The sequence below is a fragment of the Herbaspirillum lusitanum genome (genome assembly GCF_046025995.1).
GTDB lineage: Bacteria > Pseudomonadota > Gammaproteobacteria > Burkholderiales > Burkholderiaceae_D > Herbaspirillum > Herbaspirillum lusitanum_A.
The window spans coordinates 228471-343196 of record NZ_JAQQFM010000003.1 but is presented as its reverse complement, the minus strand read 5'-3'; the positions used below and the strand labels follow the sequence as shown (position 1 = coordinate 343196).

106 protein-coding genes and 1 riboswitch (1 of these 107 cut by a window edge) are annotated in these 114726 nt (G+C 62.3%); of the genes, 57 read left to right on the top strand and 49 right to left on the bottom strand.

What is annotated here, in order from left to right:
- The 5 genes from PQR62_RS07405 to PQR62_RS07385 all read right to left on the bottom strand — a co-directional run.
- A protein-coding gene (locus PQR62_RS07405) for a dipeptide ABC transporter ATP-binding protein (protein WP_408156357.1) crosses the window boundary here: on the bottom strand, positions 1–1112 show its 5' portion. The gene continues 559 nt to the left of window position 1, outside the view; only the first 1112 of its 1671 coding nucleotides appear in the window; its start codon is at positions 1110–1112; its stop codon lies beyond the left edge, outside the window.
- 3 nt (positions 1113–1115) lie between these two features.
- Entirely contained in the window at positions 1116–2072 is a 957-nt protein-coding gene (locus tag PQR62_RS07400) for an ABC transporter permease (protein WP_408156355.1), read from the bottom strand.
- A gap of 12 nt (positions 2073–2084) precedes the next feature.
- The gene (locus PQR62_RS07395) at positions 2085–3026 is read right to left on the bottom strand and encodes an ABC transporter permease (protein ID WP_408156353.1); all 942 of its coding nucleotides are present in this window, start codon (positions 3024–3026) and stop codon (positions 2085–2087) included.
- Between the two features lie 153 nt (positions 3027–3179).
- A complete protein-coding gene (locus PQR62_RS07390) occupies positions 3180–4754 on the bottom strand; it encodes an ABC transporter substrate-binding protein (RefSeq protein WP_408156351.1) in 1575 nt (524 codons plus the stop codon).
- A 261-nt stretch (positions 4755–5015) separates the two neighbouring features.
- Positions 5016–6212 carry a M20 aminoacylase family protein gene (locus PQR62_RS07385; protein WP_408156349.1) on the bottom strand — a complete coding sequence of 399 codons (1197 nt, stop codon included), beginning with the start codon at positions 6210–6212 and terminating at the stop codon, positions 5016–5018.
- 118 nt (positions 6213–6330) lie between these two features.
- Here PQR62_RS07385 and PQR62_RS07380 point away from each other — a divergent pair, with 118 nt between their 5' ends.
- Positions 6331–7224, top strand: coding sequence for a LysR family transcriptional regulator (locus PQR62_RS07380; protein ID WP_408156347.1), 894 nt, complete (start codon positions 6331–6333; stop codon positions 7222–7224).
- A 192-nt stretch (positions 7225–7416) separates the two neighbouring features.
- On the opposite strand, the gene PQR62_RS07375 is transcribed toward PQR62_RS07380, so the two are convergent.
- Positions 7417–7632 carry a hypothetical protein gene (locus tag PQR62_RS07375; RefSeq protein WP_408156345.1) on the bottom strand — a complete coding sequence of 72 codons (216 nt, stop codon included), beginning with the start codon at positions 7630–7632 and terminating at the stop codon, positions 7417–7419.
- A gap of 155 nt (positions 7633–7787) precedes the next feature.
- Here PQR62_RS07375 and PQR62_RS07370 point away from each other — a divergent pair, with 155 nt between their 5' ends.
- Positions 7788–8729 (top strand): LysR family transcriptional regulator, encoded by a 942-nt coding sequence (locus tag PQR62_RS07370; protein ID WP_408156343.1) that lies wholly within the window; start codon positions 7788–7790, stop codon positions 8727–8729.
- 16 nt (positions 8730–8745) lie between these two features.
- Here PQR62_RS07370 and PQR62_RS07365 read toward each other — a convergent pair whose 3' ends face one another.
- Positions 8746–9195 carry a MarR family winged helix-turn-helix transcriptional regulator gene (locus PQR62_RS07365; RefSeq protein WP_408156341.1) on the bottom strand — a complete coding sequence of 150 codons (450 nt, stop codon included), beginning with the start codon at positions 9193–9195 and terminating at the stop codon, positions 8746–8748.
- 307 nt (positions 9196–9502) lie between these two features.
- Positions 9503–10321, bottom strand: a complete 819-nt coding sequence (locus tag PQR62_RS07360) for a response regulator (RefSeq protein ID WP_408156339.1) — start codon at positions 10319–10321, stop codon at positions 9503–9505.
- Positions 10322–10650: 329 nt separating this feature from the next.
- Between PQR62_RS07360 and PQR62_RS07355 the strand changes: the two genes are divergently transcribed.
- On the top strand, positions 10651–11670 hold the full coding sequence (locus tag PQR62_RS07355; RefSeq protein WP_408156336.1) for a GGDEF domain-containing protein: 1020 nt from the start codon (positions 10651–10653) through the stop codon (positions 11668–11670).
- A gap of 390 nt (positions 11671–12060) precedes the next feature.
- Here PQR62_RS07355 and PQR62_RS07350 read toward each other — a convergent pair whose 3' ends face one another.
- The 3 genes from PQR62_RS07350 to PQR62_RS07340 form a co-directional block, all read right to left on the bottom strand.
- A complete protein-coding gene (locus tag PQR62_RS07350) occupies positions 12061–12840 on the bottom strand; it encodes a response regulator (RefSeq protein ID WP_408156334.1) in 780 nt (259 codons plus the stop codon).
- 150 nt (positions 12841–12990) lie between these two features.
- Positions 12991–13578, bottom strand: coding sequence for a flavin reductase family protein (locus PQR62_RS07345; RefSeq protein WP_408156332.1), 588 nt, complete (start codon positions 13576–13578; stop codon positions 12991–12993).
- 120 nt (positions 13579–13698) lie between these two features.
- On the bottom strand, positions 13699–14616 hold the full coding sequence (locus tag PQR62_RS07340) for a LysR family transcriptional regulator (protein ID WP_408156330.1): 918 nt from the start codon (positions 14614–14616) through the stop codon (positions 13699–13701).
- Between the two features lie 332 nt (positions 14617–14948).
- On the opposite strand from PQR62_RS07340, the gene PQR62_RS07335 reads away from it, so the two are divergent.
- From PQR62_RS07335 to PQR62_RS07285, 11 genes are all read left to right on the top strand, one after another.
- Complete coding sequence (locus PQR62_RS07335) at positions 14949–15812, top strand: alpha/beta hydrolase (protein ID WP_408156328.1); 864 nt, start codon at positions 14949–14951, stop codon at positions 15810–15812.
- A gap of 46 nt (positions 15813–15858) precedes the next feature.
- Positions 15859–16803: an ABC transporter permease gene (locus PQR62_RS07330; RefSeq protein ID WP_408156326.1), complete on the top strand. Its 945-nt coding sequence runs from the start codon at positions 15859–15861 to the stop codon at positions 16801–16803.
- Positions 16800–17621: an ABC transporter permease gene (locus tag PQR62_RS07325; protein ID WP_408156324.1), complete on the top strand. Its 822-nt coding sequence runs from the start codon at positions 16800–16802 to the stop codon at positions 17619–17621. The genes PQR62_RS07330 and PQR62_RS07325 overlap by 4 nt, the downstream gene beginning before the upstream one ends.
- Entirely contained in the window at positions 17618–19309 is a 1692-nt protein-coding gene (locus PQR62_RS07320) for a dipeptide ABC transporter ATP-binding protein (RefSeq protein WP_408156322.1), read from the top strand. Before PQR62_RS07325 ends, PQR62_RS07320 begins: the two co-directional genes overlap by 4 nt.
- A 55-nt stretch (positions 19310–19364) precedes the next feature.
- Positions 19365–20945: an ABC transporter substrate-binding protein gene (locus PQR62_RS07315; RefSeq protein ID WP_408156320.1), complete on the top strand. Its 1581-nt coding sequence runs from the start codon at positions 19365–19367 to the stop codon at positions 20943–20945.
- 148 nt (positions 20946–21093) lie between these two features.
- On the top strand, positions 21094–22230 hold the full coding sequence (locus tag PQR62_RS07310; protein WP_408156318.1) for a C45 family autoproteolytic acyltransferase/hydrolase: 1137 nt from the start codon (positions 21094–21096) through the stop codon (positions 22228–22230).
- A 623-nt stretch (positions 22231–22853) separates the two neighbouring features.
- Positions 22854–23522, top strand: coding sequence for an aldehyde dehydrogenase iron-sulfur subunit PaoA (gene paoA, locus PQR62_RS07305; protein WP_408156316.1), 669 nt, complete (start codon positions 22854–22856; stop codon positions 23520–23522).
- Positions 23519–24472: an FAD binding domain-containing protein gene (locus tag PQR62_RS07300; RefSeq protein WP_408156314.1), complete on the top strand. Its 954-nt coding sequence runs from the start codon at positions 23519–23521 to the stop codon at positions 24470–24472. Before paoA ends, PQR62_RS07300 begins: the two co-directional genes overlap by 4 nt.
- Before the next feature lie 4 nt (positions 24473–24476).
- Positions 24477–26675, top strand: a complete 2199-nt coding sequence (paoC, locus tag PQR62_RS07295; RefSeq protein WP_408156312.1) for an aldehyde oxidoreductase molybdenum-binding subunit PaoC — start codon at positions 24477–24479, stop codon at positions 26673–26675.
- Positions 26672–27256 carry a nucleotidyltransferase family protein gene (locus PQR62_RS07290; protein ID WP_408156310.1) on the top strand — a complete coding sequence of 195 codons (585 nt, stop codon included), beginning with the start codon at positions 26672–26674 and terminating at the stop codon, positions 27254–27256. Before paoC ends, PQR62_RS07290 begins: the two co-directional genes overlap by 4 nt.
- Positions 27257–28279 (top strand): XdhC family protein, encoded by a 1023-nt coding sequence (locus PQR62_RS07285; protein WP_408156308.1) that lies wholly within the window; start codon positions 27257–27259, stop codon positions 28277–28279.
- 30 nt (positions 28280–28309) lie between these two features.
- On the opposite strand, the gene PQR62_RS07280 is transcribed toward PQR62_RS07285, so the two are convergent.
- A complete protein-coding gene (locus PQR62_RS07280; protein WP_408156306.1) occupies positions 28310–29269 on the bottom strand; it encodes a 3-hydroxyacyl-CoA dehydrogenase NAD-binding domain-containing protein in 960 nt (319 codons plus the stop codon).
- A gap of 190 nt (positions 29270–29459) precedes the next feature.
- Between PQR62_RS07280 and PQR62_RS07275 the strand changes: the two genes are divergently transcribed.
- The 3 genes from PQR62_RS07275 to PQR62_RS07265 all read left to right on the top strand — a co-directional run bounded on the left by PQR62_RS07275 (position 29460) and on the right by PQR62_RS07265 (position 30617).
- Positions 29460–29618: a DUF5993 family protein gene (locus PQR62_RS07275; RefSeq protein ID WP_408156303.1), complete on the top strand. Its 159-nt coding sequence runs from the start codon at positions 29460–29462 to the stop codon at positions 29616–29618.
- Positions 29619–29630: 12 nt separating this feature from the next.
- Positions 29631–30209, top strand: a complete 579-nt coding sequence (locus tag PQR62_RS07270; RefSeq protein ID WP_408156301.1) for a disulfide bond formation protein B — start codon at positions 29631–29633, stop codon at positions 30207–30209.
- Positions 30210–30407: 198 nt separating this feature from the next.
- Positions 30408–30617: a hypothetical protein gene (locus PQR62_RS07265; RefSeq protein ID WP_408156299.1), complete on the top strand. Its 210-nt coding sequence runs from the start codon at positions 30408–30410 to the stop codon at positions 30615–30617.
- A gap of 159 nt (positions 30618–30776) precedes the next feature.
- On the opposite strand, the gene PQR62_RS07260 is transcribed toward PQR62_RS07265, so the two are convergent.
- From PQR62_RS07260 to PQR62_RS07235, 6 genes are all read right to left on the bottom strand, one after another.
- A complete protein-coding gene (locus tag PQR62_RS07260) occupies positions 30777–31763 on the bottom strand; it encodes a cupin domain-containing protein (RefSeq protein WP_408156297.1) in 987 nt (328 codons plus the stop codon).
- Between the two features lies 1 nt (position 31764).
- Positions 31765–33021, bottom strand: coding sequence for a Zn-dependent hydrolase (locus tag PQR62_RS07255; RefSeq protein ID WP_408156295.1), 1257 nt, complete (start codon positions 33019–33021; stop codon positions 31765–31767).
- A 21-nt stretch (positions 33022–33042) separates the two neighbouring features.
- The gene (locus PQR62_RS07250) at positions 33043–33921 is read right to left on the bottom strand and encodes an alpha/beta fold hydrolase (RefSeq protein ID WP_408156293.1); all 879 of its coding nucleotides are present in this window, start codon (positions 33919–33921) and stop codon (positions 33043–33045) included.
- Positions 33922–33950: 29 nt separating this feature from the next.
- On the bottom strand, positions 33951–35102 hold the full coding sequence (locus tag PQR62_RS07245; protein ID WP_408156292.1) for a pyridoxal phosphate-dependent aminotransferase: 1152 nt from the start codon (positions 35100–35102) through the stop codon (positions 33951–33953).
- A gap of 225 nt (positions 35103–35327) precedes the next feature.
- Entirely contained in the window at positions 35328–36113 is a 786-nt protein-coding gene (locus tag PQR62_RS07240) for an SDR family oxidoreductase (protein WP_408156290.1), read from the bottom strand.
- 173 nt (positions 36114–36286) lie between these two features.
- Positions 36287–37027 (bottom strand): GntR family transcriptional regulator, encoded by a 741-nt coding sequence (locus PQR62_RS07235; RefSeq protein WP_408156287.1) that lies wholly within the window; start codon positions 37025–37027, stop codon positions 36287–36289.
- A gap of 364 nt (positions 37028–37391) precedes the next feature.
- Between PQR62_RS07235 and PQR62_RS07230 the strand changes: the two genes are divergently transcribed.
- From PQR62_RS07230 to PQR62_RS07205, 6 genes are all read left to right on the top strand, one after another.
- Complete coding sequence (locus PQR62_RS07230) at positions 37392–38201, top strand: ABC transporter ATP-binding protein (RefSeq protein WP_408156285.1); 810 nt, start codon at positions 37392–37394, stop codon at positions 38199–38201.
- A 21-nt stretch (positions 38202–38222) separates the two neighbouring features.
- Positions 38223–39005 (top strand): class II aldolase/adducin family protein, encoded by a 783-nt coding sequence (locus PQR62_RS07225; RefSeq protein WP_408156283.1) that lies wholly within the window; start codon positions 38223–38225, stop codon positions 39003–39005.
- Between the two features lie 7 nt (positions 39006–39012).
- Positions 39013–39924 carry a TauD/TfdA dioxygenase family protein gene (locus PQR62_RS07220; RefSeq protein ID WP_408156281.1) on the top strand — a complete coding sequence of 304 codons (912 nt, stop codon included), beginning with the start codon at positions 39013–39015 and terminating at the stop codon, positions 39922–39924.
- Positions 39925–39993: 69 nt separating this feature from the next.
- Positions 39994–41013 carry an ABC transporter substrate-binding protein gene (locus PQR62_RS07215; RefSeq protein WP_408156279.1) on the top strand — a complete coding sequence of 340 codons (1020 nt, stop codon included), beginning with the start codon at positions 39994–39996 and terminating at the stop codon, positions 41011–41013.
- Positions 41010–41798: an ABC transporter permease gene (locus PQR62_RS07210; RefSeq protein ID WP_408156277.1), complete on the top strand. Its 789-nt coding sequence runs from the start codon at positions 41010–41012 to the stop codon at positions 41796–41798. The genes PQR62_RS07215 and PQR62_RS07210 overlap by 4 nt, the downstream gene beginning before the upstream one ends.
- A gap of 8 nt (positions 41799–41806) precedes the next feature.
- Positions 41807–42637, top strand: coding sequence for an ABC transporter permease (locus tag PQR62_RS07205; RefSeq protein ID WP_408156276.1), 831 nt, complete (start codon positions 41807–41809; stop codon positions 42635–42637).
- 25 nt (positions 42638–42662) lie between these two features.
- On the opposite strand, the gene PQR62_RS07200 is transcribed toward PQR62_RS07205, so the two are convergent.
- The 7 genes from PQR62_RS07200 to PQR62_RS07170 all read right to left on the bottom strand — a co-directional run bounded on the left by PQR62_RS07200 (position 42663) and on the right by PQR62_RS07170 (position 54098).
- The gene (locus tag PQR62_RS07200) at positions 42663–43457 is read right to left on the bottom strand and encodes an ABC transporter permease (RefSeq protein ID WP_408156274.1); all 795 of its coding nucleotides are present in this window, start codon (positions 43455–43457) and stop codon (positions 42663–42665) included.
- Between the two features lie 10 nt (positions 43458–43467).
- Positions 43468–44106 (bottom strand): ABC transporter ATP-binding protein, encoded by a 639-nt coding sequence (locus tag PQR62_RS07195; RefSeq protein WP_408156272.1) that lies wholly within the window; start codon positions 44104–44106, stop codon positions 43468–43470.
- Between the two features lie 104 nt (positions 44107–44210).
- Positions 44211–45629, bottom strand: coding sequence for a hypothetical protein (locus PQR62_RS07190; RefSeq protein ID WP_408156270.1), 1419 nt, complete (start codon positions 45627–45629; stop codon positions 44211–44213).
- Entirely contained in the window at positions 45622–48414 is a 2793-nt protein-coding gene (locus PQR62_RS07185) for a pyridoxal-dependent decarboxylase (RefSeq protein WP_408156268.1), read from the bottom strand. The genes PQR62_RS07190 and PQR62_RS07185 overlap by 8 nt, the downstream gene beginning before the upstream one ends.
- A 193-nt stretch (positions 48415–48607) precedes the next feature.
- Positions 48608–51646, bottom strand: coding sequence for an efflux RND transporter permease subunit (locus PQR62_RS07180; protein ID WP_408156266.1), 3039 nt, complete (start codon positions 51644–51646; stop codon positions 48608–48610).
- Positions 51643–52728 carry an efflux RND transporter periplasmic adaptor subunit gene (locus tag PQR62_RS07175; protein ID WP_408156264.1) on the bottom strand — a complete coding sequence of 362 codons (1086 nt, stop codon included), beginning with the start codon at positions 52726–52728 and terminating at the stop codon, positions 51643–51645. Before PQR62_RS07175 ends, PQR62_RS07180 begins: the two co-directional genes overlap by 4 nt.
- Positions 52725–54098, bottom strand: coding sequence for a TolC family protein (locus tag PQR62_RS07170; protein ID WP_408156262.1), 1374 nt, complete (start codon positions 54096–54098; stop codon positions 52725–52727). Before PQR62_RS07170 ends, PQR62_RS07175 begins: the two co-directional genes overlap by 4 nt.
- A gap of 332 nt (positions 54099–54430) precedes the next feature.
- Between PQR62_RS07170 and PQR62_RS07165 the strand changes: the two genes are divergently transcribed.
- Positions 54431–55093, top strand: coding sequence for a response regulator (locus tag PQR62_RS07165; RefSeq protein ID WP_408156260.1), 663 nt, complete (start codon positions 54431–54433; stop codon positions 55091–55093).
- Positions 55069–56415 carry an ATP-binding protein gene (locus PQR62_RS07160; protein ID WP_408156258.1) on the top strand — a complete coding sequence of 449 codons (1347 nt, stop codon included), beginning with the start codon at positions 55069–55071 and terminating at the stop codon, positions 56413–56415. The genes PQR62_RS07165 and PQR62_RS07160 overlap by 25 nt, the downstream gene beginning before the upstream one ends.
- A 36-nt stretch (positions 56416–56451) precedes the next feature.
- On the opposite strand, the gene PQR62_RS07155 is transcribed toward PQR62_RS07160, so the two are convergent.
- The 4 genes from PQR62_RS07155 to PQR62_RS07140 all read right to left on the bottom strand — a co-directional run bounded on the left by PQR62_RS07155 (position 56452) and on the right by PQR62_RS07140 (position 60324).
- Complete coding sequence (locus PQR62_RS07155; RefSeq protein WP_408156256.1) at positions 56452–56823, bottom strand: hypothetical protein; 372 nt, start codon at positions 56821–56823, stop codon at positions 56452–56454.
- A 94-nt stretch (positions 56824–56917) separates the two neighbouring features.
- Positions 56918–57967, bottom strand: a complete 1050-nt coding sequence (locus PQR62_RS07150) for a carbon-nitrogen hydrolase family protein (protein WP_408156254.1) — start codon at positions 57965–57967, stop codon at positions 56918–56920.
- An 82-nt stretch (positions 57968–58049) separates the two neighbouring features.
- A complete protein-coding gene (locus tag PQR62_RS07145) occupies positions 58050–59936 on the bottom strand; it encodes a solute symporter family protein (RefSeq protein ID WP_408156252.1) in 1887 nt (628 codons plus the stop codon).
- 91 nt (positions 59937–60027) lie between these two features.
- Positions 60028–60324, bottom strand: a complete 297-nt coding sequence (locus tag PQR62_RS07140) for a DUF485 domain-containing protein (protein ID WP_408156250.1) — start codon at positions 60322–60324, stop codon at positions 60028–60030.
- A gap of 295 nt (positions 60325–60619) precedes the next feature.
- On the opposite strand from PQR62_RS07140, the gene PQR62_RS07135 reads away from it, so the two are divergent.
- The 4 genes from PQR62_RS07135 to PQR62_RS07120 all read left to right on the top strand — a co-directional run bounded on the left by PQR62_RS07135 (position 60620) and on the right by PQR62_RS07120 (position 63381).
- Complete coding sequence (locus tag PQR62_RS07135) at positions 60620–61546, top strand: LysR family transcriptional regulator (protein ID WP_408156248.1); 927 nt, start codon at positions 60620–60622, stop codon at positions 61544–61546.
- A 187-nt stretch (positions 61547–61733) separates the two neighbouring features.
- Positions 61734–62582, top strand: coding sequence for a substrate-binding domain-containing protein (locus tag PQR62_RS07130; RefSeq protein ID WP_408156246.1), 849 nt, complete (start codon positions 61734–61736; stop codon positions 62580–62582).
- Positions 62583–62680: 98 nt separating this feature from the next.
- Positions 62681–62941 carry a hypothetical protein gene (locus PQR62_RS07125; protein WP_408156243.1) on the top strand — a complete coding sequence of 87 codons (261 nt, stop codon included), beginning with the start codon at positions 62681–62683 and terminating at the stop codon, positions 62939–62941.
- A complete protein-coding gene (locus PQR62_RS07120; RefSeq protein ID WP_408156241.1) occupies positions 62938–63381 on the top strand; it encodes an NUDIX hydrolase in 444 nt (147 codons plus the stop codon). Before PQR62_RS07125 ends, PQR62_RS07120 begins: the two co-directional genes overlap by 4 nt.
- Positions 63382–63474: 93 nt before the next feature.
- Here PQR62_RS07120 and msrB read toward each other — a convergent pair whose 3' ends face one another.
- Together msrB and PQR62_RS07110 are read right to left on the bottom strand one after the other, a co-directional pair.
- Entirely contained in the window at positions 63475–63870 is a 396-nt protein-coding gene (gene msrB / locus PQR62_RS07115) for a peptide-methionine (R)-S-oxide reductase MsrB (RefSeq protein ID WP_408156870.1), read from the bottom strand.
- A gap of 663 nt (positions 63871–64533) precedes the next feature.
- Positions 64534–65343 (bottom strand): hypothetical protein, encoded by an 810-nt coding sequence (locus tag PQR62_RS07110; RefSeq protein ID WP_408156239.1) that lies wholly within the window; start codon positions 65341–65343, stop codon positions 64534–64536.
- A gap of 208 nt (positions 65344–65551) precedes the next feature.
- Here PQR62_RS07110 and PQR62_RS07105 point away from each other — a divergent pair, with 208 nt between their 5' ends.
- Positions 65552–65749 (top strand): hypothetical protein, encoded by a 198-nt coding sequence (locus tag PQR62_RS07105; RefSeq protein ID WP_408156237.1) that lies wholly within the window; start codon positions 65552–65554, stop codon positions 65747–65749.
- A gap of 3 nt (positions 65750–65752) precedes the next feature.
- Here PQR62_RS07105 and rhaI read toward each other — a convergent pair whose 3' ends face one another.
- Positions 65753–67048: an L-rhamnose catabolism isomerase gene (gene rhaI, locus PQR62_RS07100; protein WP_408156235.1), complete on the bottom strand. Its 1296-nt coding sequence runs from the start codon at positions 67046–67048 to the stop codon at positions 65753–65755.
- 233 nt (positions 67049–67281) lie between these two features.
- Positions 67282–69417, bottom strand: coding sequence for a bifunctional rhamnulose-1-phosphate aldolase/short-chain dehydrogenase (locus PQR62_RS07095; protein ID WP_408156233.1), 2136 nt, complete (start codon positions 69415–69417; stop codon positions 67282–67284).
- Between the two features lie 299 nt (positions 69418–69716).
- Here PQR62_RS07095 and PQR62_RS07090 point away from each other — a divergent pair, with 299 nt between their 5' ends.
- The 7 genes from PQR62_RS07090 to PQR62_RS07060 all read left to right on the top strand — a co-directional run bounded on the left by PQR62_RS07090 (position 69717) and on the right by PQR62_RS07060 (position 77429).
- A complete protein-coding gene (locus PQR62_RS07090; protein ID WP_408156231.1) occupies positions 69717–70517 on the top strand; it encodes a DeoR/GlpR family DNA-binding transcription regulator in 801 nt (266 codons plus the stop codon).
- 183 nt (positions 70518–70700) lie between these two features.
- A complete protein-coding gene (gene rhaS / locus PQR62_RS07085) occupies positions 70701–71738 on the top strand; it encodes a rhamnose ABC transporter substrate-binding protein (RefSeq protein WP_408156229.1) in 1038 nt (345 codons plus the stop codon).
- 146 nt (positions 71739–71884) lie between these two features.
- The gene (locus PQR62_RS07080; protein WP_408156226.1) at positions 71885–73549 is read left to right on the top strand and encodes a sugar ABC transporter ATP-binding protein; all 1665 of its coding nucleotides are present in this window, start codon (positions 71885–71887) and stop codon (positions 73547–73549) included.
- Positions 73540–74586, top strand: coding sequence for an ABC transporter permease (locus PQR62_RS07075; protein WP_408156224.1), 1047 nt, complete (start codon positions 73540–73542; stop codon positions 74584–74586). The genes PQR62_RS07080 and PQR62_RS07075 overlap by 10 nt, the downstream gene beginning before the upstream one ends.
- Positions 74583–75629 (top strand): ABC transporter permease, encoded by a 1047-nt coding sequence (locus PQR62_RS07070; RefSeq protein WP_408156222.1) that lies wholly within the window; start codon positions 74583–74585, stop codon positions 75627–75629. Before PQR62_RS07075 ends, PQR62_RS07070 begins: the two co-directional genes overlap by 4 nt.
- Positions 75630–75631: 2 nt before the next feature.
- A complete protein-coding gene (locus tag PQR62_RS07065; RefSeq protein WP_408156221.1) occupies positions 75632–75946 on the top strand; it encodes an L-rhamnose mutarotase in 315 nt (104 codons plus the stop codon).
- Between the two features lie 34 nt (positions 75947–75980).
- On the top strand, positions 75981–77429 hold the full coding sequence (locus tag PQR62_RS07060; protein WP_408156219.1) for an FGGY-family carbohydrate kinase: 1449 nt from the start codon (positions 75981–75983) through the stop codon (positions 77427–77429).
- Positions 77430–77501: 72 nt separating this feature from the next.
- Here PQR62_RS07060 and PQR62_RS07055 read toward each other — a convergent pair whose 3' ends face one another.
- Entirely contained in the window at positions 77502–77951 is a 450-nt protein-coding gene (locus PQR62_RS07055) for a hypothetical protein (protein WP_408156217.1), read from the bottom strand.
- Between the two features lie 239 nt (positions 77952–78190).
- On the opposite strand from PQR62_RS07055, the gene PQR62_RS07050 reads away from it, so the two are divergent.
- Entirely contained in the window at positions 78191–78622 is a 432-nt protein-coding gene (locus PQR62_RS07050) for a hypothetical protein (protein WP_408156215.1), read from the top strand.
- A 65-nt stretch (positions 78623–78687) separates the two neighbouring features.
- Here PQR62_RS07050 and PQR62_RS07045 read toward each other — a convergent pair whose 3' ends face one another.
- The 6 genes from PQR62_RS07045 to PQR62_RS07020 form a co-directional block, all read right to left on the bottom strand.
- Positions 78688–79485, bottom strand: a complete 798-nt coding sequence (locus PQR62_RS07045) for an alpha/beta fold hydrolase (RefSeq protein WP_408156213.1) — start codon at positions 79483–79485, stop codon at positions 78688–78690.
- Between the two features lie 137 nt (positions 79486–79622).
- Positions 79623–80399, bottom strand: a complete 777-nt coding sequence (locus PQR62_RS07040) for an anti-sigma factor family protein (RefSeq protein WP_408156211.1) — start codon at positions 80397–80399, stop codon at positions 79623–79625.
- Positions 80396–80917, bottom strand: a complete 522-nt coding sequence (locus PQR62_RS07035; protein ID WP_408156209.1) for an RNA polymerase sigma factor — start codon at positions 80915–80917, stop codon at positions 80396–80398. Before PQR62_RS07035 ends, PQR62_RS07040 begins: the two co-directional genes overlap by 4 nt.
- Before the next feature lie 314 nt (positions 80918–81231).
- On the bottom strand, positions 81232–83724 hold the full coding sequence (locus PQR62_RS07030; RefSeq protein ID WP_408156207.1) for a TonB-dependent siderophore receptor: 2493 nt from the start codon (positions 83722–83724) through the stop codon (positions 81232–81234).
- 132 nt (positions 83725–83856) lie between these two features.
- A complete protein-coding gene (locus PQR62_RS07025; RefSeq protein ID WP_408156205.1) occupies positions 83857–84855 on the bottom strand; it encodes a FecR domain-containing protein in 999 nt (332 codons plus the stop codon).
- Positions 84856–84857: 2 nt separating this feature from the next.
- Entirely contained in the window at positions 84858–85364 is a 507-nt protein-coding gene (locus tag PQR62_RS07020; RefSeq protein ID WP_408156868.1) for a sigma-70 family RNA polymerase sigma factor, read from the bottom strand.
- Between the two features lie 229 nt (positions 85365–85593).
- A riboswitch (cobalamin riboswitch) is annotated at positions 85594–85837 on the top strand.
- A 281-nt stretch (positions 85838–86118) separates the two neighbouring features.
- On the opposite strand from PQR62_RS07020, the gene PQR62_RS07015 reads away from it, so the two are divergent.
- From PQR62_RS07015 to PQR62_RS06970, 10 genes are all read left to right on the top strand, one after another.
- Positions 86119–88293: a TonB-dependent receptor gene (locus PQR62_RS07015; RefSeq protein ID WP_408156203.1), complete on the top strand. Its 2175-nt coding sequence runs from the start codon at positions 86119–86121 to the stop codon at positions 88291–88293.
- Between the two features lie 46 nt (positions 88294–88339).
- Positions 88340–89431 carry an ABC transporter substrate-binding protein gene (locus PQR62_RS07010; RefSeq protein WP_408156201.1) on the top strand — a complete coding sequence of 364 codons (1092 nt, stop codon included), beginning with the start codon at positions 88340–88342 and terminating at the stop codon, positions 89429–89431.
- Positions 89428–90519 carry a FecCD family ABC transporter permease gene (locus tag PQR62_RS07005; RefSeq protein WP_408156199.1) on the top strand — a complete coding sequence of 364 codons (1092 nt, stop codon included), beginning with the start codon at positions 89428–89430 and terminating at the stop codon, positions 90517–90519. Before PQR62_RS07010 ends, PQR62_RS07005 begins: the two co-directional genes overlap by 4 nt.
- Positions 90519–91283 (top strand): ABC transporter ATP-binding protein, encoded by a 765-nt coding sequence (locus tag PQR62_RS07000; RefSeq protein ID WP_408156197.1) that lies wholly within the window; start codon positions 90519–90521, stop codon positions 91281–91283. The genes PQR62_RS07005 and PQR62_RS07000 overlap by 1 nt, the downstream gene beginning before the upstream one ends.
- Complete coding sequence (locus tag PQR62_RS06995; RefSeq protein ID WP_408156195.1) at positions 91280–92392, top strand: LLM class flavin-dependent oxidoreductase; 1113 nt, start codon at positions 91280–91282, stop codon at positions 92390–92392. Before PQR62_RS07000 ends, PQR62_RS06995 begins: the two co-directional genes overlap by 4 nt.
- A 355-nt stretch (positions 92393–92747) precedes the next feature.
- Entirely contained in the window at positions 92748–94862 is a 2115-nt protein-coding gene (locus PQR62_RS06990) for a TonB-dependent siderophore receptor (protein WP_408156193.1), read from the top strand.
- Positions 94863–94906: 44 nt separating this feature from the next.
- Positions 94907–96511, top strand: a complete 1605-nt coding sequence (locus PQR62_RS06985; protein ID WP_408156191.1) for an ABC transporter substrate-binding protein — start codon at positions 94907–94909, stop codon at positions 96509–96511.
- Positions 96508–97485, top strand: coding sequence for an ABC transporter permease (locus tag PQR62_RS06980; RefSeq protein ID WP_408156189.1), 978 nt, complete (start codon positions 96508–96510; stop codon positions 97483–97485). Before PQR62_RS06985 ends, PQR62_RS06980 begins: the two co-directional genes overlap by 4 nt.
- Before the next feature lie 14 nt (positions 97486–97499).
- Positions 97500–98351, top strand: coding sequence for an ABC transporter permease (locus PQR62_RS06975; RefSeq protein WP_408156186.1), 852 nt, complete (start codon positions 97500–97502; stop codon positions 98349–98351).
- Positions 98348–99841, top strand: coding sequence for an ABC transporter ATP-binding protein (locus tag PQR62_RS06970; RefSeq protein ID WP_408156184.1), 1494 nt, complete (start codon positions 98348–98350; stop codon positions 99839–99841). Before PQR62_RS06975 ends, PQR62_RS06970 begins: the two co-directional genes overlap by 4 nt.
- Positions 99842–99859: 18 nt before the next feature.
- On the opposite strand, the gene PQR62_RS06965 is transcribed toward PQR62_RS06970, so the two are convergent.
- From PQR62_RS06965 to PQR62_RS06955, 3 genes are all read right to left on the bottom strand, one after another.
- Entirely contained in the window at positions 99860–100186 is a 327-nt protein-coding gene (locus PQR62_RS06965; RefSeq protein ID WP_408156182.1) for a hypothetical protein, read from the bottom strand.
- Between the two features lie 70 nt (positions 100187–100256).
- Positions 100257–100961 carry an SDR family oxidoreductase gene (locus PQR62_RS06960; RefSeq protein ID WP_408156180.1) on the bottom strand — a complete coding sequence of 235 codons (705 nt, stop codon included), beginning with the start codon at positions 100959–100961 and terminating at the stop codon, positions 100257–100259.
- Positions 100962–101124: 163 nt separating this feature from the next.
- Positions 101125–102114 (bottom strand): LysR family transcriptional regulator, encoded by a 990-nt coding sequence (locus tag PQR62_RS06955; RefSeq protein ID WP_408156178.1) that lies wholly within the window; start codon positions 102112–102114, stop codon positions 101125–101127.
- A 258-nt stretch (positions 102115–102372) separates the two neighbouring features.
- Between PQR62_RS06955 and PQR62_RS06950 the strand changes: the two genes are divergently transcribed.
- Positions 102373–103293, top strand: coding sequence for a dihydrodipicolinate synthase family protein (locus PQR62_RS06950; RefSeq protein ID WP_408156176.1), 921 nt, complete (start codon positions 102373–102375; stop codon positions 103291–103293).
- Positions 103294–103403: 110 nt separating this feature from the next.
- Here the strand turns inward: PQR62_RS06950 and PQR62_RS06945 are convergent, their stop codons facing one another.
- Both PQR62_RS06945 and PQR62_RS06940 read right to left on the bottom strand, forming a co-directional pair.
- The gene (locus PQR62_RS06945; RefSeq protein ID WP_408156174.1) at positions 103404–104321 is read right to left on the bottom strand and encodes a DMT family transporter; all 918 of its coding nucleotides are present in this window, start codon (positions 104319–104321) and stop codon (positions 103404–103406) included.
- Positions 104322–104460: 139 nt separating this feature from the next.
- On the bottom strand, positions 104461–105174 hold the full coding sequence (locus tag PQR62_RS06940) for a GNAT family N-acetyltransferase (RefSeq protein WP_408156172.1): 714 nt from the start codon (positions 105172–105174) through the stop codon (positions 104461–104463).
- Between the two features lie 141 nt (positions 105175–105315).
- On the opposite strand from PQR62_RS06940, the gene pdxR reads away from it, so the two are divergent.
- From pdxR to PQR62_RS06925, 3 genes are all read left to right on the top strand, one after another.
- Positions 105316–106782: a MocR-like pyridoxine biosynthesis transcription factor PdxR gene (pdxR, locus tag PQR62_RS06935; RefSeq protein WP_408156170.1), complete on the top strand. Its 1467-nt coding sequence runs from the start codon at positions 105316–105318 to the stop codon at positions 106780–106782.
- Positions 106783–107024: 242 nt separating this feature from the next.
- Complete coding sequence (locus PQR62_RS06930) at positions 107025–108503, top strand: ATPase domain-containing protein (RefSeq protein WP_408156168.1); 1479 nt, start codon at positions 107025–107027, stop codon at positions 108501–108503.
- 1 nt (position 108504) lies between these two features.
- A complete protein-coding gene (locus PQR62_RS06925; protein ID WP_408156166.1) occupies positions 108505–108897 on the top strand; it encodes a response regulator in 393 nt (130 codons plus the stop codon).
- Between the two features lie 125 nt (positions 108898–109022).
- On the opposite strand, the gene PQR62_RS06920 is transcribed toward PQR62_RS06925, so the two are convergent.
- Entirely contained in the window at positions 109023–109298 is a 276-nt protein-coding gene (locus PQR62_RS06920) for a hypothetical protein (protein WP_408156165.1), read from the bottom strand.
- Between the two features lie 158 nt (positions 109299–109456).
- Positions 109457–110116 carry a thiopurine S-methyltransferase gene (locus PQR62_RS06915; protein WP_408156163.1) on the bottom strand — a complete coding sequence of 220 codons (660 nt, stop codon included), beginning with the start codon at positions 110114–110116 and terminating at the stop codon, positions 109457–109459.
- Positions 110117–110275: 159 nt separating this feature from the next.
- Here PQR62_RS06915 and PQR62_RS06910 point away from each other — a divergent pair, with 159 nt between their 5' ends.
- A complete protein-coding gene (locus tag PQR62_RS06910; RefSeq protein ID WP_408156161.1) occupies positions 110276–110503 on the top strand; it encodes a hypothetical protein in 228 nt (75 codons plus the stop codon).
- A 79-nt stretch (positions 110504–110582) separates the two neighbouring features.
- Here PQR62_RS06910 and PQR62_RS06905 read toward each other — a convergent pair whose 3' ends face one another.
- Positions 110583–110828, bottom strand: a complete 246-nt coding sequence (locus tag PQR62_RS06905; RefSeq protein WP_408156159.1) for a hypothetical protein — start codon at positions 110826–110828, stop codon at positions 110583–110585.
- Between the two features lie 189 nt (positions 110829–111017).
- Between PQR62_RS06905 and PQR62_RS06900 the strand changes: the two genes are divergently transcribed.
- The 4 genes from PQR62_RS06900 (at position 111018) to PQR62_RS06885 (ending at position 114251) form a co-directional block, all read left to right on the top strand.
- The gene (locus PQR62_RS06900) at positions 111018–111392 is read left to right on the top strand and encodes a c-type cytochrome (RefSeq protein WP_408156866.1); all 375 of its coding nucleotides are present in this window, start codon (positions 111018–111020) and stop codon (positions 111390–111392) included.
- 165 nt (positions 111393–111557) lie between these two features.
- Entirely contained in the window at positions 111558–112007 is a 450-nt protein-coding gene (locus tag PQR62_RS06895; protein ID WP_408156157.1) for a DUF1810 domain-containing protein, read from the top strand.
- 237 nt (positions 112008–112244) lie between these two features.
- Positions 112245–113177, top strand: a complete 933-nt coding sequence (locus PQR62_RS06890) for an HDOD domain-containing protein (RefSeq protein WP_408156156.1) — start codon at positions 112245–112247, stop codon at positions 113175–113177.
- Between the two features lie 324 nt (positions 113178–113501).
- On the top strand, positions 113502–114251 hold the full coding sequence (locus tag PQR62_RS06885; RefSeq protein WP_408156154.1) for a glutamine amidotransferase: 750 nt from the start codon (positions 113502–113504) through the stop codon (positions 114249–114251).
- A 65-nt stretch (positions 114252–114316) separates the two neighbouring features.
- Here PQR62_RS06885 and PQR62_RS06880 read toward each other — a convergent pair whose 3' ends face one another.
- Positions 114317–114520 (bottom strand): hypothetical protein, encoded by a 204-nt coding sequence (locus PQR62_RS06880; protein ID WP_408156152.1) that lies wholly within the window; start codon positions 114518–114520, stop codon positions 114317–114319.
- Positions 114521–114726 lie beyond the last annotated feature (206 nt).

Below are 114726 nucleotides of genomic sequence, written 5' to 3'. Positions count from 1 at the left end.
GCGCGGCCGCTGGCCTTGGCGACCGAGCGCCCGTCGGAAAATATATCGCCCGAACTGGGCTCGATCAGACGCGCGATGCAGCGTGCCGCAGTCGACTTGCCGGAACCCGATTCACCGACGATACCTATGGTTTCGCCGGGGCGCAGAGACAGCGAGATATCGCGTGCCGCATGCACCTCGCGCCGCTTCTTCGGCCAGCTGCCGCTGCTGTAGGTCTTGCAGATGTTATGCGCCTCCAGCAGGGGATAGGCCTGAGCCACCGGCCCGCGCGCCGAACGCTTGAGTTCCGGCACCGCCGCCAGCAGCATGCGCGTGTAGGCTTCGCGCGGATGGCGCAGCACCTGCACCTTGTCGCCGGCCTCGATCATGCTGCCCAGTTGCAGCACCACCACCTTGTCGGCGATCTCCGCCACCACGCCGAAATCGTGAGTGATGAACAGCACCGCCGTACCGTTTTCGGTTTGCAGCTCGCGGATCAGCTTCAGTATCTCGGCCTGCGTCGTCACGTCCAGCGCGGTAGTCGGTTCGTCGCAGATCAGCAGCGCCGGTTTCAGAATCAGCGCGATGGCGATGACGATGCGCTGACGCTGCCCGCCTGACAACTGATGCGGATAGGACGCGTAGATTCTGTCCGGCTCGGGCAGGGCGACGCGCTCGAAGATGCGCAGAATCATGCTGCGGCGGGCCGCGCGATCATGCGCGGTGTGTCGCACCAGCAGCTCGTCGATCTGGTCGCCGCAGCTCATGACAGGATTGAGCGCGGTCATCGGCTCCTGAAACACCATCGCCATGGACGTGCCGCGCAGTTGATTGACGCGCGCGGCCGACGCGTCCAGCAGCGACTCGCCCAGCAAATGCATGCTGCCCTGGCGCACCTTCAACTCCTTTGGCATCAGGCCCATCACCGCATTCGCCACCACCGATTTGCCGGAACCGGATTCGCCCAGCAGGCACACCACTTCACCGGGCGCGACATCGAAGGAGATATGGCTGACCGCGTCGCCGCGGTCGGCGCCGGCCGGCAAGGCGATGCAGAGGTCGCGCACTTGCAGCACGGCTTGCGTCCGGTCCGGGCCGGCCGCCGCCCGCTTTTCAGATTGCATGTCGGACATCGCTCAGCTCCCGCGCTTGTTGAATTTAGGATCGAGCGTGTCGCGCAAACCATCGCCCAGAATATTCACCGCCAGCACCGTCAAGGCCAGGAAGATGCCGGGAAACAGAACGTTGTGCGGGTACTCGTTGAACTGCGCCCGCCCCTCGGCCATGATGTTGCCCCAGGTCGCCATGTCGGCCGGCAGGCCCACGCCCAGAAATGAGAGGATCGCTTCGACCAGAATCGCCGCCGCACATACATAGGTGCCCTGAATGATCAGCGGCGCAATCGCATTCGGCAGAATGTGGCGCAGCAGGATTTTCCAGGTCGGCGTGTCCAGCGAGATCGCTGCTTCGACATAGGGCTCCTCGCGCACCGCCAGCACCACCGAGCGCACCAGCCGTGCCACGCGCGGAATTTCCGGGATCGCAATCGCGACCACCACGGTCAGCAGCGTACCGCCGAACAGCGCCACCAGACTGATGGCGAACAGGATGCCCGGGATCGCCATGACGCCGTCCATGATGCGCATCAGCACGCTGTCGATGCGCCGGAAGTAACCGCCGAACAGCCCGATCAGCATGCCGAAGAACAAGGCCAGCAGCGCCACTGAAATGCCGACCGTGAGCGAGACCCGCGCGCCGTACACGGTGCGGCTCCAGATATCGCGTCCCAGACTGTCGCTGCCCATCAGGAAGAAATGCTGAAAGGTCTCGCCGCTCAGGCTGTTGAATTCGGCGTGCGTCAGCGGCAGCAGATTGGCGCTGCCGGGATCGAGCGCCAGCGGATCAATAGTGCCGAGCCAGGGTGCGCACAGCGCCATCAGAATGAACAGCAGCAGAATCGCGCCGCCCAGGCGCACCGCGCCGTTTTGCAGCACGCGCTGCCAGAGCTTGAGCGGCTTGCGCCGGACGACCGCTGCCGGGGCCGGAGCAGACAGCGCTTCCGACTCGGGCATCAGAGTTTGAATTGGCTTCATGGCGGGTTTCACTCAGTAACGGATGCGCGGATCGAACACGAGATAACTCAGATCGATCAGCAGATTGACGCCGACATAGACGACGGAAAAGAACAGCGTGATGCCCTGGATCAAGGGAAAGTCGCGCGACAGCACGGCATCCACCGTCAGTTGGCCGAGCCCGGGAATGGCGAACACGCTTTCGGTCACCACCACGCCGCCGATCAGCAGCGCGATGCCGAGCCCGATGACGGTGACAATCGGAATCGCGGCATTGGCGAGGGCGTGCCGCATCAGCACGCGCAGCTCTGAAATGCCTTTGGCGCGCGCGGTGCGGATGTAGTCTTCGGTCAATGCCTCGGCCACCGCCGCGCGCGTGACGCGGGCAATCAGTGCGATGTAGATGATGGAAATCGCAATCGCCGGCAGCACCAGATGCGCCAGCCAGGGGCCGACGCCGTCGGCGATGCGGGTATAGCCTTGCACCGGCAGCCAGCGCGTGTGCAGCGCAAAGCGCCAGATCAGCAGATAGCCGATCACGAACGAGGGGATGGAAAAGCCGAGCACCGAGAATCCCATGAGCATGCGATCGAGCAGGCCGCCGTGACGCCACGCAGCCAGCACGCCCAGCGGAATGGCAATCAGGCTGGTGGTGATCAGAGCAATCAGCGTGAGCGAAACGGTGGGCTCCACGCGTTGCATGATCAGCTCGACCACGCTCTTTTTCATGAAAAAGGATTCGCCCAGATCGCCGCGCAGCATGCGCCCCGACCACTGCACGAACTGCACCGGCAGACTGGCGTTGAGACCCAGCTGCTCGCGCACGCGAGCGATGTCTTCGCTGGTGCCGCCGCTGCCGACGATGGAGGCGGCAGGATCGCCGGGGGCGAGGCGCAGCATGAGAAATACGATGAAGGCGACCACCACCAGAACCGGAACGGTCGCCACCACCCGGCGCATGACAAAGAAAAACATCGAACTACTCCCTGCAATTGGCTGGTGCAGACATGCGTGCATCGCATCCTGCATGGGCTCGTCTGTGCTTGCCGACTTGCCTTCTGAAAAGACCGGATATCAGATTCATGCCGGATGGCAGTCCGAAAAATCGGACTGCCATACCTGGCGCAATCAGTTCTTCTTCAGATTCCAGAACACATTGACCGGCGCCGTCACGACGCCGCTGACCACGCCCTTGCGGTAAGCCGTCAGCGGCTTGTATTCGCCGATAGGACCGACGATGCCGCCGGCAAAGTTTTCCAGCTGAATCTGCTCGGCCAGCTGCTTGCGCTCGGGCTCGCCCATGGTGGCGAGGAACTGCGCCTTCAACTGCTCCAGCTTGTCGTCCGTGGCCCAGCCGAACCAGCCTTTTTCGCCGCTGCCGGTGAGCGAGGCGAAGAACAGCGGATTCATGGTGTCGGCAATGCCCCAGGCGGTGATGAAGGCGTTCCAGCCGCCTTGCGCCACCGGCGATTTCATGGCGCGGCGCGATACCAGGGTCGGCCAGTCCATCGATTGCAGATCGACCTTGAAGCCGGCCTGTTGCAGCAAGGCGGCCAGCACCGGTGGATATTTGTTGAGCTGGGCGAAATCGGTCGGCCACATCAGCACCACCGGCGTGCCGTCGTAGCCGGCTTCCTTCAGCAGTTTCTTGGCCTCGGCGAACTGCGGCTTGCCGGTGAAGTAGCCGGTCTTGTCGGACGCATAGGCGCTGCCGCAGGGATAGATCGAGGTACAGGTGTTGTAGAGATCCTTGCTGACCAGTTGCGCCTTCATCAGCGCTTCCTGATTGATCGCCATGAAAGCCGCCTGCGCGATCTTCGGATTGTTGAACGGCGGAATCAGGTGATTCAGGTGCAGCGCCACCGAACCTTTCGGCAACTGGCTTTCCAGACTGATTTTCGGATTGGCCTTGAGCGTGGCGTACTGCTCGGCCGGGGCCCATTCGATCATGTCGACTTCGCCGTTGATCAGGGCATTGGTCTGAGTCTGCGCATCTTTCAGGATGATCCATTCGACGCGGTCGACATACACGCGCTTGGCGCCGGCGGTGCCGGAAGGCTCTTCGCTGCGCGGCACATATTTTGGGTTCTTGATGTAGACCACTTTTTCGCCGGGGCGATATTCATCCTTCTTGAAGATGTAAGGCCCGGAACCGGTGGTGTCGTCGATCTGCTTGTCGGCCGGCGTCTCGGCCACATGCCTGGGCATGATGAAGGGCGGATTGGTGGAAGGCTTGGCCAGCGCTTCCAGCACCATGCCGAAGGGTTGCTGGAAGGTCATGCGGAAGGTGGAGGCATCGACCGCTTCGAACTTGTCCAGCGCCAGCATCATTTTCTGGCCGAGATTGTCGCGTTGCGCCCAGCGCTTGACGGAGGTGATCACATCGTCCGACGTCACCGCTTTGCCGTCGCTGAAGGCCAGGCCTTTGCGCAGGGTGAAAGTCCAGGACTTGCCGTCCGCCGCCACCGAATATTTATCGATCATCTGCGGCTGAATCTTGCCGTTGGCGTCCACTCCGAACAGGGTGTCGTAAATCATGTAGCCGTGGTTGCGGGTGACGAAAGCAGTGGTCCAGATCGGATCCAGAATCTTGAGATCGGCCTGAGGCACGATGCGTAAAGTCTTGGCCGGATCTTGTGCGAACGAAGCGTGCGTGGCCAGCATCATGGCTGCGACCAGCGCCATTTTTTTGATCGAGAACATCCATTACTCCTGATATTGACAAGGGTTGTCCGCAGCCATCCAGGCGGCTCGCGAGGAGCCGTCCGCCGGCATTGCAGAATTCGGAACGCGTTGAAAATGATCAAATCGGGAGGGGCCCCTGAGACTGCCGTCACCAGGCCACGACATTACCGCCGTCGCATGCCGGGTCACGCTACCGCACGTCTTCGCTCGTCAGCGAAGCGTCTTTGCCGCTATTTTTCTGGTGTATGCGCGAATGCGCCGATTCACGTTGCAGCTTGCTCAGTCCGTCTGCGCGGCCTTTTGCAAAGAGCGTTCGGCCAGTCTTGCCAGCAAGGCGCCGCCGATGGGAATGGCGTCGTCGTTGAAGTCGAAATTCGGATTGTGCAAACCGTAGTCGTTCTTGCCGACGCCGGTGCCGAGGTGAATATAGGCGCCCGGTTTCTTTTGCAGCATGAAGGAGAAATCTTCTCCGCCCAGACTGGGCTTGGGGATCGCCACCACGTTTTCGACGCCCAGGATTTCTTTCGCGACTTCGTTGGCGAACTGCGCCTCCGCCGAGGAATTGATCACCATCGGGAACAGCCGCTCGTACTCGACCGTGGCGGTGGCGCCGAAGGTGGCGACTACGCCTTGCACCACTTCGTTGACGCGCTTCTCCAGCAGATTCTGCACTTCCGGATTCAGCGAGCGGCAGGTGCCGACGATCTCGACTTCATCCGGGATCACCGCAAAGCCATCCATGGTGCCGCCCTTGATGCCGCACAGACTGACCACGCCGGACTCCAGCGGATCGAGATTGCGGCTGACGATGCTTTGCATGGCGACGATCAGGTGGCCGGCGATCAGCACCGGATCGATGGCGCGATGCGGCGCCACGCCGCCATGCCCGCCGACGCCGCGAATGCGGATGCGGATGCGGTCGGTCGCGCCCATGGCCGGGCCGTCGACGATGGAGACGGTGCCGATCGGCAGACTGGGCCAGTTGTGCAGTGCATAAATTTCGTCGGCGTTGAATTGCTCGAACAGGCCGTCTTCCACCATTTCGCGGGCGCCGGCATAGCCTTCTTCGCCCGGCTGGAAGATCAGATAGACAGTGCCCTCGAAGTCGCGATGAGCCTGCAGATAGCGGGCCGCGGCGAGCAGCATGGTGACGTGACCGTCGTGGCCGCAAGCGTGCATGCGGCCCGGCGTGGAAGATTGATATGCGAGTCCGGTACATTCCTGCAAGGGCAGCGCATCCATGTCGGCGCGCAGTCCCACCGATTTGCGGCCGGCGCCGCGCAAACCCTTGATCACGCCGACCAGGCCGGTCTTGCCTATATTGGCGTGGAATGGGATGCCGAGGCGTTGCAGTTCGTCGGCGATGACCTGGGCGGTGCGATGCTCCTGAAAGCCGAGCTCGGGATGCGCGTGCAAGCCGTGACGTATTTTCTTGAGATCGACTATTTCCTCTGCGATCGCGCTGGCAATTGACATTAAACCTGCTCCTTCGTGGACAGAATGGCATGGAAAAACTGCTGCGCTGATCTTAATCATTGACTCGGTTTGGCACAAATATGAGAATATGATCTTTGCCATAACAAGTTGATATCCCGTGGAAATCCGCCAACTGAAATACTTTCTGGCAGCTGTTGAACACGGGTCCATCAGTCAGGCGGCCCGCTCACTGTTCGTCGCCCAACCGGCTCTCACCAAACAAATCCGCAACCTCGAAGAAGAACTGGGCGTCACGCTGCTTGAGCGTTTGCCGCGCGGCATCGCGCTCACCGCCGCCGGCCGCCAGTTCTTCCGCAATGCCTCCAAAATTCAGGACGATCTGATCTCGGCCAAACAGCAGGCGATCCAGGCCAGCACCGGTCAGCTCGGCACGATGACGCTGGGGCTGACGGTGTTGCACAGTCTGCTGCCCATCATTGCGGAAATCCTGCGGCGCTTCCGCCAGGACGCGCCCCGGGTCTCGGTCACGCTGCATCAGTTGATATCGGGCCCGCAGGTGGACAGGATTCGCGCCGGCGAACTGGACGCCGGCTTTCTTTTTTATCGCCCGCTGGATGACCCCACCCTGAGCGGCACCCTGATCTCGACCGAGAAACTGATGCTGGCGGTGCCGCGCGATTCGCAATGGGCCGCTCATCCGCCCAAGCGACTGGCGGAGCTCAACGGCGTCGACATGATCTGGTTTCCGCGCGGCGCCACGCCCATGTATTACGACCATCTGATGCATCACTTCCACAAGGCCGGCTATACCCCGCACGTGGCGATGGAAGGCAGCGACAATGCCGCCATCCTGACGCTGGTGACGGCCGGCATGGGATGCGCCATCCTGCCGGCGCTGGCGCGCTATCAGGCGGAGGACAGCGTGGTGTTTCTGCCGCTGGAAGATCTGAATCTGGAGATGCCGCTGGAGCTGGTATGGCACACCGAGAATCCGTCTCCGGTGCTGCAGCGGTTTGTGGAAATTGCCAGGGCGACTTTCCCCTCGCGCTAGCAGCGCGGGGCTGGCGATGTGAGTCCGGCAGTCAGAATATCAGCAGGTAGGCGCGTCAGGATGGCATGCGGCCCGGATCGGACTCAGCGGCAATCGACACGCTTTCAAAGCCTGCCTGTGCAGCGCAGGCAAAATACCTCCGGCCTTGCGCTCCCCCTTGCGCCCTCCCCCTGCTTTCCGCTTGCCGTCCCTTTACACATGCAAACCATGCTGATGCACATCGAGGGCTTCGGCCAGCCAGTCGCGCCGCGTCCCGATAGCGCCGGCCAATCTGGTTTTGACCGGCGCGCGTGCCGCATCCCTGATCAGGCAACGCAGCGCCAGGCTGTATCTGACCGTGGTAATCCGCACCGATGCACTGCCGGGCGCGCATGAGAAATATTTGTTGGCTGCATTAATCTTAATCATTTCTTTAGTCCCGCTGACAAGGATCAAAATGGCGAACGGCCATGGCGCTGAAACGAGCTTCCGCCAGCAAGACCGGCCGGCACATGTCGCTAGTTGAGTGACTCAGTGTCACGGCTCCTGGCCCCCGGGTCAAACGCATATGCATCATATGGATAATGAAAAATATTAATACCGAGACGCTGGACCTGAACCTGATCCGGGTATTCCTCGCCATCTGGGATACCCGCAGCCTGACTGCCGCAGGAGAGCGGCTGTTCCTCACCCAATCCGCCGTCAGCCATGCACTCAAACGACTGCGCTATGAATTCAGCGACCCGCTGTTCGTGCGCGACGGCAACACCATGGTGCCGACCCCTGCCGCCACGCAACTGCATGCGCCGCTGAGAAAAGCGATCGGCATCATCAACAGTGCGGTGCTGGAATACGCAAGCTTCGATCCGCAATCCTCGGCGCGCATGTTCCGCATCGCCATGTCGGACGTCTCCGAGTTCTACTACCTGCCGCCGCTGCTGGCTGAACTGGAGCAGCTGGCGCCGTCGATCAGGCTGGAGATATTGCGGCTGGATGTACACACCGTCGGCGCTTCGCTGGCGACCGGCGATGTCGATCTCGCACTGGGCTATCTGCCGTCGCTGCATGGCGAATGCCACAGCAGGCCGCTGATGACCGACAGCTTCGTCGCGCTGGTGCGCGCCGGCCACGCGCATGCGATTGCCGGATCAAAACTGACGCCGGAGCAGTTCCGCGAGTTGCGTTTCATCTACGCCGCGACCGAGGCGCCGGGCCATCAGCGAGTGGAAAAATGGCTCGACGAAAATGCCATCCAGCGCAACATTGCCTTGCGGCTGGCGCACTTTACGCTGGCGCCTGAAATCGTCCGTCAGACCGACTTCGCAGTGCTGTATCCGCGCAGCATTTCGGAACGCATCAATCGCCAGCATGAATTTTCATTGCTGGAACTGCCCTTCGAAACGCCCGCCATTGAAGTGATGGTGCACAGCCATCTGCACTTCAGCAATGACATGGGGATCACATGGCTGAGCGATACGCTGGTGCGCAAGATGGCACAGGAAAACGGCGGCAAGAAAGCGACATAGGCCAGGTCGAGTCTGCTCACAGATCTTCGTCAGGCTCGCCATTCCCCAGATTCACATTCACGCGCAGCAGGAATGCGAGCAACTGCGCCTCCTCTTCTGCGCTGAAGCCGCTCAGGGCGGTGCGACAGACGCGATCCATGACCGCCTTGCCTTTCGGCATGCGCTTCGCCGCCTCCGGCGTCAATGACAAAAGATGACTGCGCTTGTCGCTGGGCGAAGGAACCCGCGAGACAAGGCCGTCACGCTCCATGCGGTTCAGCAATTGCGCCATGCTGGGCTGCTCTACCTGCGCGATGCGCGCCAGCTCACTCTGCGGCAATTCACCGCTGCGCTTGAGTGCGACCAGCACCGGCAGTTGCCCGATGGCGAATCCCAATTCACGCAAAGGCGCATCCACCACGCGTGCGAACGTACGATTGATCTGACCGATCAACTTCAAAGGATTTTTCGCTATCTCATTTTTCATGGCATTGACCTTAAATTGGAGTCAATTTATATATAGGCTCCTATTATAAATGACGGAGCCGCAGGCGAAACTAAATCTGAATGTGGCAATCATCGGCGCCGGTTCCGGCGGACTGACGCTTGCCAGAATACTCTTTCTGCACGGCATTTCAGCTACCGTGTCGAGCGCGGCCGCGGCCCGCTTTTCTCACGATGCACAAGCGCTGACGCCGGGGATGCGTCGCAGTCATGCCGTCGCCGCTTGCATGCCTTGCGAATCAGCGAGTTCAGCGAGTTCAGCGGCCGCTTTTCGGAATCGGCGCAGCAGTTCAGCGTGCCCGGACAGACGCAGAGGGAGGAAATGAAGAGATCGCCGCCTTGGACGAGACCTTGAGCTTGGTATAGATGCGGCGGATGAAGGTCAGCACCGTGTGGCGCGACACCTGCATCAGCCCGGCGATTTCTTCAGCGCTGAAGCCCTTGGTGATCAGCTCCAGCACCTGCATCTCGCACGCCGAGAGACTCACCTGCGGCTCGGCGTCTGCGCCGGCCAGCGCGGGCGGATGGAGCGCCTCGTCGGCGCCAAACTCCACCGTAGCCACTGCAGCCGATGTGTCTGATGCGGATGATGTGCTTGCGGGCGGTGCTACGCTCCCAGCCTGCACCGGCATCGCATCCTGCCGAAACTGCATCAGGATGCGACGCGCGATCAGCGGGCTGATGGGGCTGCCGCCGCCGTTGAGGCTGCGGATTTCATTGAGCATGGATTGCGGTTCGCTGTCTTTCAGCAGATAGCCGGCGGCGCCGGCTTCGATCGAGCGCATGACATGGGCTTCGTCGCCGAAGGTGGTGCATACCATGATGTCGCAGGCCGACCATTCACGGCTGGCGCTGCGGATGACATCGATACCGGAACCGTCAGGCAGGCCGAGATCGACCAGCAGTACATCCGGCGGCGGCTGATCCAGCAGACTCATGCCTTCAGCGCGGGTGCCGGCGATGCCGGTCAGCAGCATGTCGCCGGCCGCCTGCAAGGATTCAATCAGGGTGTCGCGAAAATCGAGGTCGTCCTCCACCAGCGCAATATGGATCAGAGGGGCGGCGCCTGCCGTGGCGGGATCAAATCGGTGTGCGGGTGCGCGTTGCATGATGTCGTCTCATCCCCTGAAATCTTGTTCTTAAGCGATCAGCCTATCGATGCCGGGAAGCAAGGCTGAATCATGTGCGCCCCATAGTTGTCTTTTTTATATTTTCAGGGGATCGGCGCTCATTATAGGCAGCTGTCAATGAATGCCTTGTCACTAGTTCTGGGGATATGCAGGTGCAGCCGCCGGCTGTACATTGCGCACTTGCTTCGCGCGTCACGACCTGGTTTTCATCCCGCCCGGTCATTCAGCTTCTTCTTTCGATATCCCCCGCCGCCCGGCCAATCAAGCCAACAGGAATACAGATGAGCATCTCGCCGTCAGGTACCGGAATGCAATTGGGCAATGGGGCCAGGACTGCGCATCCGGCTCATCCCTCGCATGAGCCGGATGAACGCCTGGGACGTCTGCTGCGCGACTTCACCGCGCTGGCCGGCCAGATCTGCGAAACGCCTATCGTCATGGTGTCGCAGTTGCACGGTCATTTCGATACACGCCCGCCGCTTGCTTCCGACCAGCCTTACGCCGCCGGCATCTTCGAGCGTTGCCAGTGGTGGCGCTTCCCTGGCCAGAGCGAGGTGGTGCGCAGCAATAACGATTTCAGTCTGTGCGAAGCCGCAACCGTAACCAGTGCAGCCCTGACTGAAATCGGCGACCTCGGCAGCCACGCCGGTTTTGCCGGCGCTCCCATGGTCACCGGCATGCCGGGCGTCCGCTTCTACGCCGCCGCCATCTTCGGCCAGCCGCAGGGCAATTTCATGGGTACCCTGTGCGTGCTGGATCGCCGCGCGCGTTCACTGCTGCCGGGCCAGCGCATGGGCCTGCTGACGCTGGCGCGACAACTGGAAGAACGGCTGGCGCTGCATCATGAAGTAGCCCAGCTGCAATGTCAGGTGCTCACCGATGCGCTGACGGGCATCGGCAACCGGCGCGCCTTCGATCAGCGTCTGGGCGATGAATCGGCGCGCCATCAGCGCAGCAGACAGCCTCTCTCGCTGCTGATGATCGACGTCAACTTCTTCAAGCAATACAACGACGCCCACGGCCATCCGGCAGGCGACGTCGCGCTGATCAACATCGCGCAACTGCTGTGCATACCGCTGCGCGGCAGCGATTTTGTGGCGCGTTACGGCGGTGACGAATTCGCCATCATCCTGCCCGAGACGCCCGAAGGCGGCGCCCATCTGGCGGCCGAGCGCATCCATGAAACCTTGCGAAACGCCAGCTGGCCGCATGGCGAAATCACGCTCAGCATCGGCATCGCCACCCTGATGCCGGAAGAAATCTCGGACGCGCAACTGCTGTTGCAACGCGCCGATCAGGCCATGTACACCTTCAAGCGACATTGCTGAAACGCGGAAAGAATGAAGAATTGCATACGCCGTTCAGCCGAAAAACTGAAGCGCATTTTGATTTGGGCTGTGCCGGTATGGCGCTGCGGGAGTGTTGCTGACTGCGATCATCGGAACAGCGCCTGACGGCACATTGAATTTTCCGGGAGGCAAAATAAAACGTCGTGCCAACAAGTTGACACGACGCACACAGAGCAGAGCCTTTTTATCGGCCGTTATGATTTTCTGGGATATCAGACGCGGCCGGACCGGCTGACAGCACCAACTTATGCATGGGATGATAACCAGTCAAGCGCCTGCCGTCTGTACCTAGAAATAGGTACACCGCGCACGAAAATTCCACCCGGCAACAAAATCGATCTCCGGCTGCATTCGCGCGCCGGCGGTCGCTCACTCCCCGATCAGGCCGCGACTGCGCGCCTCGAAAATCGCCTCGGTCTTGGAATGCACTTCCAGCTTCGCATAGATGCGGCGGATGAAGGTCAGCACGGTATGCCGCGAGATGTGCATCAGGCCCGCGATCTCATCTGCGGTGAAGCCGCGCGTGATGAATTCCAGCACTTCCTTTTCGCGTGCCGACAATTCGACCGTGGCCTCGACCGCTACCGCCACCTTGCCGGCCACCACCATGCCCGGCGTTGCGCCCGAGGCGCCGGCGGCGCTTTCCACTGCGGCTGGCGAGACCTTGCTGCCGCCGCGAAAACGCATCAGCACCTGACGCGCGATCAGCGGACTGATGGGACTGCCGCCGCCATGCAGGCTGCGGATTTCGCTGATGATCTTTTCCGGCGCGCTGTCCTTGAGCAGATAGCCCGATGCGCCGGCCTCTATCGACTGCATTACATGCAGCTCATCGCCGAAGGCGGTGCACACCATGATGTTGCAGTCGGGATGAAGCTCATGTGCAACACGAATGAGGTCGACGCCGGAGCCGTCAGGCAGGCCGATGTCGACCAGCAGCACATCGGGCGCGACACGTTGCAGCTCCTGCAAACCCAGCGCCAGCGTGCTCGACATGCTCAGCAACTGCATGTCCGCCGCTTGGCGGATCGCTTCCTGAAAAGCATGCTGGAACAGGACGTCGTCTTCCACCAGCGCAACACGGATGAGCGGATCGGAGTGGGCGCCGGATTTACATTCAGATTCGGAATCGGGCGGGGATGCGGGCATGTAGGAATCCACGATATTCCGCCAGAGCAAGCATGTAGCGGCCTGGCAGTTATTGTTCTTGATCCCGCGCATATTGCCACAAAAACACGCCCTCTCCGCGACTTCTCAAGCACGGCTGCGGCGAGAATGGTGGCTCAGCGGCTCATCGGCTCAGCTCTCCGAGCCGGTCGCCACGATCAGCGGATCGCCTATTGCATAGAAGTGGCCGCCGGCAACGTAATGCAGACTGCGCCATTCCGGACCGGCATCCTCGAAATGCCAATGGCCTTCGCGGAATACGCGGGTATCGGCCCAGGCGCCGACCACCTCGCCGATGAACAGATCGTAGGCGCTCTGATTGTGCGGTTCGGGAATCAGCTTGCAGGCCAGCCAGCCCGAGCATCCGGCCACGAAAGGCAAATCGTGCCCCTCGATGCGGAACAGTTCGGCGCCGCTTTTCTGCAGCTTGTCCGGATCTTCCAGCAGACTGGTGGTACCGAGCGCATGCGTCAACTGCACTTGCCGGGCGGTGGGGATCTGGATCACAAACCTTGCGCTCTGTTCGATCAGCGCGCGCGTCCTGGTCATCTTGTCCAGCACCACGGTCAGCCTGGATGGCGAGAAATCCAGCGCGCAGGCCCAGGCGGCCGCCATGACGTTATCCACGCCGCCATGACTGGCGGAGACCAGCACGGTCGGGCCGTGATTGAGCAGACGGTAGGCTTTTTCGAGTTCGACCGGGGCGATATGACTATCCATGGATTTCCTGAATTGAATGAAGTGGCGGCGTACGCCTGACTGCGTATTTTCAGGCTTTACCGCGAAAAAATCCTGCGGCCCCGATTTCACTGCCCGACCGAGAAAAAACGCCGCCGGAAATCAGGAAGAAAATCCGGATGCGGTGCGACCGCCCGAGCGCATGCGCTGCAACTGCTCCAGCAACTCATCGCGCACCACGCCGGTGATATGACTGCGCCGGCCGCTTTCCAGAATGCCGAGGCGGCGCGCCACCGGCCGGCCCGGCAAATGCAGCACGCACAGATTCGGATCGTTTTCCCAGTCGAAATTCTTGAGCAGCGGCACCATGGTGAAGCCCACGTTCTTGCGCACCAGCTCGACGATAGAAAGGATGGAGTTCAGCTCCAGAAAATCCTGCGGCACCAGATGCATGCCGCGCATGATCTTGTCGATATGCGCGCCGGTCGGCGTGCGACGGTCGAAACGAATGAAGGGGTAGGCTGAAAACAGGCTGCTGATGGTGACGTCGGCGCTGGCGATGCTGGAGTTGGCGATCACGGTCAGGGTCTCGACATAGCATTGGGTCCATAGCAGGCCGGGCTTGTCCGGCCACTGGCGCTCGACCACCAGCGCGGCGTCGAGCTCGCCGCTGATGACGTCTTCCATCAGCTTGGACTGATCCTGCACCCGCAGTTCGACCTCCAGGCTGGGATGCAAGAACTTGAGCTCGGCCAGCGTCGTCGACAACAAACCCATGCCGGTAATCAGGGAGCCCAGCTTGAGGTTGCCGGCAATCGGCTGCTGATCCTGAATGTCGCGACGCATGGCGTCGTATTGCGCGAGCAGATCCACCGCGCGCGGCAGCAGCAGGTGGCCGGCCGGCGTCAGCATCATGCTGCGCCCGGTCTTGTCGAACAGCGTGGTTTTAAGTTCTGCCTCCAGCGCGCGCATCTGCTGGCCGACCGCCGCCTGCGTCAGCGCCACCTGCTCGGCCGCAGCGGCAAAAGAGCCGCCGTGTGCGGCTGCGATGAAAGTACGCAGGAAACGAATGGTGCTCATGGCGGCGCAGTGGTGTGAATAAGGTGCAGGGAGGCAGGAGACAGCAAACAGATTGATAAAGAAATTGTTTATATATGCTAAACGATTTCTACATTTTTATTTTCCCTTTTTTATCCCATAATCGTTTCGACGCAAGACTTGCAGCCTTCCCCGTTGTCTGATCCACTTGCCGGCGCCAGCCCGCCACCAGGCCATGAACACTTCGACGCTTAGCTCAGTAATGCACTGTACGCCGCCCGCGCCGCATGCAGGCGCGGGCTATGCATCCTCATGCAGTACTCCGGCCGTTTCTGCGCCGCCTTCTTCCCGTTTGCCATCATCAAGGATTTGCCATGTCTGAGACCTCCGCGCCTGCGGCCGACTTCGATCAGCGCGCGCGCGCCATTTACGATCTGGGCAACAGCACCATCTACGCTTCGCGCAGCGATCCGCGCTTTTCCTATTGCACCTATGTGCCGCCGCACGTCGGCAGCGCCGATGCGCGGCCGATGCAACTGGTGGTGGTGATGCACGGCACCGGCCGCGCCTTCACCGAATACCGCGACGCCTTTGCCGAGTTCGCCAAATGGAACGACTGCATCGTGCTGTGCCCGCTGTTTCCGGCTGGCCCCAAGGGCGACGGCAACCGCGACGGCTTCAAGCAATTGCGCGAAGGCGACATCCACTACGACGCGGTGCTGCTCGACATGGTGGATGAAGTGGCGACCAAGTTCGGCTGCGACTTTTCCCGATTTGCGCTGTTCGGTTATTCGGGCGGCGGCCAGTTCGTGAACCGCTTCGGCTATCTGCATCCCGAACGTCTGTGGGCGCTGTCGATCGGCGCGCCGGGTTCGGTCACGCTGCTCGATCCGGATCAGGACTGGTGGGTCGGCGTGCGCGGTTTCGAAACGCGTTTCGGCAAGCCGCTCGATCTGGAGGCATTGAAGGCGCTGCCGGTGCACATGATCGTCGGCAAGGCCGATATCGAGACTTGGGAAATCACCCACAAGGAAGGCGGCAAGTTCTTCATGCCCGGCGCCAACGATGCCGGCAAGACGCGGCCGGAGCGTCTGGAAAGCCTGCGCAAATCCTTCGAAGCGGCCGGCGTCAAGGTCAGGCTCGACGTGGTCGACAACGTGCCGCACAACGGCATGGCCTGCGTCGACAAGGTGCAGGACTTCTTCGCCGCCACGCTCAAGACCCTGCGCGGCAACTGAAGCGGCGCGCTAGACTAGACCTCTTTCATCGCGGAGAACTCAAGGCATGTTTCGTTTCACGCTGAATCGCCTGGCCATGGCCTTGCCGACCCTGTTCATCGTCGCCGTCGCGGTGTTCGTGCTGATCCGCCTGATTCCGGGCGATCCGGCGCAACTGCTGCTGGGCGATCTGGCCGACCCGGTGCGCCTGCTGGATCTGCGCACCCGCCTCGGCCTGGATCAGAGCTGGCCGGTGCAGTTCGGCATCTGGGGCGGCCATGCGCTGCGCGGCGATCTCGGGGTGTCGATCACCACCGGCGAGCCGGTTCTGCATCTGGTGCTGAGCCGCTTTTTCGTGAGTGCCCAGATCGTGGTGGTGGCGGTATTTCTGGCCGTGCTGGTGGCGGTGCCGGCCGGCATGATCGCGGCCTGGAAACAGAACCGGCTGCCCGATCTGGCGCTGGTCGGCGCGGCCACACTGCTGGTCTCGCTGCCGACATTCTGGCTGGGCCTGCTGTTGCTGCTGTTCTTCGGCCTCAAGCTGGAATGGCTGCCGGTGGTCGGCTATGTCTCGGTGATGAGCGACTGGAAGACCGGGCTGCTGTATCTGGTGATGCCCATCATGACCCTGTTCCTGCATGAGATCGGCGTGCTGATCCGCATGGCGCGCGCCAGCACGCTGGAAGTGCTGCGCCTCGATTACATCACGCATGCGCGCGCCAAGGGTCTGTCCGAACGCGCGGTGATGATGCGCCATGCCTTCCGCAATTCCTTCGGTCCCACCTGGACCCTGATCGGCCTGGTGCTCGGCAATCTGCTGGGCGGCGTGGCCGTGGTGGAAACCGTGTTCACCGTACCCGGCCTCGGCCGCCTGCTGGTGGACGCGATCTTCGCGCGCGACTATCCGGTGATTCAGGGCTGCCTCTTGTTCGTCGCCGTGATCTACGTGCTGACCAATCTGGTGATCGACCTTTGCTATCCCCTCTTCGACCCTCGGGTGCTGGCCGAATGAAAAAATTTATGACTCCGCAAGCCCTGATCGGCATGCTGTTCGTGGTGCTGATTCTGGGCGCCGCCTTGCTGGCGCTGGTGTGGACCCCGCACGATCCGCTCAAAATCAGTTTCTCCGCGCGCTTCAAAGCGCCCGGCGCCGAATGGCTGCTGGGCACCGACGAATTCGGCCGCGATGAATTGTCGCGGCTGATGGCCGGCGCTTCCAACAGTGTATGGATCAGTTGCCTCACGGTGCTGTTTTCGGTGATCGTCGGCACCGCCATCGGGGTCGTCACCGGCTTCGTGCGCGGCTGGCTGGACCGCATCGTGATGGCCTTCATCAATGCATTGCTGGCCTTCCCCGGCCTGTTGCTGGCGCTGGCCCTTCTGGCGGTGTTCGGCGCCAATCAGTACGGCATCATCCTGGCGCTCGGTCTGGCGTATACGCCATCGGTCACGCGCATCGTGCGCGGCACCGTGCTGTCGCTGCGCGAGAAGGAATTCATCGAATCCTCGCGCGTGCTCGGCAACTCCGAGCTGTACACCATGGTGCGCCACATCCTGCCCAACTGCATTGCGCCGCTGACGGTGCTGGCGACCTCGATGTTCGGCTGGGTGATTCTGGCCGAGAGCGCCTTGTCCTTCCTCGGTCTGGGCGTACCGCCGCCGGCGCCGACCTGGGGCAATATGCTGGCCTCGGCCCGGCCTTACATGGCGCAGGCCACCTATCTGTCGATCTTCCCCGGCCTGTGCATCGCGCTCACGCTGCTGGGCATCAATTTCCTCGGCGACGCCGTACGCGACCTGCTCGATCCGCGCATGAAAGGTCTGGAATGACGACTGCGATTTCACCTCTCAAAGCCACTGACAAGCTGGTCGAAGTCTCCGGTCTGACGCTGGCCATCGGCAGCAGGGGCCGCCAGATCGTGCGCGATGTTTGCTTCGCGGTGGCGCCCGGCGAATTCGTCGGTCTGGTCGGCGAATCGGGCAGCGGCAAGACCCAGGCGGCGCGCGCCATCATGGGTCTGACGCCCTTGCCGCTGATCCGCACCGCCGGCAGCATCGTGTTCGAAGGCCAAGACATTGCACAGGCCGGCGAAGCGCAGCTGCGCTCACTGCGCGGCGCACGCATCGGCATGGTGTTTCAGGAGCCGATGACCTCGCTCAATCCATCCTCGACCATCGGCGCCCAGCTGGACGAAGGGCTGGCGCTGCATCGCCCCGCACTCAGCAAGACCATGCGCCGCGAACTGGCGCTCGACATGCTGGCGCGCGTCGGCATTGCCGATCCGAAGGCGGCGCTGGCGGCCTGGCCGCACGAGTTCTCCGGCGGCATGCGCCAACGCATGATGCTGGCCTCGGTGATGCTGCTGGAGCCCGCGCTGCTGATTGCCGACGAGCCGACCACCGCGCTCGATGCGGTGGTGCAGCGCGACGTGCTGGAGCTGATGGTCGCGCTGACCCGTGAACGCAATACCGCCGTGCTGCTGATCAGCCACGACCTGCCGATGGTGGCGCGCTATACCGAACGCGTGATCGTGATGAAGCAGGGCGAAGTGGTCGAGTCCGGCAATACCGCTGCGATGCTGGCGGCGCCGGCACAAGAGTACACACGCAAGCTGCTGGCGGCGATTCCGCGACGCCAGCCGGCGCGCACCTTGCCGGCAGCCGCCCCGGTGATCGAAGTGCGCAAGCTGGTGGTGGAATACGGCGGCCATCAGCGCCTGTTTTCAAAGACTGCATCCAAGCGCGTTTTGCATGGCATCGACCTGGCGATTCAACCCAGGGAAATCGTCGCGGTGGTCGGCGGTTCCGGCTCCGGCAAGACCACGCTGGGGCGCACCATCGCCGGTCTGATCAAACCGGCCGAAGGCGACATTCTGTTCAAGGGCCATGCGATCCATCGCAGCGATCCGGGCTGGCGCGATTACCGCCTGAATTGCCAGATGGTGTTTCAGGATCCCTACTCCTCTCTCAATCCGCGCATGACGATTGCGCAGCTGGTCGGCGAAGGCTTGCGTCAGATTGACGGCATGTCGAACGCCGACAAACGCGCGCGGGTCAGCAAGATGCTGCAAGAGGTGGGGCTCGACGACAAATACGGCGACCGTCATCCGCATGAATTGTCGGGCGGCCAGCGTCAGCGCGTGGCGATTGCACGCGCGCTGGTGCGCCATCCGTCCTTCGTGATTGCCGATGAGCCGGTGTCGGCGCTGGACGTGACCGTGCGCGCGCAGGTGCTGGAGCTGTTTGCCGAGCTGCAGGATCGCCACGGTTTTTCCTGCCTGTTCATCAGCCATGATCTGGGCGTGGTCGAGCAGGTCGCCGACCGCGTACTGGTGATGCAGAACGGTCGCATCATCGAGCAAGGCAGCCGCGATGCGGTCTTCGATCAGCCGCAGCAAGCCTACACCCGCAAACTGCTGTCGGCGATTCCGGCGCTGATCCCGACCGCCAGCGGCGGCATGCAGCTGAAGTGGCGCTTCGATGAGCCGGTCGCGGCGGAAGATGCGCTCACCACCTGATCACTTCGCCATTCAATCTCAGTCAACCATCGTAGTCACTTCGAGGAATTCAGCCATGCCATCTTCACCGTTCATTGCACGCCTCAAAGCCCCGGCGGCGCTTGCATTGCTGGCGCTGGGCGCCTGTAGCATCGCGCAGGCGCAAACTCCGGCCCAGATCGTGGTCGCGCAACCGGCCGATATCCGTTCGACCAATCCCGGCGTCAATCGCGACAACACCACCGACGGCGTGGTGCTCAACATGGTCGAAGGCCTGGTCGGCTATCACGAGAACGGCTCGGTCGGCCCGCTGCTGGCGAAGTCCATCACCATCAGTCCGGACGGCCTGACCTATACCTTCAAACTGCGCACCGGCATCAAGTTTCACAACGGCGACGCCATGAGCTCGGCCGACGTGCTGTGGAGCTGGAACCGCTACATGAATCCCAAGACCGACTGGCGCTGCCTGAGCGATTTCGACGGCCGCTCCGGCACCAAGGTGCTGTCGGCGACCGCGCCCGATGCCCAGACCTTCGTGCTGAAGATCGACAAGCCGTCGGCGATTTTCCTCAACAACATGGCGCGCACCGATTGCGCCATGGCCGCCGTGATCAGCAAGAAGTCGGTCAAGGAAGACGGCAGCTGGGACAAGCCCATCGGCACCGGCCCCTACAAGCTGGAAGAATGGAAGCGCGGCGAATACATCACCATGAGCGCCTTCGCCGATTACCAGTCGCCGCCGGGCACCAAGCCCGACGCCTATCTGGGTCTGAAAAAACCGCAGATCCCGATGGTGAAGTTCCTGGTGGTGCCGGACATGTCGACCGCCAAGGCCGGCCTGCAATCGGGCGCCATCGATGCCGGCCAGATCACCTCTTCCGACGCCAAGGAGCTCAAGGCCAATCGCAATCTGAGCGTGATCATTCCGAGCGAAGGCGGCAAGAACACACTGCTGATGCAGACCAATGATCCGGTGCTCAAGGACGAGCGCATCCGTCAGGCGATTGCGCTGTCGCTGGACATGAATCAGATCGTCGAAGCTTCATCGGAAGGTCTGGCCCATGTCAATAATTCGGCGGTCTATGACAAGTCGCTGTTCTACAGCGCAGAACAAAAGAAGGGTTATACCTACAACCCGACCAAGGCCAAGCAACTGCTGCAACAGGCCGGCTATCGCGGCCAGCCTATCGTGATCCAGGCCAACAAGCGTGCGCACGTGCCTAGCTATTCGGTGGCGGTGCTGAGCCAGGCGATGATGCAGGCGGTCGGCATCAATGCCCAGATCGAAGTGCTGGAATGGGCCACGCAACTGGATCGCTACAACAGCGGCAATTATCAGATCAGTTCATTCAGCTATTCCTCGCGTCTCGATCCGGCCCTGAGCTATGAGCAGTTCTCCGGCAGCAAGGCCAAGCAGTCGCGCAAGGTGTGGGACGACCCGGCGGCACAGAAACTGATCGACCAGAGCTTCGTCGAATCCGACAACAAGAAACGCCAGGCGCTGTTCGATCAGTTGCACGCCATGATGATCGCCAAGACGCCGCTGATCGTGCTGTACAACATCACGGACGCCTGGGCCATCCGCAACCGCGTGAAGGGCTACACAGTCTGGGAGAGCATGCCGCTGATGTGGTCGGCGAGCATTGCCGCCAAATAAAACGCACCAGTAATACCCGGGCGGCATGGCAGGCCGCCGCCCGGGTCTCATTTATTTTTATCGAACGCAGACCTTCGCGCGAGAGACCGAAAGACGCTCTCGCCGGGCCGCTGCATTGTCTGCCCCTTTTTGAGGATTGCCAGAGATCATGAGCACCATCACACAATTTCCTTTCGTTTCCGTTTCCGGCACGCCGCATGAACGCGGCGTGCAATACGGCCAGCAGGCCGCCGAGCGCGTGCGCGGCAGCATCGGCCTGTATGGCCAGACGCTGGTGCGGCTGGGCTACAGCGAACAGGCGCGCAATCAGCTGATCGATTTTTTCGCGAAACAGATAGGCGACTACGCGCCGCATTACATCGATGAAATGCGCGGCATCGCCAAGGGCGCCAACGTCGACTTCGCCGACATCGTGATGATCAATGCCCGCACCGAAGTGCTGGCCAAGGCGCGTGCCGAAAAGGTTGCGGCAGTCGACAAGGAAGCCGGCGACGGCTGCACCGGCGCGCTGATCCTGCCCGAGCGTTCGGCCAGCGGCAATCTGATCCACGGCCAGAACTGGGACTGGCGCGCCGAATGCGCCGACACGTCCATCGTGCTGCGCGTGCGCAATGACAACGGCCCGGATTTCATGACCTTCGTCGAAGCCGGCGGACTGGCGCGCAGCGGTTTCAACAGCGCCGGCGTGTCGATCACCGCCAACTATCTGGAATCGGATCGCGACTTCACCCAACTGGGCGTGCCGCTGTCGCTGATCCGGCGCAAGGTGCTGGAACAGGACATCTTTTCGCTGGCGATGAAGGCGGTCGCCACCACGCCCAAGTCTTGCTCCAACAACATCATGCTGGGCATGGCGGAAGGCTTCGGCATCGACTTCGAATGCACGACCAATGAGGCCTTCCCGCTCTACCCGGGCGATGATGGCCTGATCGTGCATGCCAATCACTGGGTGTCGCAGGTGGCGCGCACCAAGCTGCTCGATCTCGGCATCGCCAATTCGCCGGACAGCCATTACCGCGACTGGCGCGTGCGCAAGCTGCTCAATGAGGCCGGCCCCAAGCTCGGCCGCCAGCAATTGAAGGATGCCTTCTTCGACAACTTCGGCCTGCCGTATTCGGTGTGCCGGCCGCCGCGTCCGGGCAGCCACGATAATCTGTCGGCCACGGTGGCGATGGTGATCATGGAACCGGCCGCGCGCGAAATGGAAGTGGCGCCCTTGCCTGCGCTGAACCGCGTGTTCACCCGCTACAGCCTCGACCATGCGCCGCAAGTGCTGCTCGCCTGAGATTCCGATAGCACTGCACCTGAAGGCTGGTTCATCGCAAGCCTTCAGGTGCGCATGCCGGATACGGCGCACTCGCATGACAACAGACGCAAGCATCTGCGTGCATCCATCTCTTGCCGAAACCTCGCGTCGGCAACGACAACTGAAACTCCGCCCCATCAAAGCTGACTAAGCCATGACCGCAATGAGCGGCCTGCGGCTAATCCGTCCGCACTCCATGCAGCCGGGTTGCCAAGCTCACTCATGAGATCACATTGAGTTGCATGAAAAACAAGATTGCCGGAAAGCCGGTGCCGCGCTGATGAATTCCCGGTTTAAGCGCAGAATGTGGCAGATGATCGCCAATCCATTCGTCTGCGCCGCAGGCAGGCCGGAGCCCTTGGCGGATTTCGCGGAACCGGGATTCATGAACCTCACTTATAAGTTCATGCGCGCCGGACGCTGAATCATCATGCCCTGCAGCATTTACTATAGCGACTGTCCCCGGCTCAAACAGAGCCTGAATCAGAACCAGAACCAGCACTGACACCGACCTGCGAAAGTCGGCCCATTCCAGAATGATCTCCGCGCGAAGAGATCAATCGCCGCCAGCCAATCGTAATTCAGCTAAAAGGAAGCGAACCATGGATGACTTCGATCTTGTCAAAATTTCCCGGCGCGACATGATGATCGCGAGCGCCCTGTCGGCGACCGCAGTTGCCTCAATGAGCAGTCCCGCCGCCGCTGCCGGCAAGGCGGATAGCCCGGTCACCGGCAATACTGCACCGGCGCGGGCGCCGGTGAGCGCCAGGCTCACGCTGCAGGTCAATGAGCTGCAGCACCAGCTCGATCTTGATACACGCACAACTTTGCTCGACGCCCTGCGCGAGCATCTGCATCTGACCGGCACCAAGAAAGGTTGCGATCATGGCCAGTGCGGCGCCTGTACAGTCATCGTCGACGGTCGTCGCATCAATTCCTGCCTGAGTCTGGCGGTGATGCATGAGGGCTCGAAGATCACCACCATCGAAGGTCTCGGCAACAAGGACCATTTGCATCCCATGCAGGCCGCCTTCATCAAGCACGACGGCTATCAATGCGGCTACTGCACGCCCGGCCAGATCTGTTCCGCGGTCTCGGTGCTCAACGAAATCAGGCAGGGCATCCCCAGCCACGTCAGCGGCGATCTGAATGCGCAGCCCTTGCTGAGCGCGGCCGAAATCCGCGAGCGCATGAGCGGCAATATCTGCCGCTGCGGCGCGTACTCCAACATTCTGGATGCCATCACCGAAGTCGGCGGAGGTGCCGCATGAGAGCCTTCAGCTATCAGCGCGTGCACACTGCCGCCGAGGCAGCCGCTGCGGCGGTGAGCACGCCGGGCGCCAAGTTCATCGCCGGCGGCACCAATCTGCTTGATCTGATGAAGCTGGAGATCGAAACGCCGATGCATCTGATCGACGTCAACGGTCTGATGCTGGACAAGATCGAAGCAACGCCGGAAGGCGGCCTGCGCATCGGCGCGCTGGTGCGCAATACCGATCTGGCGGCGGACATGCGCGTGCGGCGCGACTATGGCGTACTGGCGCGCGCGCTGCTCGCCGGCGCCTCGACCCAGTTGCGCAACAAGGCCACCACCGCAGGCAATCTGCTGCAGCGCACGCGCTGCCCCTATTTCTACGACACCAACCAGCCGTGCAACAAGCGCGTGCCCGGCAGCGGCTGCTCGGCCATCGGCGGATTCAGCCGGCACAATGCGGTGATCGGCGTCAGCGATGCCTGCATCGCCACGCATCCCAGCGACATGGCAGTCGCCATGCGTCTGCTCGATGCCGAAGTCGAAACCACCAAAGCCGACGGCTCGGTGCGCAGCATTCCGATTGCAGATTTTCACCGCTTGCCGGGCAACACGCCGCATATCGAGAACGCGCTTGAAGCGGGCGAGCTGATCACCGGCGTCAAGCTGCCCAAACCCCTGGGCGGCACGCATATCTATCGCAAGGTGCGCGATCGTTCCTCGTATGCCTTTGCGCTGATCTCGGTGGCGGCCGTGGTGCAGTCCAACGGCAGCGGCCGCGTGGCGCTGGGCGGCGTGGCGCACAAACCGTGGCGGGTGGAAGCGGCGGAACGTGGCATGGCGGGCGGCGCCCAGGCCGTCACCGACAAGCTGCTGGCCGGCGCCAGAAGCACGCACGACAATGCGTTCAAGATTCCGCTGGTGCAACGCACGCTGGCTGCGGTGCTGGCACAAGCGAAGAAAGGCTGATCTCATGAAATTCGATACTCCCGCCACCAGCAATCCCATCGATCAGCTCAAGATCATCGGTCACGCGGTCGACCGCATTGATGGCGCGCTCAAGACCACCGGCGCCGCCACCTATGCCTACGAGCAGCATGAGGCGGCGCCCGATGCGGCCTACGGTTATGCAGTCGGCTCCGCGATTGCCAGGGGCCGCATCGCCTCGATGGATGTGAGCGCGGCGCAGCGCTCACCAGGCGTGATTGCCATCGTCACCGCCGAGAATGCCGGCAAGCTCGGCAAGGCCAGCTGGAATACGGCCAGGCTGTTCGGCGGCCCCGAGATCCAGCACTATCATCAGGCGATTGCGGTGGTGGTGGCCGAGACCTTCGAGCAGGCGCGCGCCGCCGCGCAACTGGTGCAGGTGAAATACATCACTGAACAGGGCAACTACGATCTGGCCGGCTCGCGCGATCAGGCGGCCATGCCCAAGAGCGGCAAGGCCGACACCAAGGTCGGCGATTTCGCCGGTGCGTTCGCACAGGCCGCAGTCAGGTTCGACGCCACCTACAGCACGCCGGATCACGCCCACGCCATGATGGAGCCGCATGCCTCCATCGCTTCATGGGAAGGCGATCAGCTCACGGTCTGGACTTCCAACCAGATGGTCGACTGGGGCCGCACTGCGCTGGCGACCACGCTCGGCATCCCCAAGGCCAGGGTGCGCCTGGTCTCGCCTTACATCGGCGGCGGCTTCGGCGGCAAACTGTTTCTGCGTTCGGAAGCGGTGCTGGCGGCGCTGGCCGCGCGCGCCGCGAAACGGCCGGTGAAGGTGGCGCTGACGCGCCCGTTCATGTTCAACAACACCCCGCATCGTCCGGCCACCATTCAGCGCATCCGCATCGGCGCCACGCGCGACGGCCAGATCACTGCCATCGGCCATGAAACCTGGTCCGGCGATCTGGCCGGCGGCAAACCCGAAAACGCGGTGCAGCAGACCCGTCTGCTGTATGCCGGCGCCAATCGCATGACGGCGACGCGACTCGCGGTGCTGGATCTGCCGGAAGGCAATGCGATGCGCGCGCCGGGCGAAGCGCCGGGTCTGATGGCGCTGGAAATCGCCATGGATGAGATGGCGGAGAAGCTGAAGATCGATCCCATCATGTTCCGCATCATCAACGACACCAAGGTCGATCCCGAGAATCCTGACCGGCCCTTCTCGCAGCGCCGCCTGATCGAATGCCTGCGCACCGGCGCCGAACGTTTCGGCTGGAAGCAACGCAATGCCCGGCCCGGCCAGAAGCGCGAAGGCCAGTGGCTGATCGGCATCGGGGTGGCGGCGGCCTTTCGCAATAACATGAACATGAAATCGGGCGCGCGCATGCGGCTGAACCGCAGCGGCATCGTCACGGTGGAAACCGACATGACCGACATCGGCACCGGCAGCTACACCATCATCGCCCAGACCGCGGCGGAGATGATGGGCGTGACGCTGGACAAGGTGGTGGTGAAACTGGGCGACTCGGACTTCCCGGTATCGGCCGGCTCCGGCGGCCAGTGGGGCGCCAACAGCTCGACCGCCGGGGTATATGCGGCCTGCGTCAAGCTGCGCGAAGCAGTGGCGCAGAAACTGGGCATGGATCCGGCCAAGGCCGAGTTCACGGACGGCATGGTGCGCACAGGCGGCAACTCGGCGCCGCTCGGCAGTGCCGCAGAAGGCGGCGAAATCGTGGCCGAAGATACGATGGAGTACGGCGACCTGAGCAAGCGCTTTCAGCAATCAACCTTCGGCGCGCATTTCGTCGAAGTGGCGGTCGATGCCGCCACCGGTGAAACACGCATCCGCCGCATGCTGGCGGTCTGTGCAGCCGGTCGCATTCTCAATCCAAAATCGGCGCGCAGTCAGGTGATCGGCGCCATGACCATGGGCGTCGGCGCAGCCCTGATGGAAGAGCTGGTGGTGGACAAGCGTACCGGCTTCTTCGTCAATCACGATCTCGCCAGCTACGAAGTGCCGGTGCATGCCGACATCCCGCATCAGGAAGTGATCTTCATCGAAGAGACCGATCCCATGACTTCGCCGATGAAGGCCAAGGGCGTCGGCGAACTCGGCCTGTGCGGCGTCGGCGCGGCGATTTCGAACGCGGTCTACAACGCCACCGGCGTGCGGGTGCGCGACTACCCCGTCACGCTGGACAAGCTGATCGCCAAGATGCCGGCCTCCGCTTGAATACCGCTCACGACCAGCCGGTAGTGATCATCCTTGCCGCCGGCAAGGGAGAGCGCTTCCGCGCTTCCGGCGGACGGCAGCACAAGCTGGATGCGCCCATCGCCGGCTTGCCGGTGCTGCAGCATGTGATTCGCGCGGTCGAGCAATCGGGACTACAGATGTATATCGTGCGCAGCGCATCCGGCCCCGGCATGGGCGATTCGATTGGGGCCGGCGTGGCGGCCGTGCCCAATGCAGCGGGCTGGCTGATCCTGCCCGGCGACCTGCCGCTGGTGCAGCCGGACAGCTTGCAGCGCGTGGCGCGGGCACTCGCCACGCATGCAGTGGTGCTGCCGCAGTATCAACAACAACGCGGCCATCCGGTCGGTTTCCGGCGCGACTGCTTCGATGCGCTGGCCGGCTTGTCCGGCGCAACCGGTGCGTCCGCTATCGTGCAGGCGCGCCGTCGTGCCGGCGAAGTATTGGATCTGGTGCTGGACGACGCCGGCATCGTCAGCGACATCGACAGCGTGGAGGATCTGGCGCGCGCTGAAGCCATGTTCACGCGCATGCAGGCAAGCAGCGCGATCGGGGAGAAATGAATGGAAAGCATCGATACCAAAGTCCTGCGCGATCTGCGCGACTGGCGCGCCGCCGGCGCCCGCGCCATGCTGGCGACGGTGGTCAGAACCTGGGGTTCATCGCCGCGGCCGATAGGCGCGATGATGGCGCTGCGGGAAGACGGACGCCATGTCGGCTCGGTCTCTGGCGGCTGCATCGAAGACGATCTGATCCTGCGCTATGCCGGCAATCAGGGCGATCTGCATCCGGCCGGCAAGACTGAGCGCAAGCCGCAACTGGTGCGCTACGGCGTCAGCGCCGACGAGGCGCATCGCTTCGGTCTGCCCTGCGGCGGCACGCTGGAACTGCTGCTGGAATTCGATCCCGCGCATGCGACGCTGGATACGCTGGTGCGCAAACTGGAAGCCGGCACGCTGGTGCAGCGCACGGTGCATTGCGAGGACGGCCGGGTCGAACTGGACAGCGCGCATGCGCCGCAGACCTTGTATTTCGACGGCCACCGCCTGACCTGCACGCTCGGCCCCGAATATCGCATGCTGCTGATCGGCGCCGGCGCGCTGGCGGAATATCTGTCGACCATGGCGCTGTTCAACGGCTTTGCAGTGACGGTCTGCGATCCGCGCCAGGAATACATCGGCGCCTGGTCGGTACCCGGCGTGCGCACCGTGAGCGAAATGCCGGACGATACCGTGATCGCATTTCAGCCCGATCAGCGCAGCGCCATCGTGGCGCTCAGCCACGATCCCAAACTGGATGATCTGGCCTTGCTGGAAGCCTTGCACAGCCCGGCCTTTTACGTCGGCGCCATCGGCTCGCGCCGCAACAACGCCAGCCGGCGCGAGCGCATGATGCAACACTTCGGCGAGACTGCGGCCTCGCTGGCGCAGCTGCGCGGCCCGGTCGGCATCCACATCGGCAGCAAGACACCGGCTGAAATTGCGGTCAGCGTGATGGCCGAAATTCTGGCCGTCAAGAACGGCGTGCAGTTGCCGCGTGAAGTCTCGGTGACCTATGCCAAGCAGCATGAGGGCGAGCCGGCCTAGGCTATTTCTGCGCCGGTTCCGGCCGCAGGTTCAGGGCAAAACCTTGGCCTGCGTCTTCGAGGCTATCAGCTTGAGCAGCAACTGATCGCGCTCGCCGCCCAGCGCCGCCAGCGTCTTGCCGCTCATCTGGCTGGCGACGCCGGCGCTGATGGTGGCTTTCAGTTCTTCCGTGATTGCCGGCGCCCCCAGATCGGCCCACCAGCTTTCAATCGGCGGCCCCAGGTGATCCAGCATATGCCTGATGCCGCCCTCCCCGCCCGACAGATGCAGATTGAGATACGGCCCCATCAGCGCCCAGCGCAGGCCGGGGCCGTAAGCGATGGCGGTGTCGATATCTTCGGTAGTCGCCACGCCCTGCTCGACCAGATGAAAGGCTTCACGCCACAAGGCTGCCTGCAGGCGATTGGCGATATGTCCCTTGACCTCCTTGCGCGGATGAATCGGCTTCTTGCCGATGGCTGTGTAAAACGCCATCGCCTGCTGCACCGCTTCGCTCGAAGTCTGTTCGCCGCCGATCACTTCGACCAGCGGAATCATGTGCGGCGGGTTGAAGGGATGGCCCAGCACCACGCGTTGCGGATGGACGCAGGCAGCCTGCACTTTGCTCATCAGCAGGCCGGATGAACTGGAGGCCAGAATCACGTGCGCCGGCAATGCTGCATCCATGCGCCGGAACAGATCGATCTTCAGATCTTCCCGTTCAGGGCCGTTCTCCTGCACGAAGTCGGCGCCCTGCAAGGCATCTTCCAGATCGGCGTGAAAACTGAGGCGATCCAGCGAGGCGCCCGGCGCCAGTCCCAGCAGTTCCAGGCTGGGCCAGTGGCGGCCGATGGCCTCGCGCAATTTCTCTTCCGCGCCCGGCATGGGATCGGTGGCGCTCACGTCCAGTCCCTGCGCCAGAAAGTAAGCCACCCAGCTGGCGCCGATGACGCCGGTGCCAACCACCGCGATGCGTTTGATGTCGCGTACAGCCTGCTTCAATTCGGTCATGTGGTTCTCCTCGTTCAGATTTCTTGTTCTGTTGTCAGCCATGCAAATCCGAATCGGCGCCCTGGATTTTCTGATGCCTGGCGCCCGATTCCATTGCTGCCTTGCACCGCAGTTTACCTCCTATTCTGCAGCCCGCTTTGCTATCATCCCGGCACAAGTAAAACGCCGGCATTCGACAAAGGCTTTCAACATGTTCATGTATCTTCCCTTCCTGCTGGGCCTGCTGGCCGCCATCGGCATCGTCGCCGGTCTGAAAAAAATCGGTTATGCGCTATGGCTGGCGACTATCGCCGTCACGCTGTACTGGTTCAGCTTCCATGCGACCAGTCCGCTCAATCTGTCTTTTTGAGTAACGACGATCATGAATTCTTCGACGCTGTCTTCCTCGCGCGATCGCGCTTCCAGTCTCGGCAATGTGCTCAATATCCTCGGCCTGTTCGGCATCTGCGCCTCGCTGTCGATTGCGTTTTATTACCAGCTGGCGCTCAGGGAATTGCCTTGCCCGCTCTGTCTGCTGCAGCGCGCCGGCATGATGCTGATCGGCATCGGCCTGCTGATGAATGTGCGCTTCGGTGTGCGCAGCGCGCATTACGGCGTGGCGCTGGCCGGTGCGCTGGCCACCGGCGTGATCGCCACGCGTCAGGTGTTCCTGCACATCACGCCGGGCGATACCGGCTACGGCTCGACCTTGTTCGGCCTGCATTTCTATACATGGGCGGTACTGAGTGCACTGGCCGCCATAGCCGGCATTGCGCTGCTGTTGATGCTCAAGAGCTGGGAAACGCCGGCGCGCGAAGCCGGCTGGAAATCACGCTGGGGCAAACTGGCCGGCATCCTGTTCGTGCTGCTGGTGGCAGGCAATCTGCTATCGACCGTACTGGAATGCGGCGGCGGCGCTTGTGAAGACGATCCGACCTTTTATCAGTTGCTGGGCAAATAGGCCGGCCAAGGAGCTGAACGCTCGGGGAACGCCAGGTACTTCTCCTGACAATTCATTTTCCCTCTTCTTAGACCACGCCCGTATGCGCCTTGCGCCTACAGCTAACCCCACTCCTTGAGCAGAGTATGCGGTATCGCCTCCGGGAAGTATGGTCGAATCCGCCGGCGAATCACCTCGACCCCATCTCAGGAGATTCACATGTCGGAAGACAATCGCAGCAGCAAACACAGCACCATCACACTGGAAAACGCCAAGGCAAAGAATGAGCCGAAGGCGGCCAAATCCGGTCCTGGCCGCGAGAGCGGGCAGGATCAGAAGTCCCAGGCCGGTCAGAAAAACGCCGGTCAGCAAGCCATGGGCGGCAAGAGCGCAGCCAATGATCGTAAATCAGGCAGCCGCAAAAGCTGAAGCGCGTGCAGGGAAGGTCTCAGCAAAAAATGAAAATCAGGCCGCCTTGCGCGGCCTTTTTTTCGTCAGCATGCGGCATTGAAGACTGAAGACAGCTCAAGCGCTATCGGACTCAGGCTCATGTCCCATAGCGAACATATCTGATGCAAGCTGCAGCGTTCAGACCGGCACCTCTGGCGCGAAGCGAAAGCCCATGGTGCGCGCATGATAGTAGAGCCCGCCATCCTGCACGATCAGAAACAGCGCGCGCGACTTGCCCTCATTGTGATGTGAATGCAGCGCAGTCGGCGGCGTGATCATGGTGGCCCAGGGCGACCAGTCGCATTGCGCGCCGGCCACCATGGAATGACATCCCTCGCCCTGCACGATCAAGGTGATCGCCGCCGAATTATGGCTGTGCGCGCGCTGCACTTCGCCCGGCGGCAAGGTGTTGAACGAAAGCGTCAGGGTCGGCAGGATGTTGTGGCTGGCCTCCATCTTTTCGCTGGAAAAGATCAGCGCCAGGCCCGAGGTTTTCTCATCCTGTGTGGCGGCGAACACGCGCTCCAGCTGCAAGGCAATTTCGGTTGCGGGATAGTGCACCGGCGCCGTGAATCCGGCCCCCGGCTGCAGGCCGTCGTGCGCCAGTTGCGGATCGTTGGCCACCATCCACAGCGTGGCGCCGGCAGCGCCGCCCAGCAGATTGATATCTGCGCCGCCCGGCAGCAGGAAGATATCGCCCTGCATCCAGCTGAAGTTCTCCGTTTGCTCCATGCCGGCACATTGCGCCGTGCCGCTGCCGGCGATCACATACCAGATCGACCCCGTGACGACGAGCTTGGCCGACAGACTGCCGCCTGCCGCGATATGCGCGTAGCGCGCCAGCATCAGCGGCGTGGTCGCCGGAAAAGCGCAGCCGAGTTCCGCCGAGCGATCGCACAGCACATAGCCGCTGACTTCATCTGCGCTCTGCCGCCGTGCCAGCGCCAGCTCGGCCTCGTCGCGAAAGATGTGCGCCGGCACCGGCGGCAGCGTGACGTTGAAGGCATTGCCGGAATTGAAATAACGGGCGCGCGCCTGCGCGGCATCAGCCGGCGCCGACGGCAGTTGCACCGGCATGTCGGCCATGTTGAGCGGCGGCTGCAAGGCTGCGGCGGATTGGCTCATCTTATTCTCCGGCCAGTTGAATCAGGGTATCGAGCAGCACATTGGCGCCGGCGCTGACCTGCTCCGGTTCGCTCCATTCGTGCTCGGCGTGGCTGACGCCGGCGCGACAGGGAATGAAAATCATGGCGCTGGGACACAGCGGCGCCATGTAGCGGGCGTCGTGACCGGCGGCCGACAGCAGGCGCATGGAAGGCAGGCCGCGGGTGGCGGCGGACTGCTCGATCATGTCTTGTATCGCCGCATCGAAACCGTTGGACGGCGCGTTTACCAGCAGTTTGACCTCCACTTCGCAGGGCCGCACTTCGGTGTTGCAGATGGCTTCGACCCGGTTGCCGAGCGCGTTCAAAATCGCGTTGTCGGGATGGCGCAGGTCGATGCTGAAGCTGACCGAGCCGGCAATCACCGATGGCGCATTCGGCAGCACCTGCACGCGACCGATGGTGAACTTGACGATGTCGTCGTAGCCGCCGATCTGCGCATCCAGCGCGCAACAGATGCGGGCAAACGCGGTCACGGCATCGCGCCGCTCGCGCATGGCCAGCGTGCCGGCATGGCCGCGCGTACCTTGAATCGTGACTTCAAAGGTTTTCTTGCCCTGAATCGCGGTGACCACGCCTATGGTTTTTTCCTGCGCTTCCAGCACCGGGCCCTGCTCGATGTGCGCTTCGACATAGCCGGCCAGCGGAAAGCCCAGCGGCCGTTGCGGCAGCTCGGAAAAGGTGTGCAGCAACTGATCCAGCGCATCGCCGGCCAATACGCCATCGACGTCGCGCGCAGCGCGGATGTCGGCCATGGAGCGATGATGCGCGAAGCCTTCCGAACCCATCATGCCGGGCGCAAAGCGCGAACCTTCTTCATTCATCCAGGCCACCATGATCAGATCGCGCTGCGGACGCCATCCGCTTTCCGACAGGCTGACCAGCACCTCCAGCGCCGCCAGTACGCCGTAGACGCCGTCGAAGCGGCCGCCGGTCGGCTGCGAATCGAGATGGCTGCCGCTCAGCACCGGCAAGGCTGTGGCGTCACGCCCGGCCAGACGCAGGAACAGATTGCCGGCAGGATCGGTGAACGCATCCAGACCGGCCTCCGCCGCCCAGGCCAGCATCACATGCCAGGCCTCGATTTCTTCTGCGCTGAGCGCTTGCCGGTTGACGCCGCCGTTGGGCGTGGCGCCGATCTGCGCCAGCGTCATCAGACGCTGCCAGAGCCGGGTTGCATTGATCTGGACGGGCGCAGCTACAGCGGCTGATGCGGACATGGAGATGGTCATGGCGCGGCCTCAGTCGGTACGCATGACTTGATCGGGATTGGCGCGCGGATCGCGTTTATGCCAGGCGCCGGCTTCCACCTGAGCGATGAACTCGGCGACTTCCTGATTGAATTTTGCGGGCTCTTCCAGATTCAGCGTGTGGCCGGTTTTGGGGAAGACCACCAGACCGCAGGCCGGGATGGTTTTCTTGAGATAGATGCCGGGTTGCAGACAGTGATCGTCTTCATCGCCGACCATCACCAGCGAGGGCACCTGCATGGCCTTGAGACCGTCTTCCAGATCGTAGAAGGAAGGACGACGGGCCTGCACGCCGCGCATGGTCATCGAGGCGCCCTTGGCCGAATGCGTGGCGAGGCGCGCAGCAAAGTCGGCCCAACCGCGCGGGTCCTTGTTCTGGAACTGCACGCGGCTGGCGCCCAGCGCGTAAATCTTGGCGAAGGCTTCCGAACCCATGCTTTCGAACTTGTCGGCCACGGTGCGCGAGACGCCGCGGAAGTATTCTTCCAGATCCTTTTCGCAACCGTAGCCGGCGCCGGCAATCGTCAGCGACAGCGCGCGCTCGGGCGCCATCAGGCCGAAATGCACGGTGGCGAAACCGCCCATGGAAAGGCCGACGATGTGCGCCTTCGCGATGCCAAGGCCATCCAGCACCGCGACCGCGTCTTCCACCGCCTTGACCTGCGAATAGTCGTCCAGATTTTCCGGCACGTCCGAAGGCGGATAACCGCGCGCCGCATACGTGATGCAGCGATGGCGGCGGCTGAAGTAGCTGAGCTGCGGCTCCCAGGCCAGATGATTGCCGCCGAATTCGTGGATGAACAAGATCGGCGTACCGCTGCCGCACTCTTCCACATGCAATTGAATATTGTCTTTGGTGGTGATGAACATGCGCTGCTCCTGCTTCAGAATGTCGAGGATCAAAATTGCGGACGGGTTTCCTTGATGGCGCGCGCCTCTTCCACCATTTCAGGCAGGATGGCGCAGAAGTCGGTCACCCATTCGGCCGGCACCGAGGTGCTGATCTTGATGAAGCGGTCGCCGAAGCGCTGGGTGTGATACGCGCCCTGGCGGATCATGAAACCACGTCGCAAATAGCAATCGACCAGCGCCTCCGGCTTGATGTCGGCGCCTATGGTTTCCAGCACCAGGAAATTGCCCTGCGAGGGATAGACCGGCAATGACAGGCCGGGAATCCTGGCGACGGCGGCGGCGATGGCGGCCTTGTTGGCGCGGTCGATGGCGCGCACTTCTTCCATCCATTCTTTCTTGATGGCCAGCCCGGCCTGCGCCGCGCGTTGCGCCACCACGCTGGCGCCCAGCACGCTGCTGGTGAAACCGGCGATTTCTTCCAGCAAGGCCGGCGCCGCCACCAATGCGCCGATGCGCAGACCGGCCAGACCCAGCCATTTGGAAAAGCTCAGCGACACCACCGCGTTATGCGGCGCGGCATGGATCGCCGGGTAATGGTTGTCGGCGAAATCGCGATAGGTGCAGTCGTGCACCAGCAGCGCCCCGCACTCGTCGGCGATGGCGGCGAATTCTTCGATCTCGGCGCGGGTGTAGCAGATGCCGAGTGGATTGTTCGGATCGACCAGATAGATGATGGCGGTGCGTTCATCGACCACGGCGCGCAGCGCATCGGCCGTCAGGCGGTAATTGCAGGCGGGATCGTAGATCGGGATTTCGATCACTTCCGCGCCTTGCTGACGCGCAAACAGGCAAGGCCATTTCCAGGTCGGATCGGTGGTCACGAAGGTGGTGCCGGGACGGCAACGCGCGCGGCACACCATGGCCAGCGCATTGACGCCGCCATCGGTGATCAAAGCCTTGGCGTCGGGCGTGCCGAGGTCGGCCACGATGGCGTCGCGCAGCGCCTCGAAACCCAGCGGCGGCGCGTAGGCGTTGAACTCGCCGGCGTTGATGGAAGCCACCATCGCCGCCTGCACCGCAGGATGGGTAGGAATGTGGTTGGTGTTCTGCCCCAGCCAGCGCAGGCCGGTGGTGGAAAACAGCTCATCGAAATACTTGTTGCGGATGTCGGCGTTCGACGGTGCGGCGGTGTTGGACATGCGGTTCTCTTTTCGTATTGGAAGCTTGGGCGGTGCGTTCATTTTAAAAGCGGCCAGCTCAGGAGCGATGAAGGTCTTGCCTCAAAACGTGTTCACGATCTGCAGCGAGAGGCCATCAGCCGGTGGCAGTCGGAGCGGAGCAACCGGCGCGTACATTGGCACGCGAGGATTCCGGGCACTGCCGACGCCGGATCATGGCCTCGCAGCAAGATCGTGTTCACTTTCTCAGATCACGGAACCGCGCGAAGCAATGCCGCCGTCGATGGTGACGATGGTGCCGGTGATATAGCCGGCCTTGGGCGAGGACATGAAGGACACCAGATCGGCGACTTCTTCCGAAGTGGCCGGACGCTTGCCCGGATATTTGTCGAACAGTTCTTCCCAGCGCGCTTCGTCGCCCAGCATGTCGATGGCCTTGCGCTTCATGATCTTGAGCATGCGGTCGGTCGCGACCGGGCCCGGGTTGATGCCGACCACGCGCACGCCGTCGTTGAGGCTGGCGCCGCCGAGCGCCTTGGTGAAGGACATCAGCGCGGCGTTGCCGGTGCTGCCGGCGATGTAGCTGGCATCCCAGTTTTCGCCGGAGTTGCCGATCACGTTGATGATGACGCCGTCGCGGCCCTTCATCTTGCTGTAGAAGGCACGCGCCAGCGTGATGTAACCGAACACCTTGAGATCGAAGCCCTTGCGCCAGGCTTCGTCATTGACGATCTCCAGCGAACCGGCCGGGATGTCGCCGGCGTTGTTGACCAGAATATCGACATAGCCGACCTGCTCCACCAGCGCTTCCATGGCGGCGGTCGACGACAGATCCAGCGCATGCACCACCACTTCGATGCCGGGGTAACGCTGCTCGAGATCGGCCTTGGCGCTAATCATGGCGTCGCCGTTGCGCGCGGCCAGATGCAGCTTGCGGCAACCTTCGTCGGCGTAGCTGTAGGCGCAGGCCAGACCGATGCCCTTGGAGGCGCCGGTGATCAAAACGGATTTGGTGTTCAGATTCAGCTGCAAGATGACTCTCCTGTGTGTGATGTTCGGCTGTTGATATACAAAATCTAGCAATTTGCATACCAACTCGGCCAACACCCTTCAAAAAGACACGTCAGAACAGCCGCAGGGAGGGAATTTCAGATGATTCAGGTCGAAACCGGAGCCCGCACATCAGGCCCCGGGCCCCGCATGACTCAGTTCACGACATTGAAATGGGCGATGAAGTCGCTCAGGTTGTCGCCCAGCAGGCTGATGTGGCCGCGCATCGCCGCGTGCGCACGGTCGCCGTCGTGGGCGAAGATGGCCTGCATCACTTCTTCATGCTCGCGCAGCGTATCGGCGATGCGGCCCGGCATATAGGTCACCTGACGGCGGTAGGCGCCGACACGGTTGCGCAGCGAGCGGGTCTGCTCCGCCAGGAACTCATTGCGCGACACACTATAGATCGCCTCGTGGAATTCCTTGTTGATGTCGTAGAACTCATTGATGGTGCCCTCGCTCGCGGCCAGGGTCAGGCGTGCATGGATTTCCTCCAGCTGCAGGCGCTGCTCGGGCAGGATGCGGCGCGACGCCAGCCGCGCGCACAGGCCTTCCAGCTCGGCCATGACCTGAAACATTTCCAGCAGAGCCTGAACCTTGATGGTCCGCACCGTCACCCCCTGATGGCCGCGCAGATCGACCAGGCCGCTGGCCGACAACAGGCGCAGGGCTTCGCGCACCGGCGTGCGCGAGACGCCGAAACGCTCGGCGATTTCCTTTTCATCCAGGCGCATGCCGGGCAGCAAGGTGCCGTTGGCGATGTCGCGTTCGAAACGTCGCTGCAGGCTGTCGGCCAGCGTTTCGTTGGGCTGGACTTCCAGCTCCTCACGCGCTACCGGGGTGCGCAAAGCATCCTTTTGGGGACGGGCGATCTCTTTTTGTGCACTTTCAGCCATTTTTATAATACCAATTGACGTTAATAATATACACGAGGCTCAAAAGACCTCTTCTCCACGCTGCCTGAGCAGCGTTGCAAACTTGACGGTGCTCCGCCACAGGCCGCCATTCTACATCCAGCGACTCCCCCGATAAGCCAGCAATTAGCGCGCCAGCTCTGGCCTGCTGATTGTTTCGTGAATTTGCACGGATGACGATTCCCTGTTTGCCGCATGTATGTTTGGCACGCATGTTGCTTTGTTGAGCATAACAACATGGAAGGATCGGTATACATTAATGGGCACTGTGCATTCCAAAGCAACGCCACCGATGATTCAAGGCGGCATCCATAGTCACTTCGGCGCATCTGGCCAGCCCAGAGTCGTGAGCGACGTGAACTCCTCTGCGTCCCCCGCACCGGCAGAATCACTGCTGCGTCTGGACGGCATCTCCAAAACCTTCGGCAGCACCACCGCACTCAAGGGTCTGAACGTCGATATCAGGAAGGGCGAATTCGTCACCGTGGTCGGTCCCAGCGGTTGCGGCAAGAGCACCCTGTTCAATATCGTCGCCGGTCTCGAAGAGCCGGACGCCGGCGGCACCCTGAGCTTCGACGGCCGCCAGCAAAAGGCTTCAGCCTTGCTCGGCCAGGTGGCCTTCATGCCGCAAAAGGATCTGCTGCTGCCCTGGCGCAGCGTGATCGACAACGCCATCCTCGCCATCGAGATGGACGGCATGAGCAAGAAAGAAGCGCGCGCACTGGCATTGAAGATGCTGCCCGAATTCGGCCTGGCCGGTTTCGAGAACCAATTGCCGCATCAGCTCTCGGGCGGCATGCGCCAGCGCGTGGCGCTGATGCGCACCTTCCTCTTCAAGCGCGACCTGATGCTGCTCGACGAGCCCTTCGGCGCGCTCGATGCTCTGACCCGGACCATGATGCAGCGCTGGCTGCTGGATGTCTGGCAACGCCACAACCGCACGATTCTGTTCATCACTCACGACGTCGACGAAGCGATCTTTCTGGGCGATCGCGTGCTGGTGGTCACCGCGCGCCCCGGCCGCATCAAGCTGGAACAGAAGATCGATCTGCCGCGTCCGCGCCGGCCCGAACTGGTGACTGAACCGGCCTTCATCAATCTCAAGCGCAATCTGCTGGAAGCGATTGAGGAAGAAAGCATGAAGTCCTTCGTCTGACATAAGAAGAGGAAAGCTGCGATGACGCTCATGACCACTCCGTCGCGTAAGGCCGGCATCGATCCTGCCGAATGGGAAGCCCGCGTGGCGCTGGCGGCCTGCTATCGCCTGGTTGCAAAACTCGGCATGGACGACCTGATCTACAACCATATCTCGGCGCGGGTGCCGGGCCATGAGGACCAGTTCCTGATCAATCCCTACGGTTTGCTGTTCGAGGAAATCAATGCCTCCAGCCTGGTCAAGATCGATCTCAACGGCGACAAGATCGATGACTCGCCGCATGAAGTGAACGTCGCCGCGTTCGTGATTCACGGCGCGATTCACAGCGCGCGCCACGATGCGGCCTGCGTGCTGCACACGCATTCGGATGCCAGCGTGGCGGTCTCGGCGCAGTCGGAAGGTCTGCTGCCGCTGTCGCAATTCGCGATGCGTTTCTATCAGCGCCAGGCCTTTCACGATTACGAAGGCGTGGCCATCGATCTGGATGAGCAGCGCCGTCTGGTTGCCGACCTCGGCGAATCGCGCCTGATGCTGATGCGCAATCACGGCGTGCTGAGCGTGGGTCGTACGCCGGGCGAAGCCTTCATGCTGCTGTACTACTTCGAACGCGCCGCGCGCATCCAGTTGTCGCTGCAGGCGGCGGTGGCCGGCGGCGGCGACATCGTGGTGCCGCCGCACGACATCTGCGAAAAGGCCGCCTGCCAGTTCTGGGAACAGCAGGGCGACATTCTGATACCAGGCGAACGCGAATGGCCGGCACTGCTGCGCCAGCTCGATCGCCACGATTCATCTTTCAGGGAATAGGACTGCCATGAATGCCATCAACAAGAATGCGACCGAATTTTCCAGCGCCACGCCGGATCTGAAAACCATGCCAGCCGTACTTGATCTGCAGCCCCTGATGCCGAGCTTCGGCGCCGAGGTGCGCAATCTGGATCTGAGCCAGGAACCGGATGAAGCCACCGTCACCGCCCTGATCGCTGCGCTGAATCAGCATTCGCTGCTGATCCTCAAGCGCCAGAACATCACGCAGGAACAACACGTGGCGCTGAGCCGCCGTTTCGGCGATCTGATGATCCACGTGCTCAAGCAATTCCTCACCACCAGCTATCCGGAAATCTACGTGCTCTCCAACGTGGCCGAAAACGGCAAGCCCATCGGCAATCACAAGGAAGGCTGGAACTGGCATTCGGATCTGTCGTACATGGCCGAGCCCAGCATGGGTTCGCTGCTGCACGCGATTGAAACGCCGCCGGAAGGCGCAGATACCCTGTTCGCCAGCATGCACAGCGCCTATGAAGCGCTTGATCCGGCCATGCAGCAGCGCATTCGCAATATGAAGGCGGTGCACTCCTATACCGGCTACTACGGCAAGGCCTTCGCCGACCGCGCGCCGCTGAGTGATGAACAGAAAGCGCGCACGCCGGACGTGGTGCAACCGGTGGTGCGCACGCATCCGGTCACCGGCCGTCTGTCGCTGTATGTCGGTCAGGACATCGTCAAGGAAATCGTCGGTCTGCCGGAAGCCGAAAGCACCGCGCTGCTGGCCGAGCTGAATGCGCATGCCATCAGCGGCGCCTTCACCTATCGCCACCAATGGAGCGACGGCGATCTGGTGATCTGGGACAACCGCTGCACCATGCATTGCGCCACGCCTTACGACGACAACAAGTATCGCCGCGTGATGCATCGCACGACGGTGCATGGCGACCGCCCGTTCTGAGCTTCAGCACACCAGCAGCAACCCGGCTTTTAAATTTCATTCAGCAGTCCCACTCTTGAGGAATATCCCATGTTGAAACGCCGCTTTCTCCTTGCCCTGAGCGCACTGACCACGGCCGTGGCCTGTGCCGGATTTTCCGCACCGGCGCAATCGGCCGAGCTGACCAAGGCCTCGCTGCGTCTGAAATGGCTGCCGCAAACCCAGTTCGCCGGCTTCTATGTGGCGCAGGCCAAGGGCTATTACAAGGATGAAGGCATCGACCTCACCATCAATCCGGGCGGCCCGAATCTGCTGACTGAAAATCTGGTGGCGGCCGGCACCGATACCTTCGGCTTGTCGGGCGGCACCGACAGCGTATTCGCCGCGCGCGACAAGAACCTGCCCATCATCAGCATCGGCGTGGCGCATCAGCTCACGCCTTTCGTGTTCGTGGCGCGCAAGGATGGCCCGATCAAGACCCTGGAAGATTTCAAGGGCAAGAACATCACCGCCTGGTTCACCGGCGCCAACTACGTGCTGCTGGGCATGCTCGCCAACAAGGGCATCACGCCTGATCAGATCAAGCTGCAGCCGCAGCAGGTCAGCGTCACGCCCTTCGTCGACGGCAGCGTGGATGTAATCACCGCCACCTGGTACAACGAACTCAACACCATCAAGAACCGCATGGGCGCCGACAAGCTGCGCCTGTTCGTGGCCGAGGATTACGGCATCAGCTTTCCGCGCGACACCCTGATCGTGTCGGAAAAGACCGCCAAGGAAAAACCGAAGCTGGTGGAAGCTTTCCTGCGTGCCACGCTGCGCGGCTGGAAAGATGCGATCAAGGATCCCAAGGGCGCCGTCGATACCGTCATGAAGATCGCACCGACGCTGGAACGCGCACATCAGGAAGCCATGCTGACCGAAGTGATCCGCCTGATGAAGGCCGGCGATGCCGAGAAGAACGGCCTGTTTGCCATCGATCCGAAGGCGGTGGTCAAGGCGCATGATTTCCTGCTGAAGTACAAGGTGATCAGCAAGCCGGTGGATCTGAACACCGCCTTCAACGCCAGCTTCCTCAACACCATTCCGCTCGCGGACCGCCTGCCATGATTGCACTCCCTTCCACCAACGCTGCCTGGCCGGCCGCCGCCGGCACGCTGCTGCGCGGCCTGCTGATCATCGCCGGCTTCGCGCTGGTGTGGGAGGGATGCGTGGTGTTCTTCAATATCCCGCTGTATTACCTGCCCCGCATCAGCGCCATTCTCAGCGCCATCTTCGCTACGCCGCAGGCTTACGTCGACGGCTTCCTGCGCACCTTGTCGGAGACCCTGATCGGCTTTGCCGCCGGCGCCGTGGTCGGCGTGCTCAACGGCGTGCTGTTCTCGCGCTCGCGGCTGCTGCGCAGTATGGTGTTTCCATTGTTTGTGGTGTCGCAGACGATTCCGGTCATCGCCTTCGGCGCGCTGGTGGTGCTGTGGTTCGGCAACACCTTGCTGGCCAAGGCAGTGATTGCGTTTTACCTGACCTTCTTCCCGGTCACGGTCAATACGCTGGTCGGCCTGCAGGCGGTCGATCCGCGTCAGATTGCGCTGCTGCGCAGCTTCGGCGCCTCGCGCATGCAACTGCTGCTGCGCCTGCAATTGCCGATTGCGCTGCCGCAGATTTTCGTGGCGCTGCGTCTGGGTTCGACGCTGAGCCTGGTCGGCGCCATCGTCGGCGAATGGTTCGGCGACACCACCGGTCTGGGCGTGTTGCTGCTGCAGGCGATGTACAACGAAAACGTGGTGGCGCTATGGGCCGCGATGCTGGCCTCGGCGCTGCTGGGCACGGCCTTCTACGGATTGCTGGCCTGGATCGAACACCGCTTCGTCTTCTGGAAAAGTGAGCTGGCATGAGCGAGAGCATGAGCATCAGTAAAACCCCGGCCGCTGCCGATGCACCGGCGGCGCGCAAGAAAAATCCGGCGCCGGCGCCGCAGATCGACGGCCCGCAATCGCCGCAGGCCGCCGTCGGCTGGGCCATTCTCGGCGCGGTGCTGCTGATCGCGTTGTGGGAAGGTTCGGTGCGGCTGCTGTCCTTGCCGGCCTATATATTGCCCAAGGTCAGCGACATTCTGATCGCCGTTTTCACCCAGCGCGCGCAACTGTTCGAAGCCGCGCAGATGACGGTGATGGAAGCGATCAGCGGCTTTGCGCTGGGCAGTCTGGCCGGCGTTTCGCTGGCGGTGATCATGACCATGATTCCGGCCGTGCGGCGCGTGATGCTGCCGGCTGCGATTGCCATCAACTCGGTGCCGGTGGTGGCCTATGCGCCGCTGGTGCTGCTGTGGTTCGGCATCGGCCCGCAATCGAAGATCGTGATGGTGACGCTGGCGGTCGGCTTCACGATCTTTCTGAGTGCGCTGGCCGGGCTCGGCCAGATCGATCAGCGCGCCGTGGCCTTGATGCGCAGCTTCGGCGGCAATCGCTTCTCCATCCTGTGGCGTCTGCGCATTCCGGCGGCGCTGCCGCTGATCGCAGCCGGCATGCGGGTATCGACGGTGCGCAGCATGATCGTCGCCATCGTCACCGAAATGCTGGGCGCCACCGGCGGCCTCGGCTGGACCATCTTTCAGGCGGTGCTGCAGATCGACTTCGTGCAGGTGTGGTCAGCCATCTTCGTGGCCTCGGCCGCCAGCATGATCTTCTTCGGCGCGGTGGGCTACGCCGAGCGCAAGATCATTTACTGGAAGTAAGGGCGGCAGAGATGTCCGGTGCGCCTCAGGCGCGCAGACGTTCGATGCGCAGACGGTGGCGCTCGTCAGTCACCAGCCAGGCCGCCAGACAGGCGCAGCCGATGGCGGCCAGACCGCTGGCGCCGGCCAGAATGAACATCAGCAGGATCTGATATTTGGCGGCGCTGACCGCGTCCATGCCCGCCAGAATCTGGCCGGTCATGATGCCGGGCAAGGTGATGATGCCGGCCGCCGACATCTGGTTGATATTGGGCATCAGGCCGCTGCGCACCGCCGCCATGATGTAGCGGCGCAAGGCGACGAAGCGCGCTTCGCCCAGCGCCAGCCGCGAGTCGATCACGCTGCGGAAGTTATAGACGCTGTTGAAGAACACATCCAGCGTCAGGCTGGCTGAATTGAGGATGCTGCCCAGCACGATGCCCATCAGCGGGATTGCATAACGCGGGTCGTACCAGGGCTCGGGCCGGATCGCAGTCAGCAGCGCCAGCAGCACCGTCAGCAGCGAAGTGGCGCTGACCATGGCGCCGCTGATGCCGTAGGACTGCCAGCCGCGCAGGCGGCGCGCCGGCCGCACCGCCACCTCGCGGGCGGCGGCGGCGATCATCACCAGCACCACCAGCGAAGTCGCCAGTGCGGATTTCCATTCGAGGATATAGCGCAGGGCCAGACCGACCAGCAGCAACTGCACCACCATGCGCAGCGCCGCCACCAACAGCGAACGATGCACGCGCAAACCCAGCGCCATCGACAGGCCGCCGTTGACCAGCACCAGCAGCGAAGCCAGCAACAGGTCTTCAGTTGAAAGTTGAATGGCGTTCATGCGGGTGCCTTCATGGCTGACTCCGCTTGTGTATTTCGATGTCCCTGCCGGCCATGCGCAAGCCTTGCTCTTCCGAATGGGTCACGATGAGTATCACCAGACCGGCCTGCATGCGCTCCGCCAGCACCGCTTCCACGCGTCGCACATTGTCGGCGTCGAGCGCGCTGGTCGGCTCATCCAGCAGCAAGACCCTGGGGGTAACGGCCAGCGAGCGGATCAGCGCCATGCGCTGGCGTTCACCGGTCGACAATTGCGTGATGTCGGCCTCCAGCCGATCCGGCGTCAGCGCCAGACGCGGCAGCAGATCGTGCACGAAGGGCAGTTGCTGCACGCTGAAATGCGCGGCCGCCGTGTTCTCCCACCAGTTCGACTCGGCCCCCTGATACACCACCTGGCGACGCCACAGCGGCGCCGGCATGCGCCCGCGCGCCTGCCCGTACAGCAGCACCTCGCCCTGGCCGGGATCGAGATCGGCGATGAGGCGCAGCAGACGCGTCTTGCCGGCGCCGGACACGCCGCGGATCGCCACGCATTCGCCGGCCTGCAGCGTGAACGAGGTCGGCTCAACCACCGCCGATGACAGCGACTGCACCTCAAGTGCGGCGACGGAAGCATGCGCGGCAGAGTCAGGAATGGAGGTCGGGGTCATGTCCGCAAGAGGAAGCGATGAGTGGTTTGATCGGGCTGGCGAACCGGCTGCATTAAGGAGCTGCATTGAGGAGCTTCGATAAGGAGCTTCGATAAGAAACTGCGTTAAGAACTCTGCTGATCCACGATGGCCTTCAGCGTTTGCAGGCAAGTCATCACTTGCTGGTCCAGCCAGGTCACGGCCTCTTCCGGCGGCAGTCGACTGAGTTCTATCACCATCGTCGCGCTCAGGCTGATGCGCAGACATTGCGTGCGCTGAAAATCCTGACTGCCGCAGGCCACCGGCTGGCCCAGCAGATAGCTGCTGCCATTGGCATGCCGGCTTTGCTGCAGGGTGCGATAGGCCTGCTCCATCTCGAGCGACGTCAGATGGCGCGAGGGCGCCACGCGCCGCACGCGGAAGGCGAATAGCGTGGCCGCATTCACATCGCCGGCGTCGGCATCCTGCGTGTTGGCGTTGGCGGCGACGCCTGCGCTGCGCGCCAGCAGATCGAAGCCGGGACACGCCTGAATCGCGGCATGCACCGCCTGGCCGAAGCGCGCGATCAGCAACTGGCGCAGCGCAGCGGGAATCGCAAAGTATTGCTGCATGGTGTGCAGCCCGGCTTCCCAGCGCGCCAGCAGACCGGGATTGGGCGACGGCTGGCTACAGGCGTCGGCGCGGGTGATTTCTTCCAGCCCGGCGCGCCATGCCGGCGGCACCATCAGCGCACCGCAAAAGGAAGGCGCGGCAAAGAATTTGGAGGCGGTCAATGCCACCATGTAGTTGTTCACCAGATAGCCGCGCAGGCTGCCGCGTGAAATGCGCAACTGGCAGGCGTCGATCAGTACTGCAACACGTTCCGGCGCGGCCTTGACCAGCATGTGCAGTAAATCGGCACTGGGCGCACGGCAACCGGTCTTGGATTCGTCGGCGCGGATCAGCAGCACCGGGATGTCCTGCGCCAGCGCGACCAGCGCCGCCGTGTGAAAATCGCGATCGATTTCGCCGATGCTGCGCAAGGAACCGTCGGCATTGCGCAGGCGCACTTCGACGATGTCGGCGACCGTCGCGCCGTCCACGCCGTTCGGTTTGCGCAAGGTATCGCAGACGGCCCGGCCGGTTTCGATGAACTCCGGCATGACGATGCGAAACGGCTGGCGAAACCGCAGCGCCGCCAGACGCACGGCGCTGAAGTGGGCGTCGGTGCCGGACTCGGCCACGATCCAGCCGGTGCCGGCGTGCTCTGCTTGCTGCAGCCCGCACAATTCAAAAAATCCGGAGCGTATGCGGCTGAACTCTTGCTGATACAGCGCGTGCATCGCGGCTTCGCCGGGCGCGTTGCACAAGCGTGCGCGCAGACTTTCGACGGCGGCAAAAGCGTCTGCAGAAATATGCGAGGCGGTGGACGATGAGAACTCGACGCTGGCCGTTGCCGGCCCCGGACTGATGCCATATTTGTTGCAGCGCTGGCCCGCCAGCGGACGGATGCGTTCATCCCCGCCGGCAACCAGCAGCTCCGAACTGGATGGCAGTTCAGGCATGCGGCAGCTCGTCTGCCGGGCGTGCAATGCCGGCGGCGTCGAACAACATGTTCTGGAAGGCCTTGAACACCTTCTGCATGGCCGCCGCCTTGTAGGGGAACAGATCGTCCGGGTCCATCGCGTGCACAATCATGCCGGTGTCTACTTCAAAGATCAGCAGTTTTCCGTCGCGCGTTTCGGCGCAATCCATGCCGAAATAATCCAGAGGGAAGGTGTCGTACAGACCGGCGAATGCTTCCGCATGACGCACCGCAAAGTCCTGGTCGAAGCTGAGCATGACGCGTTCTTCTTCCTTGCGCTTGGCTTCGCTTTCGGTCATGCCGGCGTTCAGATAGTGAATCATCCAGTGGCTGGAAATCGCCATGTGGCAGAGGAAGGGTTCCCCCTTGATCAGCACGATGCGGTATTTGCGGAACTGACCGTCGGCGCTGCTGTAATCGATGAAGCGCGAAATGAAGAACTGCTGCACGCCCGGCTGTGATGCCAGATAGGGCGCGATGTCTTGCGGTCCGTTCAGCTTTTCCAGACCATGGCCGGCGTGCGAGGTCAGCGGCCGCACGATCAGCGGCCATTCGCCGTCGCTCAGGAAATCGTTGAGCGGATCGCCGTTCTGTATGCCTTCCAGCTCATGCCGGCGCAGACGCGCGGTGAACGGCATGGAGACCGTTTCGATATCCTGGGTGAGGATGGAAACCACGTCGCGGCTCAGGCTGAGCGAATGCATGGGATGGTTCAGCAGCGGCTTGCTCCAGCCGCTGGCGGCGTCGCTGAGCTGATGCAGGATGTCCTGGGTCTCGTCGGATTCGCCCATGGCGGCGAACAGCACGTCATGCGGCGGCAGCACGGCAGGCACCGGCTGATCGCGGGTGACGTACAAGGTGTCGAGCGCAATGGAGGCGCCGGACAGCAAGAACTCCAGCGGTACATTGGCCATGAAATTGCCGGGCGCCACCAGCGCCAGCAAGCGCAGACGCGGCGTGCCTTCAGTCGCGGTCGGCAGATGGAAATGGCGCTTGATGCCGATCGCTTCCAGTTGCGTGCCGGCAGCCACCGCCTCGTGGCCGTTGATCTGCAACACGTAGGACAGATCCATCAGCGCGTTGGCATCGTTGGGATGATCGGCCAGATAGGCGATCAGCTCATTGCCGAGCGGCTTCAGATCAACACCGAAAAAGGCCGCGTGCAGCAGCGGCTCCAGTCCGATCTGATATTTGGAACCGGGCACGAAACGCGGCAGCGAAGGAGTCTGAGACATGATGTTTTCCTGGTGAACCGCAACCGCAGCCACAGCGGCCGAGGGCGCCTGCGGCGTGAGCTTGTCGGCGGCGGCTTGCAGCGCAAACGCCAGCATGCGGTCGATGTCCTGCTGCGTGGTGCGGTGATTGAACAGCGCGGCGCGAATGGCAAAACGGCCGCCGATCTTCGTCGAGGATGGCGCGGCGATGCCGGACTCCTGAATCTCCAGCAACAGCTGCTGATTCAGCGCATCGACCTGCTCGGCGCTCATGCCGGCCCCGCCGCGATGGCGGAAACAGACGATGTTGAGCGAGACCGGCGCCAGCAATTCAAGCTGCGGCAGCTCGGTAATGGCGGCGCCCATGGCGCGCGCCAGCGTACAGCTGCGTTCGATGCTTTGCCCGAGGCGCGTGGCGCCATACACCTTGAAGGTGAACCAGGTCTTGAGCGCCCGAAAACCGCGTGACAGATCGGGGCCGAGATCGCAGGGCCAGGGAGAACCCGCAGCCATGCCGCGCTGGTTGCGCGCCAGGTAACTTTGCGGATCCTCGACAAAGGTTTCCAGATGCAGCGAGCCGTCGCGCACCAGCACGAAGCCGGCGTCGTAAGGCACATGCAGCCACTTGTGGAAATCCATGGCGATGGAATCGGCCAGCTCGATGCCGCGCAGGCGCGGCTTGAGTTCGGGCGACAGCGCCGCCATCGCGCCGTAGGCGCCGTCGACATGGAAATGGATATTCAGCTCGCGCGCGATGCGGCCCAGCGCATCGAGATCGTCGATGGCGCCGGTATCGACCGAACCGGCGGTGCCGACGATCAGAAACGGCTGGGCGCCGGCGGCGCGGTCGGTTTGGATGGCGCGTCTCAGCGCATTAAGATCAATGCCGCCGTCGGCGCTCACCGGAATCTTGCGCAGATTGCTGCTGCCCAGTCCGGCCAGATCCATGGCGCGCGCCACGCAGCCGTGCGCGGCCACCGAGGTATAGGCCAGCAATTCGCTGCCGGCTGCCTGACGCACACCCTGGCGGCGCACGGCGGAACCGCCGGCGCGATAACGCGCTACCTGCACGCCGATGAAATTGGCCATCGAGGAGCCGGTGACGAACACGCCGCTGGCCTCTTGCGGGAAATCGAAGAGTTCGCGCATCCAGCGCACGATCTGGCGTTCGACCTCGACCGGCATGTGATCGCGGCCGCCGACGTTGGCGTTCAGTCCGGCCGCCAGCATTTCCGACAGCATACCCACCGGGGTGCCGGCGCCATGTACCCAGCCCATGAAGCCGGGATGCACATTACCGACCGAATATGGCAGGATGCTGTCCTTGAACATGGCATAGGCATCGTCCAGCGACCCGCCCTCGCGCGGCAACGCTTCGCTGAACAGGGCGCGCTTTTCAGCCGGCGGCGTCTGCCACACCGGTCGCTCACGGATGTTCTGTATGTAGTCAAACATATCGTCCAGCATCGCGTGGCCCTGACGGCGCAACTCATCCCATTCGGATGGACGCGGATCCAGCATGCTGTCCTGGTTCTTTTCGTCTGATCCCATACCCAATTCCCTTAACATCTCTGACGACCGCCTGACGAATCGATCAGATTCGATTTGTCTATGGTAAAGAGGCGAACTTAGCCTGAACTTGCCATGAAGTAAAGCACCGCCGCATGCTAATTGCGCGACTGCGACGGAATGCTGGCAACGGCCCTTATCTTGCCGCCTTTTCACTCATAAAACAGACGCACGCTCATCCTTTGCTGCGGTTCAGGGCGTTGTAGAGCACCGGCATGACGATCAGCACCAGCGGCAGCTGCACCAGCAATCCGGAGATGATCGCAATCGCCAGCGGTTGTTGCATTTCGGAACCTTCGCCGATGGCAAACGCCAGCGGCAGCAAGGTCAGAATGGCGGCCAGCGTGGTCATGGCGATCGGCCGCATGCGGTTTTTGCCCGCTTCGATCAGGGCGCCGATGCGGTCGGTGGTATGCAGCACTTCCTGCTGTTCCGAGAAATAGAAGATCGCCACCTCGGTCACGATGCCGATGATCATGGTCATGCCCATCATGGCCGAGATATTGAGATCGATGCCGGTCAGCGACAGGCCGACGAACACCGCCGACACCGAGATCAGCGAGGTGAACAGGATCACGCCCGCCATCAGGAAACTCTCGTACATGAACAGCAGCAGCAGGAACACCAGCACCGCGGCCGCTGCGAACACCGTCATCAGGCCCTTGAAGGCAATCCGCTGCTGCTCGTACAGACCGCCCAGCTGGTAATACGTCCCTTGCGGGAACATGTCCGGCTTCGACAACTCGGTCTTGACGTCGGCGATCACCGAACCCAGATCGCGGCCGCTGATGCGTGCTGTCACGGCCACCATCTGCTTGAGATTTTCGCGGCTGATTTCGGCCTGACCGGTCAGCGTATCCATGCTGGCGATGCGCTTGAGCGGCACCAGATGGCCGTCCGGCGCACGCAGCGTGATCAGGCCCAGATCAGTGTCGGTCTGGCGCTGCGCCTGCGGCAGCCAGACCCGCACGCCGACCGCCTTGACGCCTTCGATGATCTGCGTCGCCACGTTGCCGCCCAGGCTGTCCGACAGCATCCTGGCCACCGCCGCCGGATCGAGCCCTTCGCGCGCTGCCTTGAGCGGATCGATGTGCAGCTGCAAGGCATCGCCGGCCGGATTGATGCCGTCCTTCACGTCCACCACGCCCTGCACCTTGCCGACCACGGCGGCGATTTTCTTGGCCATCTCCGGCAATCTGGCCGGATCGGCCGAGAAAATCTTGACCTCGACCGGCTGCGGCACCGCCGTCAGGTCGCCGATCAGATCTTCCATCAGCTGCGCCATTTCGATGTGGATGCCGGGCACCTCGCGGTCGATGCGGGCGCGAATCTGCTCCATCGCCACATCCACAGGCTGCCGCTTGCCCTGCTTCAGGCGCACGAAAAAGTCGCCGTGATTGGGCTCGCTGATACCGCCGCCCAGGCCGGTGCCGGTGCGGCGCGAATAGGTCTGCACATTGGGATTGTTGCGCACGATGGCTTCGACCTGCTGCACCAGCCTGTCGGTTTCGGTCACGGCGGTGCCGGGCTCGGTGTAATAGTCGAGCACGAAGCCGCCCTCATCCATCGACGGCATGAAGCCGGAACCGACCTTCTGAAAACCGATGAAACCGGCGACGGCGAGCGGTACGATCATCAGCAGAATCAGCAAGGGCCGTTGCAGCAGGCGCTGCATCAATACCGTGTAGCGCGCGTGAAACCAGGTGGTCAGGCGACCGTGATCTTCGCTGTGCGCATCCTTTTGCGTCAGCAGGCGCGTGGCCAGCACCGGCACCGCCAGCCAGGTGAACAGAAAGGAAATGAACAGACCGGAGGCCATGGTGATCGACAACGCCTTGAAGAAGGCGCCGGTCACGCCGGTCAGAAATGCCAGCGGTGCGAAGATCACCAGCGTCGAGGCGCTGGAGCCGATCAGCGGCCGCAGAAATTCGCGCGCGGCGTTCATCACGCCGGCGGCGATGTCGTCCTGCCCCTGATGCAGGCGTCGCACAATGTGTTCGATCATGACGATGGCGTCGTCGATGATCAGGCCGACTGCCGCCGCCATGCCGCCCAGCGTCATGATGTTGAAATTGAGTTTGAGCAGCGACAGCAGCACCACCGTGGTCGCCAGCACCGCCGGCACCACCACGATGGCGATCAGCGTGATCTTGAGATTGCGCAGAAACACCAGCAGCACGATGGCCGCCAGCCCGATGCCGATCAGGATCGCATCGCGCACGCTGGAGGCCGATGCCGTCACCAGCTGGCTCTGGTCGTACCAGTTGGCGATGTTGACGCCCTTGGGCAATTGCCCCTGAAACTGTTGAATCTGATCCTTCACATCCTGTGCGATCTGGATGCTGTTGCTGCCCGGCTGCTGGTAGATCGACAGCAGCACGGCGTCGCGGCCGTCGGCGGTGACGCGTATCCATTGCGGCACGGCCGAGCGCGTGACCTGCGCCACATCCTGCACCAGCACCACGCCGTTGGCGCCGCTGGCGATGATGGTCTTGCGGATCTGCTGCTCATCCTGCAGACGGGTGTCGGCCATCACCAGAAACAGCTTGTAGTGATCTTCCAGACGGCCGACCACATTGATCACATTGCTGGCGGCCAGCGCGCGTGAGACGTCGTCGGCCGAGAGGCCGCGCGCGCTCAGTTTCTGCGGATCGACCGCGACCTGAAATTCTTCCAGCGCGCCGCCGATGGCCTGCACCCGCGAGACGCCGTTGATGCCCGACAGCAAGGGCCGTAGCTGATATTCGGCGATGTCGCGCAACTGCGTCGGCGATACCGTGGCCGAGGTCAGGCTGTAGGCGATGATGGGAAACACGGTCGGGTCCATGCGCCGCGTCTGGATCACGGTGCCGGGCGGCAGTTGCGCGCTGATCTGCGACATCGCCGCATTCACCTGCAAGGTGGACGAAGCCATGTCCAGACCCCAGTCGAAGTTGACCGAAATCTCGGCCGAGCCGCGCGCCGTGGTCGAGCGCACGCTGGTCACGCCGGGCACGCGCCGTACTGCTTCTTCCACCGGCCGCGTGACCAGCATTTCCATCTGCTGCGGCGGCTGATCGCCGGCATCCAGCGACACCACAACACGCGGAAAATCCACGGTCGGGAACAGCGAGGTCGGCATCTGGAACGAGGTGATCAGACCGCCCAGCGTCAGGATCGCAATCAGGAACAGAATGGAACGGCGATGATGATGAATCCAGCCTCCGAACTTCATTGGCGCGCTCCCCGTACCGGCATGCCTTCGCTCAGTTCATAGTTGCCCAGCACCACCAGCGGGTCGCTGGCATCGAGCGGGCCGGTCACGCCCAGCGTCGTGCGATTGTCGGCCACGGTGCGCACCGCCACGCGATGCGCGTGCCTGCCGCTGACCTGGTAGACATAACTGCCGCCGGCGTCGGTCAGCACCGCCTGACGCGGCACCTCCCAGGCCGATTGCGGCGCCATCATGATCTCTGCGCGCACGCGTGAACCGGGGTTGAAGCCGGCCGCCGCCGGCAGCCGCACCACCACGTTGATCAGTTGAGTTTTCGGATCGATCAGGCCCTGCACTTCGCTGACCGTGCTGTTGACGCTGCGCGCGTTATCGGACAGCGCGGTCAGCCGCACCTGCTGCCCTTTTCTGATCTGCGCCTGGTCGGCCGGATCAATGCCCAGCACCACCTTGAGCTGATCGGTGCTGCCCAGTTGCATGAAGGGCACGCCGGCCTGCACCCGATCACCCTGAAAGGACGTCAGGCTGAGAATCACGCCACTGGCGGGCGCCGTAACCGTCTGCCCGCCCTGCGCGCCTCCGAGCGCCTGCTGCGCGCGCAATGCGGCAAGCGCATCCGCCCGCGCCCTGGCCGCGGCATCCACCTGTGACTGCGTCGCCAGTTGCAGGGACGCCAGCGACTGCACCCGTTCCAGTTCGGCGCTGGCAGCCTTGAGGCTGGTCTGCGCCTGTTCGTAGCCGAGGCGCACGGCCGGATCGGGCTCCAGCACCGCCAGCAGTTCACCCTTTGCCACGCTCTGCCCCTGTATCACCTTGAGCCGGGCAATCTGCGCGGCGGCCGCGCTGCTGATGTTATGCATGCTGCCCGGCAACACATCGCCATAGGCAGTGATCGAGGCTTGCACCTGCTTCATCTGCACCGGCGCGGTCTTGACCTGCGCACTGGCTTGCGGAGCAGCGCCGGCGGAAGCGGCAGCATCGGCAGCCGCCTGATTCTGCTGCGAACGGGCATTCACGCCGAGCAAGCTGCCGCCGGCGACCAGCGCCATGCTTGCGGCAGCGAGACAGAGGGTCTTCTTTTTCATGGTTGCGACTTTCTTTGAAGTTGTAGCGGCAGCTCGCCGCCGATCACGCCTTGCAGCGCCACCCGCTGTTCAAGTGCGGCCTGTTCCAGCGCCAGGGCTTCGGTCTGTTTGGCGAGCAGCGCGGTCTCGATGTTCATCAGCACCAGCGTGTCGAGGTTGTGGGCGCGGAACGCCGTCATCACGTTGGCGCGTTGCTGCGCCAGCTGGCGCACGCCCTGCTCCGATTGCTGCAGCTGGCGCAGATTGAGGGCCTGCTCCTGCATGAGACGGTCGACATCGGAATACGCCAGATTGAGGCGCTGCTGATATTCGTCATGCAGCTTTTGGCGCGTCGCCTTTTCAATGGCGATGTTGCCGCGATTGCGGTTGAAGACGGGCAGCGAGATCGACACGCTGAAACCCTGCGACGGCACATTGCTGGTATCGCGCGCCCGGTTCAGGCCGATGTTGAGCGCCGGAAACTGAGCGATGATGGCTGCGCGGTAACGCTGATCCTGCGCTTCGTAACCGCTGCGCAGCGCCATCAGATCTGGGCGCCGCGAGGGCAGCTGAGGCAGGATGGCGTCTATCGATGTGCGGTCCAGCGGCGGCAGATCGATCTGCGGCTTGAGCGGCACCTGCACCTCGGGCGCCAGCCCCAGCAGATTGTTCAGATCGTGGCGAAACTGGTTTTGCTGCTTGTCCAGATCGAAGCGCTGACGCCGCACATCCTGCAAGGCGGTGAACGCTGCACCGGACACGTCGAGCGTGATCAGCTTGCGCGCCAGCGCCTGCTGCGTCTGCGCCACGCGCTGCTCAAGAAAGGCCTGCTGATCGCTCAGCAGCTTTTGCAGGCGCTGTCCTTCGACGATGCGGATGAACAGCAGTCTGGCCTGCGCAATCACCTGCCACTCCTGCCACAGCAGATTCAGATCGGCCTTGTGCGCCTCCTTGTCGGCCGCATCGGCCAGCGTGCCGTGCGTCAGCAGACTGCCGAAATCGTAGCTGGGGCCGATGGTGTAGCCGCTGCTGGAACCCGGATCGGGATTGCGTTTGAAATCGCCGCTCATCGCCAGTTGCGGATCCGGCAACAATGATGCGGAGAAAGCCTGAGCGTGCGTCACATGGGCATCGTCGCGCGCCAGCCGCAGATCGGGATTGTTGAGCACCGCCAGAATGCTGACATCGGTCATGTCCAGACCGTCGGCGGTCGGCGCAAAGGCATGCGGCGGCAAGGCCGGGAACGCCAGCTCGGCCGGTTCGGCCGTCACCCGCGCGATGGCGTTGAGATCGCTGCTCCAGGTCGGCCGGTCTTGCAGGGGCAGACTCTGATAACTGGCGCAAGCGCTCAGGCCCAGAGGCAGCAGCAAGGCGAGAAGAGTTTTTTTCATCGGGGTTTTCAAAGATGGGGCCGAGGCCGCCATGCAATCCATGACATTGCGACGCAGCCTAACCACCAAAAATTAGAGAACAATTAGGGGGCCCACAAAGACATGCGGTGTGCTGTGCGCATGCAGCATGGCTGGCAACTGCACCGCCTACAGCGTCGGCATGGGGGGTATGGGGCCATGGGCCACGCCTCAGCAAGGCCTAAGTGTCGGGCGCTATCCTTGTGCGTAAAATCAAGGTCGAATCGACTACTATTCAAGTTCAGATTCGTCCGGACGGAGACCTGCGCATGCATCAGCCGGCAGCACTCCGTCCTCATTCAGCGAGAAATATCGTGAGAGTACTTCTGGTAGAAGATGACAGGATGATCGCCAGCGCCACCGAACAGGCGCTGAAAGATGCCGCCTATGCCGTCGACTGCGTCGGTGACGGCGGCACCGCGCAACTGTCCATCGCGACCCAGGCCTACGATGTGATCCTGCTCGATCTGGGTCTGCCCAAGCTGGACGGTTTTCATGTGCTGCGCCATCTGCGCGACAACAATATCCACACGCCGGTGCTGATCATGACCGCGCGCGATGCGCTGGAAGATCGCATCCGCGGGCTGGATGCCGGCGCCGACGACTACCTCATCAAACCCTTCGAAATGGATGAACTGCTGGCGCGCATGCGCGCCGTAGTGCGGCGGCATGGCGGCAGCGGAAATCCCATGCTGACCAACGGCGCCATCTGCCTCGATCCGAGCACGCGCGAAGCCAGCTTTGAAGACATTGCACTGCGCCTGTCGGCACGCGAGTTCAGCCTGATGCAATCGCTGCTGCTGCGGCCCGGCGCGATTCTCTCGCGTCAGGATCTGGAAGACCGCATCTATGGCTGGAACGAAGAGGTGGAAAGCAATGCAGTGGAATATCTGATCCACTCCATTCGCAAGAAATTCGGCAACCACATCATCAAGAATGTCAGAGGCCTGGGATGGATGGTTTCAAAAGAAAAATAGGCAATTCGCTGCAGGCCCAGCTCTCATTCTGGCTCTCGCTGGTGATTGTGGTGACCGCCATCGGCGGCGGCTTCTTTTCGTTTCGCGGCGCCTTCAACGAGGCCTATGAATTTCAGGACGATCAGTTGCGCCAGATCGCCGGCCTGATGGAACAGCAGCAGCCGCATACCGGCTTGCTGATCACGCAGGTGATAGAAGAAAGCGCCGATCCGGAATCGCAGGTGATCGTGCAGGTCATCGGCCTCGACGACAAGGAAATCACGCTCAAGGACGAACCGCTGGCGCTGCCGCCGGACGTGCAGGAAGGCATGCATACCATGGCCGGACGACGTCATACCTGGCGCATCTTCATCCGCAATCTGGCCAACAGCGATCGCCTGATCGTGACCCAGCGCACCGATGTGCGCGACGAGATCGCCAGCGGCAACGGCTGGCGTACGGTCGGGCCGTTCATGGTGCTGATGCCGCTGCTGCTGATTTTGGTGAACGTGGTGATCCGCTACATGCTCAGGCCGGTGACGCGGCTTTCGGCCGAGCTCGACGGTCGCAGCGAATCGGATCTGCGCACCCTGGACGATGTACATGTACCGCGCGAAATCCGGCCCTTCATCTCTTCCATCAACAGCCTGCTGCTGCGCGTGGGCAAGTCGATGGACATGCAGAAACGCTTCGTGGCGGATGCCGCGCATGAGTTGCGCTCGCCGCTGACGGCGCTGTCGCTGCAGGCGGAAAACATCAGAAAGATCGATCTGCCGCCGCTGGCCCAGGAACGCGTGCGCGAATTGCGCAACGGCCTGTATCGCATGCGCTCTCTGCTGGAACAATTGCTGACCATGGCCCGTTCGCACGAGACGGCGGCGCAGCGCCCGCCCGAAACCATCAGCATGGAAGACATGTTCAAGCAGATCCTGGAGGATCTGATGCCGATGGCGGAAGCCAAGAATCTCGACATCGAGGTCGACAGCGATCCGCACGCGGTCTTTCGCGGTCATCTGTTCGACGGCGTGATGGTGGTCAAGAATCTGATCGACAATGCGATCCGCTACACCCCGCCCGGCGGCTACGTGCGGCTGCGCGCGAGTACACGCAACGGCCGTCTGGAAATCCAGGTGGAAGATTCCGGCAGCGGCATTCCGGAAGTGGAAATGACGCGCGTCTTCGATCCCTTCTATCGCATTCTCGGCAGCGGCGAATCGGGTTCGGGGCTGGGGCTGGCCATCGTCAAGACCATCCTCGACCGCAATCGCGCGGACATCTTTTTGCAGAACGTGAAATCCGACGCCGGCGCCGTGACCGGCCTGCGCGTGACCGTGCTGATCTGAACCGACGGGCTCGACGACCTCAGTTGTCGGCCCGATTCAACTGCCGGCCCACATCCGCAACAGCTTGTGATACGTGGCGCTGAGGCCGACGATGGCCGGATCGCGCTCCTGCGCAGGCAGCTGGCTGCGCAGGAGCATCAGATTGCAATCCGGGTCGAACAGCAGATCACCCGCCGCCAGCTTGACAGCCTCATCGCGCCAGACATCGGCGATCACCAGCTCGCCGCCCTCGTATTCCTCAGGCTCGCTCAGAAACAGGGTGCATGACAGATCGCTGCGCACGCAGCCGGCCTCCGGCAAGAACCGCAGCGCCACGTCGCCGTGATCGTTCAGAAAATTGTGTTCGTCGCCGTAGTGATTGAACAGCGGCGGCGAAATCCTGACGGGCAGCGCCGCCGTAAAGAACATCTGATCGTGACGCTGCCGCAGGCGTGGTTAATCGCCTAGCCTGACGCAGGCCGCCTTGCTGGCAGCGTCCGCCAGGCGTCTGGCATCCCGGTGATCAGAACATGGCCTCCCGTTCGGCCTCGCCCTCCTCTTTTCTGAGCGCGGCAGTCGCTGCGCCATCTGCGCTATCTGCCTTACGCCAGGTAACCGGCTGCAAGCGCTTGCGGTCGACACTCAGATTGAAGACATCGAAGCGATTGTAGTAGCCCACCACATCGTGAAACTGCTTGGGCTCCACGCAGGCGTTGAGGTCGAAATCGGCATAGGCGATGCCTTCATCTTTCTGCAGCACATCGCCGGTCTGACTACCGGTCGGCGTGACGAACTGCGTCGCGGCCTTGGGTGTCTGTTCCAGCAATTCGGCGACGCTGTCATCCCCGGCGGTCAACATGTCCGTCATGCGTTTGTCCATATAGCCGGCACACAGAATGCCATAGGCCTTGGCCTCGAAGGAGTGTGCACCGGCACGAATACGGTTGGCGGCGACGTTGTCGAAATTTTCGCCGGAGACCGGCTTCTTGGTCGGCCAGATCGCCGGCCAGCTGGAGATGTGAATCTGCTCGCCTTGCGCGATGAGGGAATAACGCGCCAGCGGGTTGGTGTTCTCGCCGCAAATCAAGGCGCCGATCTTGCCGATGCGGGTATCGGCCACTTGCAGGCCCGCGCCGTCGCCGGGCGCCCACACCATCTTTTCGTAGAAGGTCGGCACCAGCTTGCGATGATGATTGAGGATAACGCCGTCGTCGCCGATCAGGACATTCGAATTCCACAGGCAGCCAAGACTGACGCGGGTCGATTCGCTGAAGCCCATGGAGACGAACACGCCATGACGCGCCGCTGCGGCCGACAATGCGGCCATTTCCGGGCCATCGATCAGAATGCTGTTGGCAGCAATCTTCCTGAACCATTCATGGTTGTAGATCGGCGCCCACAAGGCAGCCCAGACGGGAAAGCCGGGGATGAACGATTCCGGAAACACCACCAGCTGGGCGCCATGGGCGGCAGCTTCGGCGATCAGCGCGAGTGCCTTCTGCAGGGTGGCGGCACGGTCGAGATAGACCGGCGCAGCATGCATGGCTGCGACTTTGACTATGGGGAGCGACATATGAAATTCCTTTCTGTTGAATGATGAAAGCGCAAGAGCGGGCGATATCAGTGATTGGTGATTGGTGACAGGCGATCGCCGGTCAATGCGACACGGCCTGATCGATGCCGATACCGGTTTCACGGCGCACGGCCAGCTCTTCCCAGCGTTGACTTGCGCGCCGGTCTGAGAACAGCAGCGAACCCAGGATGACCAGCAGGAAGCCGACCGGAATCGAGATCACACCGGGATTGCGCAAGCTGATCAGCGGCGCCGCGAGGCCGACGATGCTGGTGGCATCGGCAGGGATGGCGGCGGCTGTCGCGACAGCCGCATCTTTATCCGCGCGCAACTTTGCAAGCTCGCCCGGACTTACCGTAGCGGGTGTTTTTTCGGCCTGGAGCAGACGCTCGGTGAGCGCAGCTGCGCTTGCCGTGGCGGCAGATTTTTGCTGTTGCGGATACGTCATGTTCGGCGAGACCAGTACCAGGCCGATGGCCAGCAGCGTGCCGCCGATCACACCGGCCAGTACGCCGGCGGTATTGCAGCGTTTCCAGTACAGCGTCAGCAGCAGCGCAGGGAGATTGGCCGAGGCTGCCACCGCATAGCCGAGTCCGACCAGATGCGCAACGTTCTGGCCCTTGGCAAGAATGCCGCAGACCACGCACACCAGCGCCATCAGCAGCGTGGCGACGCGGGCCGCTTTCACCTGCTCCTGCTCGGTGGCCTGGCCATTGCGAATGGCGCCGACATAGACGTCATGCGCCAGTGCCGAAGCCGCCGCCAGCGTCAGGCCGGCCACCACCGCGACGATAGTGGCGAACGACACCGCCGCCACGAAGGCCAGCATGAAATTGCCGGCCAGACTATCGACACCGCCGCCCAGAAATTGCGCCAGCATCGGCGCCGCCAGGTTGCCGCCTTTGTCGAGCACGACGATGGCTTTGGCGCCGACATAGTGGGCGGCGGCGAAGCCGATGAAAATGATCAGCAGATGACAGGCGCCGATCGCCAGCATGGCCCACAGTACTGAACTGCGCGCAGCCTTGGCATCCGGGACGGTGAAGAAGCGCATCAGGATATGGGGCATCGCCGCCGTCCCCAGCACCAGCGCCAGACCGAGCGACACTTGCTCCAGCGGGTTCTTCAGATACAGGCCCGGCTCCAGAAAGCGCTGGCCGGCCTCCTGCAGATTGAGCGTGGTCGCGCCTTTGAGCAGTGCTTCCGCAACATAGCTCTGCAACCGCTGATCGTTGGTCAGACTATTGAAGAAGCCAGGCACGTTGAAGCCGAACGGCAGCCACGCCAGCACCACCAGCACGAAGCACGAGGAAATCAGCAGCACCGCCTTGATCACCTGCACCGAGGTGGTGGCGCGCATGCCGCCGAACATGACGTAGGTCAGCATCAACAGGCCAACCGCCAGCACCGAAATCTCATAGGGGATGCCGATCAGCGCACGGATGATGACGGCGCCGCCGACGATCTGCGGCACCATGTAAAACACGGCCACGATAATGCTGGACAAGGCCGCAGCCACCTTGGTGCTGCGAAAACTGTTGCGATACGCCAGCACGTCACCCAGCGTATAGCGGCCGAGATTGCGGCAGGGCTCGGCCACCAGCAGCAGCACCGGGATGAAGGCGATGAAGAAGCCGATCAGATAGGCGATGCCGTCGTAACCGTAGAGCGCGATCAAACCCGATACGCCGAGAAAGGCGGCCGCGGATAAATAGTCGCCGGCAATCGCCAGACCGTTGCGGATGGGACCGATACCGCCGCCGGCAGTGTAGAAATCGGTGGCGGTGCGATTGCGCTTGGACGCCAGATACGTAATGAACATGGTGGCGCCGAACAGCACGGCAAACACCGCGATGGTCATGCCGCGATAGTCGTCGCCGACCAATACCTTGCTCTGCGCCATCGCGCCGTTGGCCGCGCCGATCAGCGCCAGCGCCACCCCTGCCCGTATTGCAGTAGATCGTTTCATACCAGCTCCCTGAAAAAATGATGTGGTGGCAGTGCTGCGGCCCCATGCCATTGCATGCCGGCCGGCGTCCGCTTCGGTTGTTATTGGCAAATCACATGCGGCCGATTTCGCGATCCAGCTTGCGCATGCTGACGGCATAGCAGTAGGCAATCATGCCGCCGATGGGATATTGCAGAACGGCATAGACCAGGCCCAGATTGATCGAACCGAACAGGCGCACGTGAAAGACCGAGGGATACAGGGTGGTGATGAATGGAATCGAGAAATAGAACAGTGCGCTGATGATGAACAGTGTGAGAACGATCTTCTTGCGCTTGCGCGCGATGGCGTGAAATTCCGGGTTCTGGTAGATGACCGACCAGGAGCTGGGCTGGGGATTGATGTGCATGGTCATACCTCGGCTAGTGAACGGTAATAGAAACGCGATAAAAGAAACGCGGCAAAAGATAGACGGAAAACGAAAACGCAAATGAAAGACGACTGCAGCGCAGGTTAGCAGAGCGATTTCTTGAAAAAAACTGGCGATTCCGCAATAGGCCTTGCGAATTTGCAAGGGCCTTTTTTCTTTAACTTGGTGCGTTATTGCGCTCAAATGCACAGTCCGGGTGCTTGTTGCGGACGTATTTGCCGGTGGCTATACTCAAGGCAGGCATTTCATCCCGACAACCCTTGCGAAATTGCAGATGAACCCACGGATTCCGAACTGGAACGATCTACGCATCTTTCTTGAGGTCGCGCGCGCCGGCACACTCTCGGGCGCCGCCGCCAAGCTCAAGGTGGATCACTCCACCATCAGCCGCCATATCGCGCAGTTGGAGATGGCCGTCAATGCGCCGGTATTCGAGCGCAATCATCAGGGCTTTCACATCACCGCCAAAGGGCGCGAACTGCTTGAGCATGTGGAGGGCATGGAGAGTGCCGCGCTGGCCATCGGCGAATCGCTGTCCGGCGCTTACCGCACGCCGTCCGGCCCGGTGCGGATTGCGACCATGGAAGGCATCGCCTCGCTGTATCTGTCGACACAGTTTGTCGGCTTCAAATCACTGCATCCGCTGATTCAGGTCGAGCTGGTGACGTCCACCCAGCTGGTGCATGTGAACCAGCGCGAAGCGGATATCTTTCTGAGTTTTTTCCCGTCCGAAGGAAAAGGCCTGGAGGTGGAACCGATCGGCGCCTTTCCGCTGCATCTGTACGCAGCCGACAGCTATCTTGCCACCTACGGCACGCCGCAGTCGGTGGCCGAACTGGACCAGCACAAGTTCGTTTCCTATGTGGACGATCTGATTCAGCTCAACACGGTGCGCTGGCTGGAAGAAGCGGTGACACGGCCCAATGTGGTATTCCACTCGTCGAGCATGATCGCGCAGATGTTTGCGGCAGCCGACGCCGGCGGCATCGTCATGCTGCCGGCGTTTTCGAGGGCCGAGCGATTCGGTTTGCGTCCGCTGCTGCTGAGTGAAATCGACGTCAAGCGCACTATCTGGATGACGGTGCATCGCGACCGCTGTTTCACGCCGCGCATCAAGGAGGTCCAGAAATTTCTGCGCGAAATTCTGAAGCGCGACTTTCCTTTGCCGCCGGGAATACGCGTGAAAAAATTGGAGACCTGAACTCTGGAAGTCTTTGCATTCCTTTCTGCCGCCTTCTTCCTTCGCTTGTTCCGCTTGCGCCGTCTTCACGCATTGGGGATATCGCCGCATCGCTATATCTCATAGAATATATCGAACGCCTTCCTGGCCATACGAGACAGCATCAACGCGCCATCCCTCCCACAAGAACAAGCAAGGAACATCCACCATGCCAGCACATCGCAGATTTCTGCCTCAGACCATGTTGTTTTCAAGCTTGCTGGCAGTCTTTGGCAATATGCCGGCTGCGGCTGAGCCGGCCGCAGCCATCAGCGTCTTCGCCGCCGGCAGCCTGACCGGGCCGTTTACGGTGCTGGCGCGCCAGTTCACGGCGGCCAGCGGTATTCCGGTCAATCTGTCCTTCGGGCCGGCTGGTTTACTGCTGGCGCGTATTGAGAAAGGCGAGACGGCCGACGTGTTCGCCTCGGCCAACATGGAACATCCGCAAAAGCTGGCGCGCGAAGGCAAGGCCAGCGCGCCGGTAATCTTTACACGCAACAAGCTGTGTGCGGTGGCGCGTCCGGATTTGCAACTGACGCCGCAGAATTTCCTGAGCACTCTGCTCGATCCGAAAATCAATTTCGGCACCTCGACACCCAAGGCCGACCCCGGCGGCGACTACACCTGGATGATGTTCGACCGGGCCGGCAAGCTGCAGAACGGCGCCGATCAGACGCTCAAGACCAAGGCCAGACAACTGGTCGGCGGCAAGGATAATCCGCCGGTGCCGGCCGGTCAGGATGCGGTGAAATACTTCATCGCGCACAGGCAGGTGGACGCATTCATCGGTTATTGCAGCTCGCGCCAGACTGAGCCCGACCCGACGCTGACCAAGATCGAGCTGCCGCCGGAACTGTCGGTGGCGGCAGATTATGGCCTGAGCGTGCTGCAACAACCCGCCGATGCCGGCAAGTTCAATGCGGCCTATCGCTTTGCATTGTTTGTGCTGACACCGGCGGCCCAGCAGACCCTGGCCAGCTACGGCTTTGCACCGGTGGCGACGGCGGGCAGACAATAGCAACGGGAGGATGCGGTCGCCCCGCTGAACGCCGGCACCTATTGATCAACTATTGATCAACCCAGTCTCCGACAACATTAGCCGACCATGAGCAAATCATGAAAAGATATCTGACGCCGTTCTTGCTGGTGCTGAACCTGGCATTTTCATCCGCCCGGGCGCAAGAAGTCTGCATGAGCGACACTCCTGCGATCCAGCGCATTCAAGCATCGCTGGAACCACTCGCCGTCCATCAGGGCTTGCGTTGCGCCGGCATCCGCAAGGCCTTGAAATTTCATCTGAACGAGGGCCGCTACGTGCTGATCGTGGCCTCCGACGAAATCGATACCGTCAAGACCGCAGCAGAGCGCGCGCCATGAGCGAACACACGAACCAGGCAGCGCGGCGCATCCGGATTGCGGCGGCGCTGATCATGCGCAGCGATGGCGCCACGCTGCTGGTGCGCAAGAAGGGAACCGACTGTTTCATGCAGGCCGGCGGCAAGATCGATGCCGGCGAGCAGCCGCTGCAAGCGCTGGCAAGAGAGTTGTGCGAGGAGTTGTCGATACAGCCGACGCTGGCCGAGTTTCAGACGCTGGGCCGACATACGGCGCCGGCCGCTCACGAGCCCGAGGCGGTGGTATGCGCAGATCTGTTCCTGCTGAGGGCGGATCAGGCGGTCGCGCCGGCCAGTGAAATCGAAGAATGCATCTGGCTGGAACCGGGCAAGCACATCGCTATCGCCATGGCGCCCTTGACGCAGGACATCGTGATCCCGCTATGGCGACATATTCTGAAACAGGATGCGGAAAAACAATAAGAACGGCAGCACTTGCATCGCGCAGCGCTGACGAAAAATGCCGGCGATGAAAGCCGATTTCCGCCGGCATAGAAATCGGCCGCCTGAGCTCGCTCAGGCGCGCGCCACAAAGCGCATCGATGCCGAATTCATGCAATAACGCAGACCGGTAGGCCTGGGGCCGTCATCGAATACATGGCCCAGATGGGCGTCGCACAGGCTGCAAGACAGCGCGGTGCGTCGCATGCCGAAGCTGTGGTCGGTCTCCGACGTCACGTTGGTCGCCGAAATCGGCTGCCAGAAGCTGGGCCAGCCGGTGCCCGACTCAAATTTGGTGCGCGAGTCGAACAAGGCCGTATCACAGCAGATGCAACGGTACAGACCGTCCTTGTGATTGTCCCAGTCCTTGCCGGTGAAAGGCCGTTCGGTGCCGGCCTTGCGTGCGACCAGATAGGAAATTTCGGACAACTGCTTGCGCCACTCGGCATCGGCTTTTTGCACGCGCGGCAGGCGGGTCGATTTTTCCAGCTTGCCGGCGGCGGAGAACAGATCGATCGCCACCTCGGCACCGCTCCCCGACGGCACGGTCGGCGCCGCCACGGCGCGCAGACCCGAAGCTCCCAGAACCAGCGTGCCCAGCCCCAGTGTGACGATCAGGCGGCGCTGCCTGAGCACCGGTGTGACGCCCGCTGCGAATTGCTTGCTGCGCTGTATGCTCATGTGTTCTCCCATGTGAAAGTGAATGCCGCTCGCTATTCCGTTCCTGCCCCGCATCGGCATGCACATGCGCCGATGCCGGACCGCTTTGCGCGCCAGCGGTCAACATCTGGTCCGGCCTGCATGCGGTGACGCACAACCTGCATTGGTCGGATGTCGCTGGCTGGCATTACAAGTATTTTGGAGCGCAGCGACATCTACCGACTCAGCGGTAAAAACTGACAGCCTGTCTGAATCTGCCGAACAGAATAGTGTGCGTGGCACGGCCGGCGAATGACAATCGGATGACAATTTTGTCATCCGCCGCATTGTGCGGGAGAGAAGGGATGGCGCGAACGAGCCAGAATCAGCTCGAAATCAGGCCAACATCGGGCCAGAACGCGAAACGACAGAGAGATGGCGGGCAGCGAAAAGACTCACCGCCCCCGGACACATCAGCGCGCGCTCATGCCGGGCTCACTTGCCGCAGGCACCTGCATCCAAAGGCTTGCCGTGTTTAAAGCAGGTCTTGCTGGCCTGACCGTCCTTGTAGGCAAGCGTGCTGCCATCCGGATTTCCCTTGGCGTCTTGCTGCTCTACCGACACCAGCGCGGTGCCGATGTAGAAGGATTTTTCAAGGCGCTTGCCGGCGACCGGACGTTTCAGGAAATACTTCTGGGCGCCGTCCGCCAGCAAAACCGTGGCGCTGGTGATGAAGGCGCCGGCTGGTTTTTCCGCACTGGCAGTGACCGAGAGCAGCTTGGCGGCATCGGCCACATCGCTGGCTTTGCGTACCTCCAGCCGATGCTTCAGCTTGCCTTTGCGCAAGGTCGCGGTCACCTTGCCCAATTCTCGTTCACTGTTCTCAAAACCCGGACCCCATGCCTTGCGCGTGGCTTCATAGACGAATTCGACTTTGCCGTCGAGCTTGCCGTTCTTGCAGGCGGCGCTGATCGGGTGAATCACGACATCGCTATAGGCATGTCCGAATTCCTTACCGCCGGCCGAGGATTTGTAATCGGTGATGCCGGCCAGCGCATTCAACTGGACCGCATCGATCTTGCAAGGCCAATCGCCTTTTGCTGCGTCGGATTTGAAATAGCTGTCGCCTGCCGTGGCGTAGGTCTGATATTCAGCGTTCGCTTCTTTCAGCAGGGCTGCTTGCGCGGCATCCTTGAGTTCCGGCAAGGCCAGCGTTTCCGCCTGCGCATTGACCGCAAAGGCCGCCCCCAGAATCAATGCCATCACGCCGGCGCGTGCCGCAACGCTTGTACGATACCTCTCCATTCGGTTTCCCCTTGCCCTGTGTTTGTTGGATGGCCTGTCGTCTTGCCGGCATCGATTCTATCTCTGAGCAGCGGCAATACCCAACAGAAAACAAGAGCAGACGAACCAGCGCCAGACAGCAGATTCCCTCCGGCAACTTTAGACTCGGTCAAGTTTGTCATCGCCCGCGTGTCTCTCTTGTCAATGCGCTGTCTGTTGAAGCTTGTTATTGCGTTTGCCCGGCAAGATCGCCCGCGACCGTGCTGCTGTTTTTTTGGTGGGAGAAAAAGAAAACCGCTGTTTTCCTATCTACACCCGCCCGGCAAATGCCGTGGGGCTAAAGGAAAACAGCGGCTATGTGCAACAGCATGAAGCAACACGCAACTGTGCGCGGCGGCTGGTCGCCGTCGCTACAGGCGAGGTCTGAACATCAGACGATACCGCTGCCGCTGGCGCCGGCCACCGGTGGACGTTCCTTCGCCTTGTGGTCGCGATAAGTGCTGGCGCGATAGCAGGCGACCGGATCGGCCGCACCGCCGGCACGCACGCGCGCCATGGCCAGAATCGGACCGACATCAGTGCGAAATGCCTGCTTGAGCGTCTGCGCCGCCATCAGGGCATCGTTCTCTTGCTGGTGGTGGGCCAGCGCGTCGGTGTCGACCAGCGCAGCCTGGATGTAAGCGCGTTGCACCTCAATCGCGCTGCTCATGAGACTCTCCACCGGATCGGTGACATTGTGTGACTGATCCAGCATGTAAGTGGGATTGAATGCAGCGCCGTCGCGCGCGACGCCGTCACGCAGTTCATTGAACACCAGGAACAGCTGGAAGGGATTGATGCTGCCCGAATCCAGATCGTCGTCTCCGTACTTGCTGTCGTTGAAGTGGAAACCGCCGAGCTTGCCGAACTGCGCCAGGCGCGCCACGATCATTTCGATATTGGTATTCGGCGCATGATGACCGAGATCCACCAGACATTTGGCCTTGGGCCCGAGTTCAGTCGCGCAGGCAAAGCTGGTGCCCCAGTCGGCGATGGTGGTGGCGTAGAAAGCCGGTTCAAACAATTTATGTTCGATGTAGATCAGCCAGTCGGACGGCAGAGCGGCATAGATTTCACGCATGCTCGACAGGTAGCGCTCCAGTGCCCCGCGCAAATTATGCTGGCCGGGAAAATTGGCGCCGTCGCCCAGCCACACGGTCAAGCCTTTTGAACCCAGTGTGTTGCCCAGTTCCACGCAGTCGATATTGTGAGCGATGGCCTGCGCACGCACTGCAGCGTCTTGCGCGGTCAGACTGCCGTACTTGTAGCTGAGCGGCTGACCGGCGGCGTTCTGAAAGGTGTTGGAATTGACGCTGTCGAAATGCAGGCCACGTGCGTTGGCGATCTCGCGCAACGCGCGCGGATCCTGGGTGCGATCCCAGGGAAAATGCAAGGACACGCCGGGGGTGACGCGCGTGAGCTGATGGACGGTCGCGCAGTCGTCGATCTTTTCAAACACATTGCGCGGCTCGCCTTGCCCCGGGAAACGCGCAAAGCGGGTGCCGCCGGTGCCGACGCCCCAGCTCGGCAGCGCCACCGAAAAGCCGCCGGCCTGCGTGGTGAGCGCTTCGATGTCGCGGCCCCGACGTTGCAGCACGCCGGCCAGTGCGTCGTAGTCGGCTTGCAGTTGGGCGAGCGAGCGGGCGTTTTCCTGTGCGACGAAATCGCGGGGAATGAGGTAGGTCATGATGTCTCCTGATAGATAGCGCGGTCATTTGGCCGGGCCTTATTTTCTGGATGCGGCTGATCAGCCGGAAGTGAGTAGATCATTTTCTGATGAAATCAGAAGGCGGGAGCCGGGCTACGGATATCTATCGTTCAGACCCGGACTCCTCGCCGGCCATCGTCCAGCATTGGCGATGGCCGGCGCTTGCAAACTAATACAGCGTTTAAACCGATGAACTAAAGATGCTGCGGCAATCAGCGCGTGAACGCCGCAGCATTGCCGGCATCCACATTGAGAATGTTGCCGGTGCTCTTGGCCGATTTCTCACTGACGAAAAAGTACACCGCCTCAGCGATATCTTCGGGCAGCACGCTGCGTTTGAGCAAGCTGCGCTGGCGATAGAACTCTTCGATGTTGTCGGAATCGATCTTGTTGGAGGCAGCGCGCTCTTCCTTCCACTTGCCGTCCCAGATGCGCGAGCCGCGAATCACCGCGTCGGGATTGACCACGTTCACACGAATGCCGTGCGGCGCACCTTCAAGCGCAATGCAACGCGCCAGATGGATTTCCGCCGCCTTGGCGGTGCAGTAGGCGGAAGCGCCGGCCGATGCCACCAGACCGTTCTTGCTGGCGACGAACACGATGCTGCCGCCCAGACTCTGCGCCGTCATGCTGCGGAAGGCGCTGCGGCTGATCAGGAAATAGCCGGTCGCCAGCACCGACATATTGCGTTGCCAGACTTCCAGGCTGGTGTCTTCCAGCGGTGAGGCTGAGGCAATGCCGGCATTGGATACCAGCAGATCGATGCCGCCGAAACGCAGTGCCACGCTGTTGATCACATGCTCGACATCCTGTTCGCTGGTGATATCGGCACGCACCACACCGATGGCATCCGGGCCGCCCTGCTTGAGCAGACTCTGATACGCGCTGTCGATGGCGGACTGATCGATGTCGGTCAGCATGACGCAGGCGCCCTCCGCCAGCAGCTGGCGCGCCACGGCCTGACCGATGCCGCCGCCACCGCCGGTCACCAGCGCCACCCGTCCGGCCAGACTCTTGGGCTTGGGCATGCGTTGCAGCTTGGCTTCTTCCAGCAACCAGTATTCGATGTCGAACGCCTCTTGCTCGGGCAGGCCGATGTAAGTATCGACACCGTTGGCGCCGCGCATGACATTGATGGCGTTGACATAGAACTCGCCGGCGATGCGCGCGGTCGCCTTGTCCTTGGCGAAGGACAGCATGCCGACCCCGGGAATCAGGTAGATCACCGGATTGGCATCGCGCATGGCCGGACTGTCGGCACGGCGGCATCGCTGATAGTAGGAGCTGTAATCCTGCCGGTAGTTTTCCAATGCCTGATCCAGGCCCTCCACCAGACGATCGAAATCTATGGCATCTGGCGAAAAATCCAGCACCAGCGGGCGAATCTTGGTGCGCAGGAAATGGTCGGGACAGGAGGTACCAAGCGCGGCCAGAGAGACGAGATCCCGGCTGCAGACGAATTCCAGCACGGCCGGGCTGTCATCGAAATGGCCCAGTTTGAATTCCTGCTGGCTGATCTTGCCGCGTAACAGCGGCATCAGCCGCGCCGCCACGGCGGCGCGCTCCTTCGCTTGCAGGGCTGCATGCTGCCTGCCGCCGAAGGCCGGCGCGCGGCTATTGGCATTGAGCCATTCATCGGCGCGGCGGATGATGTCCAGCGTGGTTTCGTAGCAGGACTTCGCGGTATCGCCCCAGGTGAAGAGGCCATGGCCTTCCAGCACGATGCCTTTGAGCGCCGGATTTTCAGTGGCCATTTTTTCCAGCTTCAATCCCAGATCGTAGCCGGGACGCTGCCACGGTAGCCAGCCGAGTTCACCGCCGAAGATGCTGGCGGTCAGTGCTTCGCTGTTTTTGCAGGCGGCGATGGCAATCACCGCATCGGGATGCATGTGATCCACATGTGCACGTGGAATATACGCGTGCAGCGGCGTATCGATACTGGCGGCGCGCGTATTGAGGTTGAAGGTGCAATGCGGCAGATAACCGACCATTTCATCTTCATGCGCCAGTCCGCGATAGCGGCCCTTGAGCGCCTGCAGCTTGTCCATGTACAGCGTCGAAAATCCATCCAGCCTGATGCTGCCGAGATCGCCGCCCGAGCCCTTGACCCATAGCACCTCCGCGCGCTCGCCGGTGAGCGGATCCTGCATGCTGATCTTGGCCGAGGTATTGCCGCCGCCGAAATTGGTGATGGCCTTGTCGGCCCCCAGCAGATTGGAACGGTACAGCAGCAGATGTGCTTCATCCAGCGTGGCGGCGTGGGCATCGTCCCAGGCAGAGGCGATGCGCGACTTGCCGCTCTGCGGTGTGACGGCGTCGGCGATATCTGAAAGAAAAGCGGTAGTCATTGGGTCTCCGATTCTGATTTTTGAATGCGCTCCGGCCGTGGTCGTCGCAGGCCTGAACAATTTCTGCAGCCGACGTCCGGCTGGCAGTGACAGCACGGGATCAAGTAGAAAACAGCTACCAATCAGAGTCAATCGATCTCCGATCAACTTTGTGATTGTTTATGAAGTAATCATCAAGTTGATTGATTGCCGATTGACTTGTTTTTCGTCGATCGCTTAGTCTTGCTGCATAACGAAAGCGCTGAACACGATGCTGCGGCAATGACCGCGCCTTTCAGCGCAATAGCATGGAGACAAGCATGATCAACCACAAACGCCGCAAGCGTATGTTGAGTCTGTTGACTGAACATGCCAGCGCCAGCGTCGAGCAACTGGGCCAGTGGCTCAATGCATCGCCGGCGACGGTAAGGCGTGACATTTCCTGGCTGGCCGAACGCAATATGCTGCAGCGCATTCGCGGCGGGGCGGAACGGCTGGCGCCCAAGCGCAACCCGTTTTCTCTTTCCGGCGAGACCTTTCAGACCAGCCTGGCGCGCTTTCCAGAACACAAGCGCGCCATCGCCCGGCATGCGGCCGGCATGTGCGAAGACGGTGAGACCATCATCATCAACGGCGGCACCACCACCTTCATGATGGCCGAGTTCCTGGCGCACAAACAGCTCAAGATCCTGACCAATTCCTTTCTGATGGCGGAGCGTCTGCTCACCACCAGCGCCAATCAGATCATCGTGCCCGGCGGTCAGGTGTATCGCGAACAGAACGTCATCCTCAGCCCCTTCGACAACGACATTACGCAGCACCACTACGCAGGCAAGATGTTCATGGGCGTCTACGGCCTGTCAATGCTGGGCTTGATGGAAGTCGACCCGCTATTGATCCAAGCGGAGAAGCGCCTGCTGAGCCAGGCCGAGGAATTGATCGTGCTGGTCGACAGCTCCAAGTTCTCGCGCAAGGCGGGCCTCATCCTGTGCGGTCTGAGTCGCGTCAACTGTCTGATCACCGACACCGATGTCAGCGATGCCGCCGTACAAATGATGGAGCAGGCCGGCATACGCGTGATGACGGTTGCACCCGAGCTGGAAGCCGTGCTGGAAGACTAAGCTCTCCCGACATTTTTCAGGCCTTTGCGCACGCCATGCATGGCCGTATCAGAAGTAAGAGCACCGCCGCCAGCCGGCGAACTCACCGGCAGTGCCGGTCAGTCCTGCCCGACGGCACCCATAAGAACGCATAACAACGCATAACAACGCACAGAAGCAAAACCTATAAAAAGGAGACATCGCATGAACAGCAGAAAATCTGCCGCAAACGGTTTGCGCAACAGCGTGGCGGCCATGGCGCTGGCCGCATTCGGCATGACAATGATGGCAACGTCGAGCACGGCCTCGGCGGCCGACAAGGTGCGCATTGCCATGGTGGTCAAGAGTCTCGGCAATGGTTTCTTTGATGCCGCGCATGAAGGCGCCAGGGAAGCGGCGAAGCAACTGGGCGACGTCGACATCATCTATACCGGCCCGACCACACCCACCGCCGAAGGCCAGATTGAAATCGTCAATTCGCTGATCAGCCAGAAGGTGGACGCGATCGTGATCTCGGCCAATGATGCAAGCGCGCTGGTGCCTATCACCAAGAAGGCCATGCAGCGCGGCATCAAGGTATTGTCCTTCGACAGCGGTATCGCACGCGCCGGCCGGCTGATGCAACTCAATCCGTCCAACGCTGAGCTGATCGGCGTCAAGCAGATTCAGATGGCCTCGGATGCCATCGGCGGCGCCGGCGAGATTGCGATTCTGTCAGCCACGGCGCAGGCCACCAATCAGAACATCTGGATCGGCGAGATGAAAAAGGCGCTGACCAGGCCTGAGTTTTCCAAGATCAGACTGATCGCCACGGTCTACGGCGACGATCAATCCGACAAGAGCTACCGCGAAGCAATCGGCCTGCTACGCAGCAATCCCAATCTGAAAGCCATCATTGCGCCGACTACGGTCGGCATCAATGCCGCCGGCAAGGCAGTGGTCGATGAAAAGCTGGTCGGCAAGGTCTACGTGACCGGACTCGGCCTGCCTTCGGAAATGGCGGGCCACGTCAAGAGCGGCGCAGTGAAGAGCTTCGCCATCTGGAACCCGATCGACCTCGGTTATGCAGTGACCTACGCTGCGTACCAATTCGTCAAGGGCAAGGCGCAAGGGAAGGATGGCGAAAGCATCAGCGTCGGCCGCATGGGGTCGATCAAACTCGATGCTGAGGGCGAAGCAGCGCTGGCGCCGCCGTTCACCTACGACGCCGGCAATGTCGATAAATTCGCCAGGATTTTCTGATGCATCCGCCACGCCTGAATCATTGAAAGACAAGCGCTGCGCACGCGGCTTTCTCTTGCGCAGCGCCTCAGACAACTGGCAGGCGCTACTTTCGCATAGCGACCGCGCCGCCGTCTGACTGTTTCGAATCTTACGAATGAATCGCCATGTCCATATCCGTCATGCCTGTTCCAGGCGCATTGCAGCCGCCGCTGGCGCCCGCCCCCGCATTCACGCCTGAAGTTCTGGAGTTTCCTGCATCGGCGTCCGCAGCCATGGCGCCGGTACTCGAATTGTCCGGCATCGGCAAACGCTTTCAGGGCATCGTGGCGCTCCGGGATGTCGGCTTTTCGGTAAGACCGGGCGAAGTGATGGCCTTGCTCGGCGAGAACGGCGCCGGCAAATCGACGCTGGTCAAAATCCTCACCGGCATCCATCGCCCTGACGAAGGCGTGATCCGGCTGGCCGGACAGGCGGTGTCGTTCGCCACGCCGCAGGCTGCGATGCAGGCCGGCATCACGGCCGTACATCAGGAAACCGTGATGTTTGAAGAACTGACCGTAGCCGAGAACATCTGCATCGGGCGTCAGCCATTGTGCGGTCTGCCGCCGCGTATCGACTGGCGCCGCATGGAAGAAGAGGCCAGACAATTGTTTGCGCGGCTGGAAGTCGATCTGCCGGTACAGGCGCGCGTCAAGGACCTGAGCGTGGCGCAACGACACTTCGTGGAGATTGCGCGCGCCTTGTCGCAGCGCGCCCAAGTGGTGATCATGGATGAGCCGACCGCCGCCCTGTCGCAACGCGAGATCCGCGAACTGTATCGCATCATCGCCCAGCTGCGTGCGGCCGGCACGGCGGTGATTTTCATCTCTCACAAATTCGATGAGATCTTCGCCGTGGCCGATCGCTATACCGTGTTGCGCGATGGCCGCTTCATCGCCGCCGGTGCGCTGGCCGATATCAGCGAACCGCAGCTGGTGGCCTTGATGGTGGGCCGCGAAGTCGGTCAGGTCTTCCCCCATCACGGGCAGACGCCGGAGACCGCTGGCGCACCGGTACTCGAAGTTGAAAATTTCTCGCATCCGACGGAATTTCACGAAGTCAGTTTCTCGCTGCGACGCGGTGAAGTCATCGGCTTCTACGGCCTGGTCGGCGCCGGCCGCTCGGAACTGATGCAGGCGCTGTTCGGCCTGTCGCCGGCCGCGCACGGCAAGGTGCTGATCGACGGCAAACCCATCCACGTCAACTCACCGGCCGAGGCGATTGCGCACGGCATCGCCTATGTGCCGGAAGACCGTCAGCATCAAGGCGCCCTGCTTTCGCTGCCGATCTTTCAGAACATCACTTTGCCTATCCTGTCGGGCATCGGTTTCTTCCTGCGCCGCCATCGCCGCCGCGAGCTTGACATCGCGCGCCGTCTCAGCGAACAGCTGGAACTCAAGGCCACGCATTTCCATCAGCAGGTGGCCCAGCTCTCGGGCGGCAATCAGCAAAAGGTGGTGCTGGCCAAATGGCTGGCCACCAATCCGCGCGTCATCATTCTGGACGAACCGACCAAGGGCATAGACATCGGTTCCAAGGCGGCCGTGCATCGTTTCATCAGCGAACTGGTGCAGCAGGGCCTGGCGGTGATTCTGGTGTCGTCGGAATTGCCGGAAGTGCTGGGCATGGCCGACCGCGTGGTGGTGATGCATCAGGGCACGGTGCAGAAAGTGTTCAGCCGCGCAGAGGCGACCCCGGAACTGCTGGTGGCGGCAGCATCAGGCAACCTTCCGTCCGCCACCGGCTCAGACCCGATCAACAGCGACAAGGAAACGATGTCATGCCACTGAAGCCGCTCCTTCCTCAAAAAATGGCGCCCGCCGGTCTACTGACGCGCCGGCGCGAACCGCTGCTGGCGGCGCTGATCGCGGTACTGATTTTGCTGGTGGGCTGGCGCGCCCCGTCCTTCCTGACGACGCGCAGCATGGACAATCTGCTCACCGACAGCGCCGTACTGATCATGCTGGCGCTGACGCAGATGCTGGTGATCGTGACGCGCGGCGTCGATCTCTCGGTGGCGTCCAATCTGGCGCTGTCGGGCATGATGTCGGCGCTGCTGGCGATGCATTTTCCGCAGTTGCCGGTGGCGGTGGTGATCGCCGCCGCGCTGTGCATCGGCCTGGCGCTGGGCCTGATCAACGGCTGGCTGATCGGCTATCTGTCGTTGCCGCCCATCGTCGTCACGCTGGGCAGCATGAGTGTGTATCGCGGCCTGGTGTTCGTGCTATCCGGCGGCGCCTGGGTATCGTCGCGCAACATGCCGGCCGATTTCATCGCCTTCCCGCTGGCGCGCCTGGGCGGCCTGACGCATCTGGTCTGGCTGGCGGCGCTGGCGGTGGCGGTGCTGTGGTATGCGGCGCGCCACACGCGATTCGGACGTGATCTGTATGCGATCGGCAATGATCCGGTCGCGGCGGGATACGTCGGCATCGCTGCACCGCAACGGCTGTTCTGGACCTATGGTCTGTCCGGCGCAATGGCCGGCCTGTGCGGTTACCTGTGGGTGGCGCGTTACGCGGTCGCCTATACCGAAATCGCCTACGGTTTCGAACTGACCGTGATCGCCGCCTGTGTCATCGGCGGCATCAGCATCGCCGGCGGCGTCGGCAATATCAGCGGCGCGGTGCTGGGCGCGCTGTTTCTGGCGGTGATCAACAACGCGCTGCCGATGGTGCAGATCTCACCGTTCTGGCAAAGCGCGCTGACCGGGCTGGTGATTCTTTCGGCCGTCATCATCAATGCGCGCGGCGAAAAGAAGCGCCACAAGCAAATCCTGCCTTTGCATTTTCAAGCCGATACGGCGCACGTCGCAAGGAGCGCACCATGAGCAGCATCACCGATACCGCATCCGCCAAAGCAGCCACAAATACAGCCACGACCGCGCCCCGCACTTCGCGCTATCAGATCAGCGAGCGCGGCAGCTTCCGCGCGGCCGATCTGCTGCGTCATTGGGAGACGCTGCTCGGCCTGTTGCTGATTGCCGTGTTCTGCATCAACTGCCTGCTGCTGCCGCATTTCTTCGACCTCACCAATCTGGCCGACAGCACCTTCAACTTCAGCGAAAAGGCCTTGATCGCCCTGCCGATGGCCTTGCTCATCATCTGCCGTGAAATCGACATTTCGGTCTCCGCCATCATCGCGCTGTCGTCAGTCACCATGGGTCTGGCCAATCACTATGGCGTGCCGGCTTATGGCCTGTTCTTCGTCGGCATAGCCACCGGCGTCGCCTGCGGTCTGCTCAACGGTCTGCTGGTCACGCGCTTTGCGCTGCCCTCCATCGTCGTCACGATAGGTTCGATGTCGCTGTTTCGCGGTCTGGCCAGCGTGGTGCTGGGCGATCAGGCCTTCACCAACTATCCCGAACTGCTGAGCGACTGGGGCCAGGGCTATTTCTTCGATGTGCTGCCGCGACCGTTTGCGGTGCTGATCGTGGCCGCTGCGGTGTTCGCGTTGCTGCTGCACGGCACGACCTGGGGCCGGCGCATCTACGCCATCGGCAACAACCCGGTGGCGGCGCGCTTCTCGGGCATCGCGGTCGACCGCTACCGGCTGATGCTGTTCGTGCTGACCGGCGCCATGGCCGGCCTCGCCGCCTGCCTGCTGACCGGCCGCATTGGCAGCACACGTCCCAACATTGCGCTGGGCTGGGAACTGGAAATCATCACCGTCGTCATCCTCGGCGGCGTCAGCATTGCCGGCGGCGCCGGCACTATGGGCGGCGTGCTGCTGGCCATACTGACGCTGGGCATGGTGACCTATGGCCTGGCGCTGGCCAACATCCCCGGCATCATCATGACCATCGTGGTCGGTGTGCTGTTGCTGACCACCATCGCGGCACCGCGTCTGCTGCGCGGCAAGAGCAGCCGCTGAACATGGAACAGATCGCCTTCACCCTGCAGCTCAAGGCCGGTTACGCCGATGAATATCGGCGCCGCCACGATGCGCTGTGGCCGGAACTGGCCGAGCTGCTCCACGCCACCGGCATCCGCGACTACAGCATCTTTCTGGAACCGGACAGCGGCAAGCTGTTCGGCGTGCTGCGGCGACTGCCGGGCCACCGCATGGAGCAGCTGCCTGCGCATCCGGTCATGCAACGCTGGTGGCGTTACATGGCTGATCTGATGGAGGCCGGCAAAGATTTCCAGCCCGTTTCAGTCGAGCTGCGCCCCATGTTTCATCTGCCCTGAATCCTCGCGCTTCCTCTTTTCAGGAAACCGTTTCATGATCGACGCCCTTGCCGTCTTCGATATCGGAAAAACCAATATCAAACTGAGTCTGGTCGATGCACAGGGCCGCGAACTGGCCGTACGACGCCGCCCTAATGAAGTCGCCCGGCACGGTCTGTATCCGCATCACGATGTCGATGCGATCGAAACCTGGTTGCTGGCCAAACTGCGCGAACTGGCGCAGCTGGCGCATATCAGCGCCATTGTCCCGGTCACGCACGGCGCCACCGCGGCGCTGGTTGATGAGCATGAACTGGTCTTGCCGATCATGGATTACGAACAGGCGCTGCCGCTGGCAACGTTGGCCCCGATGCAATACGACGCGCTACGCCCGCCGTTTTCCGCCACCTGCTCGCCGGCGCTGGGACTCGGCCTCAATCTGGGACGCCAGTTGCACTGGCAACAGCAGGCCTATCCTGAAGCTTTCGCGCGTGCGCGCCATCTGCTGATGTATCCGCAGTACTGGGCCTGGCGCCTGAGCGGCGTGGCGGCGGCGGAAGTCACCTCGCTCGGTTGCCATACCGATCTGTGGCAACCGTCGACGGCACGCTATTCCTCGCTGGTGGAACGCTGCGGCTGGCAGGCGCTGATGCCGCCGCTGCAATCGGCCTGGTCGACGCTCGGCAATCTGCGCCCGGCGCTTGCGCTCTGCACCGGCCTGCCGCCCGACTGCCAGATCCTGTGCGGCGTGCACGACAGCAATGCCTCGCTGCTGCGTTATCTGGAACGCGATCAGGACAGTCCGCGCGTTGTGCTGTCGACCGGCACCTGGATCATCGCCGCCGCGCTGGATGCCCCCATCGATCGGCTGCAGGAAGAGAGCGACATGCTGACCAACGTCAACGTGCTGAATCAGCCGGTGGCCTGCATGCGCTTCATGGGCGGACGTGAATTCGGAGAACTGGCAGGCGCCGCGCCGGAGGTATGCAGCAGCGACGATCTGCAGGCCTTGATCGACAGCGGCAGCATGGCGCTGCCCAGTTTCGCCAGCTGCGGCGGCCCTTTCTTCGGACGCCATGGCAGTCTGGCCGGCGCCGCGCCGACCAGCGCCGCCGGCCGCTATGCACTGGCGAGCTTGTATTGCGCACTGATGACAGATTATTGCCTGGAGCAGTTGCAGGCCACCGGCGCCATTGTGGTGGAAGGCAGTTTCACGACCAATCCGCATTTCGCCGCGTTACTGTCAGCTCTGGACGAACAACGCAGCGTCTACTGTTCGCAAGACAGCAGCGGCACCACCACCGGCGGCTGGATGCTGCGTCACTGGCATGACCCGCACACGCGCACACGGCTCAACCAGCCTGTGCTGGTGCCGCCGGCACAATTACGCGGATGGAAGGAATACCGGCAGGCCTGGCGCAACGCCGTCAACGACATGCTGGAGCCGGCACCGACCATCTGGTGCTGCGCGCAAAAACGGGGCGAAGCGATAACGCCGGGCTAAGAAAAGGGAAGTACGGGCGGAAGAGCTGCACTGCTGACGTCGGCGCGCTTCCACCTTTGCCTGAAGGTCGGATCATTGCCCCGCAGGCACCACCCGCCATTGCAGCCAGTAAGGAAAACGCCACTCCGCCACCAGGGCATCGGCGTGTTTCTGCAGTTGCAGCTGCTCTTCGGGCAGCAGACTTTGGAACGCCTGCGGGTCTACCGCATTCGGCCATGCGCGAAATGGTTTTTCCGCGGCGACGGCAGCTTGCGGACAATCGAGCCAGCCGCTTCTGCGGCCCAGGACGTTCTCGACTCTTCTTGCCATGTCATCTCTGACCGGAATTCTGCCGCTCAGGAGCTTGAACAGATAATTGGACGACAGCGCTTCGTCGCTGCCGAAGCGGTCTTTATATTTCGCCAGGAATAAATCCGAGCTGCCCAGCGCATCGATTCCTCGTTGAAAATTCTGACAGCGCATAAACAGGAGAGAAGCCATCGCGTCACCTTTGGCAAATGGACCGGGATTTCGAAGCTTCATTATCACTGCAAGCCGGCGCGCAATTTCGCAAGCGGAGAAAAGATAGGTAAAAAAGCCGCTCTGAACCCTGCCGTGCGGCGCACATTGCGGGCGGCGCTACGATCGGGGCGCCCGCGTTGATGCCAGACAGACAAGCCGGCAGGCATTGCGGCGTCGATTCCGTGCTAGGCGGCCTGCCTTAAACCGCGACTAAATCCCTGTGCTAGGATGCCCGCACAGATCAACTTTCAGGCAGACACATGGGGCAGTACGGCTCAGCTTACCGGGGCAAGCACATCGCGGTGCAGGACAAGGTGGACGCGCGCAACGGCGAAGTCACTTGCGTGGTCAGCATCGACGGCCTGGTTTATCCGGATTTCAGAGGAAATCCTTTCCGTTCGGTGGGGGCGGCACAGGCCACCGGCGCTGCGTTTGCCCGCGCGCTGATCGATGCCCAGCTCGACGGCGATACCATGGAACATCGCGGTTATTTCATCCGCACCAGCAGCAGCGAACAACGCGACGGCAGCTGGCTGGGCGGCTATCAATTGCATCGCAACGACAATCCGGTCCCCTTCCGCCGCGCGACTTGCGACGGCTTCCACTGCAACTCTTCCGTCGAAGCGGAAGAATATGCCGCCGGTATTGCGCAACAGGCCATCGATGCCGACATCGCTGCCGGCAAGCTATAAAGCAGGCCGGCATTCACAAAAACAGCCCGCGACCGTAATACGGCGCGGGCTGTTTTTTTCTACGATTACCTGGCCTGAGCCGCCGCCTCCAGAATCAGTTTGGCAATATCGTCCGGATGCGACAGCATCGACAGATGGCTGGACGCCAGTTCTATCGTCTTCGCCTTCATGCGCTGCGCCAGAAAGTGCTCCAGCTCCGGCGAGGTCGTGCGGTCGTTGGTCGAGATCGCATACCAGCTCGGCTTGTTGCGCCATGCAGCTTGCGTGGTGCGCGAGCTGAACAGCGTATCCGAAATACGTCCTTGCGCCGCGTACATCACGCGCGCCTTGACCGGATCGATATCACCGGCGAAGTCTCGCAGAAAAGCCGCTTCGCCAAGCTGCGCAAAGCCGCCCGCTTTCACCAGCCCGGCACTGGCCGGCGGCGTGGGAAATTTGGCCGCCAAGGCGCCGTAATCTTCGCCGGCATCCGGCGCGCGCGCCGCCACATAGACCAGCCCCGCTACCTTGGGATCATTGCCGGCTTCGCTGATCACCGTACCGGCCCAGGAATGGCCGACCAGAATCGTCGGGCCGTCCTGCAAGGCCAGAATGCGGCGCGTCGCGTCCACATCGTCGGCCAGCGAACTCAGGGGATTCTGCACGGCGGTGACGTGCATGCCGGCCTTCTGCAGACGCTCGATTACCTCGGCCCAGCATGAACCGTCGGCATAGGCGCCGTGCACCAGCACCACATTGTGGATGGCCGGCGGCGTGACGGCCGCCGCGTCCTGCGCCATGGCGTCGTGCGCGATCAATAACATGGTCACGGACGCGGCCACTGCGCTCAGCGCAGTCTTGAGAAAAGTTCGTTTGTTCAACATGGTGTTTCCTTTTTCGGGTGTATCAAATGTGGATAAAAAAAGCCGTCCGGCCTGCTTGAATTGAGGCTGTTCAAAAACGCCGGACGCACGACTCCCTCCGCTGACATCAGCAGTTGTTTCAGTCAGCAGAAATCAGTTCAGGTTTGCGGCCGGTCTGGCTCGATGGCGCGCTGTACCGGCAAGGTCGCCGGATTGTTGGCAGGACTGACGACAGCGTAAAAATAACGCCCCTGCCGCCAGTATTGCGTCAGCAGATTGCCGTCCTGGCGATTGCCGCTGCCGAAGTTGAACAGCTCGCCCGGCGGCCGCACGTAATACACCACGGCCTGGCCTTGCGGATTCTGATACAGCACCATCGCCGCAGCCCCTTTGTCGCTCGCCATCAGTCGCCCGCCGACCGGCTTGAAGCCGTAGGCGCTGAAATCCGGCAGCGGCGCCGCCTGGACGAAATGATGATTGAGCCAGTCCTGCAGCGGCGCCGATTCGCTGCTCTTCAGATCCACCGCCTGCGCCATGTCATTGCCGGCAAACATGCGGTAGGCCTGAGTGGCGTCGGCCATCGGCAGATAGGTCTTGCGCATGGACATATCGCGCATCTGCCAGCCGCCCAGCGTACCCAGACTCAGCGTCAATACCAGCGAGGCTGCGATGGCGACACGGCGCTGCGTGCGTGAGCGCAGTTCGCGGCGGATGCGGAAGGGATCAAGCCGCGCAGGCAACGCCGTTGCCGGCACCGCTTCCAGGGCCAGGCGCAGCGCTTGCGCATCCTGACGCAATTGCTCGATCTCACGCAGGGCTTCTGGATGGCGTTCGAGGTAGGCCTCAATCTTGTTGCGCAGAGTCGCGTCGGCCTGACCGTCGGCATAGGCCTGCAAATCGAGTTCGGAAGGCGTAAAGGCAGCGGAGGTATTCATTTCATGATCCGTAAAGAAGGCGCGGGTCTGAGCGATTCGCCATCAGTCAGTGCGCGCAAGGCTTTGCGCGCGCGCGACAAGCGCGACATCACGGTACCCAGCGGAATATGCAGGGTGTCGGCGACTTCCTGATACGTCATGCCTTCCACCGAGACCAGCAGCAACAAGGCGCGTTGTTCGGCGCTGAGCTTGCCGAAATCGGTCAGCGCCGAGCGCGACATGGCGACCTCTTCTGCCGAGGGCGCCAGCGGCTCCGGCTCGCTGCTGAAAAACGCCAGCAAGCCGGCATAACGCTTGGCCCGCCTCTGGCCGTCGAGAAACTGGCGGAACATGATCTGAAACAGCCAGGCCCGCAGATCGCCCTCTTCATTGCGCCGCTCCCTGCGCGACAGCGCTCGCTCCAGGCAAGACTGCACCAGATCGTCGGCGCTGCTGTCCTGCCGCGTCAGCGACAAGGCGAAACGCCGCAAGCGCGGCAGCAGCGCGCGCAGATCGTCGTCGGTGAAGTCTTTGCTCATGGATAGATGATGGAAGCCGGTTAATTCGTTTGTGCACAGTAAGACGAACCAGCCGTCGGCTTATTCCCTGCCGATGAAAATATGTGCAGGCAGCGCCGGCAAAGCGAAACATGCTGCGGGGAAATACATGACGAACAGGCTAGTTGGACTCATGCTGCCGCCAGCTTAGCGGATAGCAGGAATGAGCGCTGCGGGGAGGCGGGAGGAGCAAGGCGACACGGAGAAAAGTGCGCCAGAGAAGATGACGACGCGGCGACCGGTCATGATTCATGAGCCGGTCGCCCTGCTGCACAGTCACGCAGACGAGAGATGGATCAGAAGTTGTAGGTCGCCTTCAGCCAGGCATTGCGCGGATTGCCGTAGGTGTAGCCGTTGTAACCGCCGAGGCCGGTGTAGTAGTACTTGTCGCTCAGATTCTCAATGTTGAGCGACATGCTGAACTGCTTGCTGAAGTCGTAGCGCGCCATCAGGCCGATCAGCGTCAGGCCGCCCTGCGTTGCGCGTTTGAGGCTGTAGGTTTCGTCGTAATAGATGCTGCTCTGATAGTTCAGCGTGCCGCCGATGGTGAGCTTGCTGAGGGCGCCCGGGAAGCGATAACTGCCGGCCAGGCGGAACATGCGTTGCGGATAGGTCGGGTTCATCAGCACGTTCTTGTTGCTGAACTTGGACGAGTAGGTATAACCCGCCATCAGTTGCAGACCGCTCGCCACTTCGCCCGAGATAGTCGCCTCGAAGCCCTTGGTGCGCGCACCCTTCACGGCGCGATACGGTGTCGTGCCGTCCGACAGCAAGGGCGCGCCGCTGTCGATTTCGGTGGCATTGTCTTCCTCGGTCTGGAATACCGCGAAACTGGTATTGAGCCTGCCGTCGAGATGCTCGCCCTTGATGCCGAGTTCGGTATTGGTGCCGCGTTTGGGCGAAATGATCTGGCTGCTGGAATCGCGTACGGTGTTCGGCTGGAAGATATCGGTGTAGCTGGCATAGAGCGAGAAGTCCTTGCTGACGTCATAGACGATGCCGGCATACGGCGTGAAGACTGCGCTTTCCGTTACCGGCTTGACGTTCACCAGCGCACCGTTGGTGCCGTTGGTCCAGACGCGCTGATAGGACTTGTTGTCGTACCAGGAAAAGCGTCCGCCGACCAGCAGCGAGAGCGTATCCAGCGGCTTGAAGCGCGCTGCGCCGTAGAGCGCCTTTTCCTCCGCGTCGCCGCCGAATTTATTGAGCGGATTGCTGAAGTTCGGCTGCGCCACGGCGCCCAGATTGAAGATATTGACCGCGCGCCGGTCGAAGGCGTTCAGCACCGCGCCATCGTTGCTGTAGTCGTAGTGATACTGATTGATGTTGAAACCGGCCACCGCTTCATGTATGCGGCCGAACAACGAGAACGGCCCGGTGGCGTAGACGTCGAGCGACTTGTTGGTGCTGTCGGCCGGATTGTTGGCGACCTGCACGGTGCCGGTGTTGGCGCTGGCGCTGATATTGGCGGGATACAGCCACAGGTCGGCGCTGTAGCGCTCGCGCTTGTTCCTGGCGTAAGCGGCGTCGACCTTGAGGTGCCAGCCGCTGTCGAAGCGCTGATCGAGGTTGACGAAGGCGCGTTCGGTCGTCATGTTCCAGGTGCTCCACGGCGCGCTGGAATTGAACGAGCGCGGCAGATTGGTGGCCGTGCCGTTGGCGTAGAACAGCGGACTCTGACCGAAGTTGGCGCCCTTGATCGCGGTACGTTCGTATTCATAGCCTGCGGTCAGCAGCGTGTCGCGTGAAAGATCGGCTTCGACGATGCCGTAGAACACGTCGTCGCTCTGTTTCTTGTTATCGATGAAGCTGTTGCCGTCGGCATGCGAGGCCACCACGCGGCCGCGGACGGTGCCGGCGGCGTTAAGACTGCCGCCCAGATCGGCTTCGGTGATGTAGCGGTTCCACGAACCGATGCCTGCCGTGACATGTCCGGAGAATTCGCTGGTCGGACGCTTGCGCACCAGGTTGATGGAGCCGCCCGGTGAACCCGAGCCGTTGAGCAGGCCGGCGGCGCCGCGCACCACTTCCACGCGATCATAGAAAGCCGTATTGATCATGCTCGACTCGCCCGCCACGGAATTGAAGGCCAGCGTCGGCACGCCGTCGATCATGGTGTTGAGCGCAAAGCCGCGTGACGAAAACGTGACGCGTTCATCCAGACGATCCGCCACGATGCCGGGCGTCTGGCGCAGCACGTCGACCAGGGTCATCAGATTCTGGTCCTGAATCTGCTGGCGGCTGATCACGCTGACCGACTGCGGCGTTTCGCGCAGCGACAGGTTCATCCGGGTGGCGGCGCCGGTGGCGCGCGTGGTGTAAGAGCCGCTGCCCTCGGTGACAGCGCTCGCTTCGGCGGCGCCGACCACGGTCACCGCCGGCAAGGCGCCATCGGCGACGCGGTTGTCAGCACCAGCGATCTGTTTTCTCAAGGTGTAGGTGCCGTCGTTGCGCACCACGATTTCCAGCCCGCTGCCGGCCAGCAGACGCGCCAGTGCATCTTTGGGCGCCAGCGTGCCGGACACGCCGGGACTGTTCAGCCCCTCCGTCAGCGCCGGTTCGAACGACAGCGCGATGCCGGCATCCAGCGCGAAGGTAGACAAGGTCTTGCCGAGCGGCCCGGCGGGAATGTTGTAAGTCTTGGCGGCGGCATCCAGGCTGCCGGCGGCGTAGACCCGGTCACTCCAGGCGGCGCCTGCGCTCAGCGCAGCCAGCAACACGCTGACCAGGACTTTCTGACGAAAAAGGGGGCGCTCGCCCGGGGCGGCAACAGCATCTGGGAATGGCATGGAAGATCGATCCTTGATATTGGTCAATGAGGGTTTCACTCCCCTTGCCAGCCAGGATCGGAAAAAGTATCACTGCAATTGAAAATATTGTTTGTAGGGCCGGACGGGTGCCAGCGCAAGACGATCAAACCATCAGGCCCGTGGAATCAGCGTCACCCAATAGCCGCTGAAACGCTGCACTGCGCTGACCGGATAGGTGGACACCAGCATGCTGAGAACGCGCTCCGGATCGTCCAGCGGAAAGGTGCCCGAGATCAGCAGATCGGCCACTGCCGGATCGCAGTGCAAGACCCCGCTGCGATAACGTCCCAGCTCGGCGGCAAACTCCGCCAGCCGCATGCGATCGGCCAGCAGCATGCCATGCGCCCAGGCTTCGTCGTCGCGCGCGCTGATCTGCTCCGCCTCGATGGCGGAGGCGCTGAAGCCGGTCTTTTGTCCGGCCTGAATGATGCGGAATCCGCTCGGCGGCATCTTGCGCGGCGCGATGCGCACCGCGCTTTCGAACACCGCCAATTGAGTTCGGCCCTCCTCCTGACGCACGCTGAAGCGCGTGCCCAATGCTTCCATCCGCCCTTCGGCGGTTTCCACATAGAAGGGACGGCGCACGGCGGCGGTGTCGGTCGCCGTCTCGATCATGATTTCGCCGCAGCGCAGACGAATCAGACGGCGCTGCGCGTCGTAGCTGACATCCATTGCGCTGGCGGTATTGAGGATTACGTGCGTGCCATCGGCCAGACGGATTTCGCGGCGCTCGCCGATGGCGGTACGCTGATCGGCGCTCCATTGCTGCCGGTCGAACAGACGCCAGCCCAGCCAGGCGGCCGGCAAGGCCGCCAGCAGTCCGGCCAGCTTGGCCACCGCCTTGCGGCGCCCGGCGCGATCCAGTTGCGCCGGCCTGTCCAATACCGGCATCGCCAGCTCCGCAGGCAGGCCGCCCAGTTTGTTCATCAGCAATTCGGCACGCGCCCAGGCTCTGGCATGTTCAGGGCTGGCCTGCTGCCAGCGTGCGCAGGCGCGGCGATCTTCGTCGCTGACATGGCTGGCGTTGAGTTGCATCAGCCATTCGGCAGCCTGATCCAGCACCTTGGGATCAATGCTGTGGGAGAAGCGGGTGGAAACCGAGGTACCCATATTCAATCGACCAGCGTCAGGCAGGCGAGGAAAGCCTGCTTCATGTGGCGCTTGACGGAAATCAGCGAGCAATTGAGCTGAACGGCGATCTCTTCATACTTCAGACCTTCGATCTGCGACAACAGAAAAGCCCGTTTGACTTTGGCCGGCAGGCGGTCGAGCATGGCGTCGATCTGGCACAGGGTCTCGAGAATGATGTGCTGCTGCTCGGGCGACGGCGCCTCGGGTTCCGGCAGACGCGCCAGCGCGTCGAGGTAGGCATGTTCCAGCGCCTGGCGCTGATACCAGTTGATCAGAATCCCACGCGCAACGGTGGTCAGATAGGCGCGCGGCTCCTTGATGTCGCTCACGCTGCGCCCGGCCAGAATGCGCGCAAACGTATCCTGCGCCAGATCAGCGGCATCGAAGGCATTGCCCAGTTTGTGGCGCAGCCAGCCTTGCAGCCAGCGGTGGTGGTCGCTGTATAAAGTGCTGACTTCCTGCTGCAAAGCTGAATCGGCGGCCGGCACGCTGCCCTCCTGTGGTCCGGTGAACGATGGCCGACCGTCGCGGCTCATCAAATGAGAATGGTTTTCATTATAGTGGTTTTAGTATTTTTTCGATATTTGCTTAATTTTTGTTATCGACTTACAACAGCACGCCATACGACGCGGTTGCGGTCGCTCAGGCTGATGTCATTTTCCGGATGCGGGATGCAGCGCTCCTCTGCGGCAACATTGCGGAAAGCCCGGACCGCAAGTATGATCGCGGGGTTTTGGTGCTCGCGGCCATGTTCCTTGGCCGCAGTTAAACGGGAAACACGCGCTGCAATTGGGTCACCGGGGCGATCAACGTGTGCTGTCCCCGCAACGGTAAAACAGGCGCCATGCAGGAAGTTCTGCATGGCAGCTTGCCTCTGAAGTCCACTGTGTTTGCTTGAACATGGGAAGGCGAGGCAATCGGCCCTGTTAGCCCGGATACCGGCCAGAACGGATGGAAGCGAGCGACCGGGGTATGTCGTGAACTGCGAAGCACTGCATACTGCATACCGAACCGAGCATCCGCCGCTGTCCCCGCCCGCGTCCTGTTAATTCATGACTTCCCGGCCGCGGGCCGTCGCCTCTTGCCGTCCGGCGCGCGTCCTGCACGTCTTGGCTTTTCACTCTCACTCTGGTTTGCCCGTTTCCTTTGATCACAGCGCGCGGGGATGCGCGCCGTACATAAACAGATCGCCATGCCATTGCATGGACCTGGCGGTCGCCAATGGGAATCAGGGAAGCTCACATGAAACACTCCGCATCATTGCGCGCACTCAAAGTGCGGCGCTTGTCGACCGCGCTCGCCGGCGCCTTCGGCACCTTCGCCGCATGCCATTTCGGCGTCGCCCCGGCTCAGACCGCCGACGATACGGCGCTGCCGGCAATCACCGTCTCGGCCCAGGAAATCGGCGTGCTGAAAGCGCCCTCCACTGCTGGCGGCCGCCTTAATCTGACGCCATTGGATACGCCGGCCAGCGTCACCGCGATCTCCGGCGACACCATCCGCGAGCGCGGTTATCAGACCTTGCTGGACGCCGAAACGCGCGCCCCCGGCATCACCTCGGTGCCATTCTCGGGCAATGGCAACAACTCGCTGTCGGCGCGCGGTTTCTACGGCCCCAATTCGATTTCGCAACTGTACGACGGCCTGCAGCTGTACAACGCCGGCGGCGTGGTGACCTTCCCCTTCGATCCCTGGAATGTGGAACGCGTGGAGTTCCTCAACGGCCCCGCTTCAGTCTTGTACGGCACCGGCTTCATCGGCGGCGCGGTCAACGTGGTACCGAAAAAACCGGACCTGCATCAGCAGTCCAATGAAATCCAGCTCTCGGCCGGCTCCTTCGGCACCTATCGCCAGGCCTTCGACAGCACCGGTCCGATCAGCGACACCCTGGCCTATCGCCTCAACGTCAGCCACAGCAGCTCCGAAGGCTGGATGGAGCGCGGTCATAACGACAGCCTGGCGATCTCCGGCGCACTGCTGTGGAAAGCCACGCCCGATCTCACGCTGACGCTGTCCAACGACTATGGCGACATCCGCCCGGGCAGCTACGAAGGCACGCCCATCGTCAACGGCGGCATCGTGCCGGGCACGCGCTACAAGAATTACAACGTGGACGACGCCGAGGTGCGCTTCACCGAAAACCGCACCTATCTGCGCGCGCGCTATCAGGCCAGCGACAAGGTCGTGCTGAACAACGACATCTACCTGATCAAGCACGAGCGCCGCTACAAGGAAACCTATACCTTCACCTACAACCCGAGCACCGGCAATGTGGCGCGCTCCAACTATCGCGACATCGTCGGCTACCAGACCCAGTACGGCGATCACGGCTACGCCACCATCGACAGCGAAGTGTTCGGCGGCAAGAACCAGCTGGTGGTCGGTTTCGACCTCAACCGCTCGCTGTACGACCGCAACGACAACACCAATACGGCCGGCAACTTCCCCGGTTCGAGCACGGTCAATGCGCTCAATTTCAATCCCGGCGTGTTCAGTCAGGGCACCACGGCCAGCATGCGCGCGCTGTATCGCGTCACGGTTGATCAGGCCGGGCTGTTCCTGCAAGACCGGCATCAGCTGAGCGAGCGATGGGCCGTCACCGGCGGCCTGCGCGGCGACAACTACCAGACCAAACGCGACGACTTCCTGACCCTGACCAGCGCCGACGGCAATCAGAATGCGGTGTCGTGGAATACCGGCGTGGTGTTCCAGCCCATCGCCGATACCTCGCTGTATGCGCAATACGCCACCGCCTCCGACCCGGTGACCTCGCTGGCCAGCATCAGCGCGGCGCAGATGAAGTACGGCGTGTCCAGGGGCAAGCAGGTCGAAGTCGGGATCAAGCAGGCGCTGTGGGGCGATCGTCTGGAATGGACGCTGGCGGCCTACCGCATCATCAAGAACAATCTGCTGACGCCCAATATCAACAACACCGCACTGTCGGATACGGTCGGCCAGCAATCTTCGCGCGGCATCGAAGGCTCGCTGACGCTCAATCTGAACAGCGCCTGGCGGATCGAAGCCAATGCCTCCATCCTGCAGGCCCAGTTCGACGACTTCGTGGCGACGGTGGGCGGCAAGGCCACTTCGCTGGCCGGCTATCGGCCGCAGTTCGTGCCCAGGCGCACCGGCAATCTGTTCGTGCTGTGGAAACTGGCGCCGGAGTGGGAAGCCCGCACCGGCGCCCATTACGTCAGCGACCGCTATTCCGACAATACCAACCAGTCGCGCCTGCCGGCTTACACCGTGCTGGATGCCGGCCTCGCATGGAAGGTATCGCCCAAGCTGAAGTTCGACTTCCGCGTGGACAATATCGCCGACAAGGTCTACGCCGCTTCGACCTACGCCGGTACCGCGACGCAGTGGATACTGGGCCAGCCGCGCACCTTTACGGCCGCCATGAACTATGCGTTCTGAGCTGTTGAGCATGCGGCAGAACCCGCGCGCGCCAGGAAAGCGAGGAATGCAATCGCTGCGCCGGCGGCTGGGCCGGCTGCTCTGGCTGAGCCTGGCGCTATTGCTGAATCTGCTTTCTCCGGCAACTCAGGCCCAGGCTCAAACACACACCCTTAGCTTCCACGACGATGTCGGCCGCGCGCTGACGCTGAAGACGCCCTTGAAACGCGTGGTGGTGTTCAACCGCTACACCACTGAATTCGTGCGCGCCGTGGCGGGCATGCAGCCGGTGGTCGGCGTCGATATCGATTCGGCGCGCAGTCATCGTTATTGGCCGACGGTGACGCCGGCCATGCTGGCCGGGCAAGGACAGTCGAGTCCCAACTTCGAGGCCATCGTGGCGATGCAGCCGGACGCCGTCTTCTTTCCGCGCAATAGCGACTGGCAAAAAGCGGCGACCGTGCTGGGCCGCTTCGGCATTCCGGTGGTGGTGGTGACGGCCTGGGACGTGCTCAAGCATGAAGAGAACGTGACGCTGTTCGGCAAGCTGTTCGAACAAGCGCAGCGTGCAGAAAAACTCAACGCCTTCTATCGCCGCTACCGCGATCTGCTGGCGCAACGTCTGCAAGCGATTCCGCCGACGCAACGCAAGCGTGTGTATATCGAAGAGGTCGGCAATTACAGAACCCTGCTCAAGGGCTCGGGCTGGCACGACATGGTGGAGCTCGGCGGCGGCATCAATGTATTCGGCGACGTCAGCATTCTCGATCAGCCATCGGCGCGCGGCAGCGTGCAGGGCTTCAGCGTCGATCCGGAAGAGGTGATCGCGCGCCGGCCGGACGTCATCGTCAAGCTGGAGCCGGCGCAATATGAGCCGCATAGCCGCGCCTTCTCGGCGCAGGTATTGGAGACGCTGGCGGCGCGCCCCGGCTTCGAGCGCCTGGCGGCGGTGCGCAGCGGACAGGTGTATCACATCAGCTATTACCTGGCCGGCGGCTGTTCCAAGATCATCGGCGCGCTGCAGATCGCCAAATGGCTGTATCCGGAGCGCTTCAGGGACATCGATCCCGATCAGGTCATGCGCGTATGGCTGGAGGACTTTCAACAGGTGCCGGCGCCGGGCGGCTATACCGCATCGCTGGCGGAATTGCGCAAATGAACAAGGCCACCTCTCCGGCATCACGGGCGGCGCTGCTGCAGGCCATGCAAGCTCAGCGCTGGCGCAACCGGCTGGCGCTGATCTCGGGCCTGCTGTTGCTGATTGCGGCGATGACTTTATCCGGCGCGCTCGGCGTACAGAAACTCAGCATGGCGACCAGCCTGCGCGGTCTGTTTGCGCCGCTGCTGCCCTCCGCCTGGCTGGCTGATATTCCACATTGGCAAATCGCGCTGCTGCAGGAGCTGCGCTTGCCGCGCATCGTCATGGCGGTGGTGGCAGGCGCAGGACTGGCGCTGGCCGGAGTGGCGATGCAGGGCATCACACGCAATCCGCTGGTGAGTCCGTACACGGTCGGCATTTCGCCGGCGGCCGCCTTCGGCGCCTCGCTGGCGATCCTGTCCGGCGTCGGCAGTTTGCTGAGCGGCCCGTATCTGATCGTGGCGGCGGCCTTCGCCAGCGCGGTATTGTGCGCGACGCTGGTGCTGGCGTTTTCGGCCCTGCGCGGCGTCAGCGCCAGCATGCTGGTGCTGGGCGGCGTCGGTCTGACTTATCTGTTCAGCGCGCTCACTGCGAGCGTGCAGTTCGTCGCCACCGAGCAGCAACTGGCGGCCATCGTGCAATGGACCTTCGGCTCGCTCAACGGCGCGACCTGGAATGAAGTCGCCATCGCCGGCTGCATTCTGCTGATCGGCGCACCGCTGTTGCAATGGCAGGCCTGGGCGCTCAACGCCTTCGCCGCCGGCGGCGACGAGATCGCCGCTTCGCTGGGTTTTGCGGTCGGCCGCGTGCGCGCGCTGGTGACGATTGTGGCGGTGATGATGACCGCCGCCATCGTCAGTTTTACCGGCGTGATCGGCTTTGTCGGCCTGGTTGCGCCGCACATCGCGCGCCTGCTGATCGGCGGCGATCATCGCTGGCTGCTGCCGTTTTCCGCCATCGTCGGCGCGCTGCTGGTGCTGCTGTCGGACATGGCTGGTCGCCTGCTGTTTGCGCCCGTCATCATTCCGGTCGGCATCGTGGTGGCGTATGTGGGGGTACCGCTGTTCCTGCATCTGCTGCTGTCGAGCCGGCACAAGGCGATGCTGTGATGCTCGCTATTTCCCGGCTCACCTATCGCCACGGCCAGCGTCTGATTCTGGATCACATCGACCTGCAGGTCGGCGCCGGCGAGATCGTCTGTCTGGTCGGCCCCAATGGCGCCGGCAAGAGCACGCTGCTGCGTTGTATCAACCGCATTCTGAAATCCGAACATGCAGTCATGACGCTGGACGGCCATGCGCTGGAGCACATGGCACGCCGCGATGTGGCGCGCGCAATTGCCTATGTGCCGCAGCAAACCGGTTCGGCCATGGCGCTGCGGGTGCACGACATGATCGCGCTGGGACGCGCGCCGCATCGCCGCTGGAATAGCGCCGGACAAGACCGCCGCATCGTGCTCGATGTCATCGCACAGCTAGGCTTGCAAGCGCTGGCGCTGCGCTCCTGCGACGAGCTCAGCGGCGGCGAACGGCAACGCGTGCTGCTGGCGCGGGCGCTGGTGCAGCAAGGGAAATTATTGCTGCTGGATGAGCCCACCAGCGACCTCGACCTGCATCATCAGCTGGAAGCCATGAGTGCCGTGCGCGGCATTGCCGACCATCAGGGCAGCGGCGTGCTGATCGCCATTCATGATCTGGCGCTGGCCGCCCGTTTCGCCGACCGGCTGGTGATGCTGAAAGAGGGAAGCATCGTCGCCCAGGGCCACTGGCGCGAGGTACTCACACCGCACAACATCGCCGCCGTGTATGGCGTGAATGCCGTAGTCGGCAGCGACGGCGATATGCCTTACGTCATTCCGTTGCGACCAGCATGAATCCTGCACACACGAACCCGTTCAATGACAACTCCGGCAAACCGCTGATCGCCTTCGATCAGTCGGTCTATTCGTCCGGCACCACGCATGCCGGGGCGCTGCGCAATACCCTGCGTCTGGCGCAGCATTGCGAACAGCTCGGTTATCGGCGCTTCTGGGTGTCAGAGCACCACAACAATCCGGCCATCGTCGGCAGCGCACCGGAAATTCTGCTGGGTGCGCTGACGGCGCTGACCTCGCAGATCCGCATCGGCGCCGCCGGCGTCCTGCTGCCGTTTTACGCGCCGTTCAAGGTGGCGGAACAATTCAATGTGCTGGAAGCGCTGGCGCCGGGCCGCATCGATCTCGGTCTAGGGCGCTCGCCGGGCGGTGACGGCAATGCCTTTCGCGCACTCAATCCCGGCGGCAGCGGCGATCGCCTGAAATTCGACAGCAAGATTCGCGAACTATGCGCGTGGTTGCTGAAGCAGACGCCCCCTGGCGCCGCCGATGGCGATCCGGATACCGACAGCCTGGCCGGCCTCAACACCCTGCCGCACAATCCCGGCGTCGCCCAACCCTGGGTGCTGGTGACTTCCATCGAGGGTGCGCGCTCGGCGGGCAGGCTCGGTCTGGCGATGTGCTTCAACTATTCAGCGGAGCAAAGCGTCGGCATTCTGGAACCGGCTTTCGATGCTTACCGCAGGGCGTTCCGGCCCGGACCGTTTCTGAGTGCACCGTATTCGGCGCTGATGTTCTTCGCGCTGGCCGCCGATACCGATGAACATGCGCGCTACCTGTTCAGCTCGCGTGGCCTGTGGCGCACGCGTCTCGATCAGGGCCTGCGCGAACCGCTGGCATCACCCGAGATTGCGGCGGCCTATCCCTATTCGGCCGAACAGCGCAGCAGAATCGAAGGCCAGCTCGAGCGCAATCTGGTCGGCAAACCGCAAGACCTCATGCAACGCATACACCGGCTGGTGGCACAGGCCGGCGCCGATGAAATCGGCATGAACTGCTGGACGTTCTCGCTGCAAGACCGTTTGCGCTCGTTTGAATTGCTGGCGGCGGCGCATCGGAACACGAACAGCAGGACGGCAGCGGAAACCGTTTCAGGCGCGCACAGATGATATCCGCGAGACGCCCCCTGACTTTGTTGCCGCCCCCGCTTCAACATGTCGCGAGAAAAAATGGCGCGCGACAGCTGCGACAAATCGTCGCAGCCCCCACCGGCATCAAAGCCGCCGCGCTAGCATGTGCGGCCTTTTGCGCTGCATGGTGTCGCAGCTCAAGGCTTGCATTGCGGACAGACTCGACGAAACATTTGTTTTTGCAACAGTGTTGCATTAAAATGCGAGCCTGCTGTTTTTTTGCACGCATCAGCGTCAAGCCGCCGCCCGCCGTTTCTGCATATGCACAGGCATTAGCCTGCACGATACAGCCCGACAAAAAATCTACAATCCGGCCTCAGGGAAGAAATACCTTATGAAATCTAACGCCATCCGCTTTGCGGTATTGAGTCTGATCGCCTGCGTCCAGGCCGGCCATGCGCAGGCACAGAGCGCAACTGAAGCGGCCGGCACAGGCTTGCAGGAAATCACCGTCACCGGCAACGGCGAACGCAATCAGTACCGGCAATCCGGCACGTCCAGCGCCACGCGCACCGATACGCCCCTGCAGGAACTGCCGCAGTCGGTACAGGTCATCTCGCGCCAGCTGATCGAGGATCTGCACGCCACGCGGGTGGACGACGTGCTGCTGTATGTCAGCGGCGTGGCGCGTCAGAACAATTTCGGCGGACTGTGGGACAACTATTCGGTGCGCGGTTTTTCCGGCAATGAAAACGGCGGCATGAATATTCTGCTCAACGGCTTCGCCTCCAACCGCGGCTATTCGCCGCCGCGCGACATGGCCAATGTGGAACGGATCGACTTTCTGAAGGGCCCGTCGGCTGCGCTGTACGGCAGCAGCGAGCCGGGCGGCACGCTCAATGTCGTGACCAAGAAGCCGCAGTTCAAGGCCGCCAATTCAGTCGATCTGTCGATCGGCACGCAAGACTTCTATCGCAGCGCCATCGATTCCACCGGCGCACTGAGCGACCAGGTGGCCTATCGCCTGAACGCCGCCATGGAAAGCAAGGGCGGCAGCCGCGACAATGTGCGCAGCAAGCGTGAATTCGTGGCGCCGGCCTTCAGCTGGGTACTCAGCGACAGCACCGTGATCAATTACGAAGCCGAGTTCCTGCGCCAGACCGCGCCGCTGGATCGCGGCATCGTGGCGGTCAACGGCAGGCTCGACGCGATACCCGCCTCGCGCTTTCTGGGCGAAGCGGCCGATGGCGATATCAAGATGGAAAATCAGATCCATCAGCTGACGCTGGAGCACAGGCTCAACGAGCAATGGCATGCGCGCCTCGGCCTGTTCCACAAGGAAGGCACGCTGGACGGCTACTCCACCGAAGTCTCTTCACTGCGTGCAGACAACGCCACGGTATGGCGCCAGCGCCGCTATCGCGACTACGCCTGGCACGACACTTCGCTACAGGCGGAGATCGGCGGCACATTCAACACCGGCGGCATCGGCCACGACATCCTGACCGGCGTCGAACTCGACTGGATGACGCTGGATCAGCGCATGCTGCGCATCAATCCGAGCGCCGGCGCGCCCTATGCGCTCAATATCTACAATCCGGTCTACGGTCAGGCGCAGCCGACGCCGCTACCGAATACCGATACCTCGGAACGCCAGATCAGCAGCGGCCTGTTCCTGCAGGATCAGATCAAGCTGGCCGAACGCTGGCGTCTGCTGGCCGGCGTGCGCATCGATTCCTTCCGCTCCACGCTCGACAACAATCGCGCCGGCACCCGCTCGCGCCAGGACAAGAGCGCCACCTCGCCGCGCCTCGGCCTGACCTATCTGGCGACCCCGACCATCTCGCTCTACGCCAGCATCGGCAAATCCTTCCGTCCCAACAGCGGCAGCGATTCCGCCGGCAATGCCTTCAGTCCCGAGACCTCGCGCGCCGCCGAAGCCGGCCTGAAATATCAGAGTAGCGACCAGCGCGTGGGCGCAACGCTGGCGGTGTTCGACATCACCAAGCAGAACGTGCTGACCACCGACCCGGCCAACACTGCATTCAGCATTGCCGCCGGCGAAGTACGCAGCCGTGGCGTCGAGCTGGATTTCAACGGCAAGTTTGCGCAGCACTGGCGCATCACCGGCAATCTGGCTTACACCGATGCCAGGGTCACCAAGGACAATACGCTGGCCGTCGGCGCGCGCCTGATCAACGTGCCCAAGACTTCCGGCAGCCTGCTCGGCATTTATGAAGATGTCGATGCGCGCGGCGGTCTGTACGGCATGGGCGGCGGCTTCAGCTACGTCGGCGCACGCACCGGCGATGCCGCCGGCTCGTTCGAGCTGCCCGGCTATGTCACCGCCAAAGCGCTGGCCTACTGGCAGTTCACGCCGAAGATGCGGCTGTCGCTGGACATCAACAACTTGTTCAACAAACAGTATTACGCCAGCTCCTATAGCAGCGTATGGATCGCCCCCGGCGACGAACGCTCGGCCGTGCTCGTTCTCAACATCAAATTCTGATCTCCGGATCTGGACCATTGCACTTCATGAGCTTCAGGACCTTCATGCGCTTCAACACCTCCGGCCGCACATCGCTCAGGCGCCGTCGCTTGCTGCAGGCCGGCGTGACCGGTGTCGCGCTGCCGGCGGCAATCTTCAGCCCTGACGCCCGTGCCCACGGCGATCATTCCGATCCACATGAACTCGTGCGCAGCGCCGACACCGTCACCGTGGTCGGCCCCTGGGAGCTGACCGGGCTCGATCCCTCGCGCGCCGGCTATATGTTCACCCGCATGGAAGTGACGGAAACGCTGCTCGACGTCGACGATGCCGGCACGTTGCTGCCGGCGCTGGCCACGGCCTGGTCGGTCAGCGCCGATCAGTTGCAGTGGCGCTTCAGCCTGCGCAGCAACAGCCTCTATCACGACGGCACGCCAGTGACGCCGCGCTCCGTGCTGAATGCATTGACGCGCGCGCTGGCGCGACCCGGCGTACTGAAATTGGCCGACATCCGCGCCATGCAGATCGAAGGCCGGGAGCTGGTCGTCACGCTGGGCCGCCGCTTTGCGCCGCTGCCCTATCTGTTCACGCACTCCGGCACGCAGATTCTGGCGCCCTCCTCCTTCGATGCGCAAGGCAACGTGACCGGCATCGTCGGCAGCGGCCGCTATCGCATCGGATCGATTGCCTTGCCGCAGCAATTCGACGTGGAGCGCTTCGATGAATATGCCGGCGGCAGACTGCCGCTGCCGCAGATCAAAAAAGCGCGCTACCTCAGCGTCTCGCGTGCGGAAACCCGGACCTTGCTGGTACAAAGCGGGCAAGCCGATCTGGCGTTTTCGCTCGATCCGCCCAGCATCCGCCGCCTGCAGAACAGCCGGACCACGCAACTGGTTTCGGCCATGCTGCCGCGCACGACCTATATCAAGCTCAACGCCGGCCATCCCTTTCTCAAGGATGCGCGGGTGCGCCTGGCCATCAGCCTGAGCGTGGAGCGCAAGGGCATCGCCACGGCCTTGCTGCGCGATGCGGATCTGGGCGCGACGCAACTGTTTCCGCCGGCCATGCAGCAATGGCATCAGACGACGCTGGCGCCGCTGCGCACCGATCTGGCGGCCGCGCGTGCACTGCTCAGGCAGGCTGGCTGGATACCCGGCGCCGACGGTATCGCACGGCGCGACGGCCAGCGCTTCGAACTCAGACTGCTGACCTTTGTCGACCGACCCGAACTGCCCTTGATTGCAGCGGCGCTGCAGGAGGAAATGCGCCAGATCGGCATCGCAGTGCGCGTAGTGATCGGCAACTCCAGCGACATCCCGGCCGGACATCGCAGCGGCGCGCTGGAGATGGGACTGACGGCGCGCAACTTCGGCAATCTGCCGGAACCGGTGGCCACGCTGCTGCAAGACTTCGGCCCGCAAGGCGCCGACTGGGGCGCGATGAACTGGAGCGACCCGCAAGTGGTCGCCGCGCTGAACCGGCTGGCCGACAGCGCCGGCCAGCCGCAGCAGGATCGCGCGCTGGTTGCCGCCACGTTGCAACGCGAGTTGCCGGTGATCCCGGTGGTCTGGTATCGCCAGACCGTCGCGGTGTCGCAACGACTGCGCGGCGCCGGCATCGATCCTTTTGAACGCAGCTACCGCATTTCGCAACTGGAGTGGGCGCGATGACATTTTTCCCTGCCGCAGCTGCACGCAGCACGCTGCTGTCGCTGGCCGCCATGCTCGGGCGCCGACTGCTGCAGGCAGTGCTGGTGGCGCTGCTGGTCGGCACCTTGTGCTTTTTCATGACGCGCATGCTGCCTGGCGACATGGCCTATCGCATCGCCGCCGGCCGCTACGGCTACGACATGGTGAGCTCGGCCGCAGCCGATGCGGTGCGCCATGAACTCGGGCTGGATCAAGCCATGCTGAGCGCCCTGGCCGACTGGTGGAGCCGCCTGCTGCGCCTTGACCTCGGTCTGTCGCAAGTCACCGGCCAGCCGATTCTGCATGAGATCGCCGAACAACTGGTGCCGACCATCAAGCTCTCGCTGCTGGCGCTGGCCATGTCGCTGCTGCTCGGGCCGACGCTCGGCGTACTGGCGGGCCTGCGCCCGGGCGGACTGCTGGACCGCGCCACACTGAGCGTGTCGGTACTGCTGCGCGCCTTGCCGTCCTTCCTGCTGGGCCTGTTGCTGGTGCTGATTTTTTCGGTACAGATGGGCGCCCTGCCGGCGGCCGGCCATGGCGACCACGGCAGCATCATGTTGCCGGCCTTGACGCTGGCGCTGGGCCTGGCTGCGGTGTCCTCACGCGTGGCGCGCGACGCCATGGTGGCGGTGCGCAGCTCGGCCTATTTTTCATTCGCGCTGACCAAGGGCCTGAGTACGCCGCAAGCGCTGCTGCGCCATGGCGTGCGCAATGTGGCGGCGCCGGTCACCGCGTATCTCGGGGTGCAGCTGGTATACCTGATCGAAGGCGTGGTGCTGGTGGAAACCATCTTTGCCTGGCCCGGTATCGGCCATGCGCTGGTGCATGCCATCTTCGGCCGCGACGTGCCGATGATTCAGGGCACCGCGCTGGTCCTCGGACTGATGTTCGTCATCTTCAATTCGCTGGTGGATGTGGCCTGCGCCTTCATCGATCCGCGCCGCCGCCCATGAATACGCATTCCGACATGTCTTCCCTCGCCGGCCCGGCGCTGATAGCGGAACCGGCACGCTTCCCGCTGCGCGATTTTCTGCTGTCCTCACGCGGCGCAGGTGCGCTGCTGCTGACGCTGATCGCCGCCTTCGCCCTGCTCGGCCCGTGGCTGATCGATATCGATCCGGCGCGACAGCAACTGACGCGCTTTCTGGAAGCACCGAGCTGGGCGCAACCGCTGGGCATGGATCAACTGGGCCGCAGCATGCTGGCGCGACTGGCGCATGCGACCCGGCTGTCGCTCAGCATGGCGCTGCTGAGCGTGCTGAGCGCGGCGATTCCCGGCGCCCTGATCGGCATCGCCGCCGCATGGTGCGGCGGCTGGACCGAACGCCTGCTGACCGCACTGGCCGATGCCGTGCTGGCCTTGCCCGGCCTGCTGCTGGTGCTGTTGCTGGCGGCCTTCGCGCCGGGTCAGTTCTGGCCGCTGTACGTCGGCATTTCGCTGGCGCTGTGGGTGGAATATTTCCGCGTGGTGCGTGCCGCCAGCCACATCCTGCTGGCCAGTCCGCAGGTGGAAGCCTCGCGCCTGCTGGGCTTCGGGCCTGGCTACATCGTGCGCCGCCATCTGCTGCCGGTGCTGTTGCCGCGCATCTTCACACTGATGCGATTCGGCCTGGCCGGCGCGGTGCTGGCGATGTCGGCACTCGGCTTCGTCGGCGTCGGACTGCAACCGCCCACGCCTGAACTGGGCGTGATGATGATAGAACTGCTGCCGTACTACAGCGAAGCGCCTTGGCTGATCGGCGCCCCGGTGCTGATGCTGTTCATGACGCTGCTGGGTCTGGTGCTGCTGGCGCGCGCACGGCAGGAGGAAAATCCATGAACGCATCCTCTCAACACAGGACCGGCACGACAGCGATGGCACTGGAGATCGAGGCGCTGTCCGTCTTCAGCCGCTCGCAGACGCTGGTGCAAGACATTTCGTTGCAGATTGCGGCAGGCAGTGCGCTGACGCTGCTCGGCGAAAGCGGCTCCGGCAAATCGCTGCTGGCACAAGCCGTGATGGGCAATCTGTCGCCCGGCCTGCAATGCAGCGGCGCGCTGCAGATCGGCGCGCATCGCTCGCAGGCAGCGGCCCAGAGTTCACGCCATGCGCTGTGGGGTCGCGAGATCGGTCTGCTGCCGCAAGAACCGTGGCTGGCGCTCGATCCCACCATGCGCGTCGGCCAGCAGATTGCCGAGACTTACCAGCTGGTCGGGCAACCCGCGGCCGATAGCCAGAACGAGACCCTGCGCGCGACCCGAGTGCGCGCACGCGAACTGACGGCCCGGGCGCTGCGCAGCCTGGGTCTGCAAGCGGCCTCGCACAAATATCCGCACATGATTTCAGGCGGCATGGCGCAGCGCATCGCCTTCCTTGCCACGCATGCAGCCGGCGCACCGCTGATGATCATCGACGAGCCGACCAAGGGGCTGGATCATGAGCGCCGCGCCGAGGTGCTGCAATTGCTGCGCACTGCACTGGTGGATCGGATCGGTCTGCTGACCATCACGCACGATGTCTGGCTGGCGCGTGCGCTGGGCGGCCAGGTTGCGGTGATGCTGGACGGCCGCATCGTCGAGCAAGGGCCGGCGGAACAGATTCTCAGCCGCCCGCAGCACGCCTACACGCGGCGTCTGCTGGCAGCCGATCCGGCCAACTGGACGCAGCGCATAGTGCCGACGCTGGAGGCGGATGAAGATAGGGCGCAGGACGATGATGCCGTCATCGTGCGAATGCAGGACGTCGCCAAAGGCTTCGGCGCGCAGCCGCTGTTGAGCGACATCAACCTCGCCATCCGGCGCGGCGAGTTCGTTTCGATCACCGGCCCCAGCGGCTCGGGCAAGACCACGCTAGGCAATATCGTGCTCGGTCTGGCACAGCCGGATCGCGGCCGGGTGCAACGCCGGACCGGACTGGCGCGCTTCGCCATGCAAAAGATTTATCAGGATCCGACGGCCGCCTTTGCGCCGGGCATCACCCTGCGCTGCGCCTTGCAGGATCTGCTGAAATTGCACCGGCTGGGCCGGCAGGAATTGCAGACCATGCTGGAACGTCTGCGGCTGCGACCAGGCTTGCTGGATCGTTTGCCGTCTCAGGTGTCGGGCGGCGAATTGCAGCGCTTTGCGCTGGCGCGTGTGCTGATGCTGAAGCCGGCGCTGATCTTCGCCGACGAACCGACCTCGCGGCTCGATCCGATCACGCAGCAGGAGACGCTGCAATTGCTGAAGGAACATGCGCAGGCCAATGAGTGCGCGGTGCTGCTGGTGACGCACGACCGCCGGATCGCCGGCCATCTGGCAGATCGTGAACTGGCGCTGCACCTGAACTGAGATCACGCAGCAGCGTACTCAGGCTTGCCAGACGCCGTAGCCGCTTTCGCGCAGACCGATGGCGAGTTCGACTTCCATCTCGCGCGCGCCTTCGTAGGGCATGGGGTTGTACATTTCGTAGAGTTTGGGCAGCAGGCGCAAGCCGAATTCGCGCACGAAACGATTGGATTGGATGCCGGCCTTGTGCTTGTCGAAACGCTGATCGACATTGATTCCGGTCATGCCGACATAGACGCAGGGCTTGCCGCTGACGTAGTCCGGATTGGCCTTGCGAAAGCGCGCCTCGTACATGACGTCGGACGACAGTTCGATGACGTAGACGGAGTAGTGAAAACGAGGCGCCATGATGGTCTGCCGGTGATTCGCGGCGCTGCGGGAATGGAGACGACCTCCGTTCCCGCAGGCCCCTGAAGGATTACAGCGAGCGTGTAATGCCGCCGTCGATACGGATGTTCTGGCCGGTGATGTAGGCCGCGGCATCCGACGCCAGATGCGAAATCAGCGCCGCGACTTCGCTCACCTTGCCGTAGCGCGCCATCGGAATCTGTTCCTTGATGCCGGGCTTTTCCGGCAGGCTGTCGATGAAGCCGGGCAGCACATTGTTCATGCGCACATTCGCCGGAGCGTACTTCTCGGCGAACAGGCGGGTGTAGGCCGACAGGCCGGCGCGGAACACGCTCGAAGTCGGAAAAGTGCCGGACGGCTCGACCGCCGAAAAGCTGGAAATATTGATGATGGCGCCGCTGCCCTGCTGCTCCATGATCGGTGCGAACAGGCGCGTGGTGCGCACCACATTCATCAGATACACCTCCATGCCCAGCAGCCAGTCTTCATCGCTCAAGGCCAGCAACTGCCCCTTGGGACCGTGGCCGGCGCTGTTGACCAGCACGTCGATGCGCCCCCAGCGCTGCATGCAGGCATCGCTCAGTTTCTGCAGATCGTCCTGCGAGCGGTTGGAACCGGTGATGCCAAGTCCGCCGAACTTCTGCGCCAATACCTCGCCCTTGCCGGACGAAGACAGAATCGCGATCTCGAAACCATCCTGCTTCAGACGCTCCGCCGCGCCGGCGCCCATGCCGCTGCCGCCACCGACGATGACCGCTACTTTTCCTGAACTCATTACCGCTCCTTTGCTGTGATCCGGAATGCCATCCGGACTTGATTTCAACTTGATTTGAACTTGAACTGGTTTGCACCCGACCGAGGCCGCAAGCCTAACATTTTGCCGGCTTTCGTTCAGCCCGGCGACGACGCGGCGCGTCGGCTCAGCCGGCCCATTCTCATCAGCCGCCGCGTGCACTGCCCGCTTCGGCATGGCTGCCCCAGCCCTGACCGCCCGCCCGCTCCGTCAGCAATTCGACAAACTTGCGCGCCGAGGGCGACAGGTCGCCGCCCTTGCGCGTGACGATGCCGAAAGTCTGCGACAGCGATTTCAGCCTGACCGGCAGGATACGCAGAATGCCGCGCCGCGCGAACATGTCGGCCACGCTGGTCGGCAGGATGGAGACCACGTCATTGCATTGCTGCAGCACCGCCACCGTCACAAAGGTGGAGGCGGTGGAGATGCAGTTGAGCGGCATGCTCAGGCCGGCCAGATCCATCTCGCGCTCCAGCACCGCGTGCATCGGCATGTGGCTGGGGTAGGTCACCCAGCGATGCTCCCTGAGTTCGGCCAGGCTGACTTCGTGCTCGTCCATGGGCGCGTGGTCGCTGGCCACCACCACCGACAGCGGCTCGTCGCTGAGCGGCTGGTAATGGTATTTGGAGGGATGATCCGACACGCCCGAGCGTCCCACCAGCAGATCGATGTGGCCGTCGTCGAGCAGCGCCAGCATGTGCACGCTGGTGTCTTCGATGATGTCGATCGAGAGTTCCGGATAGCGCCGGTGCAGTTCGTTGACGGCCGGCACGATCAGATCGGGCACCGCCCCCATGATGGCGCCCACCGCCAGCCGGCCGCCGCTGCCGGAGCGGATCTGCGCCATCTCGTCGCACAGCGCGCTGAGGTCGGTGCTCAGCAGCCGCGCGTAACGCGTCACACAGCGGCCGAACTCATTCGGGATCAGCCCGGCCTTGGTGCGCTCGAACAGCTGGCCGTCGAACATCGATTCCAGTTCGGCCAGCGCCTTGCTGGCGGCCGACTGCGTCATCGCCATGGCAGACGAGGCCTTGTGCAGCGATTTATGGTCTTCCAGCGCAATCAGCAATTGCAACTGCTTCATGCGCAGGCGCGACAGCAGGCTGTTGATGTTCTGTTTGACGTTCTGGTTCATGAGCATGGCGACGGGGTTGGGCGGGTCGGAAACCGTGAGCTGCGCGCTTGATCCGGATCGCTTTGCGGCCAATTTCAGCCCTGCAGCCCAGTATCGGCGGACTGAGTCGTAAAAGCGATCACGTGATGGAAAGTCTTCACTATACAGGCTGCGGCGAGCGCCGTATATTCGCTCGACCTCATGACCGATCGCCACCTTGCGCTCCAGGGCGATCCCGCGCGAGGCTCACAGTACAACAACTTACAGGGACACACATTCATGGCCAATACCATCTATCGCGGCGTATTTCCGGTCGCGCCCACCGTTTTCGACGACAACGGCCGCCTCGACCTGGAAGGCCAGAAGCGCGCCATCGATTTCATGATCGACGCCGGCTCCAACGGCATCTGTATCCTGGCCAACTTCTCGGAACAGTTCGTGCTGACCGATGCCGAGCGCATTCAGGTGCAGGACACCGTGCTCAATCACGTGGCGGGCCGCGTGCCGGTGATCGTCACCACCACCCATTTCAGCACCGACATCTGCGCCGAACGCAGCCGCGCCGCGCAGAACGCCGGCGCCGCGATGGTCATGATCATGCCGCCTTACCATGGCGCCACCATCCGCGTCTCGGAACGCCAGATTCAGGAATTCTTCGGTCGCGTTTCCGACGCCATCGATATCCCGATCATGATTCAGGATGCGCCGGTGGCCGGCACGCCGCTGTCGGCGCCATTCCTCGCCAAGCTGGCCAAGGAAGTGAAGAACGTGTCCTACTTCAAGATTGAAACCGCCGGCGCCGCTTCCAAGCTGCGCGAGCTGATCGAGCTGGGCGGCGATGCCGTGGTCGGCCCCTGGGACGGCGAAGAAGCGATCACGCTGATCCCCGACTTCGACGCCGGCGCCACCGGCGCCATGACCGGCGGCGCCTATCCCGACGGTATCCGCAAGATCGTCGATGCGTATGCCGCCGGCGACACCGAGAAGGCCGCAGACCTGTACATGCAATGGCTGCCGCTGATCAATTACGAAAACCGCCAGTGCGGTCTGGCCGCCTGCAAGACGCTGATGAAAGAAGGCGGCGTGATCAAGTCGGACATGGTGCGTCATCCATTGGCGCCCATGCATCCCAAGGTGCGCGAAGGTCTGCTGCGCGTGGCGCGCCGTCTCGATCCGCTGGTGCTGAGCTGGGGCAAGTAAGCTCGCAAGAGGCATGACGCCGGCCTCCTCCGGCAACAAAAAATCCGGCAAGCGCTGTAAGGCGTTTGCCGGATTTTTCATGGGTGCGCGAGAAGTGGCCGCAGCAGATTTCAGGGTGAACGCGGCGCCGGCTTTACCGTACGCTGCGGCAAGGCGCCCAGCGCGATGCCGCAAATGATCAGCGCCATCGCCGCCAGCAGACTGGGCTCCAGCGCTTCGCCCAGCGTCAGCGCGGAACACACGATACCGAACACCGGCACCCCCAGCAGACCGAGCGAAGTGGTCATGGCCGGCAGCGCCTGATTGACCTTGTTGATGGCCCAGTAAGCGATGGCGATACCGAAGGCGCCGCTGTAGAGCAGCTGCGTCAGCAGCAGCGGCGACCATGAAAAATCGGGTGGGCCTTCCAGCAAAAAAGCGCTCGGCGTCAGCACGCAACTGGCCAGCAAGGCTTGCCAGAACAGCAGATCGAAGGGTTCGCTGATCCAGCGATGGCCGCGCACATACAGAATGCTGGCGGCCCAGAAAATCGCGCCGAGCAGAATCAGGCCGTTGCCCTGCACCGCTTCGGCATTGCCCCAGTCGAAGCTTAGCGGATTGAAGATCAGCAACAGGCCCAGCAAACCCAGCACGGCGCCGATCAGGCGGCGCGCGGTCAGCGGTTCGCCCAGAAACAGGCGCGCGCCCGGCGCCACCCACAGCGGCGTAGTGAAGGCCAGCACCACCGAACGGCCGGCGCCGACGTGCTGCAGACCGATATTGCACAGCATGGAATAGATCGACATGTGCAGCAGGCTGACGCTGCACACCACCGGCCAGTCGCCGCGCGGCGGAAAGCGCAGACGACCGCGCCCGAGGCAGATCAGCAGCAGGGCGAAGGCGCCGATCATCGAACGGATTGCAGCGCCCCAGATCGGCGTGAGGTAACTCAGGCTGGCCTTATTGACCGGCCAGGTCGTGCCCCAGATCAGCACTACCAGCGCCAGCAGCAACAAGGCCTGGCGCATCGGCAGAGTGGTTTCTCGCATGCATGCTCCATTCGGATGATGGTGGTCATGCGCGGCGGCCCCATTCCTGCCGCCGCGCTGCGCCATCATCTCATTGCTGCGCATTCTTGACACGCGGCAAGGCATCAGGCGCGATGCCATGCCGCATGCTGCGGCAGTATCAGGCTGCTGCGGCGGCCATGCAATCGGACAGGCGGCGGCGCTGCTGGCCCTGTTCGTCAAAATTGCCGGCCGCCAGCCATTGCTCGAAACCGGCCCGGACGCGCGGCCAGTCGCTGTCGATGATGGCGAACCAGGCGGTGTCGCGGCTGCGTTTCTTGTACACCAGCGCCTTGCGGAAAATGCCCTCAAAGCTGAAACCATAACGCGCCGCCGCTGCGCGCGACGGTGCATTGAGGCTGTCGCATTTCCACTCGTAGCGCCGATAACCCAGCTCGTCGAAGGCACGCCGCATCAGCAGATACATGGCCTCGGTCGCGGCCGGTGTGCGTTGCAGGCGCGGCGAATAATTGATGTGCCCGATTTCCAGCGCCCCCGAGGCGGGGTCGATGCGCATGTACGAAGCCACGCCTATGGCCTTGCCGCTGGCCTGGTCGATGATGGCGAAAGGCATGGGATCGCGGCCGGCCAGCATGCCGGCCGCCCAGGTGCGGTAGGCCGCCAGATCGGGCGGCGCATCGGTGAACAGATAGGTCCAGTGGCTGCCGGTCTCGTCATCCGAATTGGCCTCGAACAGATCGGCGCTGTGGCGTTCGATATCCAGGGGTTCGACGCGGCAGAAGCGGCCGGCGATCGGCGTGAGCGAAGGAAAAGGACGCGCGGTCCATTCTGGGAGCGGTTCGCCGATGGGCTGGCCTTGCGGATTGAGCGGCATGATGAGTTGAAATTGGTTGATGACGCAGCCAGATTACTGGTATTTTTGGTCTGCAAAAATAGCCAATATGAATTGATTTGATGAGACCAATCCGATTCCCCCGATTTGGATGTCGCACCGATTCCGCAGCCGGACTCCGCCATGAACAAACCCGCCCCCTTCTCATTCGATCCGACCGACCTGGAGTTCGCCGCTACCGGCGGCCTCGCCAGCCAGCTTTACCAGACGCTGCGCGAGCGCATTCTGAGCGGACGCATCGAGGCCGAGGCGCGCCTGCCGACCACCCGCGAGCTGGCGCTCAGTCTGAACATCTCGCGCACCACGGCGGTTCGCGCCTACGAGCAACTGTATGCCGAGGGCTATATCAGCGCGCGCGTCGGCGACGGCACCTATGTCTCGGCGCCGGCCACTGAAATCGCGCTGCGGCCGGCGCCGAAGAAGCAGGAAAGTCCGCCGCAGCTATCGCAGCTGGGGCAAAGACTGGCGGGGCTGAGCACGGCGTTTTCGCCGACCGGCGCGCCGCGCGCCTTCCGCCTCGGGGTGCCGGCGCTGGATCTGTTTCCGACGGCGATCTGGGCGCGCCTGCAGGCCGACTTCTGGCGACGCGCCACGCCGGCCGGCATCAGTTACGGCGACGCCGCCGGCGACCCGCTGCTGCGCGAAATGCTGGCACGCCATCTGCGTCATGCGCGTGGCCTGGTGTGCGAGCCGGATCAGATCATCCTGACCGCCGGCACCCAGCAGGCGATCACCATGTGCGCCCAATTGCTGCTCAATCCGGGTGAACTGGCGGCGATGGAAAACCCCGGTTATCCGCGCGCCGCCTCCGCCATGCGGCTGGCCGGCGCGCGCATCTGCGGCATCGATGTGGATGAACAGGGGCTGGTGGCAGCGCAATTGCATGCGCAACCGGAGGCGCGTCTGGCGTACGTCACGCCCTCGCATCAGTATCCGACCGGCGTCACGCTGTCGCTGGCGCGGCGACTGGAACTGCTGTCCTGGGCCGAGGCCAGAGGCAGCTTCATTCTGGAAGACGATTACGACGGGGAATACCGCTACAGCGGCACGCCGCTGGCCTTGCTCGCCTCACTCGACCGCAGCGGCCGCGTGATCTACATGGGCACTTTTTCCAAGATCACTTTCCCCGGTCTGCGGCTGGGCTACATCGTGGCGCCTCACGCTCTGGCGGAGCCGCTGATCCGGCTGCGCCTGCAGCACGACCGCCATTCACCGGCGCCGGAGCAGGCGGTGGTGGCGCAGTTCATCGCGCAGGGGCATTTCCGCCGTCATGTGGCGCGCATGCGCCGCGCGAGCCGCGCCCGCCGCGATGCGCTGGTGACCGCCTGGGAAAAACATCTGCCCGGCGGCCTCAGTCTGCCTGTGATCGACGCCGGCCTGCATTGCATGATCAGACTAGCCGGCAAACGCAAACAGGAGCAACTGATGGCGCTCGCACTGGAAGCCGGCATCGAAGTCGAATCACTGAGCCGCTTCTGCCTGCCGGAGTTGCCCATGCAATATGGTCTGGTGCTGGGCTTCGGCGGCGTCGATGAAGACAGCATCGGGGCCGCAGTAAAAGTACTGGCGCGCGCCTGGCGCGGCACGTGAACGAACGGCCGGTAGCCGCAGCTCAACAGCACAAAGCGATATCAGAACATCATCATCTTGCCGCTCACTGCCGCAACGGCAGAGTCCTCCTGCCCGCAGCCCTGCCGCTCTCATAAATTTTTGTCCTGACATGCAACTTCCGCAGGCAATTGACGCCATATAGGAGCTTCAATCGCGGAAGTATAATGAACCAAAAAATATTGTCTTTTCCGCAAATCAAATCAATCAGGGTCGGATCTTTCATGACGGACAAACAACATATAGAAAAACCGGTCGCGGCCATGACAGAGAAACCGAATCGCATTCCGCTGCTGGCTACCGGCATTGCAGGCTTCGATCAGATTCTCGGCGGCGGCTTGCCTGAGGGTAGCCTGTATCTGATTCAGGGCCTGGCCGGCAGCGGCAAGACCACCCTGGCTTGCCAGATCGGATTCATGCAGGCGGCGCGCGGCAAGAAGGTGATGCTGCTGACGCTGATTGCCGAGTCGCACGCCAAGATGCTGAACCACGTCAGCAATTTCGACTTCTTCGACGAGTCGCTGGTCGGCAATCAGCTGATCATGTTCAGCGCTTACAACAGCCTTGCCAATGAAGGCTTGCGCGGTCTGCTCAAGCTGATCACGGCAGCGCTCAGCGAGCATCGTCCGGGCGTGCTGATCGTCGACGGTTTCCGCTCGGTGCGCGATTCGGGTCCCTCGGACCTGAACCTGTCAGAGTTCATGCATGCGCTCAATTCACTGGTGTTCACCATGAACTGCACCACGCTGCTGCTGTCGCCGGTGGAAGGCAATATTCCCGAATCGGAAAACACCCTGGTCGATGGCCTGATCGAGCTCAGCCAGTACGAACACGGCATGCAGCTGATCCGCGAGATCAAGGTGTTCAAGATTCGCGGCGCCAATCACATGCTGGGCAAGCATGTGTTTGAGATCAATCAGAACGGTATCGAGATCTTCCCCCGTTTCGAAGCGGTGGCGACGCGCCAGAACAAGGTGCCTGGCACTTCCGGCGAATACGTCAGCGTCGGCATTCCTTCCTGGGATACCTGCATCGGCGGCGGCGTGGTCAGCGGCTCGGTCACCTGCCTGCTGGGCAGCCCCGGCGTCGGCAAGACGCTGATGGGTCTGCACTTTATCGAGCAAGGTCTGAAAGACCGGCAAAAATGTCTGATCGTCGGCTTTTACGAATCCCCGGAACGGCTCACCGCCAAGGCCAAGAAGGCCGGCATGAATATCGATGCCGGGCTGGCCGGTGGCGATCTGGAAATGATCTGGCAACTGCCGCTCGAGACTTTGGGCGACGATCTGGCCAAGCGCCTGCTGGACAATATCGCGCGCCGCGGCGTGACGCGTCTGCTGATCGACGGCGTCGAAGGCATGCGCAACATCGTCATGCAGCCGGGCCGCAATCGCTCCTTCCTGGTGGCGCTGACCAATGAATTGCGGGCACGCGGCGTGACCAGCATGTTCACCGAACAACTGCCTTATTTCCGTGAGTCGCGGCCCAGCGCCGATCCATCCTCGTCACAGCTGTACGAAAACGTGATGCTGCTGGAATACGTCGCACGTGACGAAGTGAATCAACGCCAGATTTCAGTCATGAAGCTGCGCGAAAACGGCTACGACGGCGCCAATCGGGTCATGAATATCTCCGATAACGGCATCTCGATCAACGGCCCGGTGACGATCATCAGATCCAGCCGCGGTGACGACGGACAGTAATATGATCAGTTCCAGTTCAGGGGCGCCGCCTCCCAAACCGCTGATCCTCGTCGTGGACGATGAGATCGACATCACCGAAACCTATGCCATGCTGTTCGAGCTGCATGATTTCGAGGTGATGACAGCCGGTAACGGCTCCGAGGCTTTGGCGAAAATCATGCTGCAGACACCGGACATCATCGTCTCCGATTGCATGATGCCAATGATGGGCGGCGTCGAGATGTGCGAGCGCGTGCGCAATATGTCTTCGCACGGCGACATCCCCATCATCCTGTGCAGCGGCGCGCCGGAACTGCACAAGCTGAGCCACTCGCGGCATGACCTGTTTCTGAAGAAACCGGTCATGTTTGAAACGCTGTTGACGGAAGTGAAGAGATTGTTGCAGCGTAAATGATGCGGAGGGCTATGCAGCAGTCGGCGCCTGGCGCCCGATGCCACATACTCCAGTGAATTGGAACCAGAAGAAAAGTAAAACAAGAAGCGCCGGCGATTCAGCTGACAGACATGATGCAGCCGCGCTCAGCGACTGTTGTTCAGCGGCACCGTGATCGTCCTGGGAGCCGCCTCATTTTGCCCGCCCTGCACGCTTTGCACATTCGTCTCGCCGGCCTTGCCCGGCACTTCGCCGGTGGTGCAAATTTCCATGAGATACGAGATGGGCACGCGCCCCATATCGGTGGCGATCATCCACACGCCCGCGCACAGCACGACGCAGACCGCCACCAGCAGCATGAAGGTCTGCAGGCTGGTCAGGCGCACGGGATGCGGAACGCTGGCGGAAGATCGGTCGGACATGATGGATGCCTGAGGGCAAAATGAAGAACAAAAAATACAAAAACGGCAACAGTGCTGCCGGCAAAACCGATGACGAAGTCCGCAAGTATAAAGGCATGGCCGCAAAGCGGCCTGTGGCAAATTGACGCACGGCGCCGCAAACGGGTTCAAGAACCGAATCAGCGACTGGCCTGCAAGCGATAGACCACTGTGTCGAGCCGGCTGACGCCGGCCGCGAGAAACTTGGGCTCCTTGTCCAGAATGTCGCGGCGGTCAATGATCTGCGCCGTGGAATGCGGTGCATAGATGGCCTGCACTTCGGCATCGGCCAGCGAGAACGGCGGACCATCCATCTGCTGCTGCGGATAATCCAGGGTGATCAGCACGCCGCGATATTGATCCGACAACTGGCCGTAGACGTGACGCACATAGCGCTCGCGCATGTCGGCAGGCAGGGCCACCAGCGCAGCGCGGTCATAGACGCCGACGCAGGTCGACAGCAAGGCGCGGTCCAGTGCAAAGATGTCGCCGCAGATGATTTCAATGTTGCCGGCCACGTAATGACTACCGAAAGCCGATTGCGTGATCGTCGGCTGCACATCGGCTTCTGCGAAGAACTGCTCGACCGCCAGTTGCGACAGCTCGATCCCGAGCACTTCAAAACCTTGCTGCGCCAGCCAGGCCATATCCAGCGACTTGCCGCACAGCGGCACCAGCACCCGGCCGCCGGCCGGCAGCTCCAGCGACGGCCAGTACTTCTGCAGCAGCGGCGTGACGCGGCTTTGATGAAAATGCGTGCGGCCTTCGCGCCAGCGTTGCAGCCAGAAATCGGCGTCCATGCTTATCCTTTTTTCATTGATGGGTGATGACACAGATCGCCGCTATTGTAACGAGCGCCGCCGATGCGCGCGGTCGAAGTGGAATGCGCCTGCATGGCGGCGACAAAACGCTTTATCATTGGCGGCCTCAATCGTTACCGCACTACGAAGGAAAAATTCATGAGTTCGCTTCAGGATTTCGTCAAGAAACAAAAAGCCGGCGCGCAGTTCGTGATCAGCGCGCAGATGCTGAAAATCAATCCGCAGGAATTCGATGCGCTGGCCGAGCAATGGCTGGATGACGGCGGCCCCGGCTTCAATGTGCTGGGCACCCCGCATCGGGTGGTGATAGATGGGGAATTTCTGATCAGCCGCGTGACCGTGATCAGAACCACGGCTGAACTGTGAACTGAGTCGCCGCGGCCTGTGACTGAAACCGGTAGTGTGTAGTGTGTGTCGTCCCTTTCCACCCGGCCCCGGTCTTTCTTCAGACCCTGGCCTTGCGCTCCGACGTTTTTTTGCTGCCGGACAATCTTTCCCGGCGGCTATCCACATACATCGCCACGAACAATGCGGTCGGGGGATACAGCAGTACGCAAGCCGAAACCGGATGGTCGGACAGGAACATCAACAGCGCTACGGCCAGCGCCAGCGCGGCACCGAACATCAGCGGCCAACCTACCGGCGCGCCCATGAAAGTCTTGCGCGCCTTGTTTTTAAAATATAAAGCCATTGCAGCTCCATCGGATTCGGGCGTTGACATACAGCATCATCCGCTTATCGAAACATTGTCTCCAGGCTGGGATTATAGGCGATCGCGGGCGCGGCGGAAATGACGGCGAATGCCGCTGATTACTGTCAGACATGCGTACCTGCCATGCCTGCCCGGCGCCACCATCCACATGAGCAACACGGCAATATGATGAAACCGACAAGTCTCTTTCTGCTGCTCGCCATTTTTACCGGCCTGGCGCAGCCGGCCCTGGCCGCCGGCGATGCTGTGGCCGGCAAAAGCGCCTTTGCCAAATGCGCCAGCTGCCATCAGGTCGGCCCCTCGGCACGTGCCGGTTTCGGCCCGCAACTGAGCGGCGTGATCGGGCGCCGCGCCGGCAGCACCAGCGACTTCAAATATTCACCGGCGATGAGGAGCTCCGGCATCGTCTGGACCGAGGATACATTGCGCGCCTTCATCAAGTCGCCCGATGAGGTCGTTCCCGGCAACAAGATGCGGTTCTTCGGGATCGGCAGCGATAAGCAGATCGACAATCTGCTGGCCTATCTGCGCAGCGCCGGATAGAACATTACATATGCTGCGCGCACCAAGCCGCGCAGTATTGCCAAACATGCAGCATCATGGCTTTGCTGCGCTTCATCTGCTGCAGTTTTTCAAAAACATCTGCTCACAGGCAACACTTCTGGTCGTAAAATCCGCAAGATGTAAAGATCCTGCCGGAGTATGCCGATGAAAGATCCCTATCTGTTGCAACGCTTCGTCGAAGCGCAAGCGCCGGTGTTCGAACAGGTGCGCGCAGAATTGCAGGCCGGCTGCAAACGCAGCCACTGGATGTGGTTCATCTTTCCGCAAGTCGCCGGCCTCGGCCGGAGCGAGACGGCACGGCGCTTCGCCATCTCCTCGCTCGACGAAGCCGCCGCCTATCTGCGTCATCCTATCCTGGGACCGCGCCTGCGGCAGTGTACGGCGCTGGTCAATAGCATTGATGCCGACGATATCGCCGGCATCTTCGGCGCGCCGGACGATCTGAAATTTCACTCCTCGATGACGCTGTTCGGCATCGCCGCGCACGATGCGCAAGACGTCGATCTGTTCGCCGCCGCGATCAGCAAATATTTCGACGGCGAGCCCGATTGCGGCACGCTGGCACGGCTCAAAACTGGCAGCACCATCTGCTGAGCGCCGGCCGGACCACTCTGCGCCTCACGGAGCACGCTGATCAATTTATCAATCTATGGCAAGCTTCGCACTGCTGCCATGATTGTCAGATATCATCAGGCCTTGACCAGAGCTGCCGCACTCTTGCATTTTTCCCGGATCGCAACAACAATCTGGAAAACCTGCGCGCCTCGGCGCTGTGCCTCTCCATCGCTGTTCACCTGCTCCGTCCACCTTTTCAGCCTTTGATTGAATTCCATGCATAACTACGTTGATCCAGCAGCCCTGGAAGAATTGAAGAAAGCCGATAACCTGCCTGCGCCGAGCGGCGTACGTCTCAACATCATGCGCCTGTGTCAGGCTGAGGACGATGTCTCCCTGTCCGATCTGATTTCGCAGATCCAGGCCGATCCGGTATTGGCCGGGCGCCTGATCAAGATCGCCAACGGCGCCGGCGTCAACATGGGGCGCCAGATCGTGGCGGTCAATATCGACGTGATTCTGATGATCGGCCTGGATGCGGTGCGCCAGCTGACGCTGGCGATTTCACTGACCAGCAACCGGCGCAACGAAAACTTCCCCGGCTTCGATTACGACGCTTTCTGGTCGCGCTCGGTGGCCATGGCTTGCGCCGGTCAGGCGCTGGCCGAATATTACGGCGCGGTGCCGCCGACCGAAATGTTCGCCAGCGGCCTGCTGGCCAATATCGGCCGTCTCGGACTGACTTCCACCGGCTCCGGCGAGTATGTGAAGCTGCTGCAGCAATCGCTGCCGTCCGCTGAACTGGCCAGACAGGAGAAGGCCATCTTCGGCTACAACCATCTGGATCTGGCGGCCGCCATGATGCAGGACTGGAATGTGCCGCGCCTGTTCTGCGAAGCAGTATGGCACCACGAGGCGCCGGAAGAGTCGGGCGTCGATGTCGGCTCGCGTCAACGCAAGCTGATCGACCTGCTGAACTTGTCTGCCGCCATCGCCGACTACTGCTGCGCCAGCGACGCCGACCGCATGAAGGCTTTCCTGGCACTGCTGAAATGCGCCGAACGTCTCGAGCGCTCGCAGGAAGATCTGGTCGCCGTGTGCGATCGCATAGGCCGTTACTGGGCGGAATGGGGCGGCATCGTTCACATCCAGACACGCCGCCTGCCTTCCACGCGTCAGATGCTGACTTTATCGGTGGCCGAGCAATAACATATCTGCCGCCGCCGTTCAGCGGCAGCTAAGAGAGATACGGCGTCCAGGCGGGCGCCGTTTTCATTTGCCCGTCCGACGGTGTCAGCCTGACCGGCCCAGCGGCGCGTTTGCAATCACAGCAAAATGGAATTTCAGCCAGCACAGCGGGCCGCCTTCTCAGGCACTTCGTTGTATACGCTAAAATATATCGAAACGAAAAATCGGCAAGTTCAATCCGGTGCATCGGCCCATCACCAATCAGGCCTGCGCACTTCCCCCGGTAACTGCGGTCAACAGACTTTCGAGCCTGGCGAGCGCGCTCTTCGAAGCGGTGAATACATCATGAAAAAAGCTCTGGCCTTGCGCCACGTCGCGTTTGAAGATCTCGGCCAATTGGCACCCTTGCTGGAAAGCAGCGGTTTTGAGATCGAATACTTCGAAGTGGGCGTCGATTCCTTCGCCGGCGCTTCGCCGCTCGATGCCGATCTGGTGATTGTGCTGGGCGGCCCGATTGCGGTCTATGAACTGGATCAATATCCCTATCTGCGTGCTGAAATTTCCTGGCTGCGGGCGCGCCTGCTGGAAGATCTGCCGACGCTGGGCATCTGCCTCGGCGCACAACTGATGGCGGCCGCGCTGCATGCCAAGGTCTATCCCGGCAACGCCGGCAAGGAAATCGGCTGGAGCCCGCTCAAGCCCGGCAGCGACGCCGCCGACCTGCCCTGCATGCAATGCCTCATGCAGGGAGATATTCATGTCCTGCATTGGCATGGCGACACTTTCGATTTGCCGCAGGGAGCACGCCATCTGGCGGCCACCGACCGTTATCCCAACCAGGCGTTTTCGTGGGGCCGCAATTGCCTGGCACTGCAATTTCATCCTGAGTTCGACGTCGGGCGTGTCGAACAATGGCTGATAGGCCACGCGCACGAAATCGCACACACCAGCGACCTCAGCCCGGCCGGTCTGCGGCGCGAATCGCAAAGCCACGCGCAGCCCTTCCGCGTCGCCTCACGCGACTTCTGGAACGGCTGGCTCGCCAAAGTGAACCCGTCCGTGGGCCGACCAGCGCGACGCGCAGCAGCGCTGTAATCCTGCAGTGCTGCTAGCTTGCCGCCAGCCTGAACCAGGCGCCCGGCGCCTCGGCGCAAGGAAGATCAGCCACGCCGGTCTTGCGCCAGATTCTGCTCATCGAGCAACTGCTCAGCCTCGGATACGCCGCCCGGTTTGATCTGCGGGCGCTGGTTTTTCTGATTGGCGACCACCTTCTCTTGCTTCGCATCCGGATTGGCCACAGGCGTAACGCTCTCGCTGTCGATCGGATCGGCGCCCGTCAGTTGTGGCATCGCTGGTGTATTCATGATGTGCTCCTTCAGACCTGCGGTCATGGGGTGGGCGAAGCGGGCGACACATCGGCACGAAGTTGAATCTGCGAAAGTGTCTCCGGCCAGTTGCCGAATGCCCGTATCTCACTGTCCAGTATTGTCCCGCCCGGGCAGCGCAGAAAGCGGCCATGCGCGCTTTAGCGCGTAGGAAAAAACCTCACGGGGAGAACCGCGCAGACGAG

Bases quoted from the DNA above. Each gene is read 5' to 3' on its own strand.
- PQR62_RS07400 (WP_408156355.1), bottom strand. From the start codon at position 2,072: ATGAAGCCAATTCAAACTCTGATGCCCGAGTCGGAAGCGCTGTCTGCT.
- PQR62_RS07395 (WP_408156353.1), bottom strand. From the start codon at position 3,026: ATGTTTTTCTTTGTCATGCGCCGGGTGGTGGCGACCGTTCCGGTTCTG.
- PQR62_RS07390 (WP_408156351.1), bottom strand. From the start codon at position 4,754: ATGTTCTCGATCAAAAAAATGGCGCTGGTCGCAGCCATGATGCTGGCC.
- PQR62_RS07385 (WP_408156349.1), bottom strand. From the start codon at position 6,212: ATGTCAATTGCCAGCGCGATCGCAGAGGAAATAGTCGATCTCAAGAAA.
- PQR62_RS07375 (WP_408156345.1), bottom strand. From the start codon at position 7,632: ATGATTAAGATTAATGCAGCCAACAAATATTTCTCATGCGCGCCCGGC.
- PQR62_RS07370 (WP_408156343.1), top strand. From the start codon at position 7,788: ATGAAAAATATTAATACCGAGACGCTGGACCTGAACCTGATCCGGGTA.
- PQR62_RS07365 (WP_408156341.1), bottom strand. From the start codon at position 9,195: ATGAAAAATGAGATAGCGAAAAATCCTTTGAAGTTGATCGGTCAGATC.
- PQR62_RS07360 (WP_408156339.1), bottom strand. From the start codon at position 10,321: ATGCAACGCGCACCCGCACACCGATTTGATCCCGCCACGGCAGGCGCC.
- PQR62_RS07355 (WP_408156336.1), top strand. From the start codon at position 10,651: ATGCAATTGGGCAATGGGGCCAGGACTGCGCATCCGGCTCATCCCTCG.
- PQR62_RS07350 (WP_408156334.1), bottom strand. From the start codon at position 12,840: ATGCCCGCATCCCCGCCCGATTCCGAATCTGAATGTAAATCCGGCGCC.
- PQR62_RS07345 (WP_408156332.1), bottom strand. From the start codon at position 13,578: ATGGATAGTCATATCGCCCCGGTCGAACTCGAAAAAGCCTACCGTCTG.
- PQR62_RS07340 (WP_408156330.1), bottom strand. From the start codon at position 14,616: ATGAGCACCATTCGTTTCCTGCGTACTTTCATCGCAGCCGCACACGGC.
- PQR62_RS07335 (WP_408156328.1), top strand. From the start codon at position 14,949: ATGTCTGAGACCTCCGCGCCTGCGGCCGACTTCGATCAGCGCGCGCGC.
- PQR62_RS07330 (WP_408156326.1), top strand. From the start codon at position 15,859: ATGTTTCGTTTCACGCTGAATCGCCTGGCCATGGCCTTGCCGACCCTG.
- PQR62_RS07325 (WP_408156324.1), top strand. From the start codon at position 16,800: ATGAAAAAATTTATGACTCCGCAAGCCCTGATCGGCATGCTGTTCGTG.
- PQR62_RS07320 (WP_408156322.1), top strand. From the start codon at position 17,618: ATGACGACTGCGATTTCACCTCTCAAAGCCACTGACAAGCTGGTCGAA.
- PQR62_RS07315 (WP_408156320.1), top strand. From the start codon at position 19,365: ATGCCATCTTCACCGTTCATTGCACGCCTCAAAGCCCCGGCGGCGCTT.
- PQR62_RS07310 (WP_408156318.1), top strand. From the start codon at position 21,094: ATGAGCACCATCACACAATTTCCTTTCGTTTCCGTTTCCGGCACGCCG.
- paoA (WP_408156316.1), top strand. From the start codon at position 22,854: ATGGATGACTTCGATCTTGTCAAAATTTCCCGGCGCGACATGATGATC.
- PQR62_RS07300 (WP_408156314.1), top strand. From the start codon at position 23,519: ATGAGAGCCTTCAGCTATCAGCGCGTGCACACTGCCGCCGAGGCAGCC.
- paoC (WP_408156312.1), top strand. From the start codon at position 24,477: ATGAAATTCGATACTCCCGCCACCAGCAATCCCATCGATCAGCTCAAG.
- PQR62_RS07285 (WP_408156308.1), top strand. From the start codon at position 27,257: ATGGAAAGCATCGATACCAAAGTCCTGCGCGATCTGCGCGACTGGCGC.
- PQR62_RS07280 (WP_408156306.1), bottom strand. From the start codon at position 29,269: ATGACCGAATTGAAGCAGGCTGTACGCGACATCAAACGCATCGCGGTG.
- PQR62_RS07275 (WP_408156303.1), top strand. From the start codon at position 29,460: ATGTTCATGTATCTTCCCTTCCTGCTGGGCCTGCTGGCCGCCATCGGC.
- PQR62_RS07270 (WP_408156301.1), top strand. From the start codon at position 29,631: ATGAATTCTTCGACGCTGTCTTCCTCGCGCGATCGCGCTTCCAGTCTC.
- PQR62_RS07265 (WP_408156299.1), top strand. From the start codon at position 30,408: ATGTCGGAAGACAATCGCAGCAGCAAACACAGCACCATCACACTGGAA.
- PQR62_RS07260 (WP_408156297.1), bottom strand. From the start codon at position 31,763: ATGAGCCAATCCGCCGCAGCCTTGCAGCCGCCGCTCAACATGGCCGAC.
- PQR62_RS07255 (WP_408156295.1), bottom strand. From the start codon at position 33,021: ATGTCCGCATCAGCCGCTGTAGCTGCGCCCGTCCAGATCAATGCAACC.
- PQR62_RS07250 (WP_408156293.1), bottom strand. From the start codon at position 33,921: ATGTTCATCACCACCAAAGACAATATTCAATTGCATGTGGAAGAGTGC.
- PQR62_RS07245 (WP_408156292.1), bottom strand. From the start codon at position 35,102: ATGTCCAACACCGCCGCACCGTCGAACGCCGACATCCGCAACAAGTAT.
- PQR62_RS07235 (WP_408156287.1), bottom strand. From the start codon at position 37,027: ATGGCTGAAAGTGCACAAAAAGAGATCGCCCGTCCCCAAAAGGATGCT.
- PQR62_RS07225 (WP_408156283.1), top strand. From the start codon at position 38,223: ATGACGCTCATGACCACTCCGTCGCGTAAGGCCGGCATCGATCCTGCC.
- PQR62_RS07220 (WP_408156281.1), top strand. From the start codon at position 39,013: ATGAATGCCATCAACAAGAATGCGACCGAATTTTCCAGCGCCACGCCG.
- PQR62_RS07215 (WP_408156279.1), top strand. From the start codon at position 39,994: ATGTTGAAACGCCGCTTTCTCCTTGCCCTGAGCGCACTGACCACGGCC.
- PQR62_RS07210 (WP_408156277.1), top strand. From the start codon at position 41,010: ATGATTGCACTCCCTTCCACCAACGCTGCCTGGCCGGCCGCCGCCGGC.
- PQR62_RS07205 (WP_408156276.1), top strand. From the start codon at position 41,807: ATGAGCATCAGTAAAACCCCGGCCGCTGCCGATGCACCGGCGGCGCGC.
- PQR62_RS07200 (WP_408156274.1), bottom strand. From the start codon at position 43,457: ATGAACGCCATTCAACTTTCAACTGAAGACCTGTTGCTGGCTTCGCTG.
- PQR62_RS07195 (WP_408156272.1), bottom strand. From the start codon at position 44,106: ATGACCCCGACCTCCATTCCTGACTCTGCCGCGCATGCTTCCGTCGCC.
- PQR62_RS07190 (WP_408156270.1), bottom strand. From the start codon at position 45,629: ATGCCTGAACTGCCATCCAGTTCGGAGCTGCTGGTTGCCGGCGGGGAT.
- PQR62_RS07185 (WP_408156268.1), bottom strand. From the start codon at position 48,414: ATGGGATCAGACGAAAAGAACCAGGACAGCATGCTGGATCCGCGTCCA.
- PQR62_RS07180 (WP_408156266.1), bottom strand. From the start codon at position 51,646: ATGAAGTTCGGAGGCTGGATTCATCATCATCGCCGTTCCATTCTGTTC.
- PQR62_RS07175 (WP_408156264.1), bottom strand. From the start codon at position 52,728: ATGAAAAAGAAGACCCTCTGTCTCGCTGCCGCAAGCATGGCGCTGGTC.
- PQR62_RS07170 (WP_408156262.1), bottom strand. From the start codon at position 54,098: ATGAAAAAAACTCTTCTCGCCTTGCTGCTGCCTCTGGGCCTGAGCGCT.
- PQR62_RS07160 (WP_408156258.1), top strand. From the start codon at position 55,069: ATGGATGGTTTCAAAAGAAAAATAGGCAATTCGCTGCAGGCCCAGCTC.
- PQR62_RS07155 (WP_408156256.1), bottom strand. From the start codon at position 56,823: ATGTTCTTTACGGCGGCGCTGCCCGTCAGGATTTCGCCGCCGCTGTTC.
- PQR62_RS07150 (WP_408156254.1), bottom strand. From the start codon at position 57,967: ATGTCGCTCCCCATAGTCAAAGTCGCAGCCATGCATGCTGCGCCGGTC.
- PQR62_RS07145 (WP_408156252.1), bottom strand. From the start codon at position 59,936: ATGAAACGATCTACTGCAATACGGGCAGGGGTGGCGCTGGCGCTGATC.
- PQR62_RS07140 (WP_408156250.1), bottom strand. From the start codon at position 60,324: ATGCACATCAATCCCCAGCCCAGCTCCTGGTCGGTCATCTACCAGAAC.
- PQR62_RS07135 (WP_408156248.1), top strand. From the start codon at position 60,620: ATGAACCCACGGATTCCGAACTGGAACGATCTACGCATCTTTCTTGAG.
- PQR62_RS07130 (WP_408156246.1), top strand. From the start codon at position 61,734: ATGCCAGCACATCGCAGATTTCTGCCTCAGACCATGTTGTTTTCAAGC.
- PQR62_RS07125 (WP_408156243.1), top strand. From the start codon at position 62,681: ATGAAAAGATATCTGACGCCGTTCTTGCTGGTGCTGAACCTGGCATTT.
- PQR62_RS07120 (WP_408156241.1), top strand. From the start codon at position 62,938: ATGAGCGAACACACGAACCAGGCAGCGCGGCGCATCCGGATTGCGGCG.
- PQR62_RS07110 (WP_408156239.1), bottom strand. From the start codon at position 65,343: ATGGAGAGGTATCGTACAAGCGTTGCGGCACGCGCCGGCGTGATGGCA.
- rhaI (WP_408156235.1), bottom strand. From the start codon at position 67,048: ATGACCTACCTCATTCCCCGCGATTTCGTCGCACAGGAAAACGCCCGC.
- PQR62_RS07095 (WP_408156233.1), bottom strand. From the start codon at position 69,417: ATGACTACCGCTTTTCTTTCAGATATCGCCGACGCCGTCACACCGCAG.
- PQR62_RS07090 (WP_408156231.1), top strand. From the start codon at position 69,717: ATGATCAACCACAAACGCCGCAAGCGTATGTTGAGTCTGTTGACTGAA.
- rhaS (WP_408156229.1), top strand. From the start codon at position 70,701: ATGAACAGCAGAAAATCTGCCGCAAACGGTTTGCGCAACAGCGTGGCG.
- PQR62_RS07080 (WP_408156226.1), top strand. From the start codon at position 71,885: ATGTCCATATCCGTCATGCCTGTTCCAGGCGCATTGCAGCCGCCGCTG.
- PQR62_RS07075 (WP_408156224.1), top strand. From the start codon at position 73,540: ATGCCACTGAAGCCGCTCCTTCCTCAAAAAATGGCGCCCGCCGGTCTA.
- PQR62_RS07070 (WP_408156222.1), top strand. From the start codon at position 74,583: ATGAGCAGCATCACCGATACCGCATCCGCCAAAGCAGCCACAAATACA.
- PQR62_RS07065 (WP_408156221.1), top strand. From the start codon at position 75,632: ATGGAACAGATCGCCTTCACCCTGCAGCTCAAGGCCGGTTACGCCGAT.
- PQR62_RS07060 (WP_408156219.1), top strand. From the start codon at position 75,981: ATGATCGACGCCCTTGCCGTCTTCGATATCGGAAAAACCAATATCAAA.
- PQR62_RS07055 (WP_408156217.1), bottom strand. From the start codon at position 77,951: ATGAAGCTTCGAAATCCCGGTCCATTTGCCAAAGGTGACGCGATGGCT.
- PQR62_RS07050 (WP_408156215.1), top strand. From the start codon at position 78,191: ATGGGGCAGTACGGCTCAGCTTACCGGGGCAAGCACATCGCGGTGCAG.
- PQR62_RS07045 (WP_408156213.1), bottom strand. From the start codon at position 79,485: ATGTTGAACAAACGAACTTTTCTCAAGACTGCGCTGAGCGCAGTGGCC.
- PQR62_RS07040 (WP_408156211.1), bottom strand. From the start codon at position 80,399: ATGAATACCTCCGCTGCCTTTACGCCTTCCGAACTCGATTTGCAGGCC.
- PQR62_RS07035 (WP_408156209.1), bottom strand. From the start codon at position 80,917: ATGAGCAAAGACTTCACCGACGACGATCTGCGCGCGCTGCTGCCGCGC.
- PQR62_RS07030 (WP_408156207.1), bottom strand. From the start codon at position 83,724: ATGCCATTCCCAGATGCTGTTGCCGCCCCGGGCGAGCGCCCCCTTTTT.
- PQR62_RS07025 (WP_408156205.1), bottom strand. From the start codon at position 84,855: ATGGGTACCTCGGTTTCCACCCGCTTCTCCCACAGCATTGATCCCAAG.
- PQR62_RS07015 (WP_408156203.1), top strand. From the start codon at position 86,119: ATGAAACACTCCGCATCATTGCGCGCACTCAAAGTGCGGCGCTTGTCG.
- PQR62_RS07010 (WP_408156201.1), top strand. From the start codon at position 88,340: ATGCAATCGCTGCGCCGGCGGCTGGGCCGGCTGCTCTGGCTGAGCCTG.
- PQR62_RS07005 (WP_408156199.1), top strand. From the start codon at position 89,428: ATGAACAAGGCCACCTCTCCGGCATCACGGGCGGCGCTGCTGCAGGCC.
- PQR62_RS07000 (WP_408156197.1), top strand. From the start codon at position 90,519: ATGCTCGCTATTTCCCGGCTCACCTATCGCCACGGCCAGCGTCTGATT.
- PQR62_RS06995 (WP_408156195.1), top strand. From the start codon at position 91,280: ATGAATCCTGCACACACGAACCCGTTCAATGACAACTCCGGCAAACCG.
- PQR62_RS06990 (WP_408156193.1), top strand. From the start codon at position 92,748: ATGAAATCTAACGCCATCCGCTTTGCGGTATTGAGTCTGATCGCCTGC.
- PQR62_RS06985 (WP_408156191.1), top strand. From the start codon at position 94,907: ATGCGCTTCAACACCTCCGGCCGCACATCGCTCAGGCGCCGTCGCTTG.
- PQR62_RS06980 (WP_408156189.1), top strand. From the start codon at position 96,508: ATGACATTTTTCCCTGCCGCAGCTGCACGCAGCACGCTGCTGTCGCTG.
- PQR62_RS06975 (WP_408156186.1), top strand. From the start codon at position 97,500: ATGTCTTCCCTCGCCGGCCCGGCGCTGATAGCGGAACCGGCACGCTTC.
- PQR62_RS06970 (WP_408156184.1), top strand. From the start codon at position 98,348: ATGAACGCATCCTCTCAACACAGGACCGGCACGACAGCGATGGCACTG.
- PQR62_RS06965 (WP_408156182.1), bottom strand. From the start codon at position 100,186: ATGGCGCCTCGTTTTCACTACTCCGTCTACGTCATCGAACTGTCGTCC.
- PQR62_RS06960 (WP_408156180.1), bottom strand. From the start codon at position 100,961: ATGAGTTCAGGAAAAGTAGCGGTCATCGTCGGTGGCGGCAGCGGCATG.
- PQR62_RS06955 (WP_408156178.1), bottom strand. From the start codon at position 102,114: ATGAACCAGAACGTCAAACAGAACATCAACAGCCTGCTGTCGCGCCTG.
- PQR62_RS06950 (WP_408156176.1), top strand. From the start codon at position 102,373: ATGGCCAATACCATCTATCGCGGCGTATTTCCGGTCGCGCCCACCGTT.
- PQR62_RS06945 (WP_408156174.1), bottom strand. From the start codon at position 104,321: ATGCGAGAAACCACTCTGCCGATGCGCCAGGCCTTGTTGCTGCTGGCG.
- PQR62_RS06940 (WP_408156172.1), bottom strand. From the start codon at position 105,174: ATGCCGCTCAATCCGCAAGGCCAGCCCATCGGCGAACCGCTCCCAGAA.
- pdxR (WP_408156170.1), top strand. From the start codon at position 105,316: ATGAACAAACCCGCCCCCTTCTCATTCGATCCGACCGACCTGGAGTTC.
- PQR62_RS06930 (WP_408156168.1), top strand. From the start codon at position 107,025: ATGACGGACAAACAACATATAGAAAAACCGGTCGCGGCCATGACAGAG.
- PQR62_RS06925 (WP_408156166.1), top strand. From the start codon at position 108,505: ATGATCAGTTCCAGTTCAGGGGCGCCGCCTCCCAAACCGCTGATCCTC.
- PQR62_RS06920 (WP_408156165.1), bottom strand. From the start codon at position 109,298: ATGTCCGACCGATCTTCCGCCAGCGTTCCGCATCCCGTGCGCCTGACC.
- PQR62_RS06915 (WP_408156163.1), bottom strand. From the start codon at position 110,116: ATGGACGCCGATTTCTGGCTGCAACGCTGGCGCGAAGGCCGCACGCAT.
- PQR62_RS06910 (WP_408156161.1), top strand. From the start codon at position 110,276: ATGAGTTCGCTTCAGGATTTCGTCAAGAAACAAAAAGCCGGCGCGCAG.
- PQR62_RS06905 (WP_408156159.1), bottom strand. From the start codon at position 110,828: ATGGCTTTATATTTTAAAAACAAGGCGCGCAAGACTTTCATGGGCGCG.
- PQR62_RS06900 (WP_408156866.1), top strand. From the start codon at position 111,018: ATGAAACCGACAAGTCTCTTTCTGCTGCTCGCCATTTTTACCGGCCTG.
- PQR62_RS06895 (WP_408156157.1), top strand. From the start codon at position 111,558: ATGAAAGATCCCTATCTGTTGCAACGCTTCGTCGAAGCGCAAGCGCCG.
- PQR62_RS06890 (WP_408156156.1), top strand. From the start codon at position 112,245: ATGCATAACTACGTTGATCCAGCAGCCCTGGAAGAATTGAAGAAAGCC.
- PQR62_RS06885 (WP_408156154.1), top strand. From the start codon at position 113,502: ATGAAAAAAGCTCTGGCCTTGCGCCACGTCGCGTTTGAAGATCTCGGC.
- PQR62_RS06880 (WP_408156152.1), bottom strand. From the start codon at position 114,520: ATGAATACACCAGCGATGCCACAACTGACGGGCGCCGATCCGATCGAC.